The 113105-nt window shown below is 60.7% G+C and carries 101 protein-coding genes, 1 tRNA gene and 1 pseudogene (2 of these 103 only partly in view); 55 read left to right on the top strand and 48 right to left on the bottom strand.

Annotated features, from left to right (window positions below):
- Both ACRARG_RS16220 and ftsY read right to left on the bottom strand, forming a co-directional pair.
- Positions 1-803, bottom strand: the 5' portion of a protein-coding gene (locus tag ACRARG_RS16220; protein WP_432691053.1) for an EamA family transporter. 103 nt of this gene lie to the left of the window's left edge; only the first 803 of its 906 coding nucleotides appear in the window; it begins with the start codon at positions 801-803; its stop codon lies beyond the left edge, outside the window.
- Positions 804-927: 124 nt separating this feature from the next.
- Entirely contained in the window at positions 928-2247 is a 1320-nt protein-coding gene (gene ftsY / locus ACRARG_RS16215) for a signal recognition particle-docking protein FtsY (RefSeq protein WP_432691052.1), read from the bottom strand.
- Between the two features lie 193 nt (positions 2248-2440).
- Here ftsY and ACRARG_RS16210 point away from each other — a divergent pair, with 193 nt between their 5' ends.
- Together ACRARG_RS16210 and ACRARG_RS16205 are read left to right on the top strand one after the other, a co-directional pair.
- Positions 2441-3466, top strand: a complete 1026-nt coding sequence (locus ACRARG_RS16210; protein ID WP_432691050.1) for an alkane 1-monooxygenase — start codon at positions 2441-2443, stop codon at positions 3464-3466.
- A 109-nt stretch (positions 3467-3575) separates the two neighbouring features.
- A complete protein-coding gene (locus ACRARG_RS16205; RefSeq protein ID WP_432691049.1) occupies positions 3576-4013 on the top strand; it encodes a hypothetical protein in 438 nt (145 codons plus the stop codon).
- Positions 4014-4017: 4 nt separating this feature from the next.
- Here the strand turns inward: ACRARG_RS16205 and xseA are convergent, their stop codons facing one another.
- Entirely contained in the window at positions 4018-5619 is a 1602-nt protein-coding gene (xseA, locus tag ACRARG_RS16200) for an exodeoxyribonuclease VII large subunit (protein ID WP_432691048.1), read from the bottom strand.
- Between the two features lie 186 nt (positions 5620-5805).
- Between xseA and purD the strand changes: the two genes are divergently transcribed.
- Positions 5806-7071 carry a phosphoribosylamine--glycine ligase gene (gene purD, locus ACRARG_RS16195; RefSeq protein ID WP_432691046.1) on the top strand — a complete coding sequence of 422 codons (1266 nt, stop codon included), beginning with the start codon at positions 5806-5808 and terminating at the stop codon, positions 7069-7071.
- A gap of 108 nt (positions 7072-7179) precedes the next feature.
- On the opposite strand, the gene ACRARG_RS16190 is transcribed toward purD, so the two are convergent.
- Positions 7180-7941 (bottom strand): FG-GAP repeat domain-containing protein, encoded by a 762-nt coding sequence (locus tag ACRARG_RS16190; protein WP_432691045.1) that lies wholly within the window; start codon positions 7939-7941, stop codon positions 7180-7182.
- The gene (locus tag ACRARG_RS16185; protein ID WP_432691044.1) at positions 7941-8264 is read right to left on the bottom strand and encodes a 2Fe-2S iron-sulfur cluster-binding protein; all 324 of its coding nucleotides are present in this window, start codon (positions 8262-8264) and stop codon (positions 7941-7943) included. The genes ACRARG_RS16190 and ACRARG_RS16185 overlap by 1 nt, the downstream gene beginning before the upstream one ends.
- A gap of 122 nt (positions 8265-8386) precedes the next feature.
- Here ACRARG_RS16185 and ACRARG_RS16180 point away from each other — a divergent pair, with 122 nt between their 5' ends.
- Positions 8387-8836 (top strand): OB-fold nucleic acid binding domain-containing protein, encoded by a 450-nt coding sequence (locus ACRARG_RS16180; protein WP_432691042.1) that lies wholly within the window; start codon positions 8387-8389, stop codon positions 8834-8836.
- A 40-nt stretch (positions 8837-8876) separates the two neighbouring features.
- Positions 8877-9416 carry a peptidoglycan-binding domain-containing protein gene (locus ACRARG_RS16175; protein ID WP_432691041.1) on the top strand — a complete coding sequence of 180 codons (540 nt, stop codon included), beginning with the start codon at positions 8877-8879 and terminating at the stop codon, positions 9414-9416.
- Positions 9417-9430: 14 nt separating this feature from the next.
- On the opposite strand, the gene ACRARG_RS16170 is transcribed toward ACRARG_RS16175, so the two are convergent.
- From ACRARG_RS16170 to rpiA, 8 genes are all read right to left on the bottom strand, one after another.
- A complete protein-coding gene (locus ACRARG_RS16170; RefSeq protein WP_432691040.1) occupies positions 9431-10915 on the bottom strand; it encodes an inorganic phosphate transporter in 1485 nt (494 codons plus the stop codon).
- 40 nt (positions 10916-10955) lie between these two features.
- Entirely contained in the window at positions 10956-11435 is a 480-nt protein-coding gene (locus tag ACRARG_RS16165; protein ID WP_432691039.1) for an NUDIX hydrolase, read from the bottom strand.
- 198 nt (positions 11436-11633) lie between these two features.
- On the bottom strand, positions 11634-13058 hold the full coding sequence (locus tag ACRARG_RS16160; protein WP_432691383.1) for a Do family serine endopeptidase: 1425 nt from the start codon (positions 13056-13058) through the stop codon (positions 11634-11636).
- Positions 13059-13318: 260 nt separating this feature from the next.
- Positions 13319-13516, bottom strand: a complete 198-nt coding sequence (locus ACRARG_RS16155; RefSeq protein WP_432691038.1) for a DUF2065 domain-containing protein — start codon at positions 13514-13516, stop codon at positions 13319-13321.
- Positions 13513-14493, bottom strand: a complete 981-nt coding sequence (hflC, locus tag ACRARG_RS16150) for a protease modulator HflC (RefSeq protein ID WP_432691037.1) — start codon at positions 14491-14493, stop codon at positions 13513-13515. Before hflC ends, ACRARG_RS16155 begins: the two co-directional genes overlap by 4 nt.
- Positions 14494-14495: 2 nt before the next feature.
- On the bottom strand, positions 14496-15653 hold the full coding sequence (hflK, locus tag ACRARG_RS16145) for an FtsH protease activity modulator HflK (RefSeq protein WP_432691036.1): 1158 nt from the start codon (positions 15651-15653) through the stop codon (positions 14496-14498).
- Positions 15654-15731: 78 nt separating this feature from the next.
- Positions 15732-17093 (bottom strand): glutathione-disulfide reductase, encoded by a 1362-nt coding sequence (gor, locus tag ACRARG_RS16140; RefSeq protein ID WP_432691035.1) that lies wholly within the window; start codon positions 17091-17093, stop codon positions 15732-15734.
- A 166-nt stretch (positions 17094-17259) separates the two neighbouring features.
- A complete protein-coding gene (gene rpiA, locus ACRARG_RS16135; protein WP_432691034.1) occupies positions 17260-18048 on the bottom strand; it encodes a ribose-5-phosphate isomerase RpiA in 789 nt (262 codons plus the stop codon).
- Between the two features lie 301 nt (positions 18049-18349).
- On the opposite strand from rpiA, the gene ACRARG_RS16130 reads away from it, so the two are divergent.
- The gene (locus ACRARG_RS16130) at positions 18350-19720 is read left to right on the top strand and encodes an L-serine ammonia-lyase (protein ID WP_432691033.1); all 1371 of its coding nucleotides are present in this window, start codon (positions 18350-18352) and stop codon (positions 19718-19720) included.
- 109 nt (positions 19721-19829) lie between these two features.
- Positions 19830-20780, top strand: coding sequence for a DMT family transporter (locus ACRARG_RS16125; RefSeq protein ID WP_432691032.1), 951 nt, complete (start codon positions 19830-19832; stop codon positions 20778-20780).
- Here ACRARG_RS16125 and ACRARG_RS16120 read toward each other — a convergent pair.
- On the bottom strand, positions 20698-21438 hold the full coding sequence (locus ACRARG_RS16120; protein ID WP_432691031.1) for a thiamine diphosphokinase: 741 nt from the start codon (positions 21436-21438) through the stop codon (positions 20698-20700). The two genes, ACRARG_RS16125 and ACRARG_RS16120, sit on opposite strands and share 83 nt — an antisense overlap.
- Before the next feature lie 163 nt (positions 21439-21601).
- Here ACRARG_RS16120 and ACRARG_RS16115 point away from each other — a divergent pair, with 163 nt between their 5' ends.
- On the top strand, positions 21602-24457 hold the full coding sequence (locus ACRARG_RS16115) for a hypothetical protein (protein ID WP_432691030.1): 2856 nt from the start codon (positions 21602-21604) through the stop codon (positions 24455-24457).
- An 87-nt stretch (positions 24458-24544) separates the two neighbouring features.
- Here the strand turns inward: ACRARG_RS16115 and ACRARG_RS16110 are convergent, their stop codons facing one another.
- Complete coding sequence (locus ACRARG_RS16110; protein ID WP_432691029.1) at positions 24545-25333, bottom strand: crotonase/enoyl-CoA hydratase family protein; 789 nt, start codon at positions 25331-25333, stop codon at positions 24545-24547.
- A gap of 141 nt (positions 25334-25474) precedes the next feature.
- Here ACRARG_RS16110 and ACRARG_RS16105 point away from each other — a divergent pair, with 141 nt between their 5' ends.
- Both ACRARG_RS16105 and ACRARG_RS16100 read left to right on the top strand, forming a co-directional pair.
- Positions 25475-26596, top strand: a complete 1122-nt coding sequence (locus ACRARG_RS16105) for a pyridoxal phosphate-dependent aminotransferase (protein ID WP_432691028.1) — start codon at positions 25475-25477, stop codon at positions 26594-26596.
- Between the two features lie 129 nt (positions 26597-26725).
- Entirely contained in the window at positions 26726-26920 is a 195-nt protein-coding gene (locus tag ACRARG_RS16100) for a hypothetical protein (RefSeq protein ID WP_432691027.1), read from the top strand.
- On the opposite strand, the gene ACRARG_RS16095 is transcribed toward ACRARG_RS16100, so the two are convergent.
- Positions 26917-28116, bottom strand: coding sequence for a pyridoxal-phosphate-dependent aminotransferase family protein (locus ACRARG_RS16095; RefSeq protein WP_432691026.1), 1200 nt, complete (start codon positions 28114-28116; stop codon positions 26917-26919). The genes ACRARG_RS16100 and ACRARG_RS16095 overlap by 4 nt on opposite strands.
- A gap of 241 nt (positions 28117-28357) precedes the next feature.
- Here ACRARG_RS16095 and ACRARG_RS16090 point away from each other — a divergent pair, with 241 nt between their 5' ends.
- Together ACRARG_RS16090 and ACRARG_RS16085 are read left to right on the top strand one after the other, a co-directional pair.
- Positions 28358-29038 (top strand): phosphatase domain-containing protein, encoded by a 681-nt coding sequence (locus ACRARG_RS16090; protein WP_432691025.1) that lies wholly within the window; start codon positions 28358-28360, stop codon positions 29036-29038.
- Complete coding sequence (locus ACRARG_RS16085; protein WP_432691024.1) at positions 29035-30942, top strand: ABC transporter ATP-binding protein; 1908 nt, start codon at positions 29035-29037, stop codon at positions 30940-30942. The genes ACRARG_RS16090 and ACRARG_RS16085 overlap by 4 nt, the downstream gene beginning before the upstream one ends.
- On the opposite strand, the pseudogene ACRARG_RS16080 reads toward ACRARG_RS16085, so the two are convergent.
- Positions 30878-31486: pseudogene (locus tag ACRARG_RS16080) on the bottom strand (TIGR04283 family arsenosugar biosynthesis glycosyltransferase); the annotation flags it as partial. The gene ACRARG_RS16085 and the pseudogene ACRARG_RS16080 overlap by 65 nt on opposite strands.
- Before the next feature lie 69 nt (positions 31487-31555).
- Here ACRARG_RS16080 and ygfZ point away from each other — a divergent pair.
- Both ygfZ and ACRARG_RS16070 read left to right on the top strand, forming a co-directional pair.
- Entirely contained in the window at positions 31556-32326 is a 771-nt protein-coding gene (gene ygfZ / locus ACRARG_RS16075) for a CAF17-like 4Fe-4S cluster assembly/insertion protein YgfZ (RefSeq protein WP_432691023.1), read from the top strand.
- 53 nt (positions 32327-32379) lie between these two features.
- On the top strand, positions 32380-33138 hold the full coding sequence (locus ACRARG_RS16070; protein WP_432691022.1) for a fructosamine kinase family protein: 759 nt from the start codon (positions 32380-32382) through the stop codon (positions 33136-33138).
- A gap of 5 nt (positions 33139-33143) precedes the next feature.
- Here the strand turns inward: ACRARG_RS16070 and ACRARG_RS16065 are convergent, their stop codons facing one another.
- Positions 33144-34019, bottom strand: coding sequence for a LysR substrate-binding domain-containing protein (locus ACRARG_RS16065; protein WP_432691021.1), 876 nt, complete (start codon positions 34017-34019; stop codon positions 33144-33146).
- A 100-nt stretch (positions 34020-34119) separates the two neighbouring features.
- On the opposite strand from ACRARG_RS16065, the gene ACRARG_RS16060 reads away from it, so the two are divergent.
- Positions 34120-34905 carry a HalD/BesD family halogenase gene (locus ACRARG_RS16060; protein ID WP_432691020.1) on the top strand — a complete coding sequence of 262 codons (786 nt, stop codon included), beginning with the start codon at positions 34120-34122 and terminating at the stop codon, positions 34903-34905.
- On the top strand, positions 34902-36152 hold the full coding sequence (locus ACRARG_RS16055; RefSeq protein WP_432691019.1) for a M24 family metallopeptidase: 1251 nt from the start codon (positions 34902-34904) through the stop codon (positions 36150-36152). Before ACRARG_RS16060 ends, ACRARG_RS16055 begins: the two co-directional genes overlap by 4 nt.
- Before the next feature lie 301 nt (positions 36153-36453).
- Here the strand turns inward: ACRARG_RS16055 and efp are convergent, their stop codons facing one another.
- The gene (efp, locus tag ACRARG_RS16050; RefSeq protein WP_432691018.1) at positions 36454-37017 is read right to left on the bottom strand and encodes an elongation factor P; all 564 of its coding nucleotides are present in this window, start codon (positions 37015-37017) and stop codon (positions 36454-36456) included.
- Positions 37018-37230: 213 nt separating this feature from the next.
- Between efp and ACRARG_RS16045 the strand changes: the two genes are divergently transcribed.
- Together ACRARG_RS16045 and ACRARG_RS16040 are read left to right on the top strand one after the other, a co-directional pair.
- Positions 37231-37551, top strand: a complete 321-nt coding sequence (locus ACRARG_RS16045; RefSeq protein WP_432691017.1) for a DUF6280 family protein — start codon at positions 37231-37233, stop codon at positions 37549-37551.
- Positions 37552-37638: 87 nt separating this feature from the next.
- Positions 37639-39108 (top strand): cobyric acid synthase, encoded by a 1470-nt coding sequence (locus tag ACRARG_RS16040; protein WP_432691016.1) that lies wholly within the window; start codon positions 37639-37641, stop codon positions 39106-39108.
- 28 nt (positions 39109-39136) lie between these two features.
- Here ACRARG_RS16040 and ACRARG_RS16035 read toward each other — a convergent pair whose 3' ends face one another.
- From ACRARG_RS16035 to ACRARG_RS16025, 3 genes are all read right to left on the bottom strand, one after another.
- A complete protein-coding gene (locus ACRARG_RS16035; RefSeq protein WP_432691015.1) occupies positions 39137-40765 on the bottom strand; it encodes a hypothetical protein in 1629 nt (542 codons plus the stop codon).
- A gap of 71 nt (positions 40766-40836) precedes the next feature.
- Entirely contained in the window at positions 40837-42261 is a 1425-nt protein-coding gene (locus tag ACRARG_RS16030; RefSeq protein WP_432691014.1) for a TolC family outer membrane protein, read from the bottom strand.
- Positions 42262-42322: 61 nt separating this feature from the next.
- On the bottom strand, positions 42323-42976 hold the full coding sequence (locus ACRARG_RS16025; RefSeq protein WP_432691013.1) for a protein-L-isoaspartate O-methyltransferase family protein: 654 nt from the start codon (positions 42974-42976) through the stop codon (positions 42323-42325).
- Between the two features lie 172 nt (positions 42977-43148).
- Here ACRARG_RS16025 and ACRARG_RS16020 point away from each other — a divergent pair.
- Positions 43149-43222, top strand: a tRNA-Cys gene (locus ACRARG_RS16020).
- Between the two features lie 68 nt (positions 43223-43290).
- Here ACRARG_RS16020 and ACRARG_RS16015 read toward each other — a convergent pair.
- Genes ACRARG_RS16015 through ACRARG_RS16005 form a run of 3 tightly spaced genes read right to left on the bottom strand, consistent with a single transcriptional unit; the run spans position 43291 to position 44710 of the window.
- Positions 43291-44322 (bottom strand): site-specific integrase, encoded by a 1032-nt coding sequence (locus ACRARG_RS16015; protein ID WP_432691012.1) that lies wholly within the window; start codon positions 44320-44322, stop codon positions 43291-43293.
- Positions 44319-44510, bottom strand: a complete 192-nt coding sequence (locus ACRARG_RS16010) for a hypothetical protein (RefSeq protein ID WP_432691011.1) — start codon at positions 44508-44510, stop codon at positions 44319-44321. The genes ACRARG_RS16015 and ACRARG_RS16010 overlap by 4 nt, the downstream gene beginning before the upstream one ends.
- Before the next feature lie 23 nt (positions 44511-44533).
- Positions 44534-44710 carry an Arc family DNA-binding protein gene (locus ACRARG_RS16005; protein WP_432691382.1) on the bottom strand — a complete coding sequence of 59 codons (177 nt, stop codon included), beginning with the start codon at positions 44708-44710 and terminating at the stop codon, positions 44534-44536.
- A 102-nt stretch (positions 44711-44812) separates the two neighbouring features.
- On the opposite strand from ACRARG_RS16005, the gene ACRARG_RS16000 reads away from it, so the two are divergent.
- Positions 44813-45151 carry an Arc family DNA-binding protein gene (locus tag ACRARG_RS16000; protein WP_432691010.1) on the top strand — a complete coding sequence of 113 codons (339 nt, stop codon included), beginning with the start codon at positions 44813-44815 and terminating at the stop codon, positions 45149-45151.
- Positions 45152-45261: 110 nt separating this feature from the next.
- Positions 45262-48039: a UvrD-helicase domain-containing protein gene (locus ACRARG_RS15995; protein ID WP_432691009.1), complete on the top strand. Its 2778-nt coding sequence runs from the start codon at positions 45262-45264 to the stop codon at positions 48037-48039.
- Here ACRARG_RS15995 and ACRARG_RS15990 read toward each other — a convergent pair.
- Positions 48036-48452 (bottom strand): hypothetical protein, encoded by a 417-nt coding sequence (locus tag ACRARG_RS15990; RefSeq protein ID WP_432691008.1) that lies wholly within the window; start codon positions 48450-48452, stop codon positions 48036-48038. The two genes, ACRARG_RS15995 and ACRARG_RS15990, sit on opposite strands and share 4 nt — an antisense overlap.
- A 383-nt stretch (positions 48453-48835) precedes the next feature.
- Between ACRARG_RS15990 and ACRARG_RS15985 the strand changes: the two genes are divergently transcribed.
- Both ACRARG_RS15985 and ACRARG_RS15980 read left to right on the top strand, forming a co-directional pair.
- On the top strand, positions 48836-49048 hold the full coding sequence (locus ACRARG_RS15985; RefSeq protein WP_058239030.1) for a helix-turn-helix domain-containing protein: 213 nt from the start codon (positions 48836-48838) through the stop codon (positions 49046-49048).
- A gap of 2 nt (positions 49049-49050) precedes the next feature.
- Positions 49051-49224: a hypothetical protein gene (locus ACRARG_RS15980; RefSeq protein ID WP_432691007.1), complete on the top strand. Its 174-nt coding sequence runs from the start codon at positions 49051-49053 to the stop codon at positions 49222-49224.
- A gap of 89 nt (positions 49225-49313) precedes the next feature.
- On the opposite strand, the gene ACRARG_RS15975 is transcribed toward ACRARG_RS15980, so the two are convergent.
- Both ACRARG_RS15975 and ACRARG_RS15970 read right to left on the bottom strand, forming a co-directional pair.
- Positions 49314-50219, bottom strand: a complete 906-nt coding sequence (locus ACRARG_RS15975; protein ID WP_432691006.1) for a hypothetical protein — start codon at positions 50217-50219, stop codon at positions 49314-49316.
- A gap of 278 nt (positions 50220-50497) precedes the next feature.
- Positions 50498-50755 (bottom strand): hypothetical protein, encoded by a 258-nt coding sequence (locus ACRARG_RS15970; RefSeq protein ID WP_432691005.1) that lies wholly within the window; start codon positions 50753-50755, stop codon positions 50498-50500.
- A 202-nt stretch (positions 50756-50957) separates the two neighbouring features.
- Between ACRARG_RS15970 and ACRARG_RS15965 the strand changes: the two genes are divergently transcribed.
- From ACRARG_RS15965 to ACRARG_RS15905, 13 genes are all read left to right on the top strand, one after another.
- Positions 50958-51275: a hypothetical protein gene (locus ACRARG_RS15965; RefSeq protein ID WP_432691004.1), complete on the top strand. Its 318-nt coding sequence runs from the start codon at positions 50958-50960 to the stop codon at positions 51273-51275.
- 64 nt (positions 51276-51339) lie between these two features.
- Complete coding sequence (locus ACRARG_RS15960) at positions 51340-51918, top strand: lytic transglycosylase domain-containing protein (protein WP_432691003.1); 579 nt, start codon at positions 51340-51342, stop codon at positions 51916-51918.
- The gene (locus ACRARG_RS15955; protein ID WP_260081729.1) at positions 51918-52208 is read left to right on the top strand and encodes a TrbC/VirB2 family type IV secretion system protein; all 291 of its coding nucleotides are present in this window, start codon (positions 51918-51920) and stop codon (positions 52206-52208) included. The genes ACRARG_RS15960 and ACRARG_RS15955 overlap by 1 nt, the downstream gene beginning before the upstream one ends.
- Positions 52209-52215: 7 nt before the next feature.
- Complete coding sequence (locus tag ACRARG_RS15950) at positions 52216-52494, top strand: VirB3 family type IV secretion system protein (RefSeq protein ID WP_432691002.1); 279 nt, start codon at positions 52216-52218, stop codon at positions 52492-52494.
- A complete protein-coding gene (locus ACRARG_RS15945) occupies positions 52484-54850 on the top strand; it encodes a VirB4 family type IV secretion/conjugal transfer ATPase (RefSeq protein WP_432691001.1) in 2367 nt (788 codons plus the stop codon). The genes ACRARG_RS15950 and ACRARG_RS15945 overlap by 11 nt, the downstream gene beginning before the upstream one ends.
- Before the next feature lie 236 nt (positions 54851-55086).
- On the top strand, positions 55087-56142 hold the full coding sequence (locus ACRARG_RS15940; RefSeq protein ID WP_432691381.1) for a lytic transglycosylase domain-containing protein: 1056 nt from the start codon (positions 55087-55089) through the stop codon (positions 56140-56142).
- Positions 56139-56918, top strand: a complete 780-nt coding sequence (locus tag ACRARG_RS15935) for a type IV secretion system protein (protein ID WP_432691000.1) — start codon at positions 56139-56141, stop codon at positions 56916-56918. The genes ACRARG_RS15940 and ACRARG_RS15935 overlap by 4 nt, the downstream gene beginning before the upstream one ends.
- Before the next feature lie 4 nt (positions 56919-56922).
- Complete coding sequence (locus ACRARG_RS15930; RefSeq protein ID WP_432690999.1) at positions 56923-57573, top strand: VirB8 family type IV secretion system protein; 651 nt, start codon at positions 56923-56925, stop codon at positions 57571-57573.
- Between the two features lie 3 nt (positions 57574-57576).
- Positions 57577-58272, top strand: a complete 696-nt coding sequence (locus ACRARG_RS15925) for a TrbG/VirB9 family P-type conjugative transfer protein (RefSeq protein WP_432690997.1) — start codon at positions 57577-57579, stop codon at positions 58270-58272.
- Complete coding sequence (locus tag ACRARG_RS15920; protein WP_432690996.1) at positions 58265-59578, top strand: TraB/TrbI/VirB10 family type IV secretion system protein; 1314 nt, start codon at positions 58265-58267, stop codon at positions 59576-59578. The genes ACRARG_RS15925 and ACRARG_RS15920 overlap by 8 nt, the downstream gene beginning before the upstream one ends.
- A gap of 2 nt (positions 59579-59580) precedes the next feature.
- Complete coding sequence (locus ACRARG_RS15915; protein ID WP_432690995.1) at positions 59581-60576, top strand: ATPase, T2SS/T4P/T4SS family; 996 nt, start codon at positions 59581-59583, stop codon at positions 60574-60576.
- Positions 60569-60745 (top strand): DUF4177 domain-containing protein, encoded by a 177-nt coding sequence (locus ACRARG_RS15910; RefSeq protein WP_432690994.1) that lies wholly within the window; start codon positions 60569-60571, stop codon positions 60743-60745. The genes ACRARG_RS15915 and ACRARG_RS15910 overlap by 8 nt, the downstream gene beginning before the upstream one ends.
- A 20-nt stretch (positions 60746-60765) precedes the next feature.
- On the top strand, positions 60766-61764 hold the full coding sequence (locus tag ACRARG_RS15905; protein ID WP_432690993.1) for a TrbL/VirB6 family protein: 999 nt from the start codon (positions 60766-60768) through the stop codon (positions 61762-61764).
- 253 nt (positions 61765-62017) lie between these two features.
- On the opposite strand, the gene drt3b is transcribed toward ACRARG_RS15905, so the two are convergent.
- The 10 genes from drt3b to ACRARG_RS15855 all read right to left on the bottom strand — a co-directional run bounded on the left by drt3b (position 62018) and on the right by ACRARG_RS15855 (position 72339).
- Entirely contained in the window at positions 62018-64024 is a 2007-nt protein-coding gene (drt3b, locus tag ACRARG_RS15900; RefSeq protein ID WP_432690992.1) for an antiviral reverse transcriptase Drt3b, read from the bottom strand.
- Positions 64017-65249: an antiviral reverse transcriptase Drt3a gene (gene drt3a / locus ACRARG_RS15895; RefSeq protein ID WP_432690991.1), complete on the bottom strand. Its 1233-nt coding sequence runs from the start codon at positions 65247-65249 to the stop codon at positions 64017-64019. The genes drt3b and drt3a overlap by 8 nt, the downstream gene beginning before the upstream one ends.
- Positions 65250-65395: 146 nt before the next feature.
- Positions 65396-67288: a type IV secretory system conjugative DNA transfer family protein gene (locus ACRARG_RS15890; RefSeq protein WP_432690990.1), complete on the bottom strand. Its 1893-nt coding sequence runs from the start codon at positions 67286-67288 to the stop codon at positions 65396-65398.
- Positions 67281-69089: a relaxase/mobilization nuclease domain-containing protein gene (locus ACRARG_RS15885; protein WP_432690989.1), complete on the bottom strand. Its 1809-nt coding sequence runs from the start codon at positions 69087-69089 to the stop codon at positions 67281-67283. The genes ACRARG_RS15890 and ACRARG_RS15885 overlap by 8 nt, the downstream gene beginning before the upstream one ends.
- Entirely contained in the window at positions 69076-69666 is a 591-nt protein-coding gene (locus tag ACRARG_RS15880; protein ID WP_432690988.1) for a hypothetical protein, read from the bottom strand. The genes ACRARG_RS15885 and ACRARG_RS15880 overlap by 14 nt, the downstream gene beginning before the upstream one ends.
- Before the next feature lie 173 nt (positions 69667-69839).
- Complete coding sequence (locus tag ACRARG_RS15875) at positions 69840-70121, bottom strand: hypothetical protein (protein ID WP_234170501.1); 282 nt, start codon at positions 70119-70121, stop codon at positions 69840-69842.
- On the bottom strand, positions 70108-70332 hold the full coding sequence (locus tag ACRARG_RS15870; protein WP_432690987.1) for a hypothetical protein: 225 nt from the start codon (positions 70330-70332) through the stop codon (positions 70108-70110). Before ACRARG_RS15870 ends, ACRARG_RS15875 begins: the two co-directional genes overlap by 14 nt.
- Positions 70329-70532 (bottom strand): hypothetical protein, encoded by a 204-nt coding sequence (locus tag ACRARG_RS15865; RefSeq protein ID WP_432690986.1) that lies wholly within the window; start codon positions 70530-70532, stop codon positions 70329-70331. The genes ACRARG_RS15870 and ACRARG_RS15865 overlap by 4 nt, the downstream gene beginning before the upstream one ends.
- The gene (locus ACRARG_RS15860; protein ID WP_432690985.1) at positions 70529-70837 is read right to left on the bottom strand and encodes a hypothetical protein; all 309 of its coding nucleotides are present in this window, start codon (positions 70835-70837) and stop codon (positions 70529-70531) included. Before ACRARG_RS15860 ends, ACRARG_RS15865 begins: the two co-directional genes overlap by 4 nt.
- Before the next feature lie 623 nt (positions 70838-71460).
- On the bottom strand, positions 71461-72339 hold the full coding sequence (locus tag ACRARG_RS15855; protein ID WP_432690984.1) for an ArdC family protein: 879 nt from the start codon (positions 72337-72339) through the stop codon (positions 71461-71463).
- A 570-nt stretch (positions 72340-72909) separates the two neighbouring features.
- Here ACRARG_RS15855 and ACRARG_RS15850 point away from each other — a divergent pair.
- The 6 genes from ACRARG_RS15850 (at position 72910) to ACRARG_RS15825 (ending at position 89210) form a co-directional block, all read left to right on the top strand.
- Positions 72910-73770, top strand: coding sequence for a BrxR family transcriptional regulator (locus ACRARG_RS15850; protein ID WP_432690983.1), 861 nt, complete (start codon positions 72910-72912; stop codon positions 73768-73770).
- The gene (locus ACRARG_RS15845; protein WP_432690982.1) at positions 73715-79069 is read left to right on the top strand and encodes a DEAD/DEAH box helicase family protein; all 5355 of its coding nucleotides are present in this window, start codon (positions 73715-73717) and stop codon (positions 79067-79069) included. The genes ACRARG_RS15850 and ACRARG_RS15845 overlap by 56 nt, the downstream gene beginning before the upstream one ends.
- Before the next feature lie 3 nt (positions 79070-79072).
- Positions 79073-81871, top strand: coding sequence for a DEAD/DEAH box helicase (locus ACRARG_RS15840; RefSeq protein ID WP_432690981.1), 2799 nt, complete (start codon positions 79073-79075; stop codon positions 81869-81871).
- Between the two features lie 10 nt (positions 81872-81881).
- The gene (locus ACRARG_RS15835; protein WP_432690980.1) at positions 81882-86252 is read left to right on the top strand and encodes an Eco57I restriction-modification methylase domain-containing protein; all 4371 of its coding nucleotides are present in this window, start codon (positions 81882-81884) and stop codon (positions 86250-86252) included.
- 3 nt (positions 86253-86255) lie between these two features.
- Positions 86256-87005, top strand: coding sequence for an HNH endonuclease (locus tag ACRARG_RS15830; protein WP_432690979.1), 750 nt, complete (start codon positions 86256-86258; stop codon positions 87003-87005).
- A 75-nt stretch (positions 87006-87080) separates the two neighbouring features.
- A complete protein-coding gene (locus tag ACRARG_RS15825) occupies positions 87081-89210 on the top strand; it encodes a GmrSD restriction endonuclease domain-containing protein (RefSeq protein ID WP_432690978.1) in 2130 nt (709 codons plus the stop codon).
- Positions 89211-89272: 62 nt separating this feature from the next.
- Here the strand turns inward: ACRARG_RS15825 and ACRARG_RS15820 are convergent, their stop codons facing one another.
- On the bottom strand, positions 89273-89470 hold the full coding sequence (locus ACRARG_RS15820) for a hypothetical protein (RefSeq protein ID WP_054463755.1): 198 nt from the start codon (positions 89468-89470) through the stop codon (positions 89273-89275).
- Between the two features lie 298 nt (positions 89471-89768).
- The gene (locus ACRARG_RS15815) at positions 89769-90005 is read right to left on the bottom strand and encodes a helix-turn-helix transcriptional regulator (RefSeq protein WP_432691380.1); all 237 of its coding nucleotides are present in this window, start codon (positions 90003-90005) and stop codon (positions 89769-89771) included.
- Positions 90006-90270: 265 nt separating this feature from the next.
- On the opposite strand from ACRARG_RS15815, the gene ACRARG_RS15810 reads away from it, so the two are divergent.
- Positions 90271-90867 carry a DUF6088 family protein gene (locus ACRARG_RS15810; RefSeq protein ID WP_051371964.1) on the top strand — a complete coding sequence of 199 codons (597 nt, stop codon included), beginning with the start codon at positions 90271-90273 and terminating at the stop codon, positions 90865-90867.
- A gap of 2 nt (positions 90868-90869) precedes the next feature.
- Positions 90870-91877, top strand: a complete 1008-nt coding sequence (locus tag ACRARG_RS15805) for a nucleotidyl transferase AbiEii/AbiGii toxin family protein (protein WP_432690977.1) — start codon at positions 90870-90872, stop codon at positions 91875-91877.
- Between the two features lie 74 nt (positions 91878-91951).
- Here the strand turns inward: ACRARG_RS15805 and ACRARG_RS15800 are convergent, their stop codons facing one another.
- Entirely contained in the window at positions 91952-92815 is an 864-nt protein-coding gene (locus ACRARG_RS15800) for a hypothetical protein (RefSeq protein ID WP_432690976.1), read from the bottom strand.
- Positions 92816-93296: 481 nt separating this feature from the next.
- On the opposite strand from ACRARG_RS15800, the gene ACRARG_RS15795 reads away from it, so the two are divergent.
- Entirely contained in the window at positions 93297-94145 is an 849-nt protein-coding gene (locus ACRARG_RS15795) for a glycoside hydrolase family 25 protein (protein WP_432690975.1), read from the top strand.
- A gap of 13 nt (positions 94146-94158) precedes the next feature.
- Here the strand turns inward: ACRARG_RS15795 and ACRARG_RS15790 are convergent, their stop codons facing one another.
- Complete coding sequence (locus tag ACRARG_RS15790; RefSeq protein WP_432690974.1) at positions 94159-95136, bottom strand: LysR family transcriptional regulator; 978 nt, start codon at positions 95134-95136, stop codon at positions 94159-94161.
- A gap of 154 nt (positions 95137-95290) precedes the next feature.
- Between ACRARG_RS15790 and chvE the strand changes: the two genes are divergently transcribed.
- From chvE to ACRARG_RS15745, 9 genes are all read left to right on the top strand, one after another.
- Positions 95291-96355, top strand: a complete 1065-nt coding sequence (chvE, locus tag ACRARG_RS15785; protein ID WP_432690973.1) for a multiple monosaccharide ABC transporter substrate-binding protein — start codon at positions 95291-95293, stop codon at positions 96353-96355.
- A gap of 85 nt (positions 96356-96440) precedes the next feature.
- Positions 96441-97973: a multiple monosaccharide ABC transporter ATP-binding protein gene (mmsA, locus tag ACRARG_RS15780; RefSeq protein WP_432690972.1), complete on the top strand. Its 1533-nt coding sequence runs from the start codon at positions 96441-96443 to the stop codon at positions 97971-97973.
- A complete protein-coding gene (mmsB, locus tag ACRARG_RS15775) occupies positions 97970-99175 on the top strand; it encodes a multiple monosaccharide ABC transporter permease (protein ID WP_432690971.1) in 1206 nt (401 codons plus the stop codon). The genes mmsA and mmsB overlap by 4 nt, the downstream gene beginning before the upstream one ends.
- 1 nt (position 99176) lies before the next feature.
- On the top strand, positions 99177-100172 hold the full coding sequence (araD1, locus tag ACRARG_RS15770; protein WP_432690970.1) for an AraD1 family protein: 996 nt from the start codon (positions 99177-99179) through the stop codon (positions 100170-100172).
- Between the two features lie 9 nt (positions 100173-100181).
- Complete coding sequence (gene araD / locus ACRARG_RS15765; RefSeq protein ID WP_432690969.1) at positions 100182-101927, top strand: L-arabinonate dehydratase; 1746 nt, start codon at positions 100182-100184, stop codon at positions 101925-101927.
- Complete coding sequence (locus tag ACRARG_RS15760; RefSeq protein WP_432690968.1) at positions 101914-102867, top strand: Gfo/Idh/MocA family protein; 954 nt, start codon at positions 101914-101916, stop codon at positions 102865-102867. The genes araD and ACRARG_RS15760 overlap by 14 nt, the downstream gene beginning before the upstream one ends.
- A 10-nt stretch (positions 102868-102877) precedes the next feature.
- Positions 102878-104401 (top strand): aldehyde dehydrogenase (NADP(+)), encoded by a 1524-nt coding sequence (locus tag ACRARG_RS15755; RefSeq protein ID WP_432690967.1) that lies wholly within the window; start codon positions 102878-102880, stop codon positions 104399-104401.
- Between the two features lie 53 nt (positions 104402-104454).
- On the top strand, positions 104455-105339 hold the full coding sequence (locus ACRARG_RS15750) for an SMP-30/gluconolactonase/LRE family protein (protein ID WP_432690966.1): 885 nt from the start codon (positions 104455-104457) through the stop codon (positions 105337-105339).
- Positions 105336-106316: an aldose epimerase family protein gene (locus ACRARG_RS15745; protein WP_432690965.1), complete on the top strand. Its 981-nt coding sequence runs from the start codon at positions 105336-105338 to the stop codon at positions 106314-106316. Before ACRARG_RS15750 ends, ACRARG_RS15745 begins: the two co-directional genes overlap by 4 nt.
- A gap of 6 nt (positions 106317-106322) precedes the next feature.
- On the opposite strand, the gene betA is transcribed toward ACRARG_RS15745, so the two are convergent.
- From betA to betI, 6 genes are read right to left on the bottom strand one after another with little or no spacing between them, the layout of a single operon-like run.
- Positions 106323-107981 (bottom strand): choline dehydrogenase, encoded by a 1659-nt coding sequence (gene betA / locus ACRARG_RS15740; RefSeq protein ID WP_432690964.1) that lies wholly within the window; start codon positions 107979-107981, stop codon positions 106323-106325.
- Positions 107981-108619: a glutathione S-transferase family protein gene (locus ACRARG_RS15735; protein WP_432690963.1), complete on the bottom strand. Its 639-nt coding sequence runs from the start codon at positions 108617-108619 to the stop codon at positions 107981-107983. Before ACRARG_RS15735 ends, betA begins: the two co-directional genes overlap by 1 nt.
- Positions 108619-110079: a betaine-aldehyde dehydrogenase gene (gene betB / locus ACRARG_RS15730; protein WP_432690962.1), complete on the bottom strand. Its 1461-nt coding sequence runs from the start codon at positions 110077-110079 to the stop codon at positions 108619-108621. The genes ACRARG_RS15735 and betB overlap by 1 nt, the downstream gene beginning before the upstream one ends.
- Positions 110076-110387, bottom strand: coding sequence for a DUF6980 family protein (locus tag ACRARG_RS15725; RefSeq protein WP_432690961.1), 312 nt, complete (start codon positions 110385-110387; stop codon positions 110076-110078). The genes betB and ACRARG_RS15725 overlap by 4 nt, the downstream gene beginning before the upstream one ends.
- 1 nt (position 110388) lies before the next feature.
- On the bottom strand, positions 110389-111906 hold the full coding sequence (gene betC, locus ACRARG_RS15720; RefSeq protein ID WP_432690960.1) for a choline-sulfatase: 1518 nt from the start codon (positions 111904-111906) through the stop codon (positions 110389-110391).
- Between the two features lie 5 nt (positions 111907-111911).
- Positions 111912-112478: a transcriptional regulator BetI gene (gene betI / locus ACRARG_RS15715; RefSeq protein WP_432690959.1), complete on the bottom strand. Its 567-nt coding sequence runs from the start codon at positions 112476-112478 to the stop codon at positions 111912-111914.
- Between the two features lie 102 nt (positions 112479-112580).
- On the opposite strand from betI, the gene choX reads away from it, so the two are divergent.
- Positions 112581-113105, top strand: partial view of a choline ABC transporter substrate-binding protein gene (gene choX / locus ACRARG_RS15710; protein WP_432690958.1) — the 5' portion only. It continues 390 nt past the right edge of the window; 525 of the gene's 915 nt are visible here — the first part of the coding sequence; its start codon is at positions 112581-112583; the stop codon falls past the right edge of the window.

The raw sequence follows: 113105 nt of genomic DNA, 5'->3' as shown, positions 1-113105 counted from the left end.
GCGGCGGCAAAGACGGTGGAGGTTTCACGCAGCACCGCCGCCTCTCCGACCTTGTCGAGGCGGGTGGCCAGCATGACGGAGCCGAAGGAGCCGAAGGCCACAATGGCGCCGGTAAAGCCCAGCCACATGACGCGCACCGGGTCGGGCCGGTCCTGCAGATGCCACCAGCGCCAGAGCGCGATGCCCGGCATGTCGACAGAGGCGATGACGAAGAACCAGGCGAGGAAGGTGAAAGGGTCGGGCGTGGCCCGGATCGCATAGGCGTCATAGGTCGTGTAGAGAGCCACAAGTCCGCCGGTGATGGCGGCGATGGCAAGGGCCGGGACCAGCGTCTCCCGGGCGACCTCGATGGTGCGGAGGTTATAGATGGCAAGACCGAAGATGCCCGAGAGGAGGACGAGGATGCCCAGCCATTGGAGGGGGGTGAATTTCTCTCCGAAGACGATCCAGGCGCCGAAGACGGTGAAGACCGGACCCATGCCGCGCACGACCGGGTAGACGACCGTGAAGGCGCCGCGCGAATAGGCCAGCGCCATGCCGAGTTTATAGGCGAAATGGATCGGCAGAGCGCCGGCGATCAGCAGCCATTCCCGGCCCTCCGGCCAGGGAACCACGAAAAGCGCGATCGGCAGGGCGAGGATGTTATTCCAGATGTCGATCGCCCCGCGGGAGACCCAGGGGTCGACCCGGCCCTTCTGCAGCGCGCCGAAAATGGCGTGCAGGAAGGCGGCGAAGAGCGCGAGAAGGAGGGCGGCGTGATGGCCGGCCTCGGTCCCTTCGATGGAGGTGATCCAGGTGCTCATGTTAGGTGTCGGGCCTTGGTGGACCGGGTCGCGGGGGCGCTGCCCCCATTGGCCTGCGGCCAATTCCCCCGGAGTATTTCGGGAAAGATGAAGCAGGGGGGCGGCGCGGGCCGGGTGGGGCTGGTCAGCTGTCCGCTCCGGTCAGGGCGCGGGCGAAGTCTTCGGGGTCGAAGGGGGCGAGATCGTCGATCTGTTCGCCAACGCCGATGGCATGGATGGGCAGGCCGAACTTGTCGGCCAGCGCGACGAGGACACCGCCCTTGGCGGTCCCGTCGAGTTTCGTCATCACGAGGCCCGTAACATTGGCCATCTTGCGGAAGGTGTCGACCTGGCTGAGCGCGTTCTGGCCGGTGGTGGCATCGAGGACCAGCAGGGTGTTGTGGGGGGCGGTGTCGTCCTTCTTGCGGATGACGCGGACGATCTTGGCGAGCTCCTCCATCAGGTCGGCGCGGTTCTGCAGCCGGCCGGCGGTGTCGATCATGAGGAGGTCGGCGCCTTCGGCTTCGGCTTTTTCCATGGCGTCCCAGGCAAGAGCCGCGGGGTCGGAGCCTTCGGCGGCCTTAAGGACCGGGACGCCGGCCCGCTGACCCCAGATCTCCAACTGTTCAACGGCGGCGGCGCGGAAGGTATCGCCGGCGGCGATCACCACGGATTTACCGGCGGCGCGGAACTGGCTGGCGAGTTTGCCGATCGTGGTGGTCTTGCCGGAACCGTTGACGCCCACAACCAGAACCACCTGCGGTTTCTTGGGGAAGAGCGGCAGGGGGCGGGCCACGGGCTCCATGATGCGGGTCACCTCGGCGGCGAGGAGGCTTTTGATTTCGGCGGTGGAGAGGCGGCGGCCCATGCGGCCTTCGGCCATGTTGGCGGCGACGCGGAGCGCCGTGTCGACGCCCATGTCGGAGGCGATGAGCAGCTCTTCGAGCTGTTCCAGCATATCGTCGTCCAGCGTGCGGCGGATAACCGGCGCGGCGGGGGCGCCCGGCTCGCCCCTGCCGAAGAGGCGGGACATGAGGCCGCCCCGCTGCGTGTTCGCGTCGCGCGGAGTTTCATCCGGAGCGGGCGGCAGCTCTTCCGGGGCGGCCGGCTCGGGCTCCGATGCGGGTGGCGGCACCATGTCGGGCGCGGCGGGCGGCACCTCCCCCGGGCCCGGGGCGGGGACAACCGGCGGCGGGCTTTGCGGCTCCGGGGCGGGCGGGGGCTCGGGCAGCTCCGGCTCCGGCAAATCCGGCTCCGGCGCCTCCTCGGGCGGCGCGGGCGGCGTTTCTGCCGGGGGCTCCGGCGTCACGCGCGGCGGTTCGGGCATTTCCTGCGGCGGCGGGGTCTGCTCGGACGGGTCGGCCGGGTCGGGCGCACCCCCCTCTTCGACGATCGCATCCAGCCCTTCCTCAAGTTTTGAGGAAGATTTGAAGAGGCGGTCTTTGAGTTTGGAGAAGAAGGCCATTCGCGCTCCGCTGCTGTTCGTACCATGACGTAATGTTTTGCGCGGCGGAGGGAAAGAGGCGGCGACGCAGGTACCGGTATACATCACTGCGGCGGGTTCGGTCGGTCGGGCGTATTTGAGCTGTTCACTCGGGCCGGCGATCTGCTTAAATACGGCAAACGGCGCCCCGACCGCGAATGAAGGTAGAGCAGATATGACCGGTTTTCTGATTGCAACGCTATTGCCTGTGCCGCTTCTTGTGCTGGCCGCGACGATGCCGGGCGACTGGGCGCTGCTTGCCTTTGCTTACCTGACCCTTTTCACAGCGATCCTGGATCACATCCTGCCCAAGAGCTGGCGCAATCAGGATGCTGCACAGGAGTTCCGGTCCGGGCATGGGCTGTCCGTCGCACTTGGGGTCATCCACCTGTTCCTCGTCATCATCGCGGTCCGCTATATCGGCGGGCCCGGTGGCGTGTCCGGCTGGGATACGCTGCCGGCCATACTGGCCTATGGCATCTATTTCGGACAGGTGAGCCACCCCAATGCGCATGAGCTGATCCATCGCAGCGGGCGGGAAGCGCGGCAGCTGGGTCGGCTGGTCTATTCCACGATGCTCTTCGGGCATCATGCCTCGGCCCATCCCAAGGTGCATCACGTCTTTGTCGCCACCGAGATGGACCCCAATACGGCACAGCTTGGCGAGGGGTTCTATCATTTCTTCCGCAAAGCCTGGATCGGATCGTTCCGCGAAGGGCTGAGGGTCGAGACCCGCGATTTGCGGCGCGCCGGGCGCGGCTGGTTGCATCATCCCTATGTCGGTTATGTCGCCGTCGGTCTGGGGATGATGGCACTTGCCTGGCTCCTGGCCGGGCCGGAGGGTCTGGGCGTTCTGCTGGCCATTTCCGGCTTTGCCCAGGTGCAGATCCTGCTGTCCGATTATGTCCAGCACTACGGACTGGAACGCGGGATACGACCGGATGGCAAGCCGGAACCGGTCGGCCCGCAGCACAGCTGGAACTCGCCGCATCGTGTAACCTCGGCCATGATGCTGCATGCGCCGCGGCATTCCGATCACCACATTCATCCCGACCGGATCTATCCGGGCCTGCAGCTCGACCGGGAGGCGATGCCGATGCTGCCGCGGTCTCTGCCAGTCATGGCAGTTGTGGCGCTGTTTCCCCCGCTCTGGCGGCGGGTCATGAACCGCCAGCTTCTGCCCTGGCAGCGGGATTTTTGATCAGGGCCGGGGCAGCGGCGCACGGCGGTCCGTGGCCCGTGGGCCGGGCTACACGGAATTGTCGCTGGCGGTGTCCGCACGGCTCTGCCACTCTTTGGGCATGACATGCATGATCCCTGCCCTGGCCCGGTCTTTACGGGTCGCCTTCGCCTCTTGCCTGCTGGCGCTGCTCTTCTGCTCGGGCCTGCCCGCCCTCGCCCGCGACGCCATGACGGCAGAGGAATTCGACAGCTATTCGCGTGGCAAGACCTTCTACTACGGCGCGATGGGGCAGCCCTATGGCGTCGAGGAATATTTTGACGGGCGACGGGTGCGCTGGTCTTTCCTCGACGGGAAATGCGCCGACGGAACATGGTACGAATCGAATGGCATGATCTGTTTCGAATATGAGACCGATCCGGATCCGGGCCCGCAGTGCTGGAAGTTCTATCATGAGACCGGCGGGCTGGTCGCCGAATTCGAAGGCGATCCGAATCAGACCGTGCTCTACCAGGTGCAGGATGCTGATGAGCCGATGATGTGCCTCGGGCCCGAGGTCGGGGTGTAACCAGTCAGAAAAGGCTGCCCTGTTCGGGTGGCTTTTTGGCCGGCGCCCGGGCCGGCTGCGGTTTTGACCTGGCCGGTTTCGGCGTGTCGGGTCGGGTCTCTGTTCCCGCGACCACACCTGTCTCGACCTGACCGTCGGTAAACTCGATGCTCAGCGGGCCTGCCTGCTCTGCCTCGCTCCGCCGCGTCAACACACGGCCCGCCCCGTCCCGAACCACGGCATAGCCGCGGGACAGGGTCTGGCGATAGCCCAGCGTTTCGCGCAGGCGGTCCAATGCCTCCAGCCGGTCCCGGCGGCGCGTGACATCGCGCGCAGCGACCTCTTCCAGACGCCGGGTCCGATCGGTCAGCGCGTCGCGCTGGCGGGCCAGATCGCGCGCCACGGAGGCCGGCTGAAGACGCGCCGCCCATTGCGCATAGTCGCGCCGGCGCTGCGCCACGCCACGCCCAAGCGCTCCGGGCAATCGGGCCGCCCAGTCGTCCATCCGCCCGCGATCCTGCGCGATCCGGGTCCGCAGAACCGCGGGGCGCAGGCTGCCGGCGGTATCCGACAGGGCGACACGGCGACGGGCGACGCCCCGGCTCAGCGCATTGGGCAGCCGTTCCGCCCAGGTGTCGAGCCGCTGGCGCGCCGTCTCCGTCAGGGCGGCGGGGCGTGGCAGGGCGCGGGCCAGATCGGTCAGCCGCTGGCGGCGAGAGGTCAGGGCATAGCTCTGCCCCCGGATCAGCCGCGCCTGCATATCGGCGGCCCAGGCCATCAGCTCGGCCCTCACCGGGACCGCAATCTCCGCCGCCGCCGTGGGCGTGGGCGCCCGCCGGTCAGAGACGAAATCGATCAGCGTCGTGTCGGTCTCATGCCCCACGGCTGAAATCAGGGGGATCTCGCTCGCCGCCGCAGCTCGCGCCACGATCTCCTCGTTGAAGCCCCAGAGGTCCTCGATCGAGCCGCCGCCTCGCGCCACGATCAGCAGGTCGGGCCGCGGCACCGGCCCGCCCGGTCGCAACCGGTTGAACCCCGCAATCGCCGCCGCCACCTGCGGCGCGCAGGCCTGCCCCTGCACCGCCACCGGCCAGATCAGCACATGGGTCGGGAAGCGGTCCCGCAGGCGATGAAGGATATCCCGGATCACCGCGCCGGAGGGCGAGGTCACAACCCCGATCACCTTTGGCAGATAGGGCAGCGGGCGCTTCCGCTCGGCGGCAAACAGCCCTTCGGCCTGCAACATCGCCTTGCGCTTTTCCAGCAGCGCCATCAGCGCGCCCGCCCCGGCAGGCTCAACATTATCGACGATCAGCTGGTATTTCGACTGGCCCGGAAAGGTCGTCATCCGGCCAGTGGCGATGACCTCCATCCCCTCTTCGGGCTGGACCTGCATGCGCGCCACCTGCCCTTTCCAGCTCACCGCCGCCAGGACCGACCGGTCATCCTTCAGATCGAAATAGAGATGGCCCGAACGCGGCCGCGATACCCGCCCCACCTCGGCGCGCACCCGGACATGCCCGAACTCGCCCTCGATGGTGCGTTTCACCGCGCCCGACAGCTCGGAGACGGTGAACTCATGTGCATTTCCGCCCGGCCCCGCCGGTTCGTCCTCAAAGAGATCCATCTCGCCTCCTGACATCGCGGCCACAGTAGGCAAGCGCCGGGACAGGGGCCAGACCCCCAGCTTCATCTTGGCAAAAATACTCACCGGCCGGACACCGGCCCCGGGTGCGCCGCCGGGCAGGGGCTCCGCCATGGACAAACGCCCCTGCCCTGCCTAGAACCCGCTGAAACCAAGGGGACCTTGCCGATGAACATCCTGATCCTGGGCGGCGGCGGCCGCGAACATGCGCTCGCCTGGGCGGTGATGCAGAACCCGAAATGCGACAAGCTGATTGTCGCGCCCGGCAATGCCGGCATCGCCCGGATCGCGGAATGCGCGGCGCTGGATATCGAAGATGGCGCGACCGTGGTGCAGTTCTGTGAGGAAGCCGCCGTGGATTTCGTCATCGTCGGGCCCGAGGCGCCTCTTGCCGCCGGGGTTGCCGATGCCCTGCGGGAGGCCGGGATCCTCACCTTCGGGCCCAGCCAGCAGGCCGCCCGGCTGGAGGCCTCCAAGGCCTTCACCAAAGAGATCTGCGATGCCTCCGGCGCGCCGACCGCCGCCTATGCCCGCTTCACCGAAGCCGCGCCCGCGCGGGACTATGTGACGGCCCAGGGCGCGCCCATCGTGATCAAGGCCGACGGTCTGGCCGCCGGCAAGGGCGTGATCGTGGCGATGACGGTGGCGGAGGCGCTGGCGGCCATCGACGACATGTTCGGCGGCGAGTTTGGCGCCGCGGGTGCCGAGGTGGTGATCGAGGAATTCATGGCCGGCGAAGAGGCCTCCTTCTTCGTGCTCTGCGACGGGGAGGCGGCGCTGGCCATCGGCACGGCGCAGGATCACAAGCGCGCCTATGACGGCGACGAGGGCCCCAATACCGGCGGCATGGGCGCCTATTCCCCCGCCCCCATCCTGACGGAGGCGCTGCAGGCTGAGGTGATGGATCAGATCATCCATCCGACGCTCAGGGAGATGGCGGCGCGCGGCATGCCCTATCAGGGTGTGCTCTATGCCGGGCTGATGATCGAGGGCGGCAAGGCCCGGCTGGTCGAGTACAACTGCCGCTTCGGCGACCCGGAATGCCAGGTGCTGATGATGCGGCTGGGGGCGCAGGCTTTCGATCTGATCCATGCCGCGGCCGAGGGCCGTCTGGCGGAGTCGCGGGTGAACTGGGCCGAGGATCACGCGATGACCGTGGTTCTGGCGACGCAGGGCTATCCGGGCGCCTATGAGAAGGGGTCGGTCATCGGCGGGCTGGAGGGGCTGCCGGAGACGTCGAGCGCCATGTGTTTCCATGCGGGGACTTCGATGCGCGAGGGCAAGGTGGTGGCGACGGGCGGGCGGGTGCTGAATGCAACCGCGCGGGGTGCGACGCTGCAGGAGGCACGCGACCGGGCCTATGAGATCGCCGCTCAGGTGGACTGGCCGGAGGGGTTCTACCGCCGGGATATCGGCTGGCGGATGCTGGGCTGATCGGGCGGAGGTTCGCTGCAGTTGAGGGGAACAGGAGGCTTCCGCCCCCTCTTGAGCTTACGGCCCAATTCACCCCTGAGGATATTTTCGGCAAGAAAAAGGGGCGGGTTAGTCCTGGCAGGTGAGGGCCGCGTCAAGGTCCGACCGGCGGTGGAGCGGACCCAGGGCGCGGGTGTCGAGATGGCCGTCGCGGGACCAGAAGACCGCCACCACGGCGCGCAGGTCGGCGGTGCCAAGGATCATCTCGGGGCCGTTGCCACAGTCACGGAGGCCGCCGGGGATCGTGTCCCAGCCGATGCGGTGATTGGTGACGCCCCTGAGCGTGGCGGTCTCGCGCAGCGTGTCGCCTTCGAGTTGGACGAGGCGCAGGGTCTTCAGCAGATGGGGGCGGTCGACATAGCCGATCTCGATCTTGCCGTCGTTATCCATGTCGGCGGCGCCGACCGGGGCCAGCCAGCGATGCGACTGGCCGATATGGTCGGTGGTGGCGAGGCGGCCTTCGGGCCCGTAGACCGCGAGGCGGGCGCCCTTTGTCAGGCTGCTTTCGACCACGATGACCTCCGGCGCGCCATCGCCGGTGATATCGGCGAGCCGCGGTGCGGTGTCTTCGTAAACCAGGGTGTCCGGCAGGGTGAAGCGGCGGGTGGAGCCGTCTTCGAACGTCAGAACAAGCGCGCCGTATTCGATCTCATCGCCCAGAACGCCATGGTCGTAGCGGGTGGTGGGGGCGGCATAGGCCGCGCCGGTGATCCGTTCGTGTTCAGCCGCAGCGGCCGGGCCCGTCGCCGCCAGACACAGGCACAGAGGCAGGGCCGCGCGGCGGGCACCACGTAGCCAGAGGCGGGCGCTCGGGCGCCGCGCCCCCGCCATCAGATCTGCTTTTCGGGCATCTGGACAACCAGCCCGTCCAGCGCATCCGTCACCTTCAGCTGGCAGGTCAGGCGGGAGCGGGCGGGATCGGGCTCATAGGCGAAATCCAGCATGTCTTCTTCCATGTCTTCCTTGGCGGGCAGCTTTTCGATCCAGGCCGGATCGACATAGACATGGCAGGTGGAACAGGCGCAGGCGCCGCCGCAATCGGCCTCGATGCCCGGAATGCCATTGTCGCGGGCGCCTTCCATGACGGTCATGCCATTGGCGACCTCGACCACATGTTCGGTCCCGTTGTGCTCGATATAGGTGATCTTCGCCATTCTCGTCTCCTTGGCCTCGGCTCCGGACTGGATAGCGGCGCGCGGGCGCCGGTTCCAGCCCCTTTGGTGCGCGCTCCGCACACGGGCTTGTGAAACACACATATGTTCGCTAAATGTTCTTAATGGAGCCTGCCCCCCGCCCATTTCCCGATCCGCGCCGTACGGAGGCCGCGCCCTGGCCGCGCCCGCCCGCCTGCCTGCCGGCGGAGCTGCTCGACCTGCCGCCGCAGAATGCCCGCGTCGCCGTGGCCGGGATCGTCATCCTGCGTCAGCGTCCGGGCACCGCCAAGGGTGTGATCTTCCTGACGCTGGAGGATGAGACCGGCGTGGTGAACGTGATCGTGTGGCGCAAGCTCTACGAGCAGTTCCGCCGCGCCGTGATCTCTGGCCGGATGCTGCGGGTGACGGGGCGGCTGCAGCGCGAGAATGAGGTCACCCATATCATCGCGGAGCGGATCGAGGATATCTCGCCCATGCTGGACGAGCTGCTGCGGCCCGGCGGTCCGGGCGACCACATGCCCGGCCCGGGATGCGCGGAGGCTTCCGGGACCGGGAAAAACCCGCTAGACTAGGCGGAACGGGCAAAAGACCCGGGAGCAGAAAAGGCCAGCCATGACCCTATCCCCGAGGTTCGCCGTCCCGGTGATCGCCCTGCTCGCAGCCTGCGACGTCCCTCTTCCCGTGCCCGAGGTCGGCCCGTCAGAGCTGATCGAGCTGCGCCCCTCGCCCCCTGACAATCCGGACCCGAGCGCCTGCTGGCGGCATGAGGCGACGCCCGCCGTCGTCGAGACCGTCACCGAACATGTCGTGGTCCAGCCGGCGCAGGTCCTGACAGACGGCACGGTTGCCGCGCCGGGCGCCTATCGCACGGAAACCCGGCAGAGGATCGTGGAGGAGCGGCAGGAATTCTGGTTCCGCGCGGTCTGTCCGGAAGCCATGACGCCCGATCTGATCTCCTCCCTGCAGCGGGCGCTTGATGCCCGCGGGATGCACCCGGGCAGTGTGACCGGGTCGATGGACCGGGCGACCCTCCGGGCGGTGCGCCGCTATCAGGCGCCGCTGGGACTGGACAGTTCGATCCTGTCGATGGCCGCGGCGCGCAAACTGGGGCTTTCCGTGGTAGAGCGCCCGGTCGACCCTACCGCAGGCTGACAGCGGGGCGGCCGTCAGCCAAAGGTCCCGGAGAGCAGCAGGAAGGTCAGCGCCGATATGGCGGCCGCCGCAGGCACCGTCACCAGCCAGGCCGCGACAATGGTCAGGAAATGCGAGCGGCGGACCAGTTTGCGGCGCTGGCGTTCCGCGGTGGCGATCCTCTGGGCGGTCGGGCGGGCCGCCGAGATCCGGCGCGCGCGGCGCTCGGCCTCCCATTCGCGGAAGAACCCGACGCCAAAGACGCCGCCGACGGCGATATGAGTTGAACTGACCGGCAGACCCAGCCAGGAGGCCGCGATCACCGTCACGGCGGCCGACAGCGCCACGCAATAGGCCCGCATCGGATTAAGCTTGGTAATCTGGTTGCCGACCATCCGGATCAGCTTGGGTCCAAAGGCCACAAGGCCAAAGGAGATGCCAAGCGCGCCGATCAGCATCACCCATTGCGGGATGCGTACTTGGCTCGCCATCTCTCCGGCGCCCTGGACCTGAACAATCGCGGCCAGCGGGCCCACCGCATTGGCCACGTCATTGGCGCCATGCGCAAATGACAGCAGCGCGGCCGAGATCACAAGCGGCAGCCGGAACAGGTGCTTGAGAGACTTGTTCCGGTTCTCCATCCCTTCGGACTGGTGCCGGATCAGCGGATAGCAGACCAGCGTCGTCGGAACACCGACAGCGATCCCGACCAGGGCCGCGCTGGCCAGGCTGACCGTCATCACATGCGACAGCCCCTTGAGCGCGAGATAGGTCGCGAAGGCTGCGGCCATAATGCCGATCAGAACGGGAACCCAGCGACGCGCCGCCGCGATCTTGTCGTCGCGATATATGATCTGCCACTTGATGAAGGCCAGCACCGAGGCGGCGAACAGGCCGCCCAGCAGCGGAGAGACGATCCAGCTCAGGGCGATGGCCCCCATGGTCGGCCAGCTGACCGCCGCAAGGCCGGCGGCGGCGATGCCCGACCCCATGACCCCGCCGACCACGGCATGGGTGGTCGAAACCGGCGCGCCGATCCAAGTGGCGAGATTGACCCAGAGCGCAGCAGAGACGAGGGCCGACAGCATGGCCCAGACAAACACATCCTGCGTTTCGAGCGCGGCCTGATCAATGATGCCCTTGGAAATCGTCGAGACGACATCGCCGCCTGCCAGCAGCGCGCCCGCGCTTTCGCACAGGGCCGCGATCGCAATCGCGCCGCCCATCGTCAGCGCATTGGCCCCGACGGCGGGCCCCATGTTATTGGCGACGTCATTGGCGCCGATATTCAGGCCCATATAGGCGCCGAATGCGGCCGCAACGATGACCAGGAGGCTGCCGGGTGCAAAGCCGGTCAGCAGGGCGGCAACAAAGGCGGCAATGGCCACAAAGACAAGCGACACACCCAACCCGACCAGCGGGCGCGAGGCATAGATCGTCGCGGTTTCCAGACGGGAGATCCGGTTAAGGTCCCGGTCCAGCGTCTTCCACTGATAGCCGCTTTCGTCTGGATTGCTCACGCATGCCCCCTGCTGCTGTTCCCTGTGGCAGGTGCGCCGTTCAGGAAACAGGCAATTTCTGTGCCCCAAAGTCCCGCAACAGCGCTTGCAGTTCCGGCTCTTCCACCGCTTCGGCTGCCGCCTGCGGAGAGACCCATTTCAGCTGACGTTCCCCGGCCTCCGGAAAGTCGTCGAACATCGCCACGACCTCAAGCGCAAAGACATCGACATCGGTGGCCACGGGGATCCCGCCCCGCAGACGCTTCTGATAGCGATAGCGCCCGATGAGCGGCAGGCGTGGCGACCGTGGCTTGACCCCGGCTTCTTCCCAGGCCTCTTCGATCGCGGTGCCCGCGGCGCCGGTCCCGGACTTTGGCCAGCCCTTGGGCAGGACCCAGCGGCCGGTGTCGCGCGACGTTATGATCAGCACTTCCGTTCCGGCGTCGTCAGGCGCAAAGCGATAGCACAGGGCCGCAACCTGATACCGGGACGGCCGGCGCAGAATGGGGGTGATAAGTCCGCTGACAATCGCTCTGAACACGTTTGAGTTCCAATTCCTCGGATGCCGCGCCTAACATCTAATCGGCATTTGTTGCAACGCGATTACGGAGCCGCTGTATACCTCCGCGACCCGCTGAGGGAAAAATGTAACAAATTTATGAAAACTCAATGCAATGCCCAAAGAAAAAAGGCCGCGACGGGCGCGGCCTCTCTGGTCGATTGCGGATCGCCCGGGCGATCACTCGTCTTTGGCGTCCCCGATGGGCAGGGCGACAAAGCGCGGTTCGCCTTCCCGACGGATCAGCAGAAGGATGGATTTCCGCCCGGCCTCGCGGGCCTCTTCCACCCGGGTCTCAAGATCGGCGACGGTTTCGATCTTCTGCTGACCGGCCTCGGTGATCAGGTCACCGGCGCGGAGCCCCTTCTCATAGGCATCCGACATCTCGTCGACCTCGCGCACCACCAGACCCTCGGTGTCCGCATCGATGCCAAGCTGTTCGGCAAGATCGGAGGTGACAGAGGACAGCTTCATCCCCATCAGGTCCTTTTCGAGCGGAACCTCGGCCCCGGGCTGTGCGGCGGGCACGGCTTCTGCCTCTGCCTCTTCGCGGCGGCCCAGCGTGACCTTCAGCGTTTCGGTCTTGCCGTCGCGCCAGACCATGACCCGGACGGTTTTGCCGACCTGTGTGGCACCGACCTGGCGCACGAGGCCACGGGTGTCGTCAACCTCCACACCATCAAAGGATACAATGACATCGCCCGCCTTCATGCCGGCTTCCATGGCCGGGCCTTCCGGAACATCGGAAACCATCGCGCCCTTGGCGGCGTCCAGACCCATGGCATCGGCCATATCCTCGGTCACATCCTGAATGCGGACGCCAAGCCAGCCGCGACGGGTTTCACCGAATTCCTGAAGCTGGTTCACCACGCCCTTGACGACATTCGACGCCATGGAGAAACCGATGCCGATAGAGCCGCCATTGGGCGACAGGATCGCGGTGTTCACGCCGATGACTTCGCCATCGAGGTTGAAGAGCGGCCCGCCGGAGTTGCCGCGGTTGATGGCGGCGTCGGTCTGGATGTAGTCGTCATAGGTTCCCGACAGTGCCCGGTTCCGGGCGGAGACGATCCCGGCGGAGACGGAAAAGCCCTGCCCCAGCGGGTTGCCCATGGCAAGGACCCAGTCGCCCACACGGGCGAGGTCGCTGTCGCCAAAGCTGACAAAGGGCAGCGGGCTGTCGGCCTCGACCTTCAGCAGCGCAATGTCGGTTTTTTCGTCGGTGCCGACCAGTTCGGCATCCAGCGTTTTGCCATTGAAGAACTCGATCGAGATTTCGTCGGCGCCGGCGATCACGTGGTTGTTGGTGACGATAAAGCCATCCTCGGAAATCACGAAGCCGGAGCCAAGTGCGGAGGAGCGGCGCGGGGCACGGTCACCCCGGTTGCGATCCTGAAATTCCCGGAAAAAGTCCTCAAACGGGCTGCCCTCGGGGACGATGGGCGATCCTTCTTCCCGGCCGGCCACGGTCGTCGCGGTCGTGATATTCACGACAGAGGGGCTGAACCGGTCCGCCAGATCCGCAAAACTTTCGGGCCGCGCCTGAGCGGCGGCCTGCATGGCCAGGCTCATCGTCAGAAGCGCGGCCAGCAATAGGGACCACATGGCGCGCGGCGACATCTGCACGCGCAGGGTCCGCGCGGAATTATGGCCCAAGTTAGGTGCCCTTTGGTCAGGGCGGGAAAGTGCCTGAATGCTCACTCCCATTTCTCCTCTTGATCGGTCTGGGTTCGGGTCCGTCATGGGGTTGGAACGGCATGGCGGGCCAATACTGCTGTGATGCAATGTAGGGTGTCCCTTTCGCAACTCAAAGGCAATCGCGCGCGGACAAGTGGTCGTGAAAGGATTGTTACAAATGAGCGGATTCACGCGCCCAGAAGTTTCGCGACCCAGACGAGTATCACCCCGATGGCAATCGCGGTCAGGCCAAGCAGGCGCCGCTGTTCCTCTGACAGTTCCCGCAGGGCCTCCAGCAGGCGTTCGACAAGCGAAGGGGCCAGCCCGTAGGCCAGCCCCTCGATAATCAGTACAAGCCCGAGGGCCAGAAACGCCGTGGCGATCATTCGCTCGCCGGGGTGGTCTGGCTGTCCTCTGCGGGGGCCGGGGCGGCTGCCTCTTCCTCCGGGGTCGGCGCTTCGGTGACTTCTGCTTCGGCTTCTTCAATCATTTCAGCGGCCTGCCCCGTGCTCTTCAGATAGGTGAAGAATTCACTGTCGGGGTTGATCACCATGGTGGAGTTGCCGTTCTGCAGCGCCTTCTCATAAGCCGACAGCGAGCGGTAGAAGTCAAAGAACTTCGGATCGGCCCCAAAGGCTTCGGCAAAGACCGCGTTTCGGCGGGCATCGGCCTGACCACGGACGATCTCTGCCTGACGCTTGGCGTCGGACACGATTTCGACCTGGGTCCGGTCGGCCTGGGCGCGGATGCGCTGCGCGGCCTCGTTACCGCGCGCGACCTCGTCTGCGGCCTCCCGCTCCCGCTCCGCCCGCATCCGGGCGAAAGTTGCGTCGAGGTTCTCCGTCGGCAGGTCGGTGCGTTTCAGCCGCACGTCGATGATCTCCAGCCCCAGATTCGAGGCCTCGTTCACCGCGCCGTTGCGGATCCGCTGCATCAGCGCCGCACGATCCGTCGACAGGATGTCGTTGGAGGCGACGGAGCCCAGGATCTCCCGCGTCTGGGACCGCAGGATCGAATCCAGCCGCGTCTCAGCTGCCGTGACCCCGCCTGCGCCGACGGCCTGGCGGAACTGCCGCACATCAGAGATGCGGTAGCGCGCGAAGGCGTCGACGACCAGACGGCGGTCGTCCAGCGGCGTGACTTCCAGCGGGTCGATGTCGCGGCTGAGGATACGGTCGTCATAGCGCACGACCTCCTGGATCAGCGGCACTTTGAAGGCGAGGCCCGGCTCGCTCTTCACATCGACCACGCGGCCGAACTGAAGCACCAGTGCGCGTTCCCGCTCATCCACCGTGAAGATGGAGCTCAGCCCGAGAAAGCCGAGAACAACAAGAATAGCGATCAGAATTCCAGATCGTTTCATGATCAGTTCCCCCCGGTCTGAGAGTTGCGCGGCGGCGCGGAGCGGTTCAGCTCATTGAGCGGCAGGTAAGGCACAACGCCCTGCCCCGACTGTTCATCGAGGATGATCTTGTCGACGCGGCCCAGCACCTCTTCCATCGTTTCCAGATAGAGACGTTTGCGGGTCACTTCGGGCGCCTTCCGATATTCGCCAAGAACGGCGGTAAAGCGGCTCGCCTCACCTTCGGCCTCGTTGACGGTCTGGGCACGGTAGCCTTCGGCCTCTTCCAGCACCTGCGCGGCTTCACCGCGGGCGCCTGCGAGAACCCGGTTGGCATAGGCGTCGGCCTGATTGGTCAGACGCTCGCGCTCCTGCTCTGCCGCCTGAACTTCGCGGAAGGCGTCGATGACCTGCTGCGGCGGGTCGGCCTTGTCAAAGTTCACACGCACCACGTTCATGCCGCTGTCATAGCTGTCGAGCGTCGACTGGATCATGTCGCGCAGACGGCCGGCAATGGCGCCGCGATCCCGGTTGAGGATCGGTGCCAGTTCGGACTGGGCGATAATCTCCCGCATGGCCGACTCGGACACGGCCCGGATCGTCATGCGCGGGTCGCGCAGGTTGAACAGGAACATAGCCGGATCATTGATGTTCCAGACCACCTGGAAATCGATATCGACAATATTTTCGTCGCCCGTCAGCATCAGCCCGGCGTCAGTGCCGCGCCCGCCGACACCGATATCTTCGGTCTGTTCGCGGGTGACGGGGATGACTTCTGCCGTGATGAAGGGCCAGGGGGCAAAGTTCAGGCCCGGATCGCCGGTCGAGGAATAGCGCCCGAAGAAGAGCTCCACCGAGCGTTCTTCCGGTCGGACCGTATAGAAGCTGGCCGCCAGCCAGAGCGCGACGACGATAATAAGGCCGATCACGACCGATCCGCGCGTCAGCTTGGGACCGCCGCCACCAGTGCCGCCACCGGTTGTGCCGCCGCCATTGCCGCGCCCGCCCATGAGCACACGCAGCTGGTCCTGCCCCTTGCGCATCAGATCGTCGATGTCCGGGATCTGCGGCTTGTCCCCGCCGGGCCTGCGCCCGCCTCCCCCTCCTCCGGAAGGCGGCTCCTGCCGCCCGCCGCCGGAATTGCCGCCGCCCCCCCAGGGGCCGCCCGAATTTCCAGCCATGTCGGTCCTTTCCTGCAACCTTACGTCTTTTTCCGGTGTGCCCGGCTTATGCCCAAACTGGGCATTCCATAGTTAAAATCAAGTTTCGCGGGTCGGTTTGCGCATCGTCACGATCTCTTCGGACATGGTCGGGTGCACCGCCACGGTCCGGTCGAAATCCTCTTTCGTTGCGCCCATCTTCAGCGCGATGCCCGCCAGCTGGATCATCTCTCCGGCCTCGGGGGCGACGATATGGCAACCCAGAACGCGGCGGTCGGCCTTGGACACGATGAGCTTCATCAGCACCCGGTCGCTGCGCCCGGCGAAGGCTTGGCGCATCGGCTTGAAGGAGGTGGTGTAGACCTCGATCGGGCCGGTCTCCTCGGCCTCCAGCTCTGTCATGCCGACTGTGCCAAATTCGGGCTGGGTGAAGATCGCGGTCGGGATCAGCTCGTGATCGGGCTTGGTCAGATTGCCCTTGAAGACCGTCTCGACAAAAGCCATGCCCTCGCGGATCGCCACGGGGGTCAGGTTGGCCCGGTCGGTCACATCGCCGATGGCGTAGATCGAAGGCACATCGGTCTGGGAATAGTCATCGACGAGGATCTCGCCCGCGCGGCCCAGTTTCACGCCGACCTCTTCCAGCCCCATGTCATGGGTGTTGGGGGCGCGGCCGGTGGCAAAGAGCACTGTCTCAAACACCTTCTCGTCGCCGTTGGTGGCCTTGACCCAGATGCCGTCCTCCACCTTCTTCATCTCAAGGATATTGGTGCCGCAATGCAGGTCGATGCCCGCGCTGCGCATCTCTTCCGACACCAGCCCGCGCGCCTCGTCGTCAAAACCGCGCAGGATCTGGGCGCCGCGGTGATACATGGTCACCTTGGTGCCCATGCCGTTCAGCACTCCGGCGAATTCGCAGCCGATATAGCCACCGCCGACAATCAGGATGTTCCGCGGCAGGCTCTTCAGATGGAAGATGTCGTCTGAGACAATGCCCAGCTCGGCATTCTCGATCTTCGGCAGGGTGGGACGACCGCCGGTGGCCACAAGGATATGCTTGGCCGTCTTGCGGGTGCCGTCGGCCAGCTCCACAGTATGGGCATCGGCGATCTTGGCGCGCTGGTCGAACCGGTCGACGTTGGAGCCGTCGAGCAGCCGCTGGTAGACGCCCTCCAGCCGGTCCAGCTCCGCCTCCAGCTTGGGCCGGAAGGCGGACCAGTTGAAGGAGGCATCGCCCAGTTCCCAGCCATAGGACCGCGCATCCTCGACCATCCCGCCAAATCCGCTGGCAAAGACCATCAGCTTCTTGGGCACACAGCCGCGGATGACACAGGTGCCGCCATAGCGGCTCTCTTCGGTGATGGCGACTTTCGCACCCGCCTCGCCCGCCGCAACACGCGCCGCGCGTACCCCGCCGGAGCCGCCCCCTATCACAAAGAGATCATAGTCAAATTCGCTCATGCCGGCACACTCCGTATCTTCCGCCCGTCTATCCCACATGGGTGCCCGGATGACCAGTACAAGCGCCGCCCCGCCCTTTCATCTTTCCCGAAATACTCCGGGGGACGCGGCAAAGCCTGCTTTGGCGCGCGGGGGCAGCGCCCCCGTGGCGAACCGGTCGGGCCGGTTACTCGCTCAGATCGGAGAAGAGATTGTCGTCTTCAAGGAAATCCAGACGGCTTTCCTCTACCGTGCCGGAATTGATGTCGCGCACCTCGACCCGGCCATCGCCATAGCCGATGACCACGCTGTCGCAAATGTCGATGAAGAGCCCGTTCTCGACCACGCCGGGCATCTGGTTCAGCACCATGGCCATCTGGCGCGGCTCTCCCACGCGGTTCAGGTGCAGATCGAGGATGTAATTGCCCTCGTCCGTCACAAAGGGCCGGGCGCCGTTCATCCGCAGGGTGGAGTTCCGGCCCAGAACATCCATGGAAATCAGCATCTCCTCCACCAGCGCCTGGGTCGTCTGCCAGCCAAAGGGAATGACCTCCACCGGCAGGGGAAAGGCGCCCAGATGTTCAACGGATTTGCCGATATCGGCAATCACGACCATCTGGTCGGAGGCCGTCGCCACGATTTTCTCCTGCAACAGCGCGCCGCCCCCGCCCTTAATCAGGTTCAGGTCGGCATCGAATTCATCCGCCCCGTCGATGGTCAGATCGAGCCATTTCGCCTCGTCGAGAGAGATGACGTCGATCCCCACTTCCCGCGCCAGCTGGGCGGTGCGGGTCGAGGTCGGGATGCCCTTGATCTTCAACCCGTCCTCGCGGACCAGCTCGCCCAGGCAGCGCACCATCCAGGCGGCGGTCGATCCGGTGCCGAGCCCCACGCGCATCCCGTCCTCGACAAAATCGACAGAGCGTTTGGCGGCGACGAACTTTGCCTTGTCGATGGGGGAAAGGTCGGCGGGCATCGGCGAACTCCTCGGCAGCTTGCGGGGCTTATAGGCGGAGGAATGCGATCATGCGAGAGGCAATTGCGGGCCGAGACAGCGCAACCGGGTTTCTGTCGGGGCCTGCCACGCCGATAGGCAGGGCCGCGCGCATGACCCACCCCAGGGTTGCGCGCGAATGGCCAGGCAGGCGCTGATTTCCGCATATTATTCGAAAGATGAAGGCCGCGGCGGCGTTTCCGGAAGCGGCGGCGTCGTTTCCGGTTGGGTTGTCGGCGCGGAAATGGTGAATGTGAGGACATTCTCCAGACGCGAGGCGCCTATGTTCCTGTCCGTATTCGATGTCTTCAAAGTGGGCGTCGGCCCGTCCTCCTCGCACACGATGGGGCCGATGGTGGCGGCGGGCCGGTTCCTTGATACGCTGCGGGCGGCGCCCTTCACGGCCAAGGGGCTGCGCGCGACGCTTTACGGCTCACTGGCGTTTACCGGGCGGGGGCATGCGACGGACCGGGCGGTGATCCTGGGCCTCGCCGGGTTCCTGCCCGACACATTCGACGCGGATGCAGCGGAGGCGACGCTCCTGTCGATCGCCGGGGGCAAGACGGTGGCGCCGGTGGGCCTCGCGCCCATGGCATTCGATCCGCAGACGGATCTGCGGTTTAACTATGACGGCCCCCTGCCCGGCCATGCCAATGGCATGGTGATCGAGGCGCTGGATGCGCAGGGCGACGTGATCCTGTCGGTCACCTATTATTCCATTGGTGGCGGGTTTGTCCTGACAGCGGAGGAGCTGGAGGCCGGCAAGGCCGAGGATGAAGGCGCGCCGGTGCCCTTCCCCTTTAAGACCGCGGCCGAGATGCTGGAGATGGCGAAGGCCTCCGGCCTGACCGTCGCGCAGATGAAATCGCAGAACGAGGCGGCGCGGGGCACCGGCCAGCTGCGCAACGGCACCTTCCGCATCTGGCAGGTGATGAAGGATTGCATGGACCGGGGGCTGGCCACGGATGGCATCCTGCCGGGCGGCCTGAACGTGAAACGGCGCGCGCCCGCGATCCTGCGGCAGCTGCAGGCAGAGCGGGGCCAGAACCTGACAGCGCCGCATGTGGTGAACGACTGGATCGGCACCTATGCCATGGCGGTGAACGAGGAAAACGCCGCCGGAGGTCAGGTCGTGACCGCGCCCACCAATGGCGCGGCCGGTGTTATTCCTGCGGTCATCCGCTACTGGCTGGACCATGTGCCCGGCGCGACCGAAACGCGGGTGCCGGATTTCCTGCTGACGGCGGCAGCCATCGGCGGTCTGGTGAAATTCAACGCCTCGATCTCCGGGGCGGAGGCGGGCTGTCAGGCGGAGGTCGGATCGGCGGCGGCCATGGCGGCGGCCGGGCTCTGCGCGGTGATGGGCGGGACGCCGGAACAGGTGGAAAATGCCGCCGAGATCGCGCTGGAGCATCATCTGGGCATGACCTGCGACCCGGTGAAGGGCCTTGTGCAGGTGCCCTGCATCGAGCGGAATTCGCTGGGCGCGATCAAAGCAGTCAGCGCCGCGTCACTGGCGCTGCGCGGGGACGGGACGCATTTCGTGCCGCTGGATGCGGCGATCGAGACGATGCGCCAGACCGGGCGGGACATGCACGAGAAGTATAAAGAGACCTCGCTGGGCGGGCTCGCGGTCAACGTGCCCAACTGCTGAGGCACGGCAGACAGGCCCGCAGAAGCGCCTGTGCGGCCGGGCGGGATTGCCGCGACACGGGCGCTGTGATCCCCTGTTCGCTCTGCCGCTGTTTGACGGAGACGACCCGATGCAGGACGACCGCCCCCTATTGGGCATCATGCTGATGCTGGCCTTTTGCTGTGTGGCACCGCTCGGCGATGCCACGGCCAAAGTGCTGGGCGGACCGGATTACGGCCAAACAGTCTTTCAGCTTCTGCTGCTGCGTTTTGTCATGCAGGCGGTTTTTCTTGTGCCACTCGCCTGGGTGCTCGGGCGCCCGATGCGGATGTCGCGGCGTGTCACATGGCTGGTTTTTCTGAGGAGCATCATTCACGTAACCGGGTCAGGCCTGATGTTCCTGGCACTTCAGTTCCTGCCGCTGGCGGAAACCGTTGCGATTGCCTTTGTCCTGCCCTTCATCATGTTGCTGCTGGGCTGGCTGCTGCTGGATGAGGAAATCGGCTGGCGCAGGCTCGCGGCCTGCGCGGTGGGATTTGGGGGTACGCTGATGGTGATCCAGCCCAGCTTTGCCGCCGTTGGATGGCCTGCGCTGCTGCCGGTCGGCGTGGCCTTTGCCTTTGCGTTTTTCATGCTGGTGACACGCAAGATCGCCAAGGATGTCGATCCGATCGGAATGCAGGGTGTCAGCGGTGTGATGGCCGTGGCGATCCTGTTGCCCTTCGCCCTGTTGGGATATCCGCTGGGGGCCGATGCCCTCATGCTGGTGGCCGTGCCCCCGCAAGCAATCACGCTGTATCTGACGCTTGGCGTGCTCGGGTCCTTCGGCCACCTGTTGATGACCTGGTCCTTGCGCTATGCGCCCTCGGCCACGCTGGCCCCGATGCAATACCTGGAAATTCCGATTGCCGCGATCTTCGGCTGGATGATCTTCCACGACCTGCCCAACGGGCTCGCCGCACTTGGTATTCTGGTCACAATGTCCGCCGGGATGTATGTCATCCTGCGCGAGCGGGCCATTGCGCGGCGGGCGTCAGCAGTGCTGACAGCAACGGCCGGAGGGCCCGGCGCGGCTGTATGAGCAGCATCGCCGGGCGGTCGATCCGCAGCTCTATGCGGTCGGCGCAGGCCCGGTTGGAAGTGCCGACGCGGTCATCCGGGCGGAAGCTCAGCCCGTCGATTGGCCATTCGAGCCCCACAGACCGGCCGGTGACCTCTGCCAGCGGGAAGAGCGACACCCAGTCACCCGGCGTCACCGCCTGATCCAGCTGCGGCGGGCAGAGACAGGCGATATCCTCCGGGCCGACAAGGATACAGGGGCGGTCGGGATGACGCGCCAGCACGGTAAAGGCCGCCAGCTGATGGTCGACGCGGGCGCCGTGAAATCCGGCCCCCAGCACCACCGGCGCCGCGATCCGGCGCAGCGCCTTGTCGAAATCCGTCGTTTCCTGTTCCGAGATGTGGTGCAGCCTGTCCGGGGCCAGTTGGGCACGATGCTCGTCCGTCAGGCTGTCGAGATCACCGATCACGATATCGGGATGCAATCCGGCCGAAAGGGCCAGCCCGGCGCCGCCATCGGCTGCAACCAGCGGCGTGCCCGGCCCCAGCAGGCGGGACAGATCGCGCAGCACCGTAAGGTTCTGTTCCGAGATCGCGCCCCCGGCCAGAAGCACCGGGCCGCCGCTCTCTACAAGCGGCGCATCGGGGTCGGGAACGGGGGCGGATCGGAAGCGGGTCATTGTTTACATTCGCAGGCCAAAGTGGACAGTAACCATGAAATTGTCACAAAATGAGACGAACCGTTCCTTAGATTCGGACGTGTTAGGTCGCAAGGTCTGACGCCAAGAGGTGGATAAAGAGCAGTCCCACCACATCGGCAAGAGACAAAAAGCGAGATGTAACGTGGCAGAGTCAAACAAAATTCTAACCGTGTCCTACGGCACGTTTTCGTGCACGCTGGAGGGATTCGACGATGCCTTCACCACGATGAAGGCGATTGCGGAGTATTTCCGCGACCTCGCTGCTGATGACCGCTTTTTTGGAGCAGAGCCGCCGCAGCCCGATCCTGAACTGCTGGCCCGGCTTGCCAGTCGTGCCTCTGCCCGGCGGGTCGAAGCCCGCAGTGGCGACGACGGCATCGTCCTGCGCACCGACGACAGGGCAGATATGGCAGCGGCGCGACCTGCGCTGGCCGTGACCCGCACAAGCGATGCGCAGGCCCCCAAGTCTCAGGCCCCTGAGACGCTGGCAGATACCGCCGAAGACGAGGTTGAGGACGAGACCGTCCTCGACGCTCTGGCAGCCGACGTGCAGCCCGACGCGGCAGAGCCTGCCGATGCGCCGGTTCCGCCCGCGACACCCGACGTGGCGGAGGCGGAGGCCGCAGTGGACGCGCCCGAGGCGGACGTCGCTGATGACGACGACGCGGCTGTCGCGGCTCTGGACGTGCAGGAAGAAGCCGCTGCGTCTGAGGCGGATGTGGCTGATGCTGATGACGAGCCCGCCATGGACCCGGTTCCGCTGGCAGAGGCGGGCACGGTTGTGGCCGAGCCTGACGAAGACACCGAGGTTGATGCAGCTGAAACGGCAGCAGCCCTTCCTGAGGACGAAGCGCCTGCCGAGGCCCCTTACGCTCGCAGCGCGGCGCCGCGCGTGACGCGCCCGACCGTGCGCGCCAAGGTTGGCGGACGTGCCGTGCGCGTTGGCTCCGGCCGGGCCGTGAGCGTGTCGCAGCCCGTCAGAACTCCGGCGCCGAAACCGGAGGGATCCCCCGCCCCGCATCCCGACAGCACGTCGGTGGCGGCCAAACTGCAACGCATCCGTGATGTCGTGTCCAAGGCGCCGGTCGCGCCCATGCCAGACTTCACCGAAGACGAACATGCTGTTGACGCGCGCACCGCACGCCGGGCGCTCGCACCGGAGACCGATGCCGATGACGCGTTCACCGAAGCGTCGATTGCCCCCGCGCCGGAGCCCTGGCAGGACCGTGTCCTTGGCGACGCGACTGAGACGGAGGCAGATGCCGCCCCCGAAGCCGGTTTCGACCTTGCGGACGCCGACGCCGATGACGATGCGGATGACGCCGAAATCGATCTGAGCGCGGAGCTGGCCATTGCGAATGCGTCGGACGACGAAGATGCGATCGAAGCCGACGCTCAAACAGAAGGCGACTGGACGGCAGAGGCTCTGGCAGAGTTTACCGCCGCCGATGCCTCCGAGCTGGAGCTTGCCGCCGAGCGCGACGCAGAAGCGGAAGAGGACGCCGAAGAGGGCTGGGACGAGGACGCCTACGAGGTTGACGAAGACGCGGCGTTTGCCGAGTTGGACGCTGAGGAGGCGGATGCCTCCGACGCCGGCTGGGAAAGCTGGGAGGACGAGGATGAGCCTGTCGCCCCGCCAGCTGCGGAAAAGCCTGTGGCACGTGTCCTCAAGGTCAAGCGCCGCGACTTTGACGCCGCGATTGAAAACGAACTTCTGGAAGAAGACCTCTCCGATCAGGCTGACCTGGAGGCGCCTCGCGACCTCGGGGCCACCAGCCTGAGCCCGGAAGACGAGGCCGCCTTGCAGAGCGAACTTTCGGCGCTGGAGGCGGAGATTGCCCGCGATTCCAGCCTCGCTGACGTGGACAAACCGGACGATTTCGACGCCTTGGACGACGCGGAAGACATGGCCGATCTGGAGGCCATGGATGACCTCGATGATGCCGAAGATGCGGAAGAGTGGGACGATCAGGACGACTTCGACGATATCGAAGCATTCGATGAGGCGGACGAGGAAGACGACGACGATCTGGCGCCGCGCCCTGCCGCTCAGGGCCGGGGCGATATCGAGGATGACGAGGATGAGGCGGAAGCAGATCGCGAAGACGCATCCTTCCTGAACGCCTTTGCCGATCTGGACGACGACGATGATGACGAGGATGACACGGATGGCGAGGAATCCGTCGCCGCGGCCTATGCCGCAGAAGACCCGCAGCACCGTGTTGTTGCACGTCGCCGGCGGCTTCTGGATGCCGGATCGGACGATGACATGGACCGTATCCTTGCCGAGACCGATCAGCATCTGAGCGATACCGACAGCACCCGTCGCCGGACCGCTATTGCACATCTGCGGGCCGCCGTCGCGGCGACCCAGGCCGAAAAGCAGGCCGGCTCCGACCTGACATCGGGTGCGGATGAAGGCGCGGATGCCTATCGCGAGGATCTTGCGCAGGTCGTGCGCCCGCGCCGTCCCGGCGGCGCCCCCGGCATGACCCGGCGCGACGAGGACCGCCCGGCGCCGCTGAAACTGATCGCGGAGCAGCGTGTCGATCTGGGTGGCAGCCCTGCCGGCACGGTAAAGCCGCGCCGTATCCGGGTCGCCGACCTGGCCCAGCGGGAAGAGGTGGCCGAGGCGCCCGCGCCGCGGCATCACGATGCCGAGGATATGGAACATCACGCCGAGCAGCACGCCCGTGCGGCCGCGGCAAACGCTGCCTCTTTTGAGGAATTCGCGGAACGGGTCGGAGCGTCGAGCCTGCCTGACCTGCTGGAAGCCGCGGCCTCCTACATGGCCTTTGTCGAGGAACGCGACCAGTTCTCGCGTCCCCAGCTGATGAACAAGATCCGCCAGATCGAAGGCGACAGTTTCTCCCGCGAGGACAGCCTGCGCCATTTTGGACAGCTGCTGCGCGAGGGCAAGCTGCGCAGGCTGCAGGGGGGGCGGTTCGCCGTGTCCGACCGGATCAGCTTCCGTCCGGAGAGCCGCGCCGCCAGCTGACCGGCCGATCAGACATCTTAACGTAAAGCGGCCCGCCGGTTTCGGCGGGCCCTTTTACCCTGTCTGTTTTTCCCTGTCTGTCGGGGATCAGAAGACCGGCTTGCGCCCGGCCATATGCGCCGCGACGATTTCCTTCTGTTCGGCGCCGCCGATCAGCTTGGCCTGTTCGACCGACTCGGCCATCAGCACCTCCGCTTCCGACACGCCGCTTTCCGCGACGGCGATCAGCGATTTGGCCAGACGGGTGCCCTTGGGCGATTTCTCTGCGATCAGGGTCACGATCTCCAGCGCGCGGGCATGGGGGTCTTCGGCGATTTCGGTCACGAACCCCCAGTCGAGGCCCTTTTCCGCCGCCACCGGCTCTGCGGTGTAGGTCATCAGCCGGATCACGTCGGACCGCATGAGCTGGGGCATCAGCACCATGCCGCCCATGTCCGGTACGAGGCCCCATTTGGCCTCCATCACCGCGAATTTCGTACCCGGTGCGGCGATGCGCACGTCGGCGCCAAGCGCCAGCTGGAAGCCCGCGCCAAAGGCCACGCCCTGCACGGCGGCAATCACCGGCACCGGCACGTCGCGCCAGACGGTCGCGACGCGCTGCATCAGGTTCGATGCGCCATGGGTCCGGGTCACGATCCGGTCGGTCTGGTCGCCGCCCGAGGCATGTTTTCCAAAGGATGCAAGGTCGAGACCGGCACAGAACGCCCGCCCCTCAGCCGAGAGCAACACGGCGCGGATGTCGGGATTTCCGATCAGCGCCTCGCCGGCCTCCACGATGGCCTCGGCCATATCCGGGTCGACCGCGTTCATCTTGTCGCCGCGCGTCAGCGTGACATGGGCGATATGATCGCGGATTTCGGTGGTTACTCGGGCCATATGTCCTCTCCCTCAGGTCTCCGTCGGAGGGCAGTCTGCCTCTGCGTTGCGGCAGAGACCAGCCCTGACGTTGCGCGTCTCATCCCGCTTGATCGGGAAGGCGCTGAGGTTTACAGGGCAAAAATCTTTGGAGGAGAGATCATGCCGCCCCGTTTCACCAAGCTGGCCCAGAGCCTGCCCGCCACGGTGCCCTTTATCGGCCCGGAAACGATGGAACGCGACCGGGGTGCGCCATTCGATGCCCGTCTGGGCGCGAATGAGAATGTCTTCGGGCCCAGCCCCGCCGCGCTGGAGGCGATGCGGGCGGCGGATGCGGAGATCTGGAAGTATGGCGATGCGACCAGCTGGGACCTGCGGCACGCGCTGGCCCTGCATCACCGCGTCTGTCCCGAGAATATCGTTGTGGGCGAAGGCATCGACGGGCTGCTGGGCTATACCGTGCGCCTGCTGGTGGAGCCGGGCGACCGCGTCGTGACCTCTGCCGGGGCCTATCCGACGTTCAACTACCATGTGGCAGGCTTTGGGGGCGATCTGCGGACCCTGCCCTATCGCGACGACCGGGAAGACCTGCCCGCGCTGATCGCGGAGGCAGCACGGGTCGATGCCAAGCTTGTCTACCTCGCCAATCCGGACAATCCGATGGGCAGCTATTGGACGGGGGCGGAGATCGCCGCCGCTTTGGATGGCCTGCCGGAGGGCACGCTTTTGCTGCTCGACGAGGCCTATGCCGAGTTTGCGCCGGAAGATGCCGCGCTGCCCCTGCCCTATGACGATCCGCGCGTGCTGCGGATGCGCACCTTTTCCAAGGCTTACGGCATGGCGGGCGCGCGGGTGGGCTATGCCATGGGCGCGGCCGAGACAATCCGCGCCTTCGAGAAGATCCGCAACCATTTCGGCATGAACCGGTCGGCGCAGATCGGCGCGCTGGCGGCGCTGGCGGATCAGCCCTACCTCGCACAGGTGACGGCGCAGGTAGAGGCCGCGCGGGCCGAGATCATGCGCATCGCGGGCGAGGCCGGGCTGAGCGCCCTGCCCTCCGCCACCAATTTCGTGACGGTTGATTGCGGCGGCACGGGCGATCTGGCGCGGGCGGTGGTCGGCGCGCTCGGGCGGCGCGGCATCTTCGTGCGCATGCCCTTTGTGGCGCCGCAGGACCGCTGCATCCGCATCTCCTGCGGTCAGCCCGATGACCTGCGGCGGCTGGAGACGGTGCTGGCAGAGGCGGTGGCGGAGGCGCGCGCGCAGGTCACCACACCGGCCTGATCCGCCTTTTTGGCAGGCATTGCAGAGATGCAGAGGCGGTTTCGCACCGGCTGACTGCGTTTTGCCCGTGATCCCGCCGTCGTCCGCGCTACCTTGCAATCAGGGAGGCCAGACGACGACCGAGGCGACATGCGCACCCCTACCCGGCCCTTTGAGCCAACCCAAGACCACCAGCCCCTTCCCGATTACACGACCACGGTATTGGTGATGGCCTTCATCAACCTGCTGTGGATCCTCGGCGTGATCTGGGCCCTCTACGGCCTGCCGGCCGTGTTTGCGGCCGGATGGGTCGTGAACTACGGGATCGCGTGGCTGCGCCGTTAGGCCTCTGACACAACTTTCGCCGCGGCAGACAGGGCGTCGGGGCCGATATGCACGCCGATCGCCTGCATGCCCGCCTCCAGCGTGCCGAGCATGCCCAGCACCATATGGGCGTTCAGGTGCCCCATGTGGCCGATGCGGAAGAAGCCTTCGCCGCGAGGGAATTCCGGCGTCTCCATCCCCAGGCCTAGGCCCAGCGTGACGCCCGCCTTTTCGGCCACCCACTGACGCAGGGCCGCGCCATTGCGTTCACCCAGCCCCAGAGCCGTCACCGCATGGCTCCGCTTGCCGCGGTCAGAGACGTTCATCCGCAGGGCGCCATTGTCGCTGCCCCAGGCCTCGCAGGCGGCCCAGATGGCACGGGCCAGCGTGGCGTGACGGGCCCAGACCTGCTCCATCCCCTCATCATGCAGCATGTCGAGCGAGGCACGCAGGCCAAAGAGGTGATGCGTCGGCGCAGTGCCGCCGAAGAACTGGTAGAAGAATTCCGGGTCAAGGCGCGGCGTCCAGTCCCAGTAGCGGGAGACGCGCGGGAGGGCGCGGCGCACCTCCTCGGCCTTGGGGCTGACAAAGACGAAGGACAGGCCCGGCGGCACCATCAGCCCCTTCTGCGACCCCGCTACCACAATATCGACGCCCCAGGCGTCCATCTGGATTTCGTCACAGGCGAGCGAGGCGATGCAATCGGCCATCAGCAGCGCCGGGTGACCAGCGGCATCCATCGCGGCCCGCAGCAGGCGCGGATCGTTGCGCAGCGAGGTGGCCGTGTCGACGTGGGAAAACAGGACGGCTTTGTATTCATGCCTGGTATCGGCCTTCAGCGCCTCTTCCAGCTTGCCGGGGTCGATCCCCTCCTTCATGCCGAAGTCGATCTTGGTGACGTCGAGGCCCAGACCGTCGGCCATATCGGCCCAGCCATGGCCGAACCGGCCGGTCACGCAGACCAGCACCTTGTCGCCGGGCTGCGCGATATTGGACAGCGAGGCCTCCCAGGCGCCGTGGCCGTTGGCGATGTAGATCGCGACCTTGCCATCGGTCCGGGCCACGCGTTTGAGGTCCGGGATCATGCCCTGCACCATGGTGACCAGGTCGCCCTCGTAGATATTGGGCGCGGCCACATGCATGGCCTGCAGCACCCGGTCGGGCATGACGGAGGGTCCGGGAATGGCGAGATAGGGGCGGCCTGCGGCTAGGGTCATCTGGCACCTGCGGGAAAATGTGTCGCGACACTGTTAGCCGCAGGAACGGCAGGGTCAATGCGGGCCGCGCTCCGGGCCGGGGCGAAAATGGTTCGCCTGCGCACATCATGGCCAGAGAGCGTGCGTCGAACCGATCACAGTTAGGCCCATCGGTCCGGCCCCGGGTACGGTCGCTTGCGTGAACACCCTCGCTCGCCTAAATGGGGCGGGCCGGAGCGCCCGGCGCAACCGCCGAGGTGGCATGTCACTGATCAAACGTATTCAGGACTGGGAACGGAAATTCCGGGACAGCTACAATGTGGATCTGTCGACCCCGGAGAACCGGCGGCGGGCGCGGATCTACAATCTGTGGTTCGATCACGAGATCCTTCGTGGCGTCTGGACCAATTTCTTTCCCATTGCGGACGGCGTTTACCGGTCCAACCACCCGACCCGGGCGCGGTTTGAGAAAATGAAGCGGATGGGCATCCGGTCTGTGCTGAACCTGCGCGGGTCAGGCCCAAATGCGCATTATTTCGCAGAAAAAGAGACCTGTGAGGCGCTTGGCCTGACATTGGTCAGCCGCAATCTGCACGCCCGCAAGACGGCCAGCCGGGATGAGATCCTCGGGGTCATCGATGCCTTTCGGACGATCGAAAAACCCTTTGTGCTGCATTGCAAATCCGGTGCGGACCGGGCGGGCTTTGCCTCTGCCATCTATCTGATGGTGATCGAAGGGCGGCCGGTGGCCGAGGCGCGCAAGATGCTGGGTCTGAAATACATCCACCTGAAGCATACCAAGACCGGCGTGCTGGATTTCGTGCTGGCGCAATATGCCGCGCGCCAGTCGGAAACGGGAATCGGGTTCGAGGACTGGATCCGGCAGGAATACGACCATGTGGCGCTTCAGCAGGCCTTTGACCGCTCGCGGGGCCGCGCATGAGCGAAGCGGAACACACCCCGCCCGAGGCGCTTTCGGACGCGGGGCGCGGGCTGATGGCCTGGCTGTGGCGCGGCTATCTGCACAAACATCTCTGGTGGATGCTGGCCGCCCTGTTCTTCATGTCGGTCGAGGGGGCGATGCTGGGCGCCCTGTCCTGGATGATGAAGCCGATGTTCGACCAGGTTTTCATCCAGGGCAACAGCGGTGCGCTTGGCTGGGTCGGCATGGCGATCCTTGCGATTTTCCTTGGTCGTGCCTTCGCGTCTGTTGCGCAGAAGGTGCTTCTGGCGCGGATTTCTCAGGCAACATCGGCGGATATCCGGACCGATCTGCTGGCCCGGCTGATGCGGCAGGATGGCGTGTTTCATCAGACCCATCCTCCGGGGTTTCTGATCCAGCGGATTCAGGGCGATGTTTCGGCCATCAACAACGTGTGGAATGCGGTGCTGACCGGGGCCGGACGCGATGCGGTGGCGCTGGTCATCCTGATGGGCGTCGCCATTTCCGTCGACTGGCGCTGGACCCTGATCGCGCTGATCGGCGCGCCTGTGCTTGTGCTGCCGTCGCTGGTTGTGCAGCGCTTTGTCCGCCGCCGCGCGCGGGAAGCGCGCGATCTGGGCGCCAGCCTGGCGACGCGGCTGGATGAGGTTTTCCACGGTATCGTGCCGGTCAAACTGAACCGGCTTGAGCAATATCAGAGCGACCGCTACGGCGCGCTGACCGCAGAGCTGGTGCGGGCCGAGGTCCGCGCGACCACCGGCTCCGCCGCGATACCCGGCCTGATCGACGCGATGGCGGGTGTCGGGTTTCTCGGGGTGCTGATCTTCGGCGGCGGAGAGATCATCGCGGGCGAAAAGACGGTCGGTCAGTTCATGTCGTTTTTCACGGCCATCGGTTTTGCCTTTGAACCGCTGCGGCGGCTGGGCACGGTGTCCGGGCTCTGGCAGGTGGCGGCCGCCGCGATCGAACGCGTGCGCGACCTGATGGAGGCGCGGCCGACCATCCTGTCGCCCTCCGATCCCAAGCCTGCGCCGCAGGGTGTGCCCGACATTGCCCTGACCGATGTGCATCTGCGCTATGGCGAGACGGAGGTTCTGCCGGGGCTGACGCTGACCGCAAAAGCGGGCCAGACGACGGCGCTTGTCGGCGCGTCCGGTGCCGGAAAATCCACCGTTTTCAATCTTCTGACACGGCTTGTCGACCCTCAGTCCGGCGTGGTGCGCATTGGCGGCGTGCGGGTGCAGGACATGGCGCTGGCAGAGCTGCGGGGGCTTGTGTCCGTGGTGTCGCAGGACGCCGCCCTGTTTGACGAAACGCTCCGGGAAAACATCCTCTTTGGCCGGAAAGATGTGTCCGAGGCGCAGCTCAAAGCCGCGCTGGACGCGGCACATGTGACGGATTTCCTGCCCAAGCTGCCGCAGGGGCTGGACAGTCCGGTGGGGCCACGCGGGTCGAACCTGTCCGGCGGTCAGCGGCAGCGGGTGGCGATTGCCCGGGCGTTGTTGCGCGACACCCCGATCCTGCTTCTGGACGAAGCGACCTCTGCGCTGGATGCGGAATCGGAAACGGTGGTGCAGAAGGCGCTGGACCGGCTGGCCAAGGGGCGGACCGTCCTGGTCATCGCGCACCGGCTGTCAACGGTGCGCCAGGCGGACCGGATCGTTGTCATGGACAAGGGACTGGCCGTCGATCAGGGCACGCATGAGGAGCTGCTGGCACATGGCGGCATCTATGCCCGTCTGCATGCACTGCAGTTCAAGACGGATGGCGAGACCGCCGATAGTCTTGCGCAAGCTGCTCTGGGTCGGCCCCGGCCAGGAAGCGAAGCAGAAGCCAGAGATTTCGCGCACCCCGGTTCAGCCAGCCTTCCGCGACGTATCTGGCAGCGCTTGTTCGGGCGGTGACAGGCAGCAGAGCGATCCGGGAGAGCCGGCGGGCCAGGGCCACATCCTCCATCACCGGAATATCCGGATGCCCTCCGATCGCGCTGTAGTCATCCGCGCTGATCAGCAAGGCCTGATCGCCATAGGGCAGGCCAAACAGGCGGGTCCGGAGATTGGCCCAGCCGGAGGTCATCCGCGACATCAGCCCACCCCTGTCGAAGCCCAGACGGAAACATGCCGGGCCGGCGGTGTCGTTCATGTGGGTCCGGACGGCCTCCGGCCAGTCCGCCGAAAGCTGCGTATCTGCGTGCAGAAACAGCAGCCAGTCGCCCGCCGCGGCCTCTGCCCCGCGGCGCAACTGCCCCCCGCGGGAGGCCGGGCCGGTCACAACCGAAGCGCCAAGACTGCCGGCAATGCGCAGCGTATCGTCGGTCGACCCGCCGTCGGTCACGATGAGCTCTCGGATTAACCCGTTTTCCAAACCTGTCATTAACGCTGCAGCGCAGCCGGGAAGGGCTTGACCCGCGTTCAGGGTCGGTATGATGATCGAGATCGGCGCGCGCATGGGATCCTGTTGAAGTCAGCGGGAGAACAGCTATGTCCGCGTTTCTAGCCATTCGGAAAGACAGACGCCATGACAAGCACCAAGACCCAGATGCCGGATCAGCGCAGTATCCTGCGGATTGGCGGGCCGGACCGGGTCGATTTCCTGCAGAACCTTGTGACCAACGATATCGGCAAGCTGTCTGCAGGGGCGGTCTATGCAGCGCTGCTGACACCTCAGGGCAAATTGGTGGCGGATTTTATCCTGCTGCCGGATCCGGCGGGCGAGGCCATCTTGCTGGACGTCGCGGCAGAATGGGCGCCTGCCCTGCTGCAGCGGTTGAAAATGTACAAGCTGCGCGCCGATGTCAGCCTGGAGATGACAGACCTGCAGGTGCGGCGCGGCACCGGCCCTGCCCCGGAGGGCGCGGTGAGCGATCCCCGCGATCCGGCGCTTGGCTGGCGGCTTTACGGAGCAGAGGGCGGCGACGATGGCACCGACTGGGATGCCCTTCGCGTGACGCATGGCATCCCCCAAAGCGGGATAGAGCTGGGGCCCGAGACCTATATCCTCGAAGCGGGTTTCGAAAGGCTGAACGGCGTGGATTTCCGCAAGGGGTGCTATGTCGGCCAGGAGGTCACGGCGCGGATGAAACACAAGACAGAACTGCGCAAAGGGATCAGGGTGCTGGGCATCGAGGGCGCCGCTCCGGTCGGGGCGGATATCGAGGCGGGCGGGAAATCCGTCGGCACGCTCTTCACCCAGGCCGCTGGCCGGGCTCTGGCCTTTCTGCGGTTCGACCGGATGACGGATGAGATGGCGGCGGGAAGCGCGCGGCTCTATCCCACCGATCGCGTCTAGGTCGGGCCGCCATGTGTCCCGACCGGGTTCTTTCACAGCTTGGATCGCCGGTCATGCAGCGTCAGCCCCTGCATGGCGGTGATCTGTCCACGATTGACCGGCTCGATCTGGCTGACGGGCGGGTGGTTGCGCTCAAGACCGGGCCCAATGTCGAGATAGAGGCCCGCATGCTTCGCACGCTGGCACAGGCGGGCATTCCCGTGCCGGAGGTTCTGGCGGTACAGGGCAAGGGGCTGGTGCTGGAATTTCTGCCCGACAGTCACGCATCGGATCAGCATTGGTCCCTGGCCGGGCAGACCCTGCGGCGCCTGCATGACGTGCGCGGTTCTGCCTATGGCTGGGAAGAAGACTACTGGCTGGGAAAGGTTCTGGTCGCCGGAGGGTTCTACGCCGGGTGGGTCGATTACTGGTATGAAACGCGGCTTGCGGCCAAGCTGTCTGCCCTGCCCCGCGATATCGCGGCAAGGATCGAAGCCCTGCAGCCTAAGCTGCCCGGGCTGATCCCCGATACGCCCCCGGCATCGCTGCTGCATGGCGATCTCTGGCAGGGCAATCTGATTTTCGGGCCGGAAAGGACAGTGCATTTCATCGATCCGGCCTGTGCCTACGGCCATGGCGAGGTCGATCTTGCCATGCTGCATCTCTTTGGTCGGGCAGGCCAGGCCTTCGACGAAGGTTACGGACCGCTGGAGCCGGGCTGGCAGGACCGGCGACCGGTCTACCAGCTCTGGCCCGCTTTGGTTCACCTGCGGCTGTTCGGGGCCAGCTACCGCGCTATGGTGGAACGTCTGCTGGACAGTCTCGGGGTCTGATCCATTCAGGCGCTGAGCGCCCGGACAAGAGACCGGACCAGCGGGTCGGAGGCCAGGCGTTTGGGATAGGCGACGAGGTAATCGCTGGGCATCCGCACCTCCGGCATCGGCAGCTCGACTAGATGGCCGGTCCTGAGGTCTTCGTCGGCCATGCGCGCCGGGGCCAGCGCAACGCCGAAACCCTGCCGTGCGAAGGACAGCGAGAGGCTGCTGGTTTCGACCTGCAGCCCGGCGCCCCGATCCACGATCCTGTCGGCCAGCACGAGGTTCCAGTTGGGATAGGAGGAAAACCCGCGCCCCCAGTCGGTATGGATAAAGAAGGCCTCATCGATCGCAGAGAGCTCTGCGCCATGGCGGGCCGTGAAACCGGGGGCTGCCACGGCCACCAGCCGGTCGGAGAACAGCGTGTCGATCCGGTAATCGCCATAGAGGTCATGGCCATAGAAGATCCGCATGTCGATCCGGTCCCGCACCAGATCGACCGGGTCATTGTCCACCCGAATGTCGAGCTGCCGTTTCATCGCCTGCATGTCGAGCGTGGCCAGACGCGGGGCCAGCCAGGTCTCTGCCACCGATTGCGGGGCGCTGAGCGTCAGGCGGCGGCGCTGCCTCTCGGTCCGCTGCATGCGTTGAGAGAGGGTCTGCAGGCTGGTCATGGCCTCGGCCACCTGCGGATAGGCGGTCTGGCCGGCATCGGTCAGGGCCAGCCGGTTGCCCTGCCGGATAAAGAGCGTCTCGCTCCAGAAATCCTCCAGCAGCTTGACCTGCTGGGACACGGCGGCGGAGCTGACGCCCAGCTCCCGCGCCGCATTGGTGAAAGAGCCGGTGCGCACGGCTGCCTCGAAGGCGCGCAGGGCATTGAGGGGGGCCTGAGGCGTCATGGCTTGTCCGTAAGTTTTACTAATGGAGCATAATTAGATTCCCTATTGTTGCATAGGGACCTGCCGCTCATCCTGTTCCCGACAGATGAAGGAGAGTGCCATGCAGGATATTATCGACCTCGACCGTTACCCGCTGGACCGCCCCGGCAGCGCCGACTGGACGGCGCTGGTGCAGGACTGCCGGGCGAAGCTGGCGCGGGACGGGCTCTTCAACCTGCCGGGCTTCATGCGGGATGCGGCACGGGAGGCCAGCGTGGCAGAGCTGGTCCCGCTGCTGGCGGAGAAGGCCTTTGTGCATCAGCGGCGGCACAATATCTATTTCCGCAAGACCATCGAGGGGCTGGAGCCCGGCCACCCTGCCCTGCGAGAATTCGAAACCTCGAACCGGACGATCTGCGCAGACCAGATGGGGCAGGATGCGGTGATGACGCTGTACGAATGGGCCCCTTTCGCACAGTTCCTGGCCGCCGTCATGGACAAGCCTGAGCTCCATGTGATGGAAGACCCGCTGGCCCGGGTGAATGTCATGAGCTACGGCGCGGGTCAGGCGCTCAACTGGCATTTCGACCGGTCGGAATTCACCACCACCCTGTTGCTTCAGGCGCCGGAGGGCGGCGGGGTCTTTGAATACGACCAGGATCTGCGCAGCGAGGACGATCCGAATTACCCTGGCGTGGCCGATCTGCTGGAGGGGCGCCGCCAGCCTGTGCAGATGTCGGTGGAGCCCGGCACGCTCAATGTCTTCCGGGGCAAGAATACCGCGCATCGGGTGACGCCGGCCGAAGGATCGCGCGATCGGATCATCGCGGTCTTTTCCTATTATGAGAAACGCGGCGTGCTCTTCACCGAAGAGGAACGCTTGGGCTTTTACGGACGTGCTGCATGACGCTCGACACGCTGTTCAAAGACGACCGCAAGCTGACCTATCTGAATGCCGAAGGCGCTGACCGGCCGTTGAAGAGCCCCATCGCCGCCGATGTGCTGGACCGGGCCCGGGCCTATCGCCTTGGCCGGTTCCGGGCGGCGCTGGACCGGATGGATTGCGCGGCGCTGCTGCTCTACGACCCGTGCAACATCCGTTATGCCTTCGACTGTTCGAACATGCAGGTCTGGACCCTGCACAACCCGATGCGCTACGCGCTGATCCTCGCGGGCGGGCCTGCGATCATGTTCGAATTCAAGGGCTGCCTGCAGCAGAGCGCGGGCCTGCCCGGCATTGACGATCTGCGCATCGCCAAGACCTGGATGTTCATGGGGTCGGGCAACAAGGTCGACATGGCCGCAAATGACTGGGCCGATGAGATCGCCGATCTGGTGCGCGAATATGGCGGCGGCAACCGGCGGATCGCCTGCGACCGGCTGGATGGCTTCGGGGTGGCGGCGCTGGCTGCGCGCGGGCTGGACTATGTCGAGGGGTCTCAGCTGACAGAGGTCGCGCGGTCGATCAAATCCGCCGATGAGATCGAGCTGATGCGCTGGACAATCCGGGTCTGCGAGGCCGGGATGGCGCGGATTTACGAGCATTCGGTGCCCGGCGTGACGGAACAGGAGCTCTGGGCGCATCTGCATTTCGAAAATGCGCGCTCGGGCGGGGACTGGCTGGAGACGAAGCTGCTGACCTGCGGGCCGCGCACCAACCCCTGGTATCAGGAATGTTCGGAGCGGGTCTGTCAGCTGGGCGAGATGATCTCCTTCGATACCGATCTGATCGGGCCCTATGGCTATTGCGCGGATCTCTCGCGGTCCTGGACCTGCGGCTATACGGCAATGACAGAGGTGCAGCACCGGCTCTATGACACGGCGCTGGAGCAGATCCATCACAACCTCGACCTGCTGAAACCCGGCCGCAGTTTCGCGGAATTCAACGCGATGAGCTGGCAGATACCCGAGGCGCATGTGCCCTACCGCTATTCGCTGGCGGCACATGGGGTGGGCATGGCGGATGAATGGCCGGTGATCCCGCTGCATCCGGATTTCGGGCCCGGCGCCATGGACGGGGTGCTGGAGCCCGGCATGGTCATCTGCATCGAGAGCCTGATGGCGGAAGAGGGCTCTGAAAGCATCAAGCTGGAGACGCAGGTGCTGATCACGGAGAGCGGCTACGAACGGCTGGACAGTTTTCCGTTCGGGTAGGCTGGATAACCGCGCGGAACCAAGGCCGCAGGCCGCCGCGCATCGCCAGATCCGAGGCGCAGCTTGCGTCCAAGCTTGGCGTCCTCCTCCGATCAGAAGACCCGCCCGGGCGTCAGCCCGGGCAGCGGCCGACCGCCCCCCCTGGGCGGCCGCTTCGCAGCCACCCGCGGACGTCCGCTGCCCTTCTCGCAAACCGCCGACCAAGTTCTAATTAGGTGCGGCGAACGGAGGCCTCATCGACCCGCCTCACAAACAAAAAGCCCCGCCTTCCAGCGGGGCCCCACTGCCGATCCGAGAAGGATCAGGCGCGTTCCGAATATTCCATCGTCTCGGTATTGACGATGATGTCCTCGTCCTGACCGACGAAGGGGGGCACCATGACCTTGATGCCGTTGTCCAGCGTCGCGGGCTTGAAGCTGTTGGCGGCGGTCTGACCTTTGACGACCGGCTCCGTCTCCACGATCTTGCAGGTCACTTTCTGCGGCAGGGTGGCGTTCAGCGCCTCAGCCTCGTGGAATTCGACAAGGATGGTCATGCCGTCCTGCAGGAAGGGGCGGCGTTCACCGAGGATATCGGCGGGCAGCTCAACCTGATCGTAAGTTTCGGTGTCCATGAAGGTCAGAATGCCATCAGATTCGAACAGGAACTGCATGTCCTTCTGCTCAAGACGCACACGCTCCACCTTGTCGGCGGACCGGAACCGTTCGTTCAGCTTGGAGCCGTTGCGAAGGTTCTTCATCTCGACCTGGGCAAAGGCCCCGCCCTTGCCGGGCTTGACGTGGTCGACCTTTACAGCGGCCCAGAGCCCGCCGTTATGCTCCAGCACATTGCCGGGCCGAATTTCGTTGCCATTGATCTTGGGCATGCTGATTTCCGCCTATCGGAGTTGATCCTTTTCAGGCCGGTCCTATATCTGGACCTCCGTTTCCTGGCAAGGGAGCGGAGCCTTTGCGCGGAGTTCGGCAGGCATGCACTGAACGCATAACAGGGTTGCTGAAGTTGCCGCCCCGAATCGTCTCAATTTCGCCATAAACGGCGGCACGCCCTTACCGAAAGAGCAATAACAAAAGGTCGAAACATGAAAGATTTCGTTGACGGTACGGCATTTAACAACGAACAGGGCAACCGCTCGCGCAAACTTTTTGCGGCTGTTGTCCTCGCTGCGTTGGATGATGCCATTGCCGATGACAAAAAATATGGAAATGGTCCGGAGCAGATCGCTCGTTGGGCCCGGTCACGCGATGGCCGTGAAGTTCTGTCCTGCGCAGGGATCGACCCCAATGAACGGGTCGTCAATGGGCTGATGGATTTCGTTGGCCGTGGGGTCCGTACGTCGGTTGCCCTGTCGCGCGAAGAAAGCGAACGCCGTCATGCGGCTGAAGCAGCGGACGCCGCCTGAGTCGCGGCCCCTCTGAATTGCAAAAAAACGCGCCTTTCCGGGCGCGTTTTTTTATGCTCTGACGGCGGGATCGCAAGGAAGGATACCATGGCCGCAAGGGCGATCATGATACAGGGCACCGGGTCCAATGTCGGCAAGTCGATGCTGGTGGCCGGTCTTGCCCGCGCCTATGCCGACCAGGGTCTGCGCGTGATGCCCTTCAAGCCGCAGAACATGTCGAATAATGCCGCGGTCACCGAAGATGGCGGGGAAATCGGACGCGCGCAGGCGCTTCAGGCCAGGGCCGCGCGGGTTCTGCCGCGCAGCGACATGAACCCGTTGCTGCTGAAGCCGGAAACCGACACGGGCGCGCAGATCATCCTGCAGGGCAAACGCCAGGGAAGCCTGGGCGCCAAGGAATTTGCCCGGGCCCGGCCCGAGATGCGGGCGGCCATTCTGGACAGTTTCCACCGGCTGAGCGCGCAGGCGGATCTGATCCTGATCGAAGGGGCCGGCAGTCCGGCAGAGGTGAACCTGCGGGAGAACGATCTGGCGAACATGGGTTTTGCCACCTCTGCCGATGTGCCGGTCATACTGGTTGGCGATATCGACCGCGGCGGCGTTATCGCACAGCTTGTCGGGACCCGCGCGGTTCTGTCGGACGCGGACAGGGCGCGCATCCATGGCTTTATCGTCAACCGCTTCCGGGGCGACCCGTCTCTGTTCGAGGACGGGATGGCGTATATTGCGGAGCATACGGGCTGGCAGCGGCTGGGGCTGGTGCCGTGGTTTCAGGATGCCTGGCGGCTTCCGGCAGAGGATGTGATGGACCTCGGCCGTGCGGGCAAAGCGCGCGGACAGGGGGTTAAGGTTGCGGTGCCGCAGCTGAACCGGATTGCCAATTTCGACGATCTTGATCCGTTGCAGGCCGAGCCGGGCGTGGAACTGGTCCTGGTCGAAGCGGGCCGGCCCCTGCCCGGCGATGCAGATCTGGTCCTGATCCCCGGGTCAAAATCCACCATTGCCGATTTGCGGCATTTCCGGGCGCAGGGCTGGGATATCGACCTGATCGCACATGTCCGCCGCGGGGGGCATGTGCTGGGCCTCTGCGGCGGGTATCAGATGCTGGGCCGGACCATCAGCGATCCGGACGGGCTGGAAGGCGATGCCGGCAGCTGTAACGGCCTGGGGCTTCTTGATGTGACAACCCGGCTGGACCAGAAGAAACGCGTTACCAGAACGCAGGCCATTCATAACGAGACCGGCTCCAAGATCGACGGGTATGAGATCCACCTTGGCCAGACATCGGGGCCGGACTGTTCGCGGGCGTGGCTAGATGTCGGAGGCAAAGCCGAAGGGGCTGCCTCTGCGGATGGGCGTGTCCGGGGCTGTTATCTGCACGGGCTCTACAGCTCCGACCAGTTCCGCGCGCATGATCTGGCGCGGCTTGGCGGCCGGTCTTCGTTGCAGTTCGAGGATGGTGTCGAGGCCACGCTGGACGGGCTGGCCGCCCATCTTCGGCGTCACCTCGATCTCGACGCCATACTGGCGCTGGCTGCGCCTGTCATGCCGGGGTGATCTGCCAGGGCACCCCGACGGGCCTGTGTCAGAGACGGTCCTGCGCGGCCAGGGCGCGGTGGATTTCCCGACGTACCAGTTTGCGCACATTGCGGGTGATCCGCTCTCCCAGGGCGCCCTGCAGCTCCTGGCGGACAATCTCCGAGACGAGATCCCGCAGGATTTCCTCGTCGAGATAGGCGCCATCGTCCAAGGCCAGACGTTCATCTTGCACGGGGGCCGGGCCGGCTCCCTGCGTCAGCGCGTCTTCCGGCTCTGGCTCTTCCAGCGCGTCATCTGTGTCTTCCATGGCCAGATCGGGACCCGCAGCCGGGAAGCGCACGATGTCGTCCCAATCCTCACCCTCGTCTTCTGTGCCGTCGGTCGCAAAGCTTTCGTCAGGCGCGGGGCCGGTGGCCTCCATTGCCGGCGCGTCGGGTTCACCGACAGGCTCTGCCGGGGTGCGGTCTTGGTACATGGCCGCATGCGGCGCATCGGGAATTTGCCAGGTCTCGTCACTGTCCGGCTCGGTCAGGACGGTCTCGTCATCGGTTTCATCGCGGGCAAACGCAATCGCGATGGCCTCGTCATCCTGCGCGTCTTCCTGATCCGGAGCGCCAAACGTGTCGTCAGCGGCCGCTGTCCCGGCCACCGGCGCACCGGGCTGTGCTGGCGCGTCGCTGCCAGACTTACGCGGCACAGCCGACACCCGATCCGTCCGCGTCGACAGTGTCAGCCCGCTGCTTTGCTCGTCCGGGCTGCCCATGACGAATTCATCGGCCGAGACGGCATCTTCCATATCCGACCACGGCAGAAAGGAGGATGCTTGTTCCGGAAGCGCATCGTCTACATCGTCGGCTTCCGGTTCCCATTCGTCCTGCGGGTCCATGGCGGAGCCAAGTGCCGCGATCCGGTCTTCAAGCGATGTGATGCCGTTGCGGCGCAGAAATCCGGGGACGAGCGCTTCGGTGTCAGACGCATCCTGGTCTGCGGGGCCGGTTGCCGCCGCACCCTCGGTCGCGAGGTCATCCTCGTCATGCGACGGCTCTGCCGCCTGCAGACGATCCTGCTGCACGTCTTGCCCGAGGTCTTGGGCACCGCCTGTGTCGGGCCTGACCGCTGCCTGCTCCGGCTCCAATTCCGACGCGCGGGCGTAGGGGGTCATTGCATCGTCGGGCGCAGCGGCAAAGGGGTCGTCCTCTTCCGCCGGGTCTTCGGGGGCCTCCGCAAAGGACGTCGCACGTTTGACGATACTGATCAGCTCCGCATCGAGGGCGACGTGATCCTCCACCTCGACAAAGCCGGCTTCGTCCGGGTCCGGGGCCCCCTCGCCGGCTGCGGTCAGTGCCGGATCGTCCGGCGTATTCTCCGCAGAGGAGAACGGCGGTGTCGGGATCGGCGGCGTGGTGAACTTGCGGCGCTGCGGCTGCGCGGCCAGCGGCTGCTCGACCGACACGCGCAGGGCCGGGGTCAGCACCAGCGTGTCATCCTGCGCGGGCCGGGCACGGTCTTGGCCGGGCGTGGCCGCAGGCGGTTCGGAAACCTGCGGGCGCGCCGATCCGGCGTTCAGATTTAACGTACCTGCGACGCCCCCCTGGGCGCGGACCTCTTCGGAGACGAGTTTCCGAATCGATGCGAGAACGTCCTCGATCTGAACGTTCGTTACAGAATCTGCCATGTCATACCAACCGCTCTTGCCTGCCGCAGCGTAACGCGACAGGCGGTTTTTCTCAATGGAAGGTTCGGCTTTTACTCTTTTTGAAGCCCGCGCAACACACGGTCGAGCTGTCTGCCCTGCTTGCTGAGTCCTGCCGGACCATCCTTGACCATATTGTAATAGCCGGCCGGGTCGTAGGTTCTGACCTTGAGCTTCAGCTTTTGAGCGGTGAGTTCTCCCATCGCGGACAGCAGAGAGTAACCGGCAACAAGCTGGTCAATCTCGGAGGAAATAAGATTGGCGCGGGCATCGAGCAGTTCCTGCTCGGCGTTGAGCACATCGAGTGTGGTTCTGGCGCCAAGGGTTGCTTCTTCGCGTACGCCCTGGAAAGCAAGCTGCGCGGCACGCACCTGCTGCTGGCTCGACTCATAGGAGGCGCGCAGCAATTGCCGGGTGGCGATTGCATTGCCGACATTCTGCCGGATATCGCCCGCAGTCACATGCAGCCCCGACCGCGCCGCATCGCGATTCTGATGCGCCTGACGCTGCAGCGAGCTAAGGCTGCCCCCTGAGTAGATGGGCTGGGACGCACCAAGTGAGATCGTCCCGGTCTGGCTGCGCCCGTCATTATAGAAGTTCCGGCTGAGGCTCAGGCTCCCGCTGAGGGACACCGACGGGCTGAGTGCCGCATCGGCGACCGCAATCCGGAGTTCTGCCACATTGACCTGATAGCGTGCCTGCAGCAGCGCCGGGTGCTGGCGCAGCGCCAGCGCCGCCGCCGCATCTGCCGTGGCGGGAAGCCCGGTCAGAGCGCGCACGGGCGACAGGCTGCCGGGTTCATGGCCAACGGCCGTCAGATATTCCAGCCGCGCCTGTGCCAGCGTGCCCTGCGCCGTCGCCAGATTGGACCGGGACGCGGCAAGCCGGGCTTCGGCAAGGGACACGTCCGTCCGGGTGACTTCGCCAACCTCGAACCGGTCCTTTGCAGCCCGCAACTCCTGTGTCAGGAGCCGCAGGTTGTTCTGCCGCAGATCCAGAAAGGCCTGCGCCCGGAGCACTTCGAGATAGGCACTGGCGGCGCGCAGCAGGATCTGCTGTTCGACCGCCACGAGGCTCTGACGCGTCGCCAGAACGGATTCCTTGGCGATTTCCACACCAATCCTGGATGCGCCACCATCGTACAGCAGGATCTGCGCCGAGAGAGACAGGCTCGCGCTGCCGCTTTCCGTGCCGACGAGGGCATAGCCAGACGTGGCGCTGGCCGTCTCACCAAAGGTGCGCGACGCGCTGGCGGACCAGGAAATGATGGGTCTCAGCGCGGAGAGCGCCTGTGGCACATTCTCGTCGGCGGCACGCAGCAGGGCGCGATTCTGTTCCAGCAAGCCGGAGGTGTTGTAGGCCGATGCCAGCGCATCAGCCAGCGTCTCAGCCCGGGCGGTGCCCTGCGTGAACAGCAGTCCCGCTGCGGACAGAACCGCCACACCTGCGGCTTTGCCGAAAAATCTTTTCAGTTCCATGCCCTGCTCCTGCTCCGTCGCTGCCTGTTTTCCAAGATCCGCGCCATTTGGCAACGTCGGATCAAAGCGCGAATGTCTTTGCCTTTTCGAACCCCGGAAGAACCGGAGCAAATGCGTTGAACGCAAATCGCCAGTGCGTCTTGCCGCCGGATTTGTGACCGATTTTCACCGTGCCCAATTTGCCTTCGACGATCAGCGCGGCAATCCGGCCGCCTTCTTTCAGCTGATCGGTCAGTGCTTCGGGCACCTGCTCTACAGCGCCATCGATAAAGATGATGTCATAGGGGCCGTGATCCGGCGCACCGGCCTCCGGCGCTCCGGTTTCCACGACGGCGTTGTCGGCCCCGATCTCTGTCAGGGCGTTCTGCGCCTCCTTGCACAGGGCCTCATCCCCCTCAAGGGCGATGACGGCCTCGACCATCCGGGCCATCACGGCCGCGGAATAGCCGGTCCCTGCCGCCACGACGAGTGCAAGTTCCTCCGGTTCCGGCTCCAGCGCGTCGAGCGCTTTTGCCAGAGTGCGCGGCTCAAGCAGGACGCGCCCCTCTCCGATATCCACATTCTCGCCCAGATAGGCCGCCTCTCTCAGGTCATGCGGCACGAAATTTTCGCGCGGGACGGACAGCATCGCGTCGATAATCGGGAATTTGGTTACGTCGGCGGGACGTATCTGTGCGTCGACCATCATGGTGCGGCGGGTCGCGAAATCAGTCATGCGGTACACGCTCGGGAAGTTGGCTTTGCGGATGTTTTGGCACAATCATCCGGGCGCGGCAACGGTGGCCAGGGCGTCAATTCGCGTCTGCGGCACTTTTACCCCAAGAATGCGATGAGGAGGCCACTTGCAGTGACGCCACTTATCGGCTACCCCACGCGCACCGTTCCGAGGCGAGTTGGCGGAGTGGTGACGCAGCGGATTGCAAATCCGTGTACACCGGTTCGATTCCGGTACTCGCCTCCAATAAAATCAATGACTTGCGTCATTTCCCCTCTCCTTCACTGCCATTTTTGAAACAACCGTTGAAACTTTCACGTTTCGGACTTGCTTCGTTCCATTTGGTTTCTTGCCTCTTGAGCGCGCTTCGCGAGCTCTCTTTGCCGGATCGGCCCACCGTACTTTTTGAGCATCTCAACGCCTGAATGGCCGGTGACGGCTTTGACCATCTCGTCATCACATCCAGCCAGATACAGCTCGATCGTCGCATTTTTCCTGAGCCCGTGCGTTTTGTAGTAGCTCGCCTTCTCGTGCTTCATCTTCTTCTTGATGGTGCGCATTTCCTCCGCAACGATCCGATAGCTCACTGGTCGCCCCTTGGCGTCCGTAACAACGGTGCCGTCCGTTCGTGCGAGCCCGTCGAGATGAGTTTTCAGGCGGTCGGTAAGCGGGATCCAAAGCGGTTTGTCGGTTTTGCCCTGCGTGAAGTCGAATCCTTCATCGGAGAAGTGCTCCCATTTCATCTTCACGACATCGCCAATACGCTGGCCTGTTCCAACGCAAAGCTCGTAGACCAGCCGCGCCCGATTTGAAGCCAGCGCTTCGAACTCGGCCCGAACATCATCTGGCCAAGGCTCCCAGCCGTCGCTCTGCTGCTTGAAAAGCGGAATGCCCTTTGCCGGATTGCCGTGCTCTTTCTTGATGAAGCCAATCAATCGGGCGTGATTCATCAGGACGACCATGACCTGGACAAGATAGTTGGCTTGCCGCCAATGATCCGCATTAGCCCGATGCAATTCATAAATGTGATGGGTTTCGATCCTGGCCGGGTCTTTGTCGGCCCAGATCTCACGAATGTGGCTCATATACCGCCGATAATCGGACCTCGTCCGAGGCTTCAGCTTCTTGTAGGCGTCGCTCTCGTAGTAACTAAGGATCAACGCCTCAAAATTGCGTTTGACCGGCGCAGGCGCTGGTTTTCCTTTCAGCAGGCGATTGTAATGATCCCAAAATTCCGGGGTGTCCGCTTCCTCGTGCATCATGACAGAGATGCCGCGCGAACGCCGGATGAACCGGAGATACCCCCGGTCATTGTAGACGTATTTGGGCAAGCTCTTGCGAGTCATTCGCCCATTCTCAGGTCACTGTTGAGAAAGTCGTCTGCCGCCTCTGGCGCGACCATGTTGGCATCGACGATGACACTGCCATCAGGCTTGATTTCGAATTTTGCCCGCTGCCAACCTGCCTCCCGCGCCTCGCGGATGAAGGCTGAGGCTGCCTGTTTCGCTTTTGTCTGTATACTTGCTTTCGTCATCGTATCGGCACCTCTCTTACTCGTTAACAACGCGCATTATCACTCTGATCCATATTGATTTTTCCAACTGATCCGAACGTGGATCGCCTGTCTTTCGCTGCCCGAATGGCACGGATCACTTCTGAATTTTGGGAATTTCCATTGCGATCTGACTCCGCCTTGATCCACTCCTTGAGCTCTTGCGGAAGCCGAAGTTGCATTGGTTTACGACTGTTCATGAAACGCCTCCAGGTTGAAACCACATCCCGTTAGTGGCACTTAGCCACTATTGCGTCAATCGCTTTTTATGGCACAGTGCCACCATGCCAGAACAAAGCGCTCAAAATCAGGATAAATTCATCGTGCGGCTGCCAGATGGCCTACGCGATCGAATACGCCTCGCGGCCGAGGCCAACCATCGCAGCATGAATGCTGAGGTCGTTGCCCTCCTCGAAGAAAACTATCCGGCCCCTGTACCGGAAAACGTCACCGATCCTGCTGCAAGGCTTCTTTTTTGGCTTGCAAAAAGAATACGACGCAGAACGCCTAAACCGGGCTCAGCGAGAGAGCGCCAAGCGGCGCTGTACGAGAGCATCGCGAGCGACATTACCGCTCGGATGGAGGCGATTCATCAGAGCAATCAGAAAGGCGGCAATGGTTAGCGAATTTACCGTTTAACCTCCAGAATCTGCCGAGAAGAAAGATGCCCAAAACACTTTGGCAGCGCACGAAACACGTTGCCTCAACCTATACTTGGACATTCATAGTTGTGATGGTCCTCAATCAACTTCTATTCTTCGGCTTTTGCCTCAATCCAATTTGTTTGATCGCGGCTATGCCGCATGTTCTTGCTATCACAGTGGCGTTGGGTAGCTGGTTTAACAAAATCAATGGCTGGGGTGGTGGCGACCAAGAAGTGGAGCGATCCCCCCCTTCAACGAGGGTCGTTCCAAAGAGAGTCCCAGCAATTGGGCCCAGTTCAGAGTATTCAGATTGGCGCAGCGCTTGGTCAACATCCATTGAACCGAACAGATGGATCCCCAAAGGTGAAGCCGAGAACATTGTCCGACGCTTTCCACCATTTAAGAACGGGAGCGAAGAAGCTGAACCCACTTCGCAGTATTCGCATTTTCAGAAGGCTCTTGCAAAGGAGTTTGATGCGGCCAACTCCGCTTTTGGCAAAAAACAGAAAGAACGGTTGAGCGATTTTTTTTCGTCGATCGAGCGGAACCCACTCACCGATGAGCAAATGGATTGCTGTATCTGCATGGACAACGCGCTTCAAATCGTTGCCGCCGCAGGATCCGGTAAAACATCAACTCTCGTTGCACGTGTCGGGTATGCCCTAATGGAGGGCTTGGTCCCACCTGAGGAGATTTTGATTCTTGCGTTCAACCGATCTGTAAAGGACGAACTGGAAGCTCGTATCAAAGAACGCCTTGGTGATTTTCCCAACATCCGACGCATGAATATAAAGACATTCAATGCTTTCGGCCTGGAGGTAATCGGAAAGAGCACCGGGCGAAAGCCAAGGTTGGCTGACTGGGTTGAACCAGGCAAAGACGTTCAAGCCGTCTCAGAAATTGTAGAAGATCTTCGCCAACGCGATCCCCGCTTCCGGCTTGACTGGGATCTGTTCAGAACGGTCTACGGTCGCGGCATTGATGAGTGGGACAACCTCAAGCAACCGCAAACCGACGTCATAGGTAAAGGCAGCATTCCAACTGCAGACGGGAAACTGGTTAAGAGCCAAGAAGAGCGCATGATCTGCGATTTTCTCTTCTACCACGGCGTGCCATATGAGTACGAACGAGCATACGAACACGACACTGCCACAGAAGCGCACTCCCAATACCATCCTGACTTTTATTACCCCCGCTTGCACCTCTACCACGAGCATTTTGCGCTGGACGCGCATGGCAAGGCACCGGCCCATTTTTCCGGCGACTATGTTTCGGGTGTCCTCTGGAAAAGGGAGCTACACGACGAAAAAGGAACCCAGCTATTCGAAACCACCTCGCATGGCTTGCGAAACGGTAACGACCTGGATCGGCTGAAATCCGAACTGGAAAAAAACGGCGAAGTTCTAGAGTTCGACGAGAACCGCAAACCCACCGGCCAAGAGCCAATACCAACCAAGCAACTAGCCTCGACGATCCGTGCTTTCCAGCAGCATGTCAAAAGCAATGGATTGAGCCCGAGGGACTTGCACCAGAAGATTTCTAATCATGAGCGTGGCCACCGCGATCGGCTAACGCGCTTCGTTAAGCTCTACGAAAGGGTCGCCGAGGAATGGCAGCGGCGTCTTGCCGTCGAAAACTGCATCGATTTCGATGACATGTTGCTCGATGCAATCAAGCACCTGAAAGAAGGTAAATATCAAAGCCCCTTCAACATGGTTCTTGCGGACGAGTTTCAGGATGTTTCTCAGGCTAAGTTGCGTTTACTCAAAGCCCTCATAGAAAGCGCAGGGACTTCCGCAAGCTTGTGCGTTGTTGGCGATGACTGGCAAGGGATCAACCGTTTCGCTGGTGCCGATATTTCTGTCATGACCGGTTTCGACCGAACATTCCCGAACGCCACACAGCTCACACTAAGCAGAACGTTCCGATGCCCTCAGGTTTTGTGCGAAGCATCCAGCGACTTCATCCAGAAGAATCCCATCCAAATAAGAAAGGCTGTTGAAACCACCAACACTTATGAAAGAGCCGGACTTCATACATTTGCAGCGGAGACGATGAGTGGCGCTCATGAGCGCATCGAGAAAGATCTTAGGCAGCTGCATGGTGCCGCCAAAAATGGCCAGCTTGACGTTCCCAACGGTAACAAAATCACGATCATGCTCTTGGGCCGTTATCACAAGGATAAGCCCGCCAGCTTCAACAGTTGGAAGCGCGCCTATGGCGATCAACTTGAGCTCAGTTATTCTACTGCCCATGCCGCAAAAGGCCTCGAGGCTGACTATGTGATGCTTCTCAATGTCACCGAAGGCTTGATGGGTTTTCCAAGCCAAATCGTTGATGACCCTGCATTGCAGCTCGCGATGCCAGAGCCCGATGACTTTCCACTGGCTGAGGAGCGCCGCCTTTTCTATGTTGCCCTGACTCGCGCCCGCCGACAAACGCGCATCTACACATTGCAGGACAAGCCTTCGAGATTTGTCGTCGAGCTCGCCAAAGACGGGCATACCGAGATTAAAAGCGAAAAGGCTACGTTGAAGGTCTGCCCAAAATGCGGGGCTGGCACTCTGAGCCAAAAGAACGGACGATTTGGGCCGTTTGAAGCGTGCAGCGCGCATCCAGAATGTGATTATACCAAGCGACTACTTTCGGTTGGTAGAAGCAGCGCTTCATCGGTGAAATCCATTCGACTAAAAGACCTCATAGCTGAAGGGGCGAAATGCCCTACATGCAATCAAGGCACCATGGTTCTCCGAATGGGGCCAGACGAGAAACCGTTCCTTGGGTGCTCTTCGTTCCCTCGTTGTCGAACAACAGCACAATTCACCAAACGGCAAAACGGGAACGGAAAAAAGGGCATTAGGCATTAGTAGGCCACCCACTCATATCCGTGGTTGCCTTCGTGATCTTCCCATTCCACACCGACGCCTCGTCGCCAATTTGACGACGAACAGCGCCGTGACGGTAGAACCCATTGCGGGGCAGCAGCTGGTGTCGTGCGTTGCCAGTTGAACTCGCCCTGCGTACCGTAGCTCCCGAGACGCATGTTGTAGCTCTCCGAGCAATCATCGTCGCGACCGCGCTCGCGATGGCTGTAGTGCCGCACATCCCAGACACGGATCGAGCGCACGAAATCGAATTCCAGACCGCTGATATCGATATCGGCACCCCCTTCAGCCACCTGAGCCTGAATAACCTCGGCAAGTGTCTGAGCATTGTGATTGCTGGCCTCCCAGATCTTCGGGGCCGTGCTTTGCAAAGGCGCGCGCTCAGAAACGCCCATAGGGCAGCGCCAGATTTGCAAAGGCGGCTCAATCGGCCAGGGCGTGATTCGGCGGATAAACACGGCGCGGGCATGAGCACATTCTGCTGACGCGGGCCACCCACCAGCCAGGCAAAGCAGAATGGCGCAGTCAACCTGATAGGCCTTAGCCGCCTGCGGGGCCACGGCTGAGAGTACAGCCACGACAGCTCCGCCTGTCCAGTTTCTGAAAAGTCTACACCTCATGTCAATAAATGCCTTATGATTACATTGCTACATTATTGACACATTACCTCCAACCCTGACCATCACACCATATGCGAGCAAAGTGTTTGTGATGCTCGCGCGCGTTTTGTGGAATATATTCCGTAGAGCGGTTCTTGTGATCTGGCCGAATACAGGCCATGAAATTACGGGAACGAGTAGGGTTAAATGTCCGGAATCTAAGAAGTTCCAGAGGATTGAGCCAAGAACAGCTAGCTTTGGCCGCGAACATCGATCGCAGCTATATCAGCGAGATTGAACTCGCCAAAAATTCAGCATCAATCGATGTTCTGGAGCGGATCGCGGATGCCCTCGAGGTCGATCCTAAGGAATTGTTTAACGAGAGGGGCTAGTTTTGCCCAAACTTGAGAGTGTTCGCACAACGGCCGAAGCCATCGGCCGCATTACGTGCATCAAAACAGGCAAAGAAATCGGCCTGCTGTACCAGTGGGACAACGGCGAGATGCAGGCGGCGCTGTATGATAAGGGACGCAAACCACACCGCGTTCAACCCGGCAAGGAAGGCTAAATAGCAGACCTTTGAAATTTATCGTTGTACCGTTGGCCTGCTTATCCGCGAATATTTCATTCAGTTTGTTCGGCATTGCGAACGAAATTTTAGGGTCCGCAGCAAAGCCGTTTTTCGTTGTACTTATGATAGTAGCGTTTGGCCTCCTCGTCTCCGCCTAAGCTTTGCCGTATCTCAGATATTGTCAAACCGGATATCCCATGCTCGGTGCTCAATTTGTGCCTGATATAGGCGTAAGCGTCCCTTTGGACTGGTTCAAAACCAGGTTTATGCTGGAGGATATCTCGCCGACCTATGCGTTTTGCATAGTATTTTAGCCCCAATGTTTCAAACAGCTTGCTGTCAATGTCCCGAACAATTCGCAAGCAAACGTCAGAGTATGTAATCGGATGGTGCGGTGAAAGCATCAGACATCCATCTGAAATTGACGGAGGCGGCGAAAGCTTGCGACCCTCAATAACGGTGGGCCAATTTTCAATTGCAGATAAAAACGCAACATCTGACAGAAGCGTAGATACTTGTTTGTTTGGCATGCCCATCTGATGGGCAACACAATGGCGTGCAACTTCGTAGAAGTTCAAAACCGGCAAAAGATACGAGATACTCTCTATATTCCAACCGAATTTAGAGTAGATCCGCTCGATGGTGTTGCCACCTTCAGTCTCAGCGTTCCGCTTGTAGTCATTGTAAGAACCGTCAATCTCGTCGGAAAAGACGTTGAACGAAGAGTAGACGCGTACGATCGCCATTTCCGAAATCTGCCTTCGGACTGCGTCCAATTCCGCTTTTGGATCCGCAAATGTTGTTCGGGTCCAACGTTCACCCGCATCCAATATGAGCTGTGAAATTCTATCGCCCAAAATCATTGGATCTTTGGAAAACGAACCAAGGTGGTCCACTGCGGCTGTAGCAACTTTCACGTGATTGTTCAGTTCGGCATGCCTAAGAAGATAGGCGATTTGATGCTCTGACTTCGCATTGGAAAAATCCGCCATAAATTACTTCCGTTCCTTACCGAGTCCACACCATAATCGCAGATCAACTTGCCGCACCCAAGCGCCCGACACCAGTGGAGTTGTTTGTCTTTTCCTGATAGCTTTCGAAGACAAACGTAACGACATGTCTCGAACACAGCCACTTATGCTGAGCAAAGTCGTCGCTCAGCGCAAAAATCCGATTTTCGAGGCAAGAAAACTTAGGGCAACTGCGTCCGGTACTAGCGACTTTGATGGAGCTTTGTTGGCCAGTAGTTGTCTCGACTTGGGGACGGGTGTCATTTCCCGATGTCGTCCAGCAACTCAAGAACGCGCGCATAGCTTCCGCTGACGTCGCGCGCTTGGTCGAAGACCTCTCGCCTCTGCTGATCTAGGCAACGAAAGTACCGCTCGACATCGGTAAAATAAGCCTCCGCATCGCGCTTCAACAGATCCGCATAGGCCTGCACGTCATCGGCATCGGTCGGCATCCACGGCGGCGCAGGCGGCAGGCAAGTGCCCGCAATCGCGGCAGAACCCCAGCTCAGAACGACCATAACCGCCCATGTTGGTTTCAAAAGCGCCATATTATCTTGGCTCAGCCACTCCGTTGCAGTAAATTTGTTTCAACGCATGAAGGGCGCAATAACTCAAATTGCACCTATTGATTGCAAGATTATAATATTGTATCGGTTCGGTAGTCCATGAGGGACTGCCGGGCCAATGCACAATTCTGCAAGGCTCGATCCTATGAATTTGATGCAAGACGCCCCCAATGTTGTCAGTGAAGACGGGCTGCGCACGTTGCTTGCCGAGGGCCATTCGGCAGATGTTGTGTGCCGGGTTACGCCCAAACGTACAGGTGCTCAGTGGTCCGGAGTTTGGACCGTGCATTGCGTCTCGCCAGATGGCGAGACGCGTCGCCTGCTCGTCACTGCACGCAACAACATGGCTGCCCGAGAGTTCAAGACAATCAATGGCTTATCCAGCTTCCTTGCTGGCCTTGGTGTTTCAATCGTCTCGATCCCGATGCTTGAAGGCAAGATCGCCTCTCACACGTTGGACGACGCGGGCTAAGCTACTTGCCGTCCTAGCAGCATTCCTTGCTGACCCTGCCTATTCTGAAGGCTTCGTGCTTTCCATGCGGGCCGATGGCCAGCTGGAGACCAAAACACCCCAATCAGGTTTTGCACAAAGCTATGTCGACGGGATTGGTGCAAACCCGCCAGAGCTGATCGTTTTTGCAGCGCCTGAGCCTGAAGCTCCGCCTCCTACACCCGCCCGCGCAGTTCCCCGCCCCGAAATCCTCGCCGCCCTTGAAAGCACCGCGCATCGATATGGCGGGCACCCGGCGTTGCGCCGCGCCGGTCTGTCGGTGACGGAGTGGCAGGCCCTCTTCCAAGCCAATATCGAGATCGAAAGCGCCTATCGCCCGAATGCGCGCAGCTCTGCAGGTGCGATCGGCCTCGGACAGTTGATGCCAGCGACGGCCGCGCAGCTCGGCGTGGATCCGCATGATTGGCAGGCCAACCTCGACGGGTCCGCCCGCTACCTCCTGATGATGCTGGCGCAGTTCGGCACGCCCGAACTCGCGCTTGCTGCCTACAACGCGGGGCCAGACGCGGTCGCGCGCTATGGCGGCATCCCACCCTACCAAGAAACCCAAAATCACGTGCGCCGCGTCATGGCGGTGCGTGACCGACTGACTGGAGCCTCCTGATGCACATTCATTTCCGCACGATCCTGTCGCTGGCTCTGGCCAGTTTGATGATTGCTAATCCCGCCTTGGCGCAGAGCATCGACCTCTCGCCGGTACAGAACCTCCTGCAAGGCATCGTCGACACGATCACAGGCCCCCTGGGCATTGTCATCGGCACCTTGGCTTTGATCGGTGTGTTCCTCTCTTGGCTCTTTGGAATTCTGGACTTCCGCCAAGCTCTTTGGGTGCTGGTCGCCATTGCAGGCATTGCAGCTGCGCCGACCATCGTGACCGCCATCTGGGGCGCGTAAATTCGGCATGGCGACGCAAATCCGTCTCTTCCTGGGCCTGATCCGGCCGCCAAAGCTCATCGGCTTACCGATCATGTATGCCATGGTTTGGCTCTTCGGGTTTGTGTTGCTGTTTCTGTGGGTCCAGAGCTGGCTGGTGATCATCATTGCCGCTCTGGCCTATCCTGCACTGTGGAAAGCTGCTGACTGGGACCCGGCCTTTCTTGAGGTGATGGTCACCGCCTTGCAGGAGACACCGCCCACCCCAAACCGCAAGATCCATTCGGGGGACAGCTATGCTCCGTGATCCTTCGGATGATCTTGCAACGTTGCCAGACTGGGCGCGCAAAGAGCGACCTATGGCCAGCATGCTGCCCTATGTCAGCCTCGTGAATGACGTGACGATCCGCACACGCGGCAATGCTTTGTTCCAGTGCATCCGCCTTGATGGCGTCAACAGCATGACCAGCGATAACGCACATTTGGAGAAGATCCGCGCGCTCTTCGCGGCGATCATTGCGCAGATTGGGCCAGAGTACAGTTTCTACGTGCACAAGGTCTCCAAATCGATCGAGACCGCTTTGCCACCGGTGCCCAATGAGGGGTTTGCCCAAGCTCTGGACAGCCGTTGGCAAATGGCAATGGCGCGGGCAGGTCTGCGGGACAAAACGCTCACGCTGACAGTTCTGAAACGTCCGCCCCTCGGCGCACGACTGCGCTTGAAGCGCTCAGACTCGATCGCCCAGCTGAAAGACCAGACAGCCAAGCAGCTGCGTAAGCTCGAGGAAGTCATCGGGTTTCTGCTGTCGTCTTTTGCGGAAATGAACCCGCGTCTGCTTGGGGCCAAAAATGGCGAGCTACTCGGGTTCCTCGGGGCGCTCAACATCGGCCAAGAGCGACCGCTCTTCGCAAAATCGCGCTTTGGCGTCATTGCCGAGGATGTGGCCAACACGCGCGTCACGTTTCAGGGGCGAGGCTTCACGCTCGACGATGGGACGAAGGGCAAACGGTTTGGCACCAGTTTTGCGATCAAGACCTATCCGGCCAAAACCAACTGCACCATGTTCGATGAGCTGAACCTGCCGGTCGACATGGTGGTCACGCATTCCTTCACGCCGATCAATAGCAACATCATGGCAAGCCGGATCAAACGCCAGCAGCGCCTGATGAAGGCCAGTGACGACGGCGCGATTTCCCTTGCTGAAGAACTGGTCGACGCGCTCGACGATCTTGAATCTAAGCGCCTTAGCTTTGGCGATCATCACATGACAGTCACGGTTTTCGCCGAGACCGAAGAAAAGCTGGAAGCCATCGCCGCCGAGGTGCGCAACATTGCCGCCAGTGAAGGCGTAAACCTAGTGAACGAGAGCTTTGCGGCACGCACCCACTATTTCGCGCAGCATCCGGGCAACGGGCAAATGCGCAGCCGCAAGGCCGCCATCACCAACACGAACTTTGCCGACCTCGCGGCGCTGCATCGTGGTCAACTGGGGAAACCCGGGCACAAAGTGCCTTGGGGCAAGCCGATTACCCTCTTCCCGACACCTGAACGCTCGGGCTTCCTGTTCAACTATCATGAGACGGGTCAGCCAGAAAAAGAGCCGACCGGCGGGCACACCTTGATCCTCGGCCGTCCTGGCTCGGGCAAATCGGTTTTGTCAGCCTTCCTCATGACCCAAGCCCGTCGCTGCGACGCGCGCGTATTTGTGTTTGACTATCGCGCGGGCATGGAAATGGCGGTGCGCGCCAATTGCGGGCGCTACAGCGCCATCAAGGCAGGAGAAGTGACCGGTCTGAACCCACTGCGCACCGAAATCGACGGGCGCGGGCAAGCCTGGCTTTCTGATTGGCTGGCAACACTGCTACATCGCGCTGACAAGCCCCTGAGCCCTGTTCAGATCAATCGCATCCAAGAAGTAGTGCGCCAGAACGCCGGGGCGAGCGATGCCGCCCTGCGCAACTGGCAAGACCTGGCCTCACTCTTTGTGGCAGGGGCAGATGAGGGGGATCTGTTCGAACGGATCCAGGAATGGACCGCTGATGGCCGCTATGGCTGGATCTTCGGCCAAAGCGCTGAGGATACCTTCTCGCTCGATGGCGATGTGGTCGGGTTCGACTTGACCGGCATTCTCGACAGCGAAAGCGAGAAAGAGCGCATGGCGGTCCTGTCATACCTGTTTCGGCGGGTGGAGCGTGTAATCGAGGACCGCAAGCCGACATTAATCATCATCGATGAGGCCTGGAAGGCGCTCGACAACCCGTATTTCGCAGATCGGCTCAGCAACTGGCTGGTCACGGCGCGCAAACAGAACGCGGTTGTCGTGATGATGACCCAATACGCAAGCCAACTTGAAAAGACCCGCACCGGCAAAACGATCGTCGAGGCTGTGCCGACGCAGCTTCTGCTACCAAACATCCGCGCCTCGGCCAGCGATTACACCATGCTGGGCCTCACTGAAAAAGAGCTCAGCGTTCTGCTCGGCACCGGCAGCAACTCCCGTCTGGCGCTGGTGCGTGATGATCAAGGCTCGGTGGTGATTGACGCTGATCTCAGCGCCCTTGGCCCTTACCTCACGATCCTTGGCGGCATGGAAAAAGGCGAAGCGCTGGTCGGCGCGGATTACCGCCAGAACCTCGATTTTTGGAGACAGATTGATGCGTAGACTTTGCGTACTTACCCTCACCCTTTTGACTCTGACAGCCTGCGCGGAATACCGGCCGTCGGAAGCAAAATGCTTCAATTCGTTTGCCGAAGTCAGCCGCAGTAACTGCAATTTCGAGCTGCTCGGACCGATTGGTGGTCTCGGTGAATAAGCACTGCCTGCATATCTTTGCAGGCTTGGTGTCGCTCGCCGCGCCATTTGCCTATGCCCAAGGCGTGCCGACCTTTGATGCGGGCATGTTCTTGCAGCGCGAGCGCGTGCTGCAGCAGGGCGAACAAGATCTGGCTCTGCAGCGAGATCGGCTGACCAAAGAAGAAGAGCTCGAAGAGCTCGAACAGGAACAACTCCAAGCGCTAGAAGACATTCTCGAGGCCACGACGTTGGCCAGCGGGAATTCCGGCGTGCTGGTCGCGAGCTTGGAAGCTGGTAGTACGCCCGACAGCGCAGCAGAAACGCTCTATGGTCCGGTCGACCCAAATCCCGGCGCAGCCCAGATGTTCGGCGATGCCTCTGGCTCGATCGAACAGCTTATCGTCCGAGCCGCCCAAGAAACGCACCATATGTCCGGCGTGCGCGCTGCAGGCCTGTCACCTAAGCAATGGCGTTGCTTGTTGCAGGCGCTGATCTGGCAAGAAAGCCGCTTTACTATCGGCGCGCGCTCCCCCGTCGGCGCGTTCGGCCTCACCCAGATCATGCCAGGAACTGCGCAGGATCTCGGGATTTACCCTGCCTATTATGAAAACCCCTACATCCAGGTCACCGGCGGCGCACGCTATCTGGCGCAGATGCTGGCCATGTTTGACGGCAACATCATTCACGGGCTGGCCGCCTACAACGCCGGTCCTGGTAATGTGCAGCGTTACAGCGGCGTGCCGCCCTTCGCCGAGACTCAGCACTACGTTCAGGTCATTCCAGGGCGCTACAACCTCTACCTTGCCCGCGTCGGCGGCGTCGATGCGCTCGGCACGATCGATCCGGTCTTGCTCGCCAACTCCACCATGAGCCTGACCTCTTTTGGCGCGGGGGTCTATGGCGATTACTCCTTGGTCTCGGTGCAAGCGGCCGCGCAGCGCGTGCAGGACATAATCACCCGCATTGGCGAGACCGACGACATTCACGCGGCCATGTCGCTCAACACCTACGCGCGGGCTGAACTCGCTCGCCTAATCGCGATCCGCACGCGCCTCAAGGCCGCCCATACCCGCCCGCTTAGCGCGGCAGAGCTGGCCATGGCGGCCGCGCAAGCCCGCGAACAAGACTTCATGCAATTCGATTTGGAGGCACTCCGATGATCCGCTTTCTTTCTACCGTTGCCACCTGCGCATTGCTGGTTGCGTCCTCTGCATCTGCCCAAGGCGTTCCCACGGTCGACACACGCAACATCGCCCAAGAAATTCGCCAGCTGCAGCAAATGCTGGAGGATTTCGGGATCCAGACCGATCAGCTCGACACGCTTCTCGAGCAGCTCGAGCTGGTGCAGCAGCAACTCGACACGTTGAACGAAACCTACGCCGCCCTGACCGGCGCGACAGACATCATTGAGATGGCCATGGGTGGCGATCTCGATGGGCTTTTGGACCAAGAGTTCGGCGATCTCCTTGGCACCATCCGGCAAATCCAAAGTGGCGATTTCAGCGGTCTGATCGGCAACGCCGCCCCTCAGATGGAAGGCCGCATGACGCAAGCCCTTGAAGATGCTGGGTTCGATCAAGACAGCCTGTCCGACATGGCCAGCAGCGGCAATCCTGGTGCAGAACGCATTGCCAGCCAGGCGGGCACCGGGGCGGTGATGTCGGCAGCGGCTGAGAACAGCTATGAAGAGGCTGCGCAATCCCTCGAACGAGTCGAACAGCTGGTTTCCTTGATCCCGGACATGGAAACGCTCAAGGAAGCCGTCGATCACAACACACGCGTTACGGCCGAGCTGGCCATCGCCATGACGCGCATGTGGGAGCTCGAAGCTATTCAGACCGTTGGCGCGGGCCAGTCCGGCGTGGCGGATGCCGCAACGCTAGCCGAAGAACGCCGCTACATGGACTTCACTCTGCCAGACCTGCGTGCGGACTGACCCCATGAGCAGCGAGGCAGAAATCATCGAAGAAGAGCTCGTCTACGGCGCACGACGACGCGAGCTCATGTGGCAGAAACTGGGGCTGACAGGCATGGCGTTTGGCATGGCAGGCTGCCTCGCCGCTGCACTTGTTGCCCTGTTCGACGTGGACCCGCCGCCCATGATCGTGCCCTTTGATAGCGAAACCGGCATGGCCCTCCCCAATGCCATGGTTGAAGCGGTCTCACTCACGGAACGCCCCGCTATCATCGAGGCACAGGTCTACCGCTATGTGATTGATCGAGAGACATACAATCAGCTCGACAATGACGTGCGGGTGCGGCGGGTCCTGGACCAGTCGGACGGTGTGGCCGCCGCAGGGCTGCGCGCGCTCTGGACAAGTGGCCATGAAGCCTACCCGCCCGACAGCTACGGCACAGATGCGCGCCTTGAAGTCGAAGTTTTGTCGATCACGCACATCAGTGCTAATCGTGCCCAGGTGCGCCTGCGCAAGCGGCTGAATTCGCCGCGCGGCAGTCAAAACGGGCTCTTCACCACAACCCTGATGTTTGAGTTTCGACCCGAGAACAGCCGGTCGATCGACGATGTCTGGCAGAACCCTTTCGGCTTCACCGTCACCGAATACGCGATCCGCTCGGATCGTTTGGAGTAACCAATGCGTCGCCTGTTCCTGATCCTCGCCCTCATTGTTCCGATTGCTGGCACCGCCTATGCGGAGACTGAGCCGAGCCACGGCCCCCATGATGCCCGTGTCCGGCAGGCCACCTATCAGGATGGGCAGGTCTACCGCATCCGGACCAGCCTGACCCACGTGACCAGCATTGAATTCGGCCAAGGCGAGACCATCCGCTCGATCATTGCGGGCGATACCGAGGGCTTCCTTCTGGACGGCGTGCCCGGCGGTCAGGCCTTTGCGATCAAGCCAGTCACGCGCGGCGCGCATACAAACATCACCGTCTACACCAATCGGCGCAGTTACTATTTCAACGTGACCGAGGCGAGTTCTCCGACCTTCTACGTCATCCGCTTCACCTATCCGGATGCAACCCCTCGGCAATCCCGAGTAGCCGCAAGCCAACCTGCAAACCACGCCTATGGCGTCAGCGCGCGATCCGAGATTACCCCGCGTGAGATTTGGGACGACGGCACCTTCACCTACTTCCGCTTTGCCGCAAACACACCATTGCCCGCGATCTTTCGCTGGTCCGGCGGCAATGAGCGCAGCGTGAATGCGCTCGCGCGACCAGATGGCGTGATCCGCGTGTCAGGTGTCAGCGATCGATGGGTTCTCCGGCTCGGCGAGGACGAAATTTGCGTCCAAGAGATGAGCGAGGCAAACCACGGTGAGTGAAGCAGTTGAGCTTAAGAAACGCCTCGAAGCGCTTGAAGGAAAACCACAAAACCGAAAGGCCCGGCCGTCTGTTATCACGATTAACTTGGGCATTGGGGCAATCGCTGCCCTTGGCGGCCTATTGCTGTTGTTCTCTGGCGGCTCTGAACCCGACAGCTTGGAAACCGCCTCCCCAGATGAGTTCCAAGCGGCAGGACCGGGCTTTGGTGCGCTCGAGCCCACGCCCGCACCGATTGACACAACCCCGTCGCCGGAGCCGGAACCAGACAGCGAAACAGAAGAGCTGCGCGCGCAAATGGACGCCATGCGGACCGAGCTGGAAGCCCTGCGTAATGCGCCTGCACCTGAAGCCCCAACCGTCGACACACAAGCATTGGATACCTTGGGTGCAGAAATCGATGCCCTGCGCAGCGAGGCAGCAGCAACGCAGGCTGCCCTGCGGGACGAACTAGAAGAACGTGCCCGACAAATCCAGCGACTGCAGAGTGATCTGGAACTTGCACGCCTGGAAACGCCGCGCACGCCCGCACCAACCGGCCCCACGGCTGAAGAACTGCGCCTTCAGGAACTCGAGCGGCGGCGGCAAGCCGAACTAGAGGAACTGCAAGCCCGTATCGCCAGCCCAATCATCGCATTCGGCGGCTCGGGCAGCGGCAACAATGAAACTGTTGCGCAGCAACGGCGGCTTGACGGCGACACAGACTTTGTCCGCAACGGCGCAGAACCCGCTGAGGTGACGCAAGCCCAGTTAATCGTGAACCCGTCAAACACAGTCGTTCAGGGCACGATGATCCAGGCTGTGCTGGAGACCGCAATCGACAGCTCACTGGCCGGTCAGGTTCGCGCGATGGTATCGGAAGATGTCCACGCCTATGACGGCTCGCGGGTTCTGATCCCACGCGGTGCGAGGTTGATCGGGCGATATCAGTCCGGCCTCGATATCGCACAACAACGTGTAACAATTGCCTGGGACCGGATCATTCTGCCCAACAACCAGACCGCCGAAATCAGTGCCTTTGGTGGCGACGAACTGGGCCGCTCCGGCACGACCGGCTTTGTCGACAGCCGCTTTGGCACGCGGTTCGGGTCAGCCGCCCTTATTTCGCTGATCGGAGCCTTGCCCGCCGTGGCCGCCCAAAACACCGAAGATGAGATCACCTCTGATGTGCTCGAGGGCATTGGCGAAGACCTTCAGGACAGCGCGCAAAGCGTGATTGGCGAATATCTCTCCGTCTCGCCCGTGATCTATGTCGATCAAGGTGCCCGCGTCACCGTGATGGTCGACCGCGATCTGGAGATTTTTTGACCATGGCGGCCAGCTATCTGCAAAGCTCGATGGACAAGATTCCCGAGGCGCGTGACACTAAGCTGATCGAGCTTTGCATCAACCCTGACGGCACGCTGTGGGCCGAGTTTCAGGGGGATCACTTTATGCGGCGCGTCAGTCGACAGCTCTCGCAGAACGAGATCAAGGACTTGGGTAATCAGATTGCGTCCGCCGCGAACACCACGCTCAGCCGGACCAAGCCGATTGTATCAGTGAGCATCACCTATCGCGACCGCCCAATCCGGGCGCAAGTCATCCAGCCCCCCGCCGTTGATGGAGGCTACGCGATTTCCCTGCGGTACTTTTCGGACCTGCCATTGGACCAGATCAAGCTGTCCTATCTCTTCGGAAAAGAGCGCAGCAACGAGGGCGCACGACGTAAGCGCAATGCCGAGCTGCGCGATGCCGTGGCCACCGGCGATATCGACGCTGCGATCAAGTTCTGCGTTACCCACAAGCTCAATATGATCGTCTCCGGCGGGACCTCAACCGGCAAGACCGTCACGGCGCGCAAGATCCTCTCCTTCGTGCCCACCGACGAGCGCATCATCACGATCGAAGAGGCCGCTGAGCTGCGACCGACGCAGCCGAATGTCGTGACGCTGATGTCTGACCGCGACGAAGCCACGCGCAGCGCTGATGTCCTGCTGACCTCTACCCTGCGGATGCGGCCGGACCGTATCGTCCTGGGCGAAGTACGCGGCAAAGAGGCCATGACCTTCCTTGAGGCCATAAACACCGGCCATGGTGGCTCACTCACCACGCTCCATGCTGAAACCCCTCAGCTGGCTGTCCAACGCCTCGCCATCGCCGCCCTGAAAACCGATGTGCCCATGACATACCAGGACATGAACGATTACATCACTCGCTCAATAGATGTGATCATTCAGGCCGGTCGCCACGAAGGCGCGCGCGGCATCACCGAATTCTACCTGCCGGTTGATCCGGCCCATTCAAAGGAAACAGCCCATGTTTGAATACAAGATTGAACAGATCAACACCGCCAAAACTAAGCCACCGAAGATCGAAGCGCAGCTGACGGCTCTTGGCCAGGATGGCTGGGAACTGGTCTCGGTCGTGCCGGATTTTGACGGCGAGCATATCCTGAAAGCATTCCTGAAACGTCGCACTAGTGACAGCGCCTAAATCCAACCGAGGAGGATCCGATGGGCGTCGTCACCTGGATGGTAGAGACAACCGACAACTTTCTGGATGACGCAGCCCAAACCACATTTGGCAACGTCGCTGGTCAGCTTGGCGGCGTCATTGCCGTGGCGTCGACGCTCGCGGTGATCGGCGTCTTCCTCAACACGATGTTTCAGTACAAATCGATGGATGGGCGGACCGCCTTCTGGTTTGCCCTCAAGCTTATGCTCATCTCTTTGTTTGCGATGAACTGGGTCCAATTCAACGCCGTGGCTAGCGCGCTGATCAATGGGCTCGACCAACTCGCGGGCGGTATGGTGGCCGGACTTGGCGGCGGCGGTGCAGGTGCATCCTATTTTGCTGCAGCCTTCGACGATCTCATCGAAGAATTTGGCGACTATCTGAACGCGGCCGGTGACAACATGCATTGGATGGCCGGAGCCCTGATCGGCGCGATCGGCGCTTTCCTCCTCGGCGTGATCGGCGCGCTCTGCGGGCTTGTTCTGATTTTCGCAAAGATCATGCTGGCCTTTATGATCGGCATAGCCCCAATCATGATCGCACTGTCGCTGTTCGATGTCAGCAAGGACTATTTCCATCGCTGGCTTTCCAGCACGGTATCCTACGCGCTTTACCCACTCGTAATCGCGGGCGTGTTTTCCACCGTCGTCGGGATGTCGCGCTCACTCATGACCGAACTCGGAGACCCCTCTGGCGCGAGTAACATCGGCGCACTGGTGCCTTTCTTCATGATGATGTTCCTTGCAGGCGGCATGATCATCGCCACCCCGCTGATCGTCCGATCTATCTCGGGCAACTTCATGATGGCCGGACCGCCAAGTATTCCCAGTCCCAGCGGTTTCGCCAAGGGGTTGATCGGCACCAAAGGTTCACGGGCGCGGGCACGGTTTGGGACCAGGTCGAATGCTGAGATCACCGGGGCTGGGATACGCCAGGCAGGCGGTGCAACAGTTTCACTGGTTCAGCGAGTGGCAGATCGGGCGAAACGGTTGGAATAGAGATTTCGGCCCAAGTGGACACTGAGCGCCGTATCTCGATGCTGCGATCGCACACCCTTTTGCAGGTATTCAACGAATGAAGCGTTTGGATGCCAGCCACAATAAGTGTGTGCATTGCTGCTCAAGACGACCTCTTACGCGGACTGTACGATCCATGTGGTCAACGCAAGGCTGAACACCGCAGTTTGATCGCCCGTCTGTACCGCAAAACGAGTCACGGCAAAACGTGGCTGGCACCCACCTTCTAGTTATCCTAGGCGTAGACGCTGCTCAATTCCTTCTTTTCGATCATGTTCAATAGATCGATACCATCCCAGCGAACAAACCAATGCTGCTGTTGGATTTCGTCGATTAGCGCTTCGGCATCGGCAACAGTGATGTTTCCGGGGGTCGCGCCAATCCTGTTCCATGAAGCCCAGAGCAAATCAGCTCTCTTGGCCCTATCCAGATAAGGACAAGCGAGGGAGTCCAGCAACAGGTGAACCGCTTCAGAATCCCTATTCAGGTGCTTCTCCGACGAAACTCGCTTACAGATGAAATCCCAAATTTCGTTCCTCTGGCCAGCGAACTCGGGTCGATCACCATAGATGAAAAGCTTTACGACCAACTCGAAGTAACCTTGGCTCTTTCTGTCCAGTTTGGCGAGCGAGATCAGCTCATGCTCCAGTTGCCCATCGCCCCCAAATTGTTGAAGACTAACAAGAATGTTGAGTATCTCGATTGGGATTACAGAATTTTTTGAGAACAAACCTTCGAAGCTAGGTGCCCTCGCCAATTGTGACGCCCAACGAAGGGAAGCTTCTTTGAGAATGTCAAAACCTTCGGGATCATGTTCTTGCAGATGCTGCGCAGCACGCACGATGGCGTGAGACAGGCGAAGCGACGACGCGACCGTAGGGTGAAGCGTAAAAAAATAAAACCCAACATCGAGCAGGAAAAAGAACATTTGGCGATAGTCCCGATCAACAACAGGACTTTCTTCCAACGCGACAAGATCAATGTACCCGTCAGCTACATCAATTACTTTCCGGCGCACGGCCCCAATAACATAGTTTGCAACCGCATCGTAACCAAGCTCGGAGGAAAAGCATGCTGCCTTAACCTCTCTGGTGAACTTTCCAAACAATGACCGATACTTGTAAATGTACTTCGGAAGTAACGCCCTCTTGCCGCTCGCAGGCAGGGTAACAGTTTCAAAGAGCTTTTCCCAATGAGCGCCAAGGGAATTATTGATCTCGTCAATCACCAGAGACTTTTTCGAGTAGAATGGCCGCTTGTCGAACTCTCTTTTCCCAGTATTCAGGTGCAGATTGTACTCTCGCAACGCGATTGATAACTCGTGCTCCACCTGCTCTGCAATCGCAGGGTCATTTGAAAAAACATAGTAGTTGTCCACGTACCGCCTGCACTCATAGTCGACGCCATCACGTATGGGAGGGCTTTTCGCTTCAAGGTTACGGCGTGCGTTCTGATCCACCTTTGCAAGAATGATTTCTGCAAAGATGCGGCTGGCCTCCGGGCCAATGCAGATTCCACTAGTTTCGTTGTGGTTGAGCCTCTGCATCACCTTATCGAACCGATTTCCAAAACTATGCGCGGACGTATTTTCTTTCGCCTCCTCCTTGCTCTTTGTCGCCCAAGCCATGGAGTGCGTGTAAATGCTGTCAAAACACTTGCTAATGTCCAAAGACAACTGGTAACGAAACTTCTTTTCTAAGCGAATGTGATCGTTCGAGGCGAAGAACTTGTAGAGGCGTTCAAAACCTGAATATGCAAAATAGCTTGCCGGGTTTCGCACCAGTTTATCCAACTCCGCCGTATCGACGGTCGCGTTCTTGTATTGATTCTTGTCCTGCACCGGGGACGGCACAAAAAAGGAACTCCCAACTTTCTTAGGCGCACGTATGGAGAACGGTCCGCGCCCTGAATATTCGCAGATCAACTCCTCGTACTTCTGATAGAAATCAGCCAATATGACCTGACCCCTCGGATGCAGGAGGCTCAAGGTTCTGACGCTTCGAGAATCTTTGACGATATTGTACCTTAGCGGAACGGTGTAACTCTTGCCGTCGTCTTTCAGCAAAAGGGCGTTCACCAAATCTTGGAAGTGCGCCGATTTCTTGGCTACCCCATGAAGGTTTTTGTAGAAACCCTCGTTGCTTACGATTATCGGCACCTCAAAAGGTGACGTGTCTGTGAGTACCACACGCCACTTGTCGGCTCGGTTAAGGTTGACCCGTGACTTTCTCTTGCTAGGCATACTTCCAGCACTCCATTAGGTAGGCCAACCGATCAGCACTGAAACGGAAGTGAACGCGATTGGCGAACCCGCAGACAAATGAGTACTTCAGAAGCTCTTTTCTTTGTCGGTTTGTCAGAACCAGTGCGAGCCTCCCTCCAATCGCCCCTGAACGGCACAGGACCATCCCCGAGAAAAACTTGTCAAGCTCGGCGAGTGCCGGTGCGTTACTGTTGATGAGGCTGTATGTATGCTGCAGACCTGCGCTTCGCTTCTTTTGCTGCCTTTCGTCAAAGAACTGATAGCCACAGGTCAAAATGCGGACGCGATCTATGAGGTCATCAAAGTTTCCGTCAGCCAAGTACTGCAGAAGGGATTTCACGATTCTCGTCTTGTTCTTTTTGACCTTTGACGAAGCGATATCCAACTCGACTCGACGATCAAAAGGCCGGTCCTTACCGGTCTCGTAGACGTTAAACTTAAAGCCGAGGTAATCAAAGCTGTGCTCAACGGATGTCGACTTTTTCCTCGTGTTTCCGAAGGCGTAGATTTTCGACTTGGAGAAATTCAACTTCAACCCCGCTGGCAAAGCTTCTTCGACCTGCACCCTCAGCGAGTTCGGATTATCCAATTCCGGTAGGATCAGTACTATGTCATCAACATATCGGGCAAAGTAATGTGCGTTTAGTTGTTCACGCATTCTTTGGTCAAAATCTTGCATGTAGAATTCACTAAGTTCGGCACTTATTGCCAAACCTGGGGGCAAGCCGTTCACCGAGTTAGCTTTGCATTGTTCAATCAGCGAACTGACGACAGACCTCGTGCTTGGCGCAGTCATAAGCCTCTTGCTGAGTTGGCTTGACAGAAAATCCTGATCAACCGACGGGTAAAAGTTCTTTATGTCCATCTTTGCAACGGTAAATGGCAATCCTTCTTCGCAGAGCAATTTTAGACGACGAACGATCTCGATCCGGCTTCCCTGTTTTGATGCTGTGATTCTGCGAATGTTCTGAGCAGCCTTTCGCAGCACCAGATCGGACGCCAGATCATTTACTTGATAAATAGTCCGACCTGCTAAGTTATTTGGCGTTAATGGCAGCGAAGAAGAACCATTTCGCGCTGTGGTGACTGCCTGAGTTATCAAAGCTGCCTTGTGGGCCTCATTCTTCAATGCAGGCTGGTTTAGGAAATCACTTTTGTTCAGTTGCCTTGCAAGTGCCGCGCTGCCAAATGTGGGATCATACATTGAAGAGTACTTTTTTGCTTACACAGCACAACCCTATGCTGAACGCCAACTAGTTGGAATAGCAATTGAGCCGATGGAACCTCCGCTCTCTTATGGACAGGCAGGCTATATGTTCCGCTATGGCAGCGAAGGTCTATTTCCCGACGTCATCCCCGAGCAGCCTCTTCCATAAACCTTGCCACCCTTTCGGATCCGGCCTGATAGTCACCCAAACTGGCCTGATCACCTGACTGCGCAATTTGACTGCCGGCCGCCAAATCCTCAATCTCATCGCGCCGTTTTCCACTACCAGCAGAGTCGTTACATGAAACCACCTTAGGCACCTCCAGCGCCCCAATCTTCGCCTCCAACGCCTTTATCTGCCCTTGCAGGCCGCGCATCTGGTCTCCGGCTGAGGGATATGGCAAATTGCCGATCTGCTTGTCGAAGATCTGCTTAAAGAACCGATCCTCATAGTATTTGATCCGCTTGGCCCGCACGGGCATTTGCGCATCGACCACCAGAACGATATCATCAAGATCCATGCGCCGTGCCTCGTCCTCTGGCAGCAACGCAGTTTCTTCCGTTCGTTCAGACATGCTGCGCCCGGCAAATGGGTTGCGGCCGACGGAGCGTGATCGGGTCACGACGCGCTTTGTGGTTTTCCCTACCGCTTTGCTGAGCTCTTCAATGGTCTTTTCATCTGAGGGGGTCAGATAGAGCTTGATACCCGCGTTGCCCTGCAAGGCGCGACGGGCATTTTCTCCGTAGATCTCGTCCAAAGCCGGGATCGTCTGTGTGACGATCGCAAGGTTAGCCCGGTAGGACCGCAGGGTTTCGATGCTGTCGAGCACGATCGGCATTTTGCCCAGGCGATTGAACTCATCGAGCATAATCATCACCGGCCAAGGTTCTTCCTTGCCGGGTTCATGGTCCTGCAGCGATGCCAGCAAATCCGAGAAGAACAGGCGGATCAGCGGCGCGAGGGGCTTCACCATCAGCGGTTCAACCACAAGATAAACCGAAAACGGCGTCTTTCGGATATCGCGGAAATCGAAGTCTGACGTTGCGGTCGCACAGTCAATCGCTGGGTTTGACCACTGCTTGAGGCCAGATGTCATCAAGAGCGATAGATAAGACGTTAGGGTGTCATTGTTGGTCGAGGCCATGCGCATAAAGATCAGCTTGGCGGCTGGGTTGACCACCTCGTCGGCGCGGCGGCGATATTCCTTCTGCTTATCGCCACCTGATGCGGTGATGCGATAAATCTCACCCAAAGTTGGCCGCTTGCGCTCGAATGCCAAAAGCCCCGCCGCCACGAATAGATCGATACCGCCGTCGAGGAGCCCTTGGACGCGGTCGTTGTCTGCTTGCAGAAACAGGGAGGCCAGGAGTTGCAGTTCCATCTGCTGGCGGTCGACGTTTTCCAGCGCCGATATTCGCAGCAAGGGATTGTAGCGGTGCGAGCGACCGTCCTTCCAATCAGTGGGCGCAAACCGGAACACCTTGTCGCCTTGCGCGGCCCTATGGCGCGCCGTCGCCTCGAAATTTTCTCCCTTCACGTCCAACACCACCGCGCTGCCCTGATAGGTCAAAAGGTTCGGAATCACGAAACCCGTGGTCTTACCGCGTCCGGTCGGGGCCACGATCAGCGCATGGGGGAATACCTTGGACATGACAAAGGGTTTGCGGCTCTTGGGCCTACCCATTTTGCCGAGGACAAAGCCGTGGCCAGGCTTGCCGAAAAAGCCGTTCCGCCTCATCTCGGACATCTGCTGCCAGTGGGTTTCCCCAAATTTGGTCAGCGCATCGTTCATCAAGACCGCACTGAGCAAAACACCGGCACCAGTGCTGATCCCCACGATCAAGTGAACAGTCTGCATATCGGCCGGATGGGTCATTCGGAGAACCCTATAGCCGCGCGCCAACATCAGGAAATCGATATCCGCCCCGACCCCGAACCAGCGAAACGTCACAAAGGCCGACGCCAGAATATAGCCCAACACCGCGCCGAGAAGAGCAAAGCTCATGACGCCGAGTGCGATCCGTGTCTTACCCATGCGTCACGCCTTTTTCCCCATCGCTATCCACATGCCGCTCGCGTTGAACATCAATTTCTTCATTGGCGATTTCGTCGAGGACATGCTCCATCGCCACACTTTTCGCCAGTGCGGCATCGCTCTGCAGATAGGCCTTGGCCGCATAGAGCCGGTCCAGACGGTCTTCGATATGTTCGTCTAGTGTGGTCTCATCGCCAATCGCCAAGTCGGAGGCCTGCTCTTCACCGACCAGCTCCTCCAGCTCGGAGCGCAAGGTCTCGCGCTCCAGATCGCTGCGGAATGGATCTGCGGTTGGGTCGTCCCTCATACGGTTCAGGATATCAGCTGTGGTCGGCGGCAACCGGTCAACTTTGGCTTCATGCCGGTCGGCCTCTACCGCCCCACTGTCTTTGAGAACCTCAGCATCGGCCAACAAGCGGCCCAGATCACTGTGCACCTGGTCGAGGCGGTCGATCGCTTTTTCGAGCTCATCGGCGCGCGACAGATCAAAGCCTTCCTTGTCGGCAATTGCCTTCAGATCCTGTCCAAGCCATTGCCGCTCCAGCGCGGCATTGCCCGCGCCGATTTCGATGCGGCGGGTAACCTCTTGCGGGTCAATGCCGGTGCCTTTCACAGCCTGCTGAAGACGTTCGGAAAGAGCTGGATCCCGCAAAGCGCCTTGGGCCTCGGCCCGCATATTCGCAGCGGAATAGATCCCACTTTGGGACGCGTCTTCGAGCAAGGTGTGGGACTGCGCTCCCATTGGGCTCAGATGTGACAAGGAGCGATAGATGTCGTTCAGTTCATGCTCCAGCGCCGCGCGCCGCTCTACAGGCGCGTCCGCCACAATGCGTTCGGCTTGGTTGATCTTGTCGTGAAAGGCATCCACGACCTCGTCAAAGGAATGCTGTTCTTCGGCCATGCCATATACCTTTCCATCTGCTTCAATCGGTTGACCCTGCGCCAAAAGCATCGCGGCCTTGTCCAAGGCCGCTGCAATGTCGTGCTGATTTTCGCGCGAGGCCTCGGCGGCGAGACCACGATAGAGCCGCGCGTTTTGGGCAACTTCAGCTAAGGCGCGGTCCAGCTCTGGCCCCACGCGACCGCGCTCGATCAGCTTCTGGCCAATGGCTTCTGCGCGACGCTGCTCTACATCACTCGGCCTTTGCGTCATGACCCCACGTTCGAGCTTTCGCGTCGCCTCAAGCCGCAGGCCATAACGGTCCGACACCTCCACCATCGCCTCGCGAAAACTGTCGTAGTTGAAGTGGTGCCCCTCCTTCAGAAAGAAGAACTCACCATCCTTGCTGCGCCGGTTCAGGACGATATGGGCGTGCGGGTGATCCCGGTCCTCATGCACGGCCGCGATGTAGTCAAAGTGGCTGCCTTCGCCCTGAAAAAACCGCTCGCAAATCTCGCGCGTGATCTCGGCAACATCTTCGCCGCGCGTGCCAATTGGGAAAGCCATCAAGAGATGCGAGGTATGTCCCAACTTCGGATGAAACCCCTCATTCCACTGCGCTGAAAACCGGCGTGTGACCTGCTCGATCTCTTTGGCTGACAAAACGCTTTGGCCGTCATAGGTGCCACGGCTGTCAATGATGAAGCTCGACTTGGTGGTCAGGTATTCCAGCTGGTTGCGCAGCTGCGCTTTGTTGTGCGTGCCGCCGTCGCGAATGGCTTTGAAGATCGCAGGGGAATGGCCCATGGCGGCGCGAGCCATCTGCTTGGCACGGGCGCGGGGGACGCTGCCGCGAATGCGGCTCCAGTCGCGATCGAAAAAGGCCTCCTGCGCGGCGGCAACGGCGCTATTCCGGGCCATCGGCAAAGCCTCCCAGTACGCGGGCAACCTCGCCAGACAGCGCGCTTCGGCGGCGCTGCGCCATGTCCTGAACCTGGTCGGCGATATCGAAGATCAGCCCGGCCAAAGCGCGGACCTGAGCATGGGCGGAATTCCCATAAGGCGGCGTCTTGCCCTGGCGCTTTGCCTCGTTCAGGCGCTGCGCAATTTGGTTGATGTTGTTGCCGGTGCGATTGAGAGAGGCCGACAATCCCTGCATCTGATTGGCCAGTTCATCATCAGGGACAAAGAGATCGTTCGAGGCATGGATCAGCCGACGCAGCCCTTCCGCCCGGCTGGCGATATCATGCCGCGTCAGTACCGCATCAAAGCCCGCAAGCTCCTTCGGTGTGAGCCGGACATTCACCAGCTCAGAGCGCACGCGCGCATCAAGTTTGCGGCTTTGATCGGCTTTCAACGCGTAGAAGATGCTGCGGGTCGTGACGCCGAATTCGCGGGCCAGATCCTCGATCGGCACCCCCTCGGCACGCTTGCGCACGATGGCAAAACGCTGGTTTTGCGTCAGTCTCTTGTGCCGTGGTACGCGCGGTCGGCCCATGTGAAGTAATCACCCCTATTTCTTGCCAGCATCATACAGGCAGCCCTGTTATGGCATTTCGCCATAATTGATTCAATATTATAATATTGCATCAACTGCCTGTATTCCGTTTAGAGCAGCCATAGGCTGCGACCGCCGGGCAGAGCCCGGCCACTGGCTGAGGCATGGCACCACTAATCGTGGTTCCATGCCTCAGCATCACCAAGCAATTGCAGTGCTATTGCGCGGGCCGCGCCTTCGGCGCTGGTATAGGTTTGATGATCGGGCAGCTCGTGCAGATCAAAGGGTTGCTGAGGATCGTTCGGTGTCTCAACTCGGACATAGATCGCCCAGCCATCAATCAGTGCTGGATCATCACAATACTCCTGACCGCCGTCGGGCAGATTGCAAAACCCATGTAGGTGCACACTGGCGCGACCCTCTCGGGCCGCCTGCCTGATGTCAGAGTATTTCATGGCAAACCTCAGCGCTTTCACCGACGAAAAATTCGTCAGGCTGGACGTTCAAGCGGGTGCCATCCCGACTGGTCAATCCGATAGCTGACCCATTCCGCGTGAAGGTGATGAGGTATTGCCCGAGGTCATCACGCGTCACCAAATATCCGCTGTTGATCCAGTGAACGCGGTTGCCCGCGTCCACTGCCGCTTTGATCTCTTCCAAGGTCATCGCAACGCCTCCTCAAGGATTGAGAGAGCCCCAAGACAATCGTCGATATAGGGCTGCTCTTCGCCGTCCAGATCGTTCAGTTCCAGTCGGTTCAACACCGCGTAAAGCGTGGCGCGCGCCTCACGGGCGGCGCTTCGCAAGCTGACGGTATCTTCCAGACGCGCCGTCGCAAAATCATCACTGTGAAAATCAGGGATCATCGGATTTCTCCTGCTTTGTGTTTCCAACGCGGGGCGATGTCTTTGAACGACACCGTGAAGGGCGGCAGCGCGTCAAAGCCGTTCGAGCTCTTGACCACCTTCACCTTCGCGCAGTCATCCTCGACGCTGAGGATCTCGACGCAGAACACACCGCCCAAACCTGACGGAACAACGATCTCCTTCAGCTCGTGCCGATGCTTCCCGCAATAGACGCAAGTGCTATAGAGCCCGTCGATGATGTGACCGCCGGTCGTGCGATCACAGTCGCAGGTCCAGAATTTCGGGGGCTGATATTTGTGAGCCATTTGTGGCCTCCTTTTGGGTGCTGCGGTCGGGGCTTGGCTCCCCTTCCGCCGATGGGCTGCACACCGGCCAATCTGATCTGACCGAATACGCATGTATTCGGCGGAACAGAGTGGGTAGGGGCACAGCCCGACCCACGGCCCAGGAGCGGCCAGTCAATGGGTCAAAGCCCACAACTGGTGCGGCCCGCAGCGCGCCCCGCGCGAGGACACGGGTTGCAGGCTTTGACGACGCGCCTGCGCGGCGCTTGCCCATTGACGGGACGCGACTGGGATGTTGGGCGGACCAATCAAATTGAAAGAAGCCTGAAGGAGGTGAGCGGGCTGAAAGCCGGTCGATCCTCCGCACAGTCCGTTTCTCAGAGCGGCCCGTGCGCACCAGCACGGGCCACAATTTTGCATCTCGTTGAAAGTGCCTGCGCCCCGCCGCATGAGGCGGGGCGCAGGTGCTCAAAGCTCAACACCAGACTTCAAGTTGCCGTCCGGATCGAGCCACGAACGGGCCTCGGCGCAATCCAAGCAAATACAAGAGCAACTGCCTTTCACGATGACCGGCGCAAGAAAGATCACTGGATTTGACGCGCCGCATTTGCGGCACGTCATCGGGGGTAAGATTGCGGGGCCGCTCATGCTGCGGCCGCTTTCGATTGACCTGCGGCTGCTAGGACAAAATCGGCGGCTTTCTGCGCCTCGGACGCCGCACGAAAAATCGCCCGTTTGTCCTCTTTGAGCGCTTTCAACCAACCTTCGACATAGGCGGCGCTTTGGTCGAATTCCGGCGCCACGCCAATCTGGGCACCAAGGAAACAAGCGCCGATTTCCGCCACCAACTCCTCAAAGGCATAGGCTTCGCGGTTCGCAAATTTCTTGATCCGCTCCAGCCGCTTTTCGCTACCGGTCCAATGGATTGATTCATGGGCAAGGGTCGCAAAATACCCTTTCGCACTATGAAAGGTCGCTACGGGCGGCATATGGATGTGATCCTTGGCCGGGCTGTAATAGGCTCGCGGCTCATCGGTGGTCACGATCTCCGCACCCGTGCGAGCAAAAAACGACTCAAGCTCGGGATCGGCCTTAGTGCCAAGATCGCGCGGGGCCTCGGGCCGGATGTAGTAATCCTCCGGCAAACCTTCGATCTGATCCGCGTTGAAGACGCGGTAAGCGCGCGCATAGGGCAGTTCTTCCTCAATGCCCAATTCGTTCTCTCGGGTGAACGTCCCGTATTTGACCACGGTCGACGACGTTTCGCCTTTGCGGACTTGGCCGCCCAGCTCTTGCGCCTGCTTGTAGGTCATCCAGCGGCTGGACACATAGCCATTCTTGGCGGCCATGACCCAGAGCATCAGGATGTTGATCCCGCGATACTCCTCGCCGTTGTGCCGTGTTGGCAAGGCAATACCGGACGCGCTTCCGGTCCACGGCTTGCGCCACGGCGGCGTGCCTGCCTCGATCTCGGCAATAATGGTGTCGGTGACATGGGCATAAACATCAAACTTCGGTGCCATTTGTGGCCTCCTCGATCAAAGTGACGCGGGTGAGGCTTCGCGCCCCCTTCCGCCGATGGGCTGCGCCTCGGCCACCTGATCTGACCGAATACGCATGTATTCGGCGGAACAGAGTGGGAGAGGGCAAAGCCCGACCCACGGCCCTGAACGGGGCTGTCAATCGGCCACATTTGCGAAGAAAATGTCTGCGCCAAAATCAGACGCCAGTTTGCCCCGCGAGGAATGGCTCGCCCGCGAGACAGGGGAAATTGGTGGCTGATTTTGGGGATGGACTATGGTTGACCGCCACGGTCAGGGATGTTGGGCGGACCAAACAAAAGGAATGATGCCTGGACCGGGGTGAGCGGGCCAACGGCCCGTTGAGCCTCGGCGCAGTCTACTGGGAGATGTTGCCCGCGCGCTTAAGCGCGGGTTCCTCTGAAACCATGCGATACTTCCCAGGCCGCGCGCGATACAAGGCCAAAGCAATCCCTCAACCCGCTGACAGAATTACAAGATATCGCAGACAGTCCGCTGAGTATATGGTTCTTAAATGTAGACCCATCCTTTAGGTTGAACTAGACTTGAGCTATGACAAGCGAATCGAACAGTCTTTCACGATGGCAGCAGGATCGCCGTGCATTCATTGAGCACAGGGTCTTTTGGCGTGGACGTGTCGGCCTTGCGGATCTGATGGATGTTATGGGCCTCAGTCGGGCTCAAGCTTCGAAAGACCTCAATAGCTACATCAATGATCATCCCGAACACATCATCTACGATAAAACGGCCAAAACCTACGTTCTGGGCCCGAAGTTCGAAGAACACTACACTGCGCTTGATCCGTCAGAGTATCTTGATGATCTCCTGTCGATCTCACGGGGCGGTTCAGTCCCCGCTGCAGACTGGATTGTCTACCAACCGGACATTCTGGCAACCACTGTGCCTGGGCGTGGACTAAGCGCGCTAACGCTTCGCAACGTCTTATTGGCCTGTGAACAGCGCAAAGAGCTGCAGATAAGCTATCAGTCCATGTCCTCCCCCGATCCAGAAAATCGCGTTATCATTCCTCATGCCCTCGCACATGACGGATTTCGTTGGCATGCGAGAGCGCTTTGCTCAAAAGACCAAGTTTTCAAAGACTTTGTTCTCGGACGCATACTGAAGAGCGCGTTGGGAGAACAATCAGATGTCGACGGCAGTACAGATGAAGACTGGAACCAAACAATAACGCTCAAAATAGCACCGCACCCTGGCCTATCCGAAAACCAACGGAGAATAGTTGAACTCGACTACGCAATGCAGAACGGCATAGCAGAAATACAAGTGCGAAGATGCCTTCTATTTTACAACCTGAAGCGGCTAGGCTTGGACGTGGATCCGAGTTCAAGATCCCCCAATGAGCAGCAAATTATTCTCCAAAACAGAGATTCACTGGCGAGAGCGGAAGTATAGTAATATGGACGTATTCAATCTCGATCGATTTGTTATCGATCAATACAAAGCATTTTCAAGGTCCTTTACGAAAATCAGGTCACCAGAAATTTCTTCTAAGGTTGACTCTTTATATGACGACAATCGATTTTGGCCCGAACCGCTTTTGCAGATCAATCCACATTATGCATCAGGTGGGTCTATCCGTGATTTCATCAAAGGAGGTATGCTTGAGCCAGAATGCTCTGACGTGTTCCACGACAAGTGGGGCCCAGCGGATCAGGCTGATCCAAGCCTAAAGCTTCGCAAGCACCAAGAACAAGCTATCAGCTTCGCAAAAGAACGCCAAAGCTACGTTGTCACAACCGGCACAGGATCTGGCAAGTCGCTGTGTTTCTTCATTCCAATCATAGACGCCGCCATTCGCGCCAAGAAAGCGGGTGGAGGCGCGAAAACACGTGCTATTGTCATTTATCCAATGAACGCATTGGCGAATAGCCAAGCAAAAGAACTCGAAGGCTACCTTGGATCTGCAACTGGCGGTCTTGTCACCTACGCGCGTTACACGGGCCAAGAAAGCAACGAAGACAGGCAACTCATCAAGGCCAATCCGCCAGATATTTTACTCACCAACTTCATGATGCTTGAGCTTCTGATGACACGTCAGAGTGACTTGGATCGCAAGGTACTGCAAAATTGCGAAGGCTTGCAGTTCATCGTTCTGGACGAACTTCATACCTATCGGGGGAGGCAGGGTGCTGACGTTGCCATGCTCATGCGCCGTCTGCGCTCTCGCATTGGCGCCCCCAAGAATCCTCCCCTGTGCATAGGCACATCAGCAACTATGGCGTCAGAAGGTGCCCAACACGAAAAGAACGAGGCAGTCGCACGCATTGCCAGTCAGATTTTTGGAGCTGATATCGGTCCAGATGCCGTTGTAACAGAAACCCTCAAACGAGTGACGAACCCCGTAAAAATTGGAGTTAAAGGCTTAAGTGGGCTTTCGGATGCCGTTCTCGCTGCCTCCAAGGGGAATGTAGCCCAGGGTCTCAAGAATTCTGATTTCTTCGATGATCCTCTGGCTATCTGGGTCGAGACCCGGATTGGGCTCAAAAATGTTGAAACCAAGCCTGAAAGAGCAAAGCCAATCTCACTAGAAGAAGCGGCTAAGACCCTTTCCACTGATTGTGGACTGGATGTAGAACTCTGCGCTCAAGCCCTCCGTGAAGCACTCATCGGATATTCTGTTCCGGAAAAAGACCGAGTTGAGGGTAGTAAGGAATACTCCCCACTTTTTGCGTTTAAACTACACCAGTTCGTAGCGGGTGCAGGCAGGCTCTATATGACCCTGCGCCCTGAGGGTGAGCGGGATGTGACCTTCAGCGGACAGCTCTTCAACCCGAATAATGACGCTGAACGGCTCTACCCCACCCATTTTTGCCGGAACTGCGGCCAAGAGTTCCATCCGGTAACACTTCGCAGCCATGACGGTACGGATGTCTTCGAGAAGCGAGAAATCGACGATATCCCGGTAGAAGGCGATGAAGATGATGATGGGGCAGATTGGGGTTTCCTAATGCCTGAACCCACAAGTTCAGACTTCGGTTTTTCCGGAAAAGACGAGGACTACCCAGACGCATGGCTTGATGAGAAGCCAAATGGCGAAAAGCGCTTGAAAGCCACCTATCGCAAGAAGCGGGCACAACAGTTTTCTGTTCTGCCAGACGGGACCGCTCATTCCGGATCACGGCAAGCTTGGTTCCTGCCCGGAAAATATCGTTTCTGCCCCTCCTGTCGGGATGTCAGCACCTCTACAGCACGAGACATCAACAAACTGGCCTCCCTGAGTGCCGAGAGCAGAAGCTCTGCCACGACCATCTTGCTGTCTACCGTGTTGCGCTGGATGAATTCGCCAGAGTCCACGATTGACGATTATTCGCGCAAGCTACTCGCATTCACGGACAATCGCCAGGATGCTGCCCTACAGGCAGGTCACTTCAACGATTTCGTGTTTGTCACTATGCTTAGGGGGGCGATCATTAGCGCCCTGCGTTCGGCGCCAGATGGCTCGCTCGATGAAGCAAATATTGGCCAAGAGGTCCAAAAAGCGCTCGGTTTCCTTGCTTCACCAGATTATGCCCAACGTGCACCTGAGTGGCTACTGAACACCGGAGTTAAGGGTGAACGTCGCAACGAGGCTGAAGCCATCTTGCGGCAGAACCTACAGCATCTCTTCTGGATCGATCAACGTAGAGGTTGGCGCTACACGAACCCTAACCTTGAACAGCTTGGGCTGCTCTCAGCACGTTACAAATATCTTGATGATATTTCAGCTGATGTTGATGAATTCCGCAGTTCACCCATTCTCAACAATGCCAGCACCGAAGAGCGCAGAGAGGCTCTCAAGGCGCTTTACGACCATATGCGTAAGGGTCTTGCCGTTGATTGTGCCGCTCTCAACAGACTGAAGCTCGAAGAACTGGTCGGCAAAAACCACAACCTCATCAAGTCACCATGGAACGTCGATGATGACCGCATGGTGACCTCTACAATCTTCATGACCGAGCCGCCAAAGCGGAAGGAAATGAAGAACAAGGATGAAGACAGGCTCCTTCGTGGAAGTCCTACCAGCGCCATCGGTCGTAAAATGCGGGAGCTGACTTTTTCTGGCCGTCGCATCGAGTTGAAAGAAGTTCCGGAAGTTCTTGAAGGACTGCTGAAAGCATCTGAGAACTATGGCTCAGTCATAAAAGAAGCTGGGCCATTCGGGATGGGGTGGCGGCTCGCAGGGTCCACCGTCCGCTTCGCTCTCGATGAAATGCTTACTGATGCCGAACTGACAAATACCTACTTTGTCGGCGTCTATCAGATGGTCTCTGAAATGCTCGACCGAGGTGGTCAAACGCTCTTCGGTTTCGAGGGTCGTGAACACACCGCTCAGGTTGAAGGGGATCTTCGAGAGTTGCGGGAGATGCGCTTCCGCTATGGTAAAGAAGACCGGAAGGCTCTATCAGAGGCAGAAGAAAGCCTGAAAAACTTCAAGGAAGACAGTCGCTTTCTTCCAACACTTTTCTGCTCCCCGACAATGGAACTTGGCGTCGATATTTCCGCCATGAATGTGGTCTATCTGCGCAATGCTCCTCCTACAGCTGCCAACTACGCACAACGCAGTGGCCGTGCTGGCCGTAGTGGTCAGGCTGCGTTGATCTTGACCTATTGTGCCGCTCAAAGTCCGCACGATCAGTATTTCTTCGACCGAAAGACCGATCTTGTTGATGGCGTTGTGGTTCCACCGTCCATCGATCTCAAAAACCGTGACTTGGTTGAAAGCCATCTCAACGCTGAGTGGCTCGCCTCACTGGGTATGGAACTGAAAGATGACAACATCGAGTTGGACAAGAACATCAAGGCAAACCTTGACCTCTCTGACCCAGCAAAAGCACTCCTGCCAGAAATCCGGGATGTAGCTGCTGCCCCCAAAACGGCTCAACGTGCAAGACCACTCATCACAGCCGTTTTGACAGCTTTGGAAAAAGACTACGGAGGAGACAACCCACGCTGGTTCAAGTCTAAGGATTTTGTGACCGAGGATATCGTCGCGAAAGCGCCAGCTCGCTTCAATGATACCTTCAACCGTTGGCGGGATCTCTTGAAGGCTGCTGAGCGTTCTATCGACCTGGCTGAGCAAACTCTGAAAGATTACACGATTTCTCCGCCAGAGAGGAAAGCTGCAGAAGACCGTCGCCGCATGGGCGAATTCCAGCGGTCGATCCTTTTGTCGAACCAGTCGAACAAGGATAATGACTTCTACATCTACAGGTATCTGGCGACTGAAGGTTTCTTGCCCGGGTATAACTTCCCCCGCCTTCCTTTGATGGCTTATGTGCAGGGCGGAAATGATGGCAAGAACCAGCGCTACATCCAGCGTGCCAGGTTCCTTGCGATTTCAGAATTCGGACCGCAAAGCCTCGTTTATCACGAAGGGCGTGCCTTCCGTGTTGACCGTGCCCTTCTCAAGGAGGCTGGTGACCGAGATGATGGCTATCTAAGCACCAAATCACGTGCCCTTTGCCCCTCTTGTGGAGCAAGCCATGATGGTGAGCATCCGGAACGTTGCCATGTGTGTAACACAGCACTCAGTAAATCTGTACCGCTCACCAATCTCTACCGTATTGAGAATGTTGGCACACGCCCCGCTGAACGGATCACTTCAAATGACGAAGAGCGTAAACGCCAGGGCTTTGAGATCCAGACGACATTCGCTTTCGATGCGTCCAGCTACACCGCATCGATGAAAGTCAGCGATGATGCCGGTAACATCATCCAGATCGACTACGCTCAAGCTGCCTATATCAGCCGGATCAACAAAGGCTTACGGCGTCGAGCCGACAAATCCGAGATTGGCTTCTACATCAATCCAAAAACTGGCGTATGGGTCGGCAAACCCAAAGACGACGGCAGTGCTGAAGAGCGTCCCGACCAACTCAAACAGCTCATTGTCCCGCTGGTAGAAGACCGCAAGAATGCACTGCTCATCCGATTTGATGACGAGTGGCTTTCTGACCTCGGCAAGGAAGCTGATAAGACACTCACGACACTTCAACACGCATTGGCTCGTGGTATCGAAGCTGTATTCCAGCTTGAAGAAGGTGAGATCCTCGTGGAGCCAACGCCTTCCCGTTCAGAACGCCGTGCGCTTTTGTTCTATGAAGCTGCCGAAGGTGGTGCTGGTGCTCTCGGACAGATGGTGTCTGAAAAAGACAGCATCGCACTGGTTGCTCGAAAAGCACTCGAAATCATGCATTTTGAACCTTCATCCTTCAGCACGCGGCATAGTGATCCCGATAAGCTTGTTCAGAAGGCTGGTGTGGATTGCGTGGCTGGCTGCTACAGATGTGTGCTGTCCTACTTCAACCAACCTGACCACGAGCATATCGAGCGACGAGATGAGGAAATGCAGAGGATGCTGCTGAGGCTGGCCTACAGCACAACCTCTGCACCGGAAGAAACCAGAACAGAACCTGCACCACTAACGGCTGCGAACGAGGCAGGATCAGTATCCTCGCCTGTTCTTTCATCTGGAGCAGATGTTGATGCAGGGGATCTGCCGCCTACTGAGCCAAATCCTTTGGTCATCGCTGGTGTCGAGATCCCGCTTTTCTGGCGAAATAAACGCATTGTTGCGGTTGAAGAGGATCGGGTGACCGAGGAACTTCGCTCGGCTTTGGATGCAAAGGGCGTCAGGCTTTTTGTTCTTCCTACATCACCTGACCATAAAAAACAGGTCTTCAACGACCTGAAATCCGCCTTGAAGGAGTAAACCATGGGTATTGCAGAACAGTTTTCTCCTGGCGAATTGGTAAGAGCACGTGGACGTGAATGGGTTGTTGTCGATAGCTCAAACGCTTTGACTTTGCGTCCTCTATCTGGGTCTGAAGCCGACCTTGAAACGATCATTCCTGAGCTGGAAGCGGATCCGGTCACCTACGCCAGCTTTGAGCCCCCTTCTGTGACGGATAAGGCGGGTGGACGTGATGCCGCCCAGTTACTCAGGGATGCACTCAGACTGTCCTTGCGCCGTGGTGCAGGACCTTTCCGTGCAGCTGGTCGCATTAACTTTGAACCCAGAGCCTATCAGCTCGCTCCATTGATGATGGCTCTTCGTCAGGATGTCATCCGTCTCCTCATCGCTGATGATGTGGGTATCGGTAAGACAATCGAAGCTGGCCTTATCCTACGAGAGATGCTCGACCGTGGTGAAATTGACCGCTTCACCGTGCTTTGCCCCCCCCATCTTGTCGAGCAATGGACAAGTGAACTTGAGAGTAAGTTCTCTATTCCGGCAACGCCCGTGACTGCATCTGAAGCGGCACGACTTGAACGCAACCTGCCCAACACCGTCTCCATTTTCGAAGCCTACCCCTTCACCGTGGTTTCGATGGATTTCATCAAGAGTGAACGGCGCTTCTTTGACTTTAAGCGTGCATGCCCAAGCATGGTTGTGGTCGATGAGGCCCACTCTGCGGTCAGTGCAGGTAAAGGACGGCAAAGACGCTATGAGCTTGTCCGCTCGCTGGCAGATGATCCTGAACGCAACATTTTGCTTCTGACCGCAACTCCACATTCAGGTGATGAGACAGCCTTTCACAATCTTCTTGGACTGTTGGACAAAGAATTCGCAGGACTTCAGGATGCAGGTGGTGAACGACAGCGCCAGCTGAGAGAAAGGCTTGCAGGGCACTTTATCCAGCGTCGTCGTCGTGACATCGATGCATGGAAAGAACCCGGTCTCTTCCCAACGCATGAGACTTCGAACTTCCCCTACCGCCTGACAGGCGAATACGAAGAATTCTACGGAAAAATCCTCGATTACTGTGCAGAAGTCATTGAGTCTGTTGAAGGTGAGACCAAAAAACGTCTCGCCTTCTGGGGCACACTTGCCCTGATGCGCTGTGTGGGATCCAGTCCAGCTGCCGCTGCACGTGCGCTCAAAACACGGGCCCAACTGGACCCTAATGCCATCTCGGAAAGTGAGCTTTCAGCTCAAACCTTGGATGACGAGGAGCTTTCCGAAAACGATCTAGAACCTGGCGTCGGCATCGAAGATGAAAATCTTCGTTCACTGATTGCCACTGCAGACAAGCTCTCTGCAGAGGTCGAAAAGGATCCCAAGTTCAAGGCGCTCATCAAAGCCTTGGAAGATATGCTCAAGAAGGGGCATTCGCCCGTTATCTTCTGCCGTTACATCGCAACGGCTGAACAAATCGGGGCAGCACTTCAAAAGTTTGCCTCAAAGCACGTTGTAGAGGTTGTGACCGGGGCTATGCCTTCAGAGGAACGTGAAATCCGAGTTGAAGAACTTGGAGGTCATGAAAACAGAATTCTGGTTGCAACTGACTGTCTGTCCGAAGGTATCAACCTGCAAGCCTGGTTCGATGCGGTCATTCATTATGACCTTTCATGGAACCCGACCCGGCATCAACAGCGAGAAGGCCGTATCGACCGTTTTGGTCAGAAAGCCCCGATTGTTCGCTCTGTATTGATGTATGGCGAGAATAACCCTGTTGATGGTGCTGTTCTCGAAGTGATCATCCGCAAAGCGGAAGCCATTGCGAAGCAGACGGGCGTTCGGGTTCCGCTGCCTGATGATCAAGGCTCTTTGACCAAAGCCCTCATGTCTACGGTGATGCTGCGGGCGAGAGGTCAGAAACAGATGACCCTTGATCTCGATTTCTCGGACTCGGAAGAGGCTCGCCAGATTGAGATGGCGTGGATTAATGCATCCGAGCAGGAAAAGAAGACCCGCACCATTTTTGCGCAGAATTCTTTGAAGCCTGAAGAAGTTGCCGTTGAATGGGAAGCGACCCAAACGGCTCTTGGTGGTTACGAGGACACGGAACGCTTTGTGTTCCAAGCCATGAAACGTCTTGGACAACCCTTGGAGCCCCTAAAATCTGGTGCCTACAAGGTCGCTCTTCACCTCGTTCCTGACCACATCAAAGAGCGCTTCATCGCAGAAAGCTTGATTGAGGATGCAGATATCAAGCCGCTCAAGGTCGGGTTCTCTGCTCGCCCTCCAAGTGGGACGATTTCCGTTCACCGTGCTCATGCCTTGCCGTCTGTTCTTGCTGAAACCTTCCTTGAGCAAGCTCTAGATGAGTTTGCCGACGAAGATGCCCTGTCCACCTTGCCTCGTTTGGGGGCTTGGGAAACGGATGCAGTCGATGAAGTGACCTGGCTTGCACTTCTGAGAGTGCGCCATCGCATCGACTCCAGGGGCAAGCTTGGTCCCAAGTTTGCCATGGCAGAAGAGTCCGCTGCCATCGCCTTCAGCGCTTCCTCCAAGCTTCCAATGAAGTGGAACGAAGATGCCTTTGCCCTGCTCGATCAGGATGGTCAGAACCTCGATAACAGCACCCGCCAAAACCAGATTGAACGGGCGCTGAATTCTCTGGAGGCTCTTCAGCCAGCTCTCACCCAATTTGCGCATGAGCGGTCAGAAGTTCTGGCCGTCGACCATGTTCGAGTGCGTCAGGCACTGGGGTCAAAAGGACAGGTAAAAGTCAGCGCCATCACGCCAGTCGATGTAATTGGTTTCTATGTGCTGATGCCGGGATTGTAAGGGTAAGACCATGGCCAGAATTACAAAAAGAGGTAAGCAATCCCGCCGCGCTGCTCGCCTAGATTTTGCGGCAATTGAAGTTGTTGGCGGTCTTCTACCAACAGATGTGATCGCCCAAATTGCAGCTGGTGATGCAGCCGAACAAAGTGATGAACGCTACGGCATTCCCAAGGGCCTAAAGCTTCGGGATGAAATCGCTCGCTTTTATCAGATCGCCCATGCTCACTGGGAAAGCTTTGAGGCTGCCAAGGGGGCTAATGCGTCTGCTCCTATTGGCTTCGTGCAAAGCCTGCTCTCAGAATGCTTCGGATTCAAAACCCTTACAAAGTCGGCTGGCAAGCAGATAGCTGACCGAACCTTCCCTGTTAACTTTTCTGCAGAAAATGGACGCATTCCGGTCATCATCGCCCCTTCTGCTCCCGCTGAGAGCAGAAAAACTGGTATCGATGAAGCCCTTTCCCAGTTTGGGGATGATACTCGGAGACGGTCGGCAACGCAGCTCCTGCAGGAATACCTGAACGCCGATGAAGATGCTTTATGGGGTATCACCTGTGATGGTAGCGTGCTGCGTATCATGCGGGACAATGCAAGTCTCACACGACCGGCCTGGATCGAAGTGAACTTCGAGAAGATCTTCACAGAAGGGCTTTTTCCCGACTTTTCCGCAGCATGGCTTATCCTTCACGCTTCCCGATTTGGCGTCGAAGGCACTAGTCCGTCCGACTGCCCGCTGGAGCGTTGGAAAGAGCGGAGCCGTCTCGATGGTGCAGCTGCAAAAGACAATCTGCGCTTGGGCGTGGAAGCTGCACTGATTGAACTGGGGCGAGGATTTATCCAACATCCCTTCAACTCGGAGCTGCGAGACCAGCTCCAGTCAGGCGAGTTAAGACGCCAAGCCTACTATGAAGAACTATTGCGGCTGGTTTACCGCATCATCTTCCTATTCGCGGCAGAAGACCGCGACCTCTTGCATGCCCCAAATACCAGCGACGCCGCCCGAAAGGCCTATCTTGGAGGGTATTCATTGCACCGCCTCCGAGAACGCTGCGTTCGCAACGCCTCTCTCGACAAAAATATTGATGCTTGGGAGGGGATGAAATCCCTCTTCAAAGCACTTTCGGACGGACAGCCTGCTCTTGGGCTGGTTGCTCTTGGCGGGCTCTTTGACCCAGACAAACTCGAACATCTTGGCAACTGCAAGATCGACAACAAACGCTTCTTAAAAGCGATCTGGCGGGTGGCTTGGTTCCGGCCTGAGGGCCAATCCATGACCAAGGTGAATTGGCGTGACATGGAAACCGAAGAACTGGGGTCAGTCTACGAAAGCCTGCTGGAACTCACACCAGAGCTGAACCTCGAGGCGAGAGATTTCACCTTTGCGGAAGGCGATGCGACCAAGGGAAACGCCCGCAAAGTGTCAGGCTCCTACTACACACCAGATTCTTTGGTGAAACTTCTTCTGGATACCACGCTGGATCCCGTGCTGGATGCAGCGGAGGCACGAAATCCAAACGATCCAGTCTCCGAAATCCTTAAGCTTTCGATGATCGACCCAGCTTGTGGGTCCGGTCACTTTCTTCTTGGAGCCGCCCGAAGGGCCGCTGCCCGCATCGCGCGTCATCGGATGCCCGGAGCCATTTCACAAGAAGTCTTCCAACATGCCCTGCGTGAGGTCGTCGGGAATTGCATATACGGGTCCGACAGGAACCCAATGGCGGTTGAACTCTGCAAGGTGGCCTTGTGGATCGAAGCACTGGAACCAGGCAAGCCGTTATCCTTCCTCGACGCCCGCATCCAATGCGGTGACAGCCTGATCGGGATCTTCGACTACGAAATGCTAAAGGCCGGTATCCCAGACGATGCTTACAAGGCGATGTCCGGCGACGACAAAGAAGTGGCCAAAGCCTATGAGCGCCTCAACAAGGACGAACGCGACGGCAAGGCCGCGTCGGGCTTTATCAAAACTCTCGCAGCTCCGGCTGAGATCATCGATGGCGCACGGAAAATCGCAGCCATGCCCGAAGATACGCTGAAGGAGGTCAAGACCAAGGCGCGTGCATTTGCCAAGTACGAGGCGTCTGACCAATGGCAGCGCTTGAAATTGGCCTGCGACATGTACGTGGCAGCCTTCTTCACACCCAAGGTGTGTGAAGAGCCTTCCGCCCGAACGTTGGTTGACATGCCCGTGCCGACGACAGGTGCGATGTGGGAAGCGTTAAGCGGCAAAATCCGGTCCGATATCCTGCAAGACAATGCCCACAGCGTCTCTGACCAGAACAGCGCTCTACATTGGCCACTGGCCTTCCCGGCCGTCATGGCGCGAGGCGGCTTTGATGCCGTCGTAGGAAACCCGCCGTGGGAGCGTATCAAACTTCAGGAGCAAGAGTTCTTTGCCTCACGGGATACGGCGATTGCGACTGCAAAGAACAAGGCCGCGAGGGACAAGCTGATCAAGGCCTTGTCTGCAGCTGAGGACGGCACAGCTGAACGCGATCTCTTTCTCGAATTTGAAGCGGCGAAACGTGCGGCAGAAGCCGCCAGTTTCTTTGTCCGCAAGTCGGGCCGGTTTCCCTTGTCCGGCGTCGGTGACGTCAACACCTATGCGCTTTTCGCCGAGCATTTTTCACGCCTTGCCCGTCGAAACATGCAGTCGCAGAAGGCTCCCCAAACCTCACTGCTCCAGGCGATTGCGGACACAGGCGGGGTTCGTGAAGCCCCTTCTGGCCGCGCAGGGATGATCGTGCCGACAGGCATTGCCACGGACAGCTCCACCAGTGCGTTTTTTGGCGACCTGGTAGCAACGAAACGCCTTCGAGCCATCATCGATTTTGAGAACAGAGAAAAGCTCTTCCCAGCGGTCGATAGCCGTATGAAGTTTTCCATCCTAGCGATCGGGCCTGCCGATAAGGCCGATTTCGCGTTCTTTCTTCAAAACCCCACAATGTACGAAGAGAAGGAACGCCGCTTCACACTCTCACCCGAACAAATCGCGGCCATCAATCCCAACACAAAGACTGCCCCCGTCTTTCGGTCGCGCGCCGATGCAGAATTAACTGCAAAGCTCTACGGCAAAGCGCCTGTTCTGATCGAAGAACGGCCTGACAATCCGGAAGGCGACAAGAACCCCTGGGGGATCAGCTTCCAGACCATGTTTCACATGTCGGGCGATAGCGGATATTTCCGTGGTTCGGACGACCTCGCGAGGACAGGCTTCGCCCGCAACGGCACCGATTGGGAACACTCAGACGGTCGGCGCTTTGTGCCGCTCTATGAGGCCAAGATGATCCACCACTACGATCATCGGTGGGCGACCTATGAGGGTGAGGATGAAGATCAATCCACACGCGATGTCACCCTTGAAGAGAAACAGGATCCGAACTTTGAACCGACCCCGCGCTATTGGGTACCGGAAGATGAGGTTGACCTGCGGGCGTCCCGTGTGCCGACGCGTTTGAAATCGGCATTCCGTAAGGAAGAGGCCGAAGCCTGCCTTAAGGTTCTTGCAGAGTGGGTCTTGGGATCGACCCCAAGCTTGAGCCCGCACAACCCTATCGCATCCCTGCGCGATATTCAGGCGCATCTGACAAACGTCTTGGGCCCGCAAGCGACATCCACCAGCGTTGTGGGCAGAAGCCTGCAAAACTGGCTCAGCGCCTCCGCCCCTCGCGGGGTGGAGATGCAGCGCTACACGCCGCTGAACGAAGACGACCTCGCCTTTATCAAAGACTATGACGGGCGATGGCTGGAGCTGACGGGGGACCTGATTGGTCGGAAAAAGCCGCGATGGTTGATGGGGTTCCGAGACATAACGAACTCGACAAACGAACGAACCATGATATCGGCCATTCTTCCGTTCGCCGGAGTAGGCCACAAGCTGCCACTGGTTTTTCTTCCTAGCGATGCCATCGAAGCTTCTAAGCTATTGGCTGGCTTCACTTCCATTGCCTTCGACTTTCTTGTTCGCCAGAAGTTGGGGGGAACTTCGATGACCTACACCTACTTGAAACAGTTTTCATTCATGCGGCCAGACGAGTTTGAATTTGATGATCAGAAATTCGTCAAACAACGCGTTCTCGAACTCACCTATACCAGTCAAGCGATGCGCCCATGGGCCGAAGATCTTGGTTACACCGGAGCCCCCTTCGCCTTTGACCCTGACCGCCGGGCTCAGTTACGAACCGAACTCGATGCTTTCTTTGCCAAGAAATATGGTCTGACCAAAGACGAACTGCGCTATGTGCTCGATCCGCATGACATCAAGGGGGAGGATTACCCGTCGGAAACATTCCGTGGCTTGAAGACCAAGGAAATGAACGAGTTCGGGGAATTCCGCACGCGGCGGCTCGTCCTTGATGCCTTTGACCGGATGACGGGGGGCTGACGTATGGACCTCAGCCTTCGTAATCGTCTTGAGAAATCTGCCCTCGACCACGGGTTCTCAATCCCCCTTGGCGAAAGCGATGGCTGGCTTTGTTTTCAAGGCCATGCAGTCACTGCTCGGCTTGCCTTGACCACGGATGATACAGGGCGCTTTTTCGTTGGCACCTCACATCGGGGTGTTGGCCGCGAACTGTCGAGCGAGCTCTCCCCCGCGCCGGTCGCGCATGCGGGTTTTGACTGCTTCATCGCCCCCAGTTCTGGCGATCTGTTCCGCATCATCGGCCGCATCTGGGCGCTCGCGCGTTCCCTGCCAAACGAACCCCTGGCAGAATTCGAACGGCTGCTTCAAGAGGGGCCTTCCAGCACCGAGGTGGAACGACTGCGCAAGGAACGGATCGGGCAGAATGTGTTTCGCTCGGCCCTGATGGACTATTGGGAAAAATCCTGCGCTGTCACCGGTGTCCAGAACCCGACGCTGCTACGCGCGAGCCACATCATTCCCTGGGCCAAATGTGAAAGCGACGAAGAGCGCCTGAACGTGCATAACGGCTTGCTTCTGGTCGCCACGCTAGACGCCGCCTTCGACGCTGGTCTGGTGTCCTTTGATGACGGTGGGAACATTCTGATCTCGACGAAAGTCTCAGACGTGGATCAAGTAGCTTCCGGGATACTGCCGACGATGCGTTTGACCCGCTTGAATGACGAAATAGCGAAGCGCCTGAGCTGGCATCGCACCAACTTGTTTGAAGGGTGATGGCATGCCGCAAGAGACAAACTCGCACGAGTTGCAACGGATCGATTGAAGCGCAAGATTTAGACGGACGGACGAATGAATAATCAGCCAAAGCCAGATTCAAAGACATATGATGACCTGATCTCGGACGTCAAAAAGGGCATCATCAAGGTGCCCAAGTTCCAACGGGATTTCGTCTGGGACTTGAAGGCAACTGCCAAGCTTCTGGATTCTATCCTCAAAGGTTATCCCATCGGAACCTTCATCCTTTGGGAAACGGATCAACGCATCAACGATATAAAGAACATTGGTGGCTTTGATCTGCCTGAGACGCCCGTTGGGCGCAATGTTCAGTACGTCCTTGATGGGCAGCAACGCATCACCTCCCTCTTCGCGGCCTATCTCGGTGCGCAGATCAGAAAACCCACCGAGAAAAAGGTGACCGACTACAAAGACATTGTCGTGAACCTGGAAGAGAACCTCGAGGAGAAGGAAAAGGACATCGTCACCGTGAAAGACGAGGCGGAGGTTTTCATACCCCTGCATGACGTTCTGAACTTTGACTACCAGATGGGCAATGAACTGGAACAGCGTGGTTTTGAGAAAACGCAAATCAATCAGATCAGTGCGTACTCCAGCGCCTTTAAGACTTATGCGTTTTCAACGGTCACCCTTCGACAGAACGATATCGAGTCCGCCATTGAGGTGTTTACTCGAATAAATACGGGGGGAAAGGTTCTCACGCTTTTCGAAATCATGTCGGCCAAGACCTACGACGAAGCTGCTGATTTCGACATGCAGGCCCGCTGGGAGAAGTTCCAGAAAAAACTTAATGACAGCAAGTACGAAAACATTTCTCCCTCTGTTCTTCTGCAAATCCTGAGCCTCGTCATAAGCGAGTCGAAGGAGTGCAAGCGAAAGACGATCCTTGGCCTGGACAAGGCCGACATCATTGCAAGGTGGGATGATGTCATCTCTGCGATCGAGAAGACCATCGACCACTTCCGAACAGTTTTGCGGATACCTGTTTCCCAAATCTTGCCCTACGACACTCTCATCGTGCCTTTTGCCTATTTCTTCTTGAAAACGGGCAAGTCACCCAGCGGGCAGCAACGGAAATATCTGGAAGAGCTCTTCTGGCGTTCTTCCTTATCGCTGCGGTATTCATCGGCAACTGAATCCAAGCTGGCGGCTGATATCAAGAAAGTTGATTTAATAATCGCAGGGCAGCGGCCAGCTTACCCCGAGTTCAAACTTTTCATCAATTCAGCTCAAGATCTCCGTGAAACAGACTTCTCGACCGGGAACGCGATCTGCAAGTCGATCCTGTGCATTCTAGCATATCATGAACCAAAAGATTTCGACACAAACGGTAAGGTGCTTCTGGATAACTCATATCTCAAAATCGCTAGCAGTAAGAACTACCACCATTTCTTTCCGAGAGCATTTGTCCGCAAGCATGGCAGCGATGCAGAGACCCCCTATGCCAACTCGATTGTGAACATCACGTTGGTCAGCGCCGAACTGAACAAGAAGCGGATCGGCGCAAAGGCCCCCTCGGTTTATCTAGCAGATTTTGCAGATGAGAATTCAGAATTAAAGCATGCGCTGAGCAGCCATCTCATCGAGTTGGATGATGCCTCAGTTGTGCAAGATGATTTTACTGCATTCCTGAAGCATCGCTCAGAAGTGCTCTATGCCGAGATCTTGAAGCGCATCGAACCATCCGAAGCCCCCACGCAGATCGACCCCATCCATGAGATGATCCTCGAGGGCGAGGGCCAGCTGGTAGAGTTCAAGTCCACCCTACGATACGACATGCGTACTGGCGAAGTGAACAAGAAGCTCGAGCATGTGGTCGCCAAGACAGTTGCGGCATTCATGAATTCTGACGGTGGAAGCCTCTTCATTGGTGTAGATGACCATGGGAATGCCATTGGCCTCGAACTCGACTGCGGCACACTTTCAAAGAAAGATCGGGACGGCTTTCAACTCCACATTGCTAATATCTTCGACAAGTACCTCGGCAAGGATGTTATGAAGCTCTGGAAGCTCAACTGGCCAACCTATGATGAGAAACAGATTTGTCATGTTGAAGTCACAAGGGCGAACAAACCCGTTTACGTGATTTCAGAAGGTAAGGAGGAGTTCTTCGTTCGCAAAGAAGGATCATCGCAGCCTCTTTCTCGTGCGGAAGAGCATGAATGGAACAAGGGACGCTTCTGAGAAACGATCGTGAGCCTAGAGCAACGGGAAGCCAGGGCGGGCAACCCGCCCTGGCGCTAAGGTCACTCGGTGACCGGTTCTTCATCGCGGCGCGGGAAGGCGACCATTTCGACGTCGGGGAACATGCTGTGTTTGACGTTGATCGACGTGATGTTGCCGCTGTCGTCGGTGTTGACGAAGAGGACGCCGCAGCGGTCCCAGAAGTTCTTGCCGTCTTTTTCGCCGGATTTGACGTTCAGTTTCAGAGTTTGAGTAGCCATTTTTTGATCCTCACTTTGAGTGTTTCGGTGAACATGATCAAAGCTGGCACCAAGGGGCTGTCAGCGAGAAACTTGCCTCGCGAGGAATGCGCTGGCGCAGGGGAATTTTCTTGTTGAAGCGGGGACTGCACCGCGTCCGGCACGGCTGCCCGCTTATGTTCAGCAATCAGAAACACGGCGCTGAGGATCTGAGTTAGGCACTCACAAACTGAACGGAGTCGTCATGCTGCGTCACAAGAGCTGAGGACCAAGAAAAACCGCTGCGGCTTGATGGCGATCACTCCGTCACTGCGGGGCTTCAGTCGAGTATGTTGTCAAAATCAGATGCTGTGCCCTTGCTGCGTGTTCTGACTAAAAGCTCTAAGTCGAGGGCTGCCAACAGCGCCAAGATCGTGTCGAGCTTTGTACCGCCCCGCCCGGCCTCAACTTTCGATATCGTTTCCTGCCAAACACCGCTGCGCGTGGCGAGATCGGCCTGCGTCAAGTTTTTCTCTCGGCGAGCCTGACGGATCGCATGTCCAAGATCTCGGGGAATTCGAACGAAGTTCTGCCAGTCAGCCTCCAGCGCCGCCTATGATGCCTAGATCATAAATCCCCTGTATGATCTAGAGATCATAGATGCAGCAGTCTAGCCCACGACAACTTACGCCGCAGCGTAATTTTTCGAATTTTTCCCTGTAGCGTAAATTTTGCACCAGATCTCCTCTTTGCCCTATGCCAGTTGCACCTACCGAGGGGTTGTTCCATGGCCCGTTGACTTTCAGAAAAACATACCATATTTTCTGACAAGGAGTTCGAACATGATTACGTCAAACATCAAGCAACGCATCATCGGAAAAGGTCGCGGCGCAATCTTTGCGCCGACCGATTTTCTCGACATCGGATCCCGCGCAAGCGTAGATCAGGCCCTGTCACGCCTTGCTGATCAGGGTGTGATCCGCCGACTGACGCGGGGGCTGTATGACTACCCGAAGAAGAGCCCGCGCTTCGGATTTCTGTCGCCTTCCGCCGATGACATCGCAAAAGCTGTTGCTCGAAAGGACGGTCAGATCTTGCAACCTTCTCCTTCGATGGCTGCCAATCAGTTGGGCCTTTCCACTCAGGTACCATCCAAGCCGACCTATATGACCGACGGCCCAACCCGCACTAAGAAAGTTGGGCGGCAAGTCATCCAGTTCCGCAAGGCATCCCCCAAAACATTGGTCGGCGCAGGACATAAGACTGGGGTTGTCTTCCAAGCGTTGCGTTATGTCGGCAAAGACCGTGTGGACAGTCAAATCGTCGACCGCCTTGCACGCGCACTGGACGACAATGATCGGAAGCTCTTGGCAAAGCAAAGCAGGCACGTCCCTGCATGGATGCACCCCGTCGTGCAACAGATTGTTGCACACGCTTAAGCATGGAAAATTTCGCCAACGACGCACCTGAACTCAGAGATGAAGCCCTTCAAGAAACTGCAGCGCAGCTTGGAATGTCGAAGGCAATCATCGAAAAAGACTTCTGGGTTTGCTGGTCCCTAAAGCAACTCTTTGCACTGCCAACTTTTGGCGAGCAAATGATCTTCAAGGGCGGAACTTCCCTGTCCAAAGCCTACGACGTGATCCACCGTTTCTCCGAGGATGTGGACCTCTCGTTAGACCGCGAACAACTTGGGTTTGTAGGCGACCGTGACCCAGAAGGCCCGGACCTATCGGGCAAGAAGCAGAAAAGGTTGCTTCAGGAACTGGAGGAAGCGGCAAAAGAAGCCGTCGGAGGCCAACTTCTGGCCGAGATTCAAACAGCATTTGGCTCCAGTCTAGAACAAAGCTTCACGCTATCGGTCGACCCCAGTGATCCGCAAACCATTCTCTTTGCGTACCCTGCGTTGGCAGAAAGCGATGCGGGCTATGTCAAACCGGTTGTACGCTTTGAATTCGGTGCCCGTGGCGTCCAGCTGCCCGCTGAGCAGATCGACATTGCGCCTTACCTGCATCAGGCTTTTCCCGATCTTCTGAAAGACGGTCTGGTCGGCGTGAAAGTGTTGGGGGTCGAGCGCACGTTCTGGGAAAAAGCCACCATTTTGCATATGCTCTTTCATCAAGATGCAACCAAACCCCTCGCAGATCGCATGTCCCGCCATTACTACGATATGGCGCAGCTGATTGGACACGAAGCCAAAAAACGTGCTCTCGAAAGGGTCGAGTTGCTGAACCAAGTCGCGCATCACAAGTCGGTATTTTTCAAGTCCGCCCGAGCAAACTATGAAGAGGCGAAGCCCGGCTCCTTGCGCTTGACCCCAAACGCCGAACTCGCTGCCGCTCTTCGAAATGACTATGTCGGGATGCGGGAAATGATCATCGGTGACGCACCAACCTTCGATGAAATCATCGCTACGATCGAGACCTTCGAGACCGAGATCAACAGTTGACCAGGGCGTGCAAACCCTCGACGGCGTTGCCCTGAGTTCAAGCGCACCAAAAACGCAGTTTACGCCGATCCTTTTCACGCCTGCAGCCCCGCAGCACGAACCTGTTCGGGCGTCACCAGCTTTGACGCGATCAAGTCCTCGATCTGCCGGTTGGTGATGTGGCGGCACAGGGGATGGCGCTCGTGGATCCACTCGGCGAGGCTCGCACGGCCTTTGGCTTCGGCCTCTCGCGCCTTCTCGCGGTCGGCCTGCACCTGGGCAAGCCCCTTCTCCCACCGGCGCATCTTGAACCAGTTGTCGGAGAAGCAGACCTTGCTGCGCGTGTAGCCTTCGCTTTCCTTGGCATAGGCTTTGATCGCTTGCTTCAGGTCATCGCGCTCCACACCGGCTTTCACAGCCGCTGCAATCAGGCGCAGAGTAGTCCGCCGGTCTCGGATCCTGTCTTCGGGATAGGCCGCCAAGATCCTCTCAGCTTCAATATCCTCAACCTCCTCCGCCGCCTCGCGCCTGCGCGTAGGTGGTTTATGGATGGTTTTAGGATGGTTTGGGGTCCACCGTGAACCCCGTACCCCGTTCACCGTGGACCCCGTACCGGGTTCAGGCTGGACGGGGTTCACAGTGACCCCCGTCTCAATATCGGGCTCGGCCGTGGGGTCGAGCGCCGCCACACGTTCCAGAACGATGCGGTAAATGACGGTGTAGCCATTCTTGCATTGCCGCCGCCCTGTCTCGATCAGAATGCCTTCTCGCAGGAAGTCGATGATGGTGCGCTTGACCGTGCTCTCGCTGAGCTCTGTGTGGCGCTGGATCGTTCCCTTGGAGCACCAGATGCCCGAGCCGTCATCGCTCGCCTTGTCAGCCAGGAACATGATGATCTGCTTGCGCGCAGCGCTGCCAAAGCGGCGCTCGGCACATTCGTTTGCGATACGCCAGCTCATTGGATCACCTCACCGGTCAGAGGCCATGAAAAAGCAGACTGAGCGTTTGCGAAGAGACACTGGCCCATGCTAGTGTTCGTTGGAAGCTGACAGGCTTTTTCTATTTGGCCCCGGTTCACAGTTGCCGCTGTGACGGGGCCTTTTTCGTTTTGAACCGGCGAATTTGGCTTTGAAACTTTCGCTTTTTGTTCACTTTTTGTCAGGGGGTGTTTTGCACCCTTAAGCCGTTGTTTTCGCTTACGCTCTTTCTGGATTGCAAATCCGTGTACACCGGTTCGATTCCGGTACTCGCCTCCAATACCGCCGTATCCCGGTTTCTTTCTTCACTTCACTGCCGATCGCGGCCTGTCGCCGAGGGGCTAACCCTGTTAAGCCACATGACGAGCAGGGTATCGTCTCCGGCATCGGAGATCACCCCGCTGTCAGTGGCAAGTGCCACTGTTCAGCAATTGAGCCGCGATAGGCAAAGGGTGAGGGCAGTATGGCATTCTATCCGAAATCGGTGTCCCGGCTTCTGGCTGTTGTCGTTCTGGCGCTTGCCGGTCTCGCGACGAGCTGCGGCCGGACGCCGGAGCCAAACGTCCGCCCGCTGGTGACCGGGCAGGCGCTGGACCCTGCCCAATACCGGGCGCCGGGCATTCCCGCCCGGTTTGGCGATCGCGATCCGCATGACTGGTCCGGCCTTTCGCCGGACCGGTATGCCGTGCATGGCCTTGACGCCGCGCGCTATCAGGGCCGGATCGACTGGGCCGAGGCCCGTCGCGCCGGTATCCGGTTTGCCTGGCTGAAGGCGACCGAGGGCGGCGATGTTCTGGACCCGGGGCTGGCCGAGAATTCCGGACCGGCGCGGCGTGCCGGCGTGCCCGTGGGCGCCTATCACTTCTATTACTTCTGTCGGTCCGCACGTGAACAGGCGGACTGGTTCATTGCGAATGTCCCGCGGCGTGCGGGAGATCTGCCACCGTTGCTGGACATGGAGTGGAACCATACCTCTCCCACCTGCCGGTTGCGGCCCGAGGCCAGCGTGGTGAGAGCCGAGATACAGACCTTTGCCCAGATCGTCGCGCGCCATTACGGAACGGCACCCGTCATCTATACGACGCCGGATTTCTATCGGGAGAATGACCTGGGCCGGCTGCGCGGGTTTGATTTCTGGCTGCGGTCCGTCACAGCGCACCCGTCCGAGCGGTACCCGGAGGAACGATGGACCTTCTGGCAATATAGCGGGACCGGTGTGGTGCCCGGTGTGAACGGGATCGTGGATCTGAATGCCTTTGCCGGGTCAGAGACCGACTGGCAACGCTGGCTTTCGGCACGATCGCAAAGGTAGCGGCGGCAGCCGGTCACCCGCCGGAGCGGTCCAGCTGGGCAATCTTGCGCCGGATCATGTTGTGGACACGGTCCACCGTCGGCGGCGCCTCGTGGTCGCGCAGGCGGATGAGGGAATAGGAGACGACCTCCATCTCTTCGGCGAGATCGAGACGGCGGATGCGCCCGCCAAAGGCCGTTGGCGAGGCGTAGAAATCGGCCGCCGCCCGGGCAATCGGAGCGAGAGCGTTGGTTTCGCAGATGATCGCCAGTGTCAGCAGCAGCGAGGATGTGCTGAGAATGCGCTCCGGCGGGCGGAAGCCATTGCGCAGCAGATAGTCTTCGGATGTGCGGCGCAGCAGGCCGCCCTCGTCCTGCATCACCCAGTCGAAGGCCAGGCAATCCGCGATGACCGGCCGCTCGACCCGGGTCAGCGGGTGGTCCTGTCGCGCAATCAGCGACACCGGCTCCGGCCCGATTTCTTCCAGCGTCAGCAAACGGGGGTCGAGGCCCAGCGGCACGCGCCCGATGTAGAAATCGAGATCGCGCGCCAGAAGCGCCTCCCCCAGTTTGTCACTGGTATCGACCAGGACCGACAGTTCGATATCCGGATAAGTGACCCGCAGTTCACGGATGACCGGCAGCACCATTTCAACCGCCGCGCCGGTCACGGCGCCAATGCGAACCGGCCCGCGGGTGCCGGAGTTGAGCGCCGCAATCTCATCGCCCGCCTGATCCAGCCGGCGCAGGACATCGCGGCCCCGGACCGCCAGCGCCCGGCCGGCCGGCGTCAGGGAAACCCCTTTTGCGTGCCGGGTACAAAGCTTTGACCCCACAGTTTTTTCCAGCTCCGACAGGATGCGGGATGCGGCCGGCTGGGACATCGCCACCTGCGCGGCAGCGGCTGATACCTGCCCGGTGTCCTCCAGGGCCACGAGAAGGCGCAGTTGCGGGAGTCGCAGTCCCCGGCGGATCAGGTCGTCGCGCAGCGTGTTTTGTGGTGTTTCGCGCATAGGTATATCACTTTCGATATGCTACTGGCAAATTTTTAGATTTGATTGGTATAGCATCTGCGCGCAGGGTCTGGCTACGCCTGAAAAATGGAATCAGGTGCACGCAGAACAGGCGCCCCGCAAACAAAGCCCCGGGCGTCAAAGGGAGGACATCATGAATTTCACCAGACGCGCCCTGGGCGCGACCGCGCTTGCGCTTGTCATCGCCTCACCCGCTTTCGCGCAGGACAAGGGTTATGTCGGCATCGCCATGCCCACCAAGTCGTCCGCACGCTGGATCGACGACGGCAATAACATGGTCAAGCAGTTCGAAGAGGCCGGCTATGAGACCGACCTCCAGTATGCCGAGGACGATATCCCGAACCAGCTGGCCCAGATCGAGAATATGATCACCAAGGGCGTGAACGTTCTGGTCATCGCGGCCATCGACGGCACCACGCTGACCTCCGCGCTGGCCAATGCCGCCGCCGCCGATATCAAGGTCGTGGCCTATGACCGCCTGATCCGCGATTCCGGCGATGTGAGCTATTACGCCACTTTCGACAACTTCAAAGTTGGCGTGCAGCAGGCCACCACCATCGTGGACGGTCTGAAAGAGCGGTTCCCGGATCAGAAGCCGTGGAACGTCGAACTCTTCGGCGGCTCGCCGGACGATAACAACGCGTATTTCTTCTACAACGGCGCCATGTCCGTGCTGGAACCGATGATCGAATCCGGCGATATCGTGATCCCCTCGGGTCAGATGGGCATGGATACGGTCGGTACGCTCCGCTGGGATGGCTCCGTGGCGCAGGCGCGAATGGATAACCTCCTGTCTGCAAACTACACGGACAAGCAGGTGCACGGCGTTCTGTCGCCCTATGACGGGCTCTCCATCGGCATCATCTCCTCCCTGCAGGGTGTGGGCTATGGCTCCGGCGATCTGGCGATGCCGATCGTGTCGGGTCAGGACGCCGAAGTGCCTTCGGTCAAGGCGATCCTGCGTGGCGATCAGTATTCGACGATCTTCAAGGACACCCGGGAACTGGCCCGCGTGACCGTGGGCATGGTCGATGCGCTGCTGGCGGGTGGCGAGCCGGAGATCAACGACACCGAGACTTATGACAACGGTGTGAAGGTCGTTCCTTCCTACCTGCTGGAGCCGCTGCCCGTCACGGCTGCCAACTGGGAAGAGATTCTTGTCGGCTCCGGCTATTACGAGAAGAACGAAATCGAGTAATAACCTCCCGGCCGGCGGCCTTCCTGCCGGCCCACCTCGCCCGCCGGGCAATGCTGGCGGGCGTCTTTGGCAAGGAATCCAATCCATGTCCGTCATTCTGGAAATGCGTGGGATCACCAAGGAGTTTCCGGGTGTGAAGGCGCTGGACAAGGTGTCGCTGCAGGTCGAAGAGGGCGAGATTCACGCCCTCGTCGGCGAAAACGGCGCCGGTAAGTCCACCCTCATGAAGGTCCTTTCGGGTGTCTACCCCGCCGGCAGCTATACGGGCGATATCGCCTATGACGGCGAAGTGCGGGAATTCCGGTCGATCCGCGACAGCGAAGACCTCGGGATCATCATCATCCATCAGGAGCTGGCGCTGATCCCGCTGCTGTCGGTCGCGGAAAACATCTTCCTCGGCAATGAACGCGCGAAGAACGGCATCATCGACTGGCAGGAGACCCACAACCGCGCCGGTGAGCTGCTGGAACGTGTGGGCCTGCATGAAAACCCGGAGGTCAAGGTCGATGACCTGGGCCTCGGCAAGCAGCAGCTGGTGGAGATCGCCAAGGCGCTGTCGAAGAACGTGCGCCTGCTGATCCTTGACGAGCCGACCTCCTCGCTGAACGAGGAAGACAGCGCCAAGCTGCTCGATCTGCTGATGGAATTCCGAAAGATGGGGCTCACCTCGATCCTCATTTCGCACAAGCTGAACGAGATCTCCCGCGTGGCCGATACGATCACGGTCATCCGCGACGGGTCCGCCGTGGCTCGGATGGACTGCAAGGACGGCGTCGACGAGGATGAGATCATCCGCAATATGGTCGGCCGGTCGCTGGAAGACCGCTACCCGCCCAAGGGCGTGGTGACCCCCGGCGAGACCGCGCTGGAGGTGAAGAACTGGACCGTGCACCACCCGCTGCATGCAGAGCGCAAGGTGGTCAACGACGTCTCCTTCGTTGCGCGGCGGGGCGAGGTGCTGGGCATCGCGGGCCTGATGGGCGCGGGCCGGACCGAACTGGCGATGAGCCTTTTCGGCGGCAGCTACGGCCGCGATATTTCGGGCGAGGTTCTGGTCAATGGCCAGCCCGTCCAGCTGAAAACCGTTGAACAGGCGATCAATGCGGGCATTGCCTATGCCACCGAGGACCGCAAGACCTATGGCCTCGTGCTGGACGATACGATCCGTCGCAACGTGCCGCTCGCCAATCTTGAGGCGATTGCCAAGAACGGCGTGGTCGATCCGCATAAGGAGGCAGAGGTCGCGACGATGTATCGTGACCGGCTGGCGATCAAATCATCGTCGATCGAACAGCTGACCGTGAACCTCTCGGGCGGCAACCAGCAGAAGGTCGTGCTGTCGAAATGGCTGTTTGCCGATCCTGACATCCTGATCCTCGACGAGCCGACGCGCGGCATCGACGTGGGCGCGAAATTCGAAATCTACAGCGTGATCCGTGACCTGGCGAAACAGGGGAAGGCAATCATCGTCATCTCCTCCGAGCTTCCGGAACTGCTGGGCATCACTGACAGGCTCTACGTCATGAACGAGGGCAAATTCGTCGGAGAGATGCCCACCGCCGAAGCCAGCCAGGAAAAGATCATGGCCACAATCATCAGATCGGGGACGCCGACATGACCGACACCCTCACCTCTCAGACCAGCCGCGACGACAGCCCTTCCATGGGCGGATGGGCCTTTGTCAAAGGGCACCTGCGCGAATACGGCATCCTGATCGCGCTGGTCGTGATCATGGCCTTCTTCCAGGTGGCCACGGGCGGCATCCTGCTGAAGCCCGTCAACCTGACCAACCTGATCCTGCAGAACTCCTACATCGTCATCATGGCGGTCGGGATGTTGCTGGTGATCGTCTCGGGCAATATCGACCTCTCGGTCGGCTCGGTCCTCGGGTTTATCGGCGCCTTGGCCGCCGTGATGATCGTGGAATGGAATATTCCCTATGTGCTGGCCGGGTTCCTCTGCCTGATCGCGGGGGCGATGATCGGGGCGGCGCAGGGCTTCTGGATCGCCTATTTCCGGATCCCGTCCTTTATCGTGACGCTGGCGGGGATGCTTGTGTTCAAGGGCCTGACGCTCTGGCTGCTCGAAGGGCAGTCGGTGGGCCCCTTCCCGCCGACCTTCCGCCTGATCGCCTCGGGCTTCGTTCCGGATTTCTTCGGCTCGGGCAAACCAAATATCTTCTCGCTGGTGGCGGGCGTTGCCGTGGCCGCGGTGCTGCTGTGGCTGGCGGTGCGGACCCGCAACCGTCAGAAGGCCGCAGGTGCGGCGGTGGAACCCGCAGGCTTCTTCATTGGCCGCAATGCCGTGATCTTTGCCGCGCTGGTCTACATGTCCTGGCTGATGGCGGATTTCCGGGGCCTGCCCAATGTCTTCGTGGTGATGGCGCTGCTGATCGCGATCTATTCCTTCCTCACCTCCCGCACGACCTTTGGCCGCCGCATCTATGCGGTTGGCGGGAACGAGAAGGCCGCGATGCTGTCGGGTATCAACTCCAAACGCCTGACCTTCATCACCTTTGCCAATATGGGGATGCTGGCGGCGCTGGCGGGGCTGGTCTTTGCCGCCCGTCTGAACACCGCAACCCCCAAGGCCGGTATCGCGTTTGAGCTGGACGTGATCGCCGCCGTCTTCATCGGCGGGGCGTCGATGTCGGGCGGCGTGGGCACCGTGGTGGGGGCCGTCATCGGCGCCTTCATCATGGGGGTCATGAACAACGGCATGTCGATCCTCGGGATCGGGATCGACTGGCAGCAGGTCATCAAGGGCCTCGTGCTGCTGGCCGCCGTGATCTTCGATGTCATGAACAAACAGAAAGGCTGAGATGATGCTGCTCTCTCAATATGCCCGCGAAGACGGGACCCCGCAGATCGTCGCCCGCGACGGGACGGAGGCCTATGAGGTCAAGACCGGCCTCAGCCTTTACCAGCTGGCACAGGACTGCGTCGATCAGGGACTGCCGCTGCGCGACCGGATTGCGACGCTGGGGATGAACGGGGCGGTCGATCTGGACGCGCTCTATGCCGCCGGGCGCCTGCTGCCCCCGGTCACCCATCCCGACCCGGCGCATCTGCATCTGACCGGTACGGGGCTGACGCATCTCGGCTCTGCCTCCACCCGGGCGGAGATGCACAAGAAGGCCGCCGGCGATGAGACCGACAGCATGAAGATGTTCCGCATGGGCGTCGAGGGCGGCAAGCCCGCCAATGGCACCGCCGGAGTTCAGCCCGAATGGTTCTACAAGGGCAATGGCACGGTTCTGGCGGCGCCCGGCGCGCCCCTCGCCTCCCCCGAATTCGCCGAAGATGGCGGGGAGGAGCCGGAGATCGCGGGCATCTACCTGATCGCATCCGACGGCACGCCGGTCCGGATCGGCTGGGCACTGGCCAATGAGTTTTCCGACCATGTGATGGAACGGCGCAATTACCTCTACCTCGCGCATTCCAAACTGCGCCCCGCCGCCATCGGGCCGGAGCTGCTGGTGGGCGACCTGCCCGAAAGCATCGAGGGCACGTCGCGGATCAGACGCGGCGGCGAAGTGATCTTTGAAAAGCCCTTCCTGTCGGGGGAGGCGAATATGAGCCATTCCTTCGCCAACCTGGAACACCACCATTTCAAATACGACGTCTTCCGCCAGCCCGGCGATCTGCATGTCCACATGTTCGGCACGGCGACCCTGTCCTTTGCGTCTGGTGTGACCACGCAGGATGGCGATGTCTTTGAAATCGAGGCGGCGCCCTTTGGCCTGCCGCTGCGCAACCCCCTGTCCTTCCGTCCGCTTGGCGCGCCAGAGCCGCGCACCGAAGTCCGGGCGCTCTGAGGTAGCATCATGACCTTCACACCGGCCCCCTGGCCTCGCAAGCTCCGCTCTCAGGAATGGTATGGGGGCACGTCGCGCGACAATATCTACCATCGCGGCTGGCTGAAAAATCAGGGCTATCCGCATGACCTGTTCGACGGGCGGCCGGTGATCGGCATCCTGAACACCTGGTCGGAACTGACCCCCTGCAACGGCCACCTGCGGGAGCTGGCAGAGAAGGTGAAGGCGGGTGTGTGGGAGGCCGGGGGCTTTCCGGTCGAAGTGCCTGTCTTCTCCGCCTCCGAAAACACCTTCCGCCCGACGGCGATGATGTACCGCAACCTCGCCGCGATGGCGGTGGAGGAGGTCATGCGCGCCCAGCCCATCGACGGCGCGGTGCTGATGGTGGGCTGCGACAAGACCACGCCGTCGCTGATGATGGGCGCGGCCTCCACCGATATTCCGTCCATCGTGGTGACCGGCGGGCCGATGCTGAACGGCTGGTTCCGGGGCGAACGGGTCGGCTCCGGCACCGCGCTCTGGCAGATGTCCGAGGACATCAAGGCGGGCAAGATGACCCAGCAGGATTTCCTTGAGGCGGAACAGGCGATGAGCCGGTCGTCGGGCACCTGCAACACGATGGGCACGGCCTCGACCATGGCGTCGATGGCCGAGGCGCTTGGCATGGCGCTGTCGGGCAATGCCGCGATCCCCGGCGTCGATGCGCGCCGCAAGGTGATGGCGCAGATGACCGGGCGGCGGATTGTCCAGATGGTGAAGGACGACCTGAAACCCTCTGATATCATGACGAAGGAGGCGTTCGAGAATGCGATCCGCGTGAACGGCGCCATCGGTGGGTCGACCAATGCGGTGGTGCACCTGCTGGCCATGGCGGGCCGGGTCGAGGTTGACCTGACGCTGGACGACTGGGACCGGCTGGGCCGCGACGTGCCGACCATCGTCAACCTCATGCCCTCGGGCAAATACCTGATGGAGGAGTTCTTCTACGCCGGCGGCCTGCCCGTTGTGCTAAAGCGTCTGGGCGAGGCCGGGATGCTGCACAAGGAGGCGCTCACCGTCTCCGGCGGGCCGGTCTGGGACGAGGTGAAGGATGCCGTCAACTGGAACGAGGATGTGATCCTGCCGGTTGAAAAGGCGCTGACCTCTTCGGGCGGCATCGCGGTGCTGCGCGGCAATCTCGCGCCCGGCGGTGCGGTGCTGAAACCCTCCGCCGCCACGCCCGCGCTGATGAAGCACCGGGGCCGGGCCGTGGTGTTCGAGGATATCGACGACTACAAGGCCAGGATCAACGACGACGCGCTGGATATCGACGAGACCTGCGTGATGGTCCTGAAGAACTGCGGGCCCAAAGGTTATCCGGGCATGTCGGAGGTCGGCAATATGGGCCTGCCGCCGAAGGTGCTGAAGAAGGGCATCAAGGACATGGTCCGTATCTCCGACGCGCGGATGTCGGGCACGGCCTATGGCACGGTGGTCCTGCATACCTCGCCGGAGGCCGCAGCGGGCGGGCCACTCGCCATCGTGCAGACCGGCGACATGATCGAATTGGACGTCGAGGCGCGGCGCATCCATTTGGACGTGCCGGAGGCGGAGATCGCCGCACGGCTGGCCAAGTGGCAGCCGCTGGAGACGCCGCCCGCCAATGGCGGCTACACCAAGCTCTATTACGACAGTGTCGAAGGCGCGGATACCGGGGCCGATTTCGGCTTCCTCAAGGGCTGCCGCGGCCGGGAGGTCCCCCGTGACAGCCACTAAGATTGCGCTCGTCGGCATCGGCAAGATCGCCCGCGACCAGCATATCCCTGCCCTCGCCGCCTCCGACGCGTTCGAGCTGGCCGCGACGGTCAGCCGCTCCGGCGGGGTCGACGGGGTCGAGAATTACGAGACGATCGAGGCGCTGCTGGCCGCGCGCCCCGATATCCCCGCGATCAGCTTCTGCACCCCGCCGCAGGTCCGCTATTCCGGCGCCCGCGCGGCGCTGGAGGCGGGCCGCCACGTGATGCTGGAAAAGCCACCGGGGGCCAGCCTGTCGGAAGTGCATGCGCTGGAGGCACTGGCCCAGGCGAAGGGCCTCAGCCTCTTTGCCACATGGCATTCGCGGCATGCGGCCTCTGTCCCTGCGGCCAAGGCCTGGCTGGCCGACAAAACGATCACATCCGTAAAGATCGACTGGAAGGAAGACGTCCGCGTCTGGCATCCCGGACAGGTCTGGATATGGCAGGCCGGGGGCCTTGGCATCTTCGACCCGACGATCAACGCCTTTTCGATCCTGACGGAGATCCTGCCGGTCCCCGTGCATGTCACCAAGGCCGAGCTGCGCTTTCCGACGAATTGCGAGACCCCCATCGCCGGGCTGATCCATATGGACGGGCCGGACGGGCCGCTGGTCACGGCGGATGTCGATTTCCTTTGGGAAGGCGACCCGTTCTGGCGCCAGATCATCGAGACCGACCAGGGCACCCTGACCCTCAACCAGGGCGGTGCGGTGATGGAGATCGACGGCGGCGCGCAGCAGGGCGAAGGCTGGATCGAACCGGGCATTCACGGAGAATATGACGGGCTTTACGCCAAGTTTGCGGGGCTGTTAAACGAGGGTAAGTCAGAGGTCGACCTGCGCCCGATGGTGCTGGTGGCCGATGCTTTCACGCTGGGCCGCAGACTGGATGCGCCCGAATTTATAGACCCCACTCTATAGGAGAGCCGATATGCCCGATGGCACCCCCCTCACCGGCAAACACCTGATCGCCGGCCAATGGGTCGCGAGCGATGCGACCTTTACCTCCGACCCCGTCACAGGCGAGCCTGCCACCTTCTGCTCTGGCGGCGCGGCAGAGATCGACGCGGCGGTGACAGCGGCAGAGGAGGCCTTTGCCACCTATGGCTGGACCAGCCGGGAGACGCGCGCCAAATTCCTGGAGGCCATTGCTGATGAGATCGAGGCGCGTGGCGCCGATCTGACCGCCTATGGCTCGGCGGAGACCGGGCTGCCCGAGGCGCGCCTGAACGGCGAACGGGGCCGGACCACCGGCCAGCTGCGCATGTTCGCCGACCATATCCGCAAGGGCGACTATCTGGATGTGCGCCATGACGCGGCCCTGCCCGACCGGCAGCCCCTGCCCCGCCCCGACCTGAAGCTGGTGCAGCGTCCGCTGGGCCCGGTGGGCGTCTTTGGCGCGTCGAACTTCCCGCTGGCCTTTTCGACGGCGGGCGGCGACACGGCGGCGGCTCTCGCCGCCGGTTGTCCGGTGATCTACAAGGGCCATCCGGGCCATCCGGCGACCGGAGAGATCGTGGCGCAGGCCATCGACGCGGCCATCAAGAAAACCGGCATGCCCGCCGGCACCTTTGGCTTTGTCCAGTCGAACACCAACGAGGCGGGCGAGGCGCTGGTCAAGCATCCGCTGATCCGCGCCGTGGGCTTTACCGGGTCGTTCCGGGGCGGCAAGGCGCTGTTCGATCTGGCCATGTCCCGGCCCGAACCGATCCCCTTCTTCGGCGAGCTTGGCTCGATCAACCCGGTCTTTGTCTTCCCGGAAGCGCTGGCGAAGCGCGGCGCGGCGACGGGCGAAGGCTGGGCCGGGTCGCTGACCATGGGCGTGGGCCAGTTCTGCACCAACCCGGGCGTGGTCGTCCTGCCTGCCGGATCGGATGGCGATGCTTTCCGCGACGCCGCCGTGGCGGTGCTCGACGGCACGGATGCCCAGCCGATGCTGACCGGCGGCACGGCGGAAGGCTATGCCCGAGGCGTCGAGCAGACCGCCAAGGCCGCGCGCCAGATCACCCAGGCCAAGCCCGCGCCGAAACGCTGCGGCGTGCCGGCAGTGTTCGAGGTGACGGCAGAGGACTGGCTTTCCAAACCCGAGCTGGCGCATGAGATGTTCGGCCCCGCCGCGATCCTTGTACGCACCGACAGCCCGGAGGAAATGCTTGCGGTCGCGAAAAGCTTCGAAGGCCAGCTGACCACCACGATCCAGATGGAAGACGGCGATATCCAGGCGGTCCAGCCGCTGATCCCGGTGCTGGAACGCATGGCAGGCCGGATCCTCGCCAATGGCTTCCCGACGGGTGTGGAGGTGGCGGACGCCATGGTGCATGGCGGGCCTTTCCCGGCCTCGACCAATTTCGGCGCGACCTCGGTCGGCAGCCTTGGGATCCGGCGCTTCCTGCGGCCGGTGTCCTACCAGAACCTGCCGGCGGCGCTGCTGCCTGCCGATCTGCAAGAGAGCTGAGCGCAGGACGCAGACGAAAACCGGCCGGGCCTTCTGCAAGGATGGCCCGGCCGATGGCCAACGTCAGCCAATCGAAGGGATGCGCCATGGTGGAAGTGTTCGACGACCGCGCCTGCGACCTGGGCGAAGGGGTCTTTTGGCATCCGGAACGCGGGGAGCTGTTCTGGTTTGACATCCTCGGGAAACGGCTGCTGAGCCGGACTGCGGAGGGTCCTCTGGCATGGGAGATGGACGAACATGCCTCTGCCGCCGGGTGGATCGACCGGGAGACGCTGCTGATCGCGACAGAGACGGGGCTCTACCGGTTCGGGATTGGGACCGGCGCGAAGGAGCTGATCGTGGCTCTGGAGGCCGACACTCCGGCGACGCGGTCGAATGACGGGCGGGCTGATCCGATGGGCGGCTTCTGGATCGGGACGATGGGGAAGAAGGCGGAGCGCGGCGCGGGGGCGATCTACCGGTATTATGGTGGCGCGGTGGAGCGGGTGTTTCCCGAGATATCCATCCCCAATGCGATCTGTTTCGCGCCGGACGGGCGGCGGGCCTATTTCGCGGATACCAGTCGGCCGGAGATCCGGACCGTTGCGCTGGATGCGGAGGGCTGGCCGGACGGGCCGTCGGAGATGTTTATTGATCTGCGTTCGGAAGGGCTGAACCCGGATGGCGCCGTGACGGATGCCGAAGGGGCCGTTTGGAATGCGCAATGGGGGGCTGGCCGGGTGGCGCGCTACCTGCCGGACGGGACGTTTGACCGGGCGGTTGAGGTTGACGGGCGGCACAGCTCCTGCCCCGGGTTCGGCGGTTCCGGATTGGAGACGCTTTATGTGACCACGGCGCTGGAGGGGGTGGCCGATCCACAGCCGGGCGACGGGCTGACCTATGCGGCGGCGGTCGGGATCCAGGGGCGGCCCGAGCCGCGCGTGAAGGTGCCGTCATGAGCGTGGCGGTCTTTGGCACCCTGCCCGACGGGCGCGATGTGGATGTGGTCACGTTGCGCGACGGCGGGATGGAGGCGCGTATCCTGACCTTTGGCGCGACGGTGCAGGACCTGCGGGTCAGCGGCCAGCAAGTCTGTCTGGGCGGGGACCGGCTGGAGGATTACCTGGGCTCCCTGCGATACGCAGGCGCCATGGTCGGGCGCTATGCCAACCGGATCGGCGGGGCGCGGTTCACGCTGGACGGGGTGACCTATCACACCGATCCGAACTTTCGCGACCGGCACACGCTGCACGGCGGAGCGGAGAGCGCGGGCGGGCAGCTCTGGGCATTGGGAGAGGTGACGGATGCTTCGGTGACGCTGAGCCTGACCATGCAGGACGGGCATATGGGCTTTCCGGGGGTTTTGACGGCGGAGGTGACTTACCGGCTCGACAGCGGTGCCTTGGTGGTGGAGGCGGAGGCGGTGGCGGATCGCGCCACGCCCTGCTGTTTCGCCCATCACAGTTATTTCGTGCTGGACGGGTCCGACGATATCACCGGGCACCGTCTGAAGGTCGCCGCGGATCGATATCTGGCCGTCGATGCCGATCTGATCCCCGAAGGCCCGCCTGCCGAGGTCGCGGGCACCGCCTTTGATTTCCGTCAGATGCGGGAGATCGGGACCTCTGGCTATGACCACAATTTCTGCCTGTCAGACGCCCCTGCCCCGCTGCGCCCCGTGGCCTGGCTGGACAGCCCCGCAAGCGGGCTGCGCCTGACGGTGGAGACGACAGAGCCCGGGCTGCAGGTCTATGACGGGGCGCATCTGGGCGGCGCTGCCGGGTATGGCGGCACCACGCTGCACCCCAAGGCCGGGCTGGCGATGGAGGCGCAGGCCTGGCCCGACAGCCCCAACCGCCCCGATTTCCCGCAGGCCATTCTCAGGCCCGGGGAGGTCTGGCGGAGCGAGACGCGCTACCGGTTCGACCCTATGTAACCCCGCTCAGCGCTGGCTGGTCTGCCAGCTGGGGTTGATCCAGGGCTCTGCATTCTCCGGCGGAAGGGGGGTGCGGCCGAGGATGTGATCGGCGGCCTTTTCGCCCACCATGATGGAGGGCGCGTTCAGGTTGCCATTGGTGATCTGCGGAAAGATGGAGCTGTCGGCGAGGCGCAGATTGTCGACGCCGATCACCTTCGTCTCCGGATCGACCACCGCCATCGGATCGTCCCGCCGCCCGATGCGGGCGGTGCCGCAGGGGTGGTAGGCGCTTTCGACATGTTCGCGGATGAACCCGTTCAGCTCATCATCGGTCTGGCAGTCCTTGCCGGGCTGAATCTCGTGCTTGTAATAGGGCGCGAAGGCCTCCTGCGCGAAGATCTCCCGCGTCAGGCGGATACATTTCCGGAAATCGGCCCAGTCCTTTTCATGCGCCATGTAGTTGAAGCGGATGACCGGCGCGTCCTCCGGATCGGCCGAACGGAGGGTGACGGACCCGCGCGACGGGCTGCGCATCGGGCCGGTATGGGCCTGAAAGCCGTGGCCTTCGGGCGTGGCTTGCCCGTCGTAGCGGACGGCAATGGGCAGGAAATGGTACTGGATATCGGGGTAATCCACGCCGGGGGCAGACCGGATGAAGGCCGCGCTTTCGAACTGGTTCGACGCGCCCGGCCCGGTGCGGGTGAAAAGCCAGCGCGCGCCCACATAGGCTTTGCCCAGCAGGTTCCAGTATTTGTAGAGCGTGACGGGCTGGGAGGCGGCGGCCTGGATATAGAGCTCCAGGTGGTCCTGCAGGTTCTGCCCGACGCCGGGACGATCCGCGACGACGGGAATGCCATGTTCGGCCAGATGCGCGGCAGGGCCCACGCCCGAGAGCATCAGGAGCTTGGGGGAGTTCAGGGACGAGGCGGCGATGATCACCTCCCGTTCGGCCCGGATGACCTCCACCTTGCCGCCGCGGGAGACCTCCACGCCGGTGGCGCGGCCCTCTTCGATGACAATACGGCGAGCGAAGGCGCGGATCAGCTCGCAATTGGGGTGTTTCAGCGCGGGGCGCAGGTAGGCATTGGCGGCGGACCAGCGCTGGCCCTTCCAGACGGTCATGTCGAAGGGGCCGAAGCCTTCCTGCTGTTGCCCGTTGTAATCGCCAGTGACGGGGTAGCCCGCCTGGCGTCCGGCCTCCACAAAGGCCCTCGTCAGCGGGTTCTCACGCTTGCCCCGTGTGACATGCAGCGGGCCATCGGTGCCACGCCATGCGGCATCGCCGCCATGGCCGCCGTCATGCCAGTTTTCGGCCCGTTTGTAATAGGGCAGCACATCGGCATAGCCCCAGCCATCCGCGCCCTGATCGCGCCAGTGGTCGAAATCGCGCGCATGGCCGCGCACGTAGATCATGCCGTTGATCGAGGATGACCCGCCGATCACCTTGCCGCGCGGGGTGACAAGGACGCGGCCGCCCAGATGCGGCTCCGGCTCCGTCTTCAGACCCCAGTCGTAGCGCTTCATGTTCATGGGATAGGACAGCGCGCCGGGCATCTGGATGAAGGGGCCCGCATCGGTGCCGCCATGTTCGATGACCAGCACGCGTTTGCCCGCCTCGGCCAGCCGGTAGGCCATGGCACAGCCGGCGCTGCCCGCGCCGATGATGACGAATTCGGCCTGCATCAGTCCGGTGCTCTCAGGGATTCGTAATCGACCATGGCATTCTCGCGATAGGCCGCGCGGGTCTGCAGACGATCGAAATAGTCTTTGAGAACAGGCAGGTCGGGCCGGTCAAATTCCATCGTGTGGTAGCGGTGCAGGATATGGCCGCAGGCGATATCGGCGAAGGAGAAGTGATCCCCCCCGACCCATTCCATTGCGGACAGCCGGTCGTTCAGCATGGTGGCCAGCGGCGCCACGGCCGCGCCGGCCTCTGCGATGGCGGCCGGGTCCTGTTTCGACCGGGCGGTCCGGACTGAGAGCAGGAAGACCTTCAGGACCGCCGCCGAAAAGGTGTTCTTGCCCCATTCCGCCCAAGTGTCCATCGGACCGCGCATCACCGGATCGGCGGGCCAGAAATTCCCATCGCCATAGCGCGCGCCGAGGTAGCGCAGGATCGCCGCGCTCTCGAACATGCGGACTGGGCCATCCTCCATCACCGGGACCAGACCCATGGGGTTCTTGGCTAGGTATTCCTCTGTCCGGGTATTGGCATGGACCCCGCCGTAGTCGAGGCGTTCATGATCGAGCCCCAGCTCGTTCACCGCCCACATGACAAGCTGCACGTTGGACGAGGTATTGCGACCGTAGATTGTAAGCATCAGTAGGGGGCCTCCACATCGCCCATGCGGACATAGACGGATTTCAACTGGCTGTAGTGTTCGATGGCGGCCCTGGCATTCTCGCGGCCCACGCCGGAGGCCTTGACGCCGCCGAAGGGCGCCTCCACCGGGGCGTCATTGTACGAATTGATGAAGCAGCTGCCGGCCTGAAGTTTGCCGATGACACGGTGCGCGCGGGCCAGATCGCGGGTAAACACCCCGGCGGAGAGGCCGTATTCCGTGGTATTGGCACGGCTGATGACCTCTTCTTCATCCTCGAAATCGAGCACGGACATGACGGGACCGAAGATCTCTTCCCGGGCGATGGTCATTGTGTCTGTGACATCGGCAAAGACGGTGGGTTCAAGGTAGAAACCGGTATTGCCGATGCGTTTGCCGCCCGTGACAAGGCGCGCGCCTTCGTCGATGCCCTTGGCGATATAGCCCTCCACGATCTCCAGCTGGCGTTCGCTGACCATGGGGCCAAAACTCGTCACCTCGTCCATCGGATCGCCGATGATGGCCGTGCCAAGCCGGGCGGAGAGGCGGTCGAGGAACCGGTCCTTTATCTTCTGGTGCACGAAGACGCGGGTGCCGTTGGAGCAGACCTGGCCGGAGGAATAGAAATTGCCCAGGATCGCGCCACCCACGGCATTTTCGATATCGGCGTCGTCGAAGATGATGAGGGGGGATTTGCCGCCCAGCTCCATCGTGACGTGCTTCATCTGCGCGGCGGCGGCGGCATAGACCTTTTTGCCCGTCGCGGCGGAGCCCGTGAGGGAGACCTTGGCGACGCGGGGATCGGTGATCAGCTGCGCGCCGGTCTCACCCATGCCCTGCACCACGTTGAAGACGCCCGGCGGCGCGCCGGCCTCCGTCAGGATTTCTGCCACCTTGAGGGCGGAAAGCGGTGTGGTTTCAGAGGGTTTGAAGACCATCGTATTGCCGCAGGCCAGCGCGGGCGCGCCTTTCCAGCAGGCGATCTGGGTGGGATAGTTCCAGGCACCGATGCCAACGCAGACGCCCAGCGCCTCGCGGATCGTATAAACCCAGTCCTGCCCCAGCGGGATGTGATCCCCGGTCAGCGTCCCTGCCAGACCACCGAAATATTCCAGCGCATCGGCGGCAGAGGTCGCATCGGCCACCAGCGTCTCCTGCAGGGGTTTGCCGGTGTCCCATGTCTCTAGCACCGAGAGGTCGCGGTTGCGCGCGCGCATGATCTGGGCGGCGCGGGTCAGGATACGGCCCCGGTCCCGGCCCGTCATAGCCGCCCATTCGGGCTGGGCGGCGGCGGCGGCAGCGAGCGCTTGATCGACAATGGCGGGCGTGCCCGCGTGCACGGTCGCGATGGTCGCGCCGGTGGCGGGGTAGATCACCGGGATCAGCGTGCCCTTGGTGTCTTCGACATACTGGCCGCCGATATAGTGGCTGGCCACAGGTTGCGGATCGATCTGGCTCATAGCCCGTCCTCCTTCCACCATGCATCGGTTTTGTACTTGTCGGGGATACGCGCGGCGTCTTCTGCCGGGTCCAGCCCCATTGCCTCAATCCGGTCGAACCAGAGGTCGCTCAGATCGCGTTTCCGGTCGCCGCACCAGGGGCAGAAGGCGATGGAGGTCGACCAGGGCGAACCGAAACGGGCGTAAAGCGCATAGCTGTCGAAGCGCGGCTGATAAAGCACCAGCGCATCCTCGCACTCCCTCGGGTCCTCATGTTCGGCACAGTCCGGATCGATGACGCGTGCCATGGTTTCGCAGCAATGGGCCATATCATTCTCCGCGCGGGAAACGCTGGTTTTCTTCGACGACATTGAGGTCCATGTGATTGCGCATGAACCGTTCGGAGGCCTTCTGGAGCGGCTGGTAATCCCACGGGTAGTAGGCGCCGTTGCGCAGGGCTTCGTAGACGATCCAGCGGCGGGCCTGGCTGCGGCGAACCTCTTCGTCGAACCGGTCGAGGTCCCAGCGCGCATCGGCCTCCGCGCTGAACATGGCCAGCGTCTCGGCATGGGCCGGGACGGCGGCGAGGTTGGTCAGCTCATGCGGGTCGCTCTCCAGATCGAAGAGCTGATCGGGGTCCAGCTTGCAGCGGTTGAATTTCCACTGCCCCTGCCGGAGGGAGATCATCGGCGCATAGGAGGCCTCCGCCGCATATTCCATGCGCACCGGCGTCACGCGGCTGCCGCCCGCGGTCAGCGGGACGACGGATTCGCCTGCGGTCCAGGGCGCGACCTCCTCCATCGTGATGCCCGCCAGATCGCAGAGGGTCGGGCAGACGTCGATATTCGACACCGGGTCGGTCACAAGGCCCGGCTGTACCCCCGGCCCGGCCAGCATCATGGGCACGCGGGCGGAGCCTTCGTAAAAGTTCATCTTGAACCATAGCCCGCGCTCGCCCAACATATCGCCGTGGTCGGAGACAAACAGGATCGCGGTGTTTTCGGTCTGCCGGGTGCGGTCCAGCACGTCGAGCAGATCGCCGATCTTGCGGTCGAGATAGGTGATATTCGCGAAATAGGCGCGACGGGATTTGCGGATATCCTCTGCCGTGATGTCGAAGGCGCGCCAGTCGTTGGCGTCGAAGATGCGCTTGGAATGCGGGTCCTGATCCTCATAGGGGATGGCGGGGATTTCCGGCTCCAGATGCGCGCAATCCTCGTACATGTCCCAAAATTCCTTGCGGGCGACATAGGGGTCATGCGGATGGGTGAAGCTGACCGTCAGGCACCAGGGCCGCGCGTCATGGCCGCGCGCGAGGTCATAAAGCTTGCGGGAGGCGTTGTAGGCGACCTCGTCGTCGTACTCCATCTGGTTGGAGATCTCGGCGACCCCGGCGCCGGTGACGGAGCCCATGTTGTGATACCACCAGTCGATCCGCTCGCCCGGCTTGCGATAATCCGGGGTCCAGCCGAAATCGGCGGGGTAGATATCGGTGGTCAGCCGTTCCTCGAAGCCGTGCATCTGGTCGGGGCCGACAAAATGCATCTTGCCGGAAAGGCAGGTCTGATAGCCCGCGCGGCGCAGGTGATGGGCGTAGGTCGGCAGGTCGGACGGGAATTCGGCCGCGTTGTCGTAGACACCCGTCACGGAGGGCAGCTGGCCCGACATGAAGGACGCCCGGCCCGGCGCGCAGAGCGGGCTGGCCGTATAGCAATTGCGGAACCGGGCGGAGCGGGCGGCGAGTTTTTTCAGGTTCGGCACATGCAGCCAGTCCACCGGGCCGTCGGGAAAGAGGGTCCCGTTCAGCTGGTCGACCATGATGATGAGGATATTGGGCTGGGAGGCCATTCGGGTCAGGCTTTCAGTTCAGAATCAAGGGCGGTCAGGACGTGGCAGATCGCGTCCTTTCCGGCGGTGTCTTCGGGGTTCACGGCGAATCGAAGGTACAGGCCGTCGATCAGCCCGCCCAATCTTTGGGCGATTTCAGGGGCTTTTTCGCCCGCCAGCGGGCGCAGATCATGGGTCAGGTTCGACTGCAGACGGCGATGGTAGACCGACAGCAGGCGCCGCGCCTCGTCGGAGGTCTGGGCCAGAACATAGAAGTTCAGCCAGGCCGCGATCGTATCGGCGCGGAAGTTCGTGGTGGAGAAGGAGGCGCGGATGATCCCTTCGATCCGGTCCCTCGGGCCATCGGCCGCGATGAGCGCGCCGCGCACCTCTGCGCCATATATCGTTAGAACATAGCGCATCGCGGCGAGGAAGAGCCGGTCCTTGTCCCCGAAATAGTGAAAGGCCAGCGCGGCCGAAACCCCTGCCCTTTTCGCAATCTGCCCTACAGTCACGTTCAGAGTGCCGGTTGCCCCGATCTCATGAATCGCCGCTTCGACGAGCTGCTGCTTTCTGGCGGGCGAGGCTGACATCGTGGACCGGGGCTCCTACAAGAAAATGGTTGCAATAATTTGGTAGCCATGGACTGATTGACTGGTCAATCAAAAAACTTCGACCAACAAAAGGGAGACATCATGAAACTTCTCACCACCGTTTCCGCCCTCACCATCCTCGCCGCCGGCGTCGTGCATGCCGATTGCGGCGAGGTCTCCATGTCCGATGTGGGCTGGACCGATATCACCACCACGACCTCTGCCGCGAAACACGTGCTCGAAGCACTCGGCTATGACGTCGACGTGAAGATCCTATCGGTTCCGGTGACCTTCGCCTCGCTCGAGTCGGACGATGTGGACGTGTTCCTGGGCAACTGGATGCCCGCTCAGAACGGCGCCATCGGCCCCTATATCGAGTCGGGCGAGATCGAGTCGATCAACGAAAACCTCGCCGGCACCAAGTACACGCTGGCCGTGCCGACCTATGCCTGGGATGCAGGCCTTCAGTCCTACGCCGACATCCACAAGTTCAAGGATGAGCTGGACGGCAAGATCTACGGCATCGAACCCGGCAACGAGGGCAATGCCTACCTGATCTCCCTGACCGAGGAGAACAAGTTCGACCTGGAAGGGTTCGAGGTTGTCGAAAGCTCTGAACAGGGGATG

The organism is Pseudooceanicola profundi (assembly GCF_050897955.1).
Classification (GTDB): Bacteria; Pseudomonadota; Alphaproteobacteria; order Rhodobacterales; family Rhodobacteraceae; genus Pseudooceanicola.
This window is presented reverse-complemented; position numbering and strand designations above follow the sequence as displayed.

What these genes read in the sequence shown, in the direction of transcription:
- ftsY (WP_432691052.1), bottom strand. Translation starts at nt 2,247, where the DNA reads ATGGCCTTCTTCTCCAAACTCAAAGACCGCCTCTTCAAATCTTCCTCA.
- ACRARG_RS16210 (WP_432691050.1), top strand. Translation starts at nt 2,441, where the DNA reads ATGACCGGTTTTCTGATTGCAACGCTATTGCCTGTGCCGCTTCTTGTG.
- ACRARG_RS16205 (WP_432691049.1), top strand. Translation starts at nt 3,576, where the DNA reads ATGATCCCTGCCCTGGCCCGGTCTTTACGGGTCGCCTTCGCCTCTTGC.
- xseA (WP_432691048.1), bottom strand. Translation starts at nt 5,619, where the DNA reads ATGGATCTCTTTGAGGACGAACCGGCGGGGCCGGGCGGAAATGCACAT.
- purD (WP_432691046.1), top strand. Translation starts at nt 5,806, where the DNA reads ATGAACATCCTGATCCTGGGCGGCGGCGGCCGCGAACATGCGCTCGCC.
- ACRARG_RS16190 (WP_432691045.1), bottom strand. Translation starts at nt 7,941, where the DNA reads ATGGCGGGGGCGCGGCGCCCGAGCGCCCGCCTCTGGCTACGTGGTGCC.
- ACRARG_RS16185 (WP_432691044.1), bottom strand. Translation starts at nt 8,264, where the DNA reads ATGGCGAAGATCACCTATATCGAGCACAACGGGACCGAACATGTGGTC.
- ACRARG_RS16180 (WP_432691042.1), top strand. Translation starts at nt 8,387, where the DNA reads ATGGAGCCTGCCCCCCGCCCATTTCCCGATCCGCGCCGTACGGAGGCC.
- ACRARG_RS16175 (WP_432691041.1), top strand. Translation starts at nt 8,877, where the DNA reads ATGACCCTATCCCCGAGGTTCGCCGTCCCGGTGATCGCCCTGCTCGCA.
- ACRARG_RS16160 (WP_432691383.1), bottom strand. Translation starts at nt 13,058, where the DNA reads ATGTGGTCCCTATTGCTGGCCGCGCTTCTGACGATGAGCCTGGCCATG.
- ACRARG_RS16155 (WP_432691038.1), bottom strand. Translation starts at nt 13,516, where the DNA reads ATGATCGCCACGGCGTTTCTGGCCCTCGGGCTTGTACTGATTATCGAG.
- hflC (WP_432691037.1), bottom strand. Translation starts at nt 14,493, where the DNA reads ATGAAACGATCTGGAATTCTGATCGCTATTCTTGTTGTTCTCGGCTTT.
- hflK (WP_432691036.1), bottom strand. Translation starts at nt 15,653, where the DNA reads ATGGCTGGAAATTCGGGCGGCCCCTGGGGGGGCGGCGGCAATTCCGGC.
- gor (WP_432691035.1), bottom strand. Translation starts at nt 17,093, where the DNA reads ATGAGCGAATTTGACTATGATCTCTTTGTGATAGGGGGCGGCTCCGGC.
- rpiA (WP_432691034.1), bottom strand. Translation starts at nt 18,048, where the DNA reads ATGCCCGCCGACCTTTCCCCCATCGACAAGGCAAAGTTCGTCGCCGCC.
- ACRARG_RS16130 (WP_432691033.1), top strand. Translation starts at nt 18,350, where the DNA reads ATGTTCCTGTCCGTATTCGATGTCTTCAAAGTGGGCGTCGGCCCGTCC.
- ACRARG_RS16125 (WP_432691032.1), top strand. Translation starts at nt 19,830, where the DNA reads ATGCAGGACGACCGCCCCCTATTGGGCATCATGCTGATGCTGGCCTTT.
- ACRARG_RS16120 (WP_432691031.1), bottom strand. Translation starts at nt 21,438, where the DNA reads ATGACCCGCTTCCGATCCGCCCCCGTTCCCGACCCCGATGCGCCGCTT.
- ACRARG_RS16110 (WP_432691029.1), bottom strand. Translation starts at nt 25,333, where the DNA reads ATGGCCCGAGTAACCACCGAAATCCGCGATCATATCGCCCATGTCACG.
- ACRARG_RS16105 (WP_432691028.1), top strand. Translation starts at nt 25,475, where the DNA reads ATGCCGCCCCGTTTCACCAAGCTGGCCCAGAGCCTGCCCGCCACGGTG.
- ACRARG_RS16100 (WP_432691027.1), top strand. Translation starts at nt 26,726, where the DNA reads ATGCGCACCCCTACCCGGCCCTTTGAGCCAACCCAAGACCACCAGCCC.
- ACRARG_RS16095 (WP_432691026.1), bottom strand. Translation starts at nt 28,116, where the DNA reads ATGACCCTAGCCGCAGGCCGCCCCTATCTCGCCATTCCCGGACCCTCC.
- ACRARG_RS16090 (WP_432691025.1), top strand. Translation starts at nt 28,358, where the DNA reads ATGTCACTGATCAAACGTATTCAGGACTGGGAACGGAAATTCCGGGAC.
- ACRARG_RS16085 (WP_432691024.1), top strand. Translation starts at nt 29,035, where the DNA reads ATGAGCGAAGCGGAACACACCCCGCCCGAGGCGCTTTCGGACGCGGGG.
- ygfZ (WP_432691023.1), top strand. Translation starts at nt 31,556, where the DNA reads ATGACAAGCACCAAGACCCAGATGCCGGATCAGCGCAGTATCCTGCGG.
- ACRARG_RS16070 (WP_432691022.1), top strand. Translation starts at nt 32,380, where the DNA reads ATGCAGCGTCAGCCCCTGCATGGCGGTGATCTGTCCACGATTGACCGG.
- ACRARG_RS16065 (WP_432691021.1), bottom strand. Translation starts at nt 34,019, where the DNA reads ATGACGCCTCAGGCCCCCCTCAATGCCCTGCGCGCCTTCGAGGCAGCC.
- ACRARG_RS16060 (WP_432691020.1), top strand. Translation starts at nt 34,120, where the DNA reads ATGCAGGATATTATCGACCTCGACCGTTACCCGCTGGACCGCCCCGGC.
- ACRARG_RS16055 (WP_432691019.1), top strand. Translation starts at nt 34,902, where the DNA reads ATGACGCTCGACACGCTGTTCAAAGACGACCGCAAGCTGACCTATCTG.
- efp (WP_432691018.1), bottom strand. Translation starts at nt 37,017, where the DNA reads ATGCCCAAGATCAATGGCAACGAAATTCGGCCCGGCAATGTGCTGGAG.
- ACRARG_RS16045 (WP_432691017.1), top strand. Translation starts at nt 37,231, where the DNA reads ATGAAAGATTTCGTTGACGGTACGGCATTTAACAACGAACAGGGCAAC.
- ACRARG_RS16040 (WP_432691016.1), top strand. Translation starts at nt 37,639, where the DNA reads ATGGCCGCAAGGGCGATCATGATACAGGGCACCGGGTCCAATGTCGGC.
- ACRARG_RS16035 (WP_432691015.1), bottom strand. Translation starts at nt 40,765, where the DNA reads ATGGCAGATTCTGTAACGAACGTTCAGATCGAGGACGTTCTCGCATCG.
- ACRARG_RS16030 (WP_432691014.1), bottom strand. Translation starts at nt 42,261, where the DNA reads ATGGAACTGAAAAGATTTTTCGGCAAAGCCGCAGGTGTGGCGGTTCTG.
- ACRARG_RS16025 (WP_432691013.1), bottom strand. Translation starts at nt 42,976, where the DNA reads ATGACTGATTTCGCGACCCGCCGCACCATGATGGTCGACGCACAGATA.
- ACRARG_RS16015 (WP_432691012.1), bottom strand. Translation starts at nt 44,322, where the DNA reads ATGACTCGCAAGAGCTTGCCCAAATACGTCTACAATGACCGGGGGTAT.
- ACRARG_RS16010 (WP_432691011.1), bottom strand. Translation starts at nt 44,510, where the DNA reads ATGACGAAAGCAAGTATACAGACAAAAGCGAAACAGGCAGCCTCAGCC.
- ACRARG_RS16005 (WP_432691382.1), bottom strand. Translation starts at nt 44,710, where the DNA reads ATGCAACTTCGGCTTCCGCAAGAGCTCAAGGAGTGGATCAAGGCGGAG.
- ACRARG_RS16000 (WP_432691010.1), top strand. Translation starts at nt 44,813, where the DNA reads ATGCCAGAACAAAGCGCTCAAAATCAGGATAAATTCATCGTGCGGCTG.
- ACRARG_RS15995 (WP_432691009.1), top strand. Translation starts at nt 45,262, where the DNA reads ATGGTCCTCAATCAACTTCTATTCTTCGGCTTTTGCCTCAATCCAATT.
- ACRARG_RS15990 (WP_432691008.1), bottom strand. Translation starts at nt 48,452, where the DNA reads ATGGGCGTTTCTGAGCGCGCGCCTTTGCAAAGCACGGCCCCGAAGATC.
- ACRARG_RS15985 (WP_058239030.1), top strand. Translation starts at nt 48,836, where the DNA reads ATGAAATTACGGGAACGAGTAGGGTTAAATGTCCGGAATCTAAGAAGT.
- ACRARG_RS15975 (WP_432691006.1), bottom strand. Translation starts at nt 50,219, where the DNA reads ATGGCGGATTTTTCCAATGCGAAGTCAGAGCATCAAATCGCCTATCTT.
- ACRARG_RS15970 (WP_432691005.1), bottom strand. Translation starts at nt 50,755, where the DNA reads ATGGTCGTTCTGAGCTGGGGTTCTGCCGCGATTGCGGGCACTTGCCTG.
- ACRARG_RS15965 (WP_432691004.1), top strand. Translation starts at nt 50,958, where the DNA reads ATGCAAGACGCCCCCAATGTTGTCAGTGAAGACGGGCTGCGCACGTTG.
- ACRARG_RS15960 (WP_432691003.1), top strand. Translation starts at nt 51,340, where the DNA reads ATGCGGGCCGATGGCCAGCTGGAGACCAAAACACCCCAATCAGGTTTT.
- ACRARG_RS15955 (WP_260081729.1), top strand. Translation starts at nt 51,918, where the DNA reads ATGCACATTCATTTCCGCACGATCCTGTCGCTGGCTCTGGCCAGTTTG.
- ACRARG_RS15950 (WP_432691002.1), top strand. Translation starts at nt 52,216, where the DNA reads ATGGCGACGCAAATCCGTCTCTTCCTGGGCCTGATCCGGCCGCCAAAG.
- ACRARG_RS15945 (WP_432691001.1), top strand. Translation starts at nt 52,484, where the DNA reads ATGCTCCGTGATCCTTCGGATGATCTTGCAACGTTGCCAGACTGGGCG.
- ACRARG_RS15940 (WP_432691381.1), top strand. Translation starts at nt 55,087, where the DNA reads ATGTTCTTGCAGCGCGAGCGCGTGCTGCAGCAGGGCGAACAAGATCTG.
- ACRARG_RS15935 (WP_432691000.1), top strand. Translation starts at nt 56,139, where the DNA reads ATGATCCGCTTTCTTTCTACCGTTGCCACCTGCGCATTGCTGGTTGCG.
- ACRARG_RS15930 (WP_432690999.1), top strand. Translation starts at nt 56,923, where the DNA reads ATGAGCAGCGAGGCAGAAATCATCGAAGAAGAGCTCGTCTACGGCGCA.
- ACRARG_RS15925 (WP_432690997.1), top strand. Translation starts at nt 57,577, where the DNA reads ATGCGTCGCCTGTTCCTGATCCTCGCCCTCATTGTTCCGATTGCTGGC.
- ACRARG_RS15915 (WP_432690995.1), top strand. Translation starts at nt 59,581, where the DNA reads ATGGCGGCCAGCTATCTGCAAAGCTCGATGGACAAGATTCCCGAGGCG.
- ACRARG_RS15910 (WP_432690994.1), top strand. Translation starts at nt 60,569, where the DNA reads ATGTTTGAATACAAGATTGAACAGATCAACACCGCCAAAACTAAGCCA.
- ACRARG_RS15905 (WP_432690993.1), top strand. Translation starts at nt 60,766, where the DNA reads ATGGGCGTCGTCACCTGGATGGTAGAGACAACCGACAACTTTCTGGAT.
- drt3b (WP_432690992.1), bottom strand. Translation starts at nt 64,024, where the DNA reads ATGCCTAGCAAGAGAAAGTCACGGGTCAACCTTAACCGAGCCGACAAG.
- drt3a (WP_432690991.1), bottom strand. Translation starts at nt 65,249, where the DNA reads ATGTATGATCCCACATTTGGCAGCGCGGCACTTGCAAGGCAACTGAAC.
- ACRARG_RS15890 (WP_432690990.1), bottom strand. Translation starts at nt 67,288, where the DNA reads ATGGGTAAGACACGGATCGCACTCGGCGTCATGAGCTTTGCTCTTCTC.
- ACRARG_RS15885 (WP_432690989.1), bottom strand. Translation starts at nt 69,089, where the DNA reads ATGGCCCGGAATAGCGCCGTTGCCGCCGCGCAGGAGGCCTTTTTCGAT.
- ACRARG_RS15880 (WP_432690988.1), bottom strand. Translation starts at nt 69,666, where the DNA reads ATGGGCCGACCGCGCGTACCACGGCACAAGAGACTGACGCAAAACCAG.
- ACRARG_RS15875 (WP_234170501.1), bottom strand. Translation starts at nt 70,121, where the DNA reads ATGAAATACTCTGACATCAGGCAGGCGGCCCGAGAGGGTCGCGCCAGT.
- ACRARG_RS15870 (WP_432690987.1), bottom strand. Translation starts at nt 70,332, where the DNA reads ATGACCTTGGAAGAGATCAAAGCGGCAGTGGACGCGGGCAACCGCGTT.
- ACRARG_RS15865 (WP_432690986.1), bottom strand. Translation starts at nt 70,532, where the DNA reads ATGATCCCTGATTTTCACAGTGATGATTTTGCGACGGCGCGTCTGGAA.
- ACRARG_RS15860 (WP_432690985.1), bottom strand. Translation starts at nt 70,837, where the DNA reads ATGGCTCACAAATATCAGCCCCCGAAATTCTGGACCTGCGACTGTGAT.
- ACRARG_RS15855 (WP_432690984.1), bottom strand. Translation starts at nt 72,339, where the DNA reads ATGGCACCGAAGTTTGATGTTTATGCCCATGTCACCGACACCATTATT.
- ACRARG_RS15850 (WP_432690983.1), top strand. Translation starts at nt 72,910, where the DNA reads ATGACAAGCGAATCGAACAGTCTTTCACGATGGCAGCAGGATCGCCGT.
- ACRARG_RS15845 (WP_432690982.1), top strand. Translation starts at nt 73,715, where the DNA reads ATGAGCAGCAAATTATTCTCCAAAACAGAGATTCACTGGCGAGAGCGG.
- ACRARG_RS15840 (WP_432690981.1), top strand. Translation starts at nt 79,073, where the DNA reads ATGGGTATTGCAGAACAGTTTTCTCCTGGCGAATTGGTAAGAGCACGT.
- ACRARG_RS15835 (WP_432690980.1), top strand. Translation starts at nt 81,882, where the DNA reads ATGGCCAGAATTACAAAAAGAGGTAAGCAATCCCGCCGCGCTGCTCGC.
- ACRARG_RS15830 (WP_432690979.1), top strand. Translation starts at nt 86,256, where the DNA reads ATGGACCTCAGCCTTCGTAATCGTCTTGAGAAATCTGCCCTCGACCAC.
- ACRARG_RS15825 (WP_432690978.1), top strand. Translation starts at nt 87,081, where the DNA reads ATGAATAATCAGCCAAAGCCAGATTCAAAGACATATGATGACCTGATC.
- ACRARG_RS15820 (WP_054463755.1), bottom strand. Translation starts at nt 89,470, where the DNA reads ATGGCTACTCAAACTCTGAAACTGAACGTCAAATCCGGCGAAAAAGAC.
- ACRARG_RS15810 (WP_051371964.1), top strand. Translation starts at nt 90,271, where the DNA reads ATGATTACGTCAAACATCAAGCAACGCATCATCGGAAAAGGTCGCGGC.
- ACRARG_RS15805 (WP_432690977.1), top strand. Translation starts at nt 90,870, where the DNA reads ATGGAAAATTTCGCCAACGACGCACCTGAACTCAGAGATGAAGCCCTT.
- ACRARG_RS15800 (WP_432690976.1), bottom strand. Translation starts at nt 92,815, where the DNA reads ATGAGCTGGCGTATCGCAAACGAATGTGCCGAGCGCCGCTTTGGCAGC.
- ACRARG_RS15795 (WP_432690975.1), top strand. Translation starts at nt 93,297, where the DNA reads ATGGCATTCTATCCGAAATCGGTGTCCCGGCTTCTGGCTGTTGTCGTT.
- ACRARG_RS15790 (WP_432690974.1), bottom strand. Translation starts at nt 95,136, where the DNA reads ATGCGCGAAACACCACAAAACACGCTGCGCGACGACCTGATCCGCCGG.
- chvE (WP_432690973.1), top strand. Translation starts at nt 95,291, where the DNA reads ATGAATTTCACCAGACGCGCCCTGGGCGCGACCGCGCTTGCGCTTGTC.
- mmsA (WP_432690972.1), top strand. Translation starts at nt 96,441, where the DNA reads ATGTCCGTCATTCTGGAAATGCGTGGGATCACCAAGGAGTTTCCGGGT.
- mmsB (WP_432690971.1), top strand. Translation starts at nt 97,970, where the DNA reads ATGACCGACACCCTCACCTCTCAGACCAGCCGCGACGACAGCCCTTCC.
- araD1 (WP_432690970.1), top strand. Translation starts at nt 99,177, where the DNA reads ATGATGCTGCTCTCTCAATATGCCCGCGAAGACGGGACCCCGCAGATC.
- araD (WP_432690969.1), top strand. Translation starts at nt 100,182, where the DNA reads ATGACCTTCACACCGGCCCCCTGGCCTCGCAAGCTCCGCTCTCAGGAA.
- ACRARG_RS15755 (WP_432690967.1), top strand. Translation starts at nt 102,878, where the DNA reads ATGCCCGATGGCACCCCCCTCACCGGCAAACACCTGATCGCCGGCCAA.
- ACRARG_RS15750 (WP_432690966.1), top strand. Translation starts at nt 104,455, where the DNA reads ATGGCCAACGTCAGCCAATCGAAGGGATGCGCCATGGTGGAAGTGTTC.
- ACRARG_RS15745 (WP_432690965.1), top strand. Translation starts at nt 105,336, where the DNA reads ATGAGCGTGGCGGTCTTTGGCACCCTGCCCGACGGGCGCGATGTGGAT.
- betA (WP_432690964.1), bottom strand. Translation starts at nt 107,981, where the DNA reads ATGCAGGCCGAATTCGTCATCATCGGCGCGGGCAGCGCCGGCTGTGCC.
- ACRARG_RS15735 (WP_432690963.1), bottom strand. Translation starts at nt 108,619, where the DNA reads ATGCTTACAATCTACGGTCGCAATACCTCGTCCAACGTGCAGCTTGTC.
- betB (WP_432690962.1), bottom strand. Translation starts at nt 110,079, where the DNA reads ATGAGCCAGATCGATCCGCAACCTGTGGCCAGCCACTATATCGGCGGC.
- ACRARG_RS15725 (WP_432690961.1), bottom strand. Translation starts at nt 110,387, where the DNA reads ATGGCCCATTGCTGCGAAACCATGGCACGCGTCATCGATCCGGACTGT.
- betC (WP_432690960.1), bottom strand. Translation starts at nt 111,906, where the DNA reads ATGGCCTCCCAGCCCAATATCCTCATCATCATGGTCGACCAGCTGAAC.
- betI (WP_432690959.1), bottom strand. Translation starts at nt 112,478, where the DNA reads ATGTCAGCCTCGCCCGCCAGAAAGCAGCAGCTCGTCGAAGCGGCGATT.